The sequence below is a fragment of the Paenibacillus sp. ACRRY genome (assembly GCF_022346995.1).
GTDB lineage: Bacteria > Bacillota > Bacilli > Paenibacillales > Paenibacillaceae > Paenibacillus.
Genome location: NZ_JAKRNM010000012.1, coordinates 1 through 115,343, shown reverse-complemented (window position 1 = coordinate 115,343; position 115,343 = coordinate 1). Strand labels below are relative to the sequence as shown.

Annotated in this window: 110 protein-coding genes and 3 riboswitches (1 of these 113 running past the window's edge); of the genes, 72 read left to right on the top strand and 38 right to left on the bottom strand. The window is 48.7% G+C overall.

Features of this window, described 5'->3' with window-relative positions; genetic code table 11:
* Positions 1–1,117, top strand: partial view of a glycoside hydrolase family 88 protein gene (locus MH144_RS26690; protein ID WP_239305295.1) — the 3' portion only. 20 nt of this gene lie to the left of the window's left edge; the window shows 1,117 of its 1,137 coding nt (coding positions 21–1,137); its start codon lies beyond the left edge, outside the window; its stop codon occupies positions 1,115–1,117.
* Positions 1,118–1,228: 111 nt separating this feature from the next.
* Here MH144_RS26690 and MH144_RS26685 read toward each other — a convergent pair whose 3' ends face one another.
* The gene (locus MH144_RS26685; RefSeq protein WP_239305294.1) at positions 1,229–1,843 is read right to left on the bottom strand and encodes a class I SAM-dependent methyltransferase; all 615 of its coding nucleotides are present in this window, start codon (positions 1,841–1,843) and stop codon (positions 1,229–1,231) included.
* 223 nt (positions 1,844–2,066) lie between these two features.
* On the opposite strand from MH144_RS26685, the gene MH144_RS26680 reads away from it, so the two are divergent.
* Positions 2,067–4,433 carry an Ig-like domain-containing protein gene (locus MH144_RS26680; protein ID WP_239305293.1) on the top strand — a complete coding sequence of 789 codons (2,367 nt, stop codon included), beginning with the start codon at positions 2,067–2,069 and terminating at the stop codon, positions 4,431–4,433.
* Between the two features lie 110 nt (positions 4,434–4,543).
* Here MH144_RS26680 and chrA read toward each other — a convergent pair whose 3' ends face one another.
* The 6 genes from chrA to MH144_RS26650 form a co-directional block, all read right to left on the bottom strand.
* Complete coding sequence (chrA, locus tag MH144_RS26675) at positions 4,544–5,089, bottom strand: chromate efflux transporter ChrA (protein ID WP_239305292.1); 546 nt, start codon at positions 5,087–5,089, stop codon at positions 4,544–4,546.
* A 3-nt stretch (positions 5,090–5,092) separates the two neighbouring features.
* The gene (gene chrB, locus MH144_RS26670) at positions 5,093–5,680 is read right to left on the bottom strand and encodes a chromate efflux transporter ChrB (protein ID WP_239305291.1); all 588 of its coding nucleotides are present in this window, start codon (positions 5,678–5,680) and stop codon (positions 5,093–5,095) included.
* A 12-nt stretch (positions 5,681–5,692) separates the two neighbouring features.
* The gene (gene chrS, locus MH144_RS26665; protein WP_239305290.1) at positions 5,693–6,187 is read right to left on the bottom strand and encodes a chromate efflux transcriptional regulator ChrS; all 495 of its coding nucleotides are present in this window, start codon (positions 6,185–6,187) and stop codon (positions 5,693–5,695) included.
* A 267-nt stretch (positions 6,188–6,454) separates the two neighbouring features.
* Complete coding sequence (locus tag MH144_RS26660; protein ID WP_239305289.1) at positions 6,455–7,564, bottom strand: PAS domain-containing sensor histidine kinase; 1,110 nt, start codon at positions 7,562–7,564, stop codon at positions 6,455–6,457.
* Entirely contained in the window at positions 7,557–8,207 is a 651-nt protein-coding gene (locus MH144_RS26655) for a response regulator (RefSeq protein ID WP_239305288.1), read from the bottom strand. Before MH144_RS26655 ends, MH144_RS26660 begins: the two co-directional genes overlap by 8 nt.
* Positions 8,208–8,273: 66 nt before the next feature.
* Positions 8,274–8,750 (bottom strand): GAF domain-containing protein, encoded by a 477-nt coding sequence (locus MH144_RS26650; protein WP_239305287.1) that lies wholly within the window; start codon positions 8,748–8,750, stop codon positions 8,274–8,276.
* Positions 8,751–9,127: 377 nt separating this feature from the next.
* On the opposite strand from MH144_RS26650, the gene MH144_RS26645 reads away from it, so the two are divergent.
* Entirely contained in the window at positions 9,128–9,901 is a 774-nt protein-coding gene (locus tag MH144_RS26645; RefSeq protein ID WP_239305286.1) for a Crp/Fnr family transcriptional regulator, read from the top strand.
* An 80-nt stretch (positions 9,902–9,981) separates the two neighbouring features.
* Here the strand turns inward: MH144_RS26645 and MH144_RS26640 are convergent, their stop codons facing one another.
* The 3 genes from MH144_RS26640 to MH144_RS26630 form a co-directional block, all read right to left on the bottom strand.
* Positions 9,982–10,530, bottom strand: a complete 549-nt coding sequence (locus tag MH144_RS26640) for a GNAT family N-acetyltransferase (protein WP_239305285.1) — start codon at positions 10,528–10,530, stop codon at positions 9,982–9,984.
* Positions 10,531–10,652: 122 nt separating this feature from the next.
* On the bottom strand, positions 10,653–10,808 hold the full coding sequence (locus MH144_RS26635; RefSeq protein WP_239305284.1) for a hypothetical protein: 156 nt from the start codon (positions 10,806–10,808) through the stop codon (positions 10,653–10,655).
* A 147-nt stretch (positions 10,809–10,955) separates the two neighbouring features.
* The gene (locus tag MH144_RS26630) at positions 10,956–11,252 is read right to left on the bottom strand and encodes a hypothetical protein (protein ID WP_239305283.1); all 297 of its coding nucleotides are present in this window, start codon (positions 11,250–11,252) and stop codon (positions 10,956–10,958) included.
* A 219-nt stretch (positions 11,253–11,471) separates the two neighbouring features.
* On the opposite strand from MH144_RS26630, the gene MH144_RS26625 reads away from it, so the two are divergent.
* The 3 genes from MH144_RS26625 (at position 11,472) to MH144_RS26615 (ending at position 15,059) form a co-directional block, all read left to right on the top strand.
* Positions 11,472–12,992 carry a DUF6359 domain-containing protein gene (locus MH144_RS26625; RefSeq protein WP_239305321.1) on the top strand — a complete coding sequence of 507 codons (1,521 nt, stop codon included), beginning with the start codon at positions 11,472–11,474 and terminating at the stop codon, positions 12,990–12,992.
* Between the two features lie 180 nt (positions 12,993–13,172).
* On the top strand, positions 13,173–13,799 hold the full coding sequence (gene cdaS / locus MH144_RS26620) for a sporulation-specific diadenylate cyclase CdaS (protein ID WP_239305282.1): 627 nt from the start codon (positions 13,173–13,175) through the stop codon (positions 13,797–13,799).
* A 153-nt stretch (positions 13,800–13,952) separates the two neighbouring features.
* Positions 13,953–15,059, top strand: coding sequence for a Glu/Leu/Phe/Val family dehydrogenase (locus MH144_RS26615; protein WP_239305281.1), 1,107 nt, complete (start codon positions 13,953–13,955; stop codon positions 15,057–15,059).
* 120 nt (positions 15,060–15,179) lie between these two features.
* On the opposite strand, the gene MH144_RS26610 is transcribed toward MH144_RS26615, so the two are convergent.
* Positions 15,180–16,601: an erythromycin esterase family protein gene (locus MH144_RS26610; RefSeq protein WP_239305280.1), complete on the bottom strand. Its 1,422-nt coding sequence runs from the start codon at positions 16,599–16,601 to the stop codon at positions 15,180–15,182.
* A 216-nt stretch (positions 16,602–16,817) separates the two neighbouring features.
* On the bottom strand, positions 16,818–18,026 hold the full coding sequence (locus MH144_RS26605; RefSeq protein WP_481857397.1) for an MFS transporter: 1,209 nt from the start codon (positions 18,024–18,026) through the stop codon (positions 16,818–16,820).
* Positions 18,027–18,295: 269 nt separating this feature from the next.
* Here MH144_RS26605 and MH144_RS26600 point away from each other — a divergent pair, with 269 nt between their 5' ends.
* Entirely contained in the window at positions 18,296–18,874 is a 579-nt protein-coding gene (locus MH144_RS26600; RefSeq protein ID WP_239305279.1) for a TetR/AcrR family transcriptional regulator, read from the top strand.
* An 85-nt stretch (positions 18,875–18,959) separates the two neighbouring features.
* Here MH144_RS26600 and MH144_RS26595 read toward each other — a convergent pair whose 3' ends face one another.
* Positions 18,960–20,084, bottom strand: a complete 1,125-nt coding sequence (locus MH144_RS26595; protein ID WP_239305278.1) for an LLM class flavin-dependent oxidoreductase — start codon at positions 20,082–20,084, stop codon at positions 18,960–18,962.
* 265 nt (positions 20,085–20,349) lie between these two features.
* Between MH144_RS26595 and MH144_RS26590 the strand changes: the two genes are divergently transcribed.
* Both MH144_RS26590 and MH144_RS26585 read left to right on the top strand, forming a co-directional pair.
* Positions 20,350–21,744 (top strand): transcriptional regulator, encoded by a 1,395-nt coding sequence (locus tag MH144_RS26590; protein WP_239305277.1) that lies wholly within the window; start codon positions 20,350–20,352, stop codon positions 21,742–21,744.
* A 468-nt stretch (positions 21,745–22,212) separates the two neighbouring features.
* The gene (locus tag MH144_RS26585; protein WP_183525788.1) at positions 22,213–22,404 is read left to right on the top strand and encodes an aspartyl-phosphate phosphatase Spo0E family protein; all 192 of its coding nucleotides are present in this window, start codon (positions 22,213–22,215) and stop codon (positions 22,402–22,404) included.
* Positions 22,405–22,540: 136 nt separating this feature from the next.
* Here the strand turns inward: MH144_RS26585 and MH144_RS26580 are convergent, their stop codons facing one another.
* From MH144_RS26580 to MH144_RS26565, 4 genes are all read right to left on the bottom strand, one after another.
* Positions 22,541–23,191 (bottom strand): amino acid ABC transporter permease, encoded by a 651-nt coding sequence (locus MH144_RS26580; protein WP_239305276.1) that lies wholly within the window; start codon positions 23,189–23,191, stop codon positions 22,541–22,543.
* A 55-nt stretch (positions 23,192–23,246) separates the two neighbouring features.
* Positions 23,247–23,969, bottom strand: a complete 723-nt coding sequence (locus MH144_RS26575) for an amino acid ABC transporter permease (RefSeq protein WP_239305275.1) — start codon at positions 23,967–23,969, stop codon at positions 23,247–23,249.
* Between the two features lie 104 nt (positions 23,970–24,073).
* The gene (locus MH144_RS26570) at positions 24,074–24,910 is read right to left on the bottom strand and encodes an ABC transporter substrate-binding protein (RefSeq protein ID WP_239305274.1); all 837 of its coding nucleotides are present in this window, start codon (positions 24,908–24,910) and stop codon (positions 24,074–24,076) included.
* A gap of 39 nt (positions 24,911–24,949) precedes the next feature.
* Positions 24,950–25,678, bottom strand: coding sequence for an amino acid ABC transporter ATP-binding protein (locus MH144_RS26565; protein ID WP_239305273.1), 729 nt, complete (start codon positions 25,676–25,678; stop codon positions 24,950–24,952).
* Positions 25,679–26,138: 460 nt separating this feature from the next.
* Between MH144_RS26565 and MH144_RS26560 the strand changes: the two genes are divergently transcribed.
* On the top strand, positions 26,139–27,752 hold the full coding sequence (locus MH144_RS26560) for a glycoside hydrolase family 28 protein (protein ID WP_239305272.1): 1,614 nt from the start codon (positions 26,139–26,141) through the stop codon (positions 27,750–27,752).
* 168 nt (positions 27,753–27,920) lie between these two features.
* Here MH144_RS26560 and MH144_RS26555 read toward each other — a convergent pair whose 3' ends face one another.
* Positions 27,921–28,772 carry a helix-turn-helix transcriptional regulator gene (locus MH144_RS26555; protein WP_239305271.1) on the bottom strand — a complete coding sequence of 284 codons (852 nt, stop codon included), beginning with the start codon at positions 28,770–28,772 and terminating at the stop codon, positions 27,921–27,923.
* 212 nt (positions 28,773–28,984) lie between these two features.
* On the opposite strand from MH144_RS26555, the gene MH144_RS26550 reads away from it, so the two are divergent.
* Entirely contained in the window at positions 28,985–29,443 is a 459-nt protein-coding gene (locus MH144_RS26550; RefSeq protein ID WP_095361613.1) for a cupin domain-containing protein, read from the top strand.
* A gap of 111 nt (positions 29,444–29,554) precedes the next feature.
* Here MH144_RS26550 and MH144_RS26545 read toward each other — a convergent pair whose 3' ends face one another.
* Positions 29,555–30,382 carry an aldo/keto reductase gene (locus tag MH144_RS26545; RefSeq protein ID WP_275440316.1) on the bottom strand — a complete coding sequence of 276 codons (828 nt, stop codon included), beginning with the start codon at positions 30,380–30,382 and terminating at the stop codon, positions 29,555–29,557.
* Positions 30,383–30,739: 357 nt separating this feature from the next.
* On the opposite strand from MH144_RS26545, the gene MH144_RS26540 reads away from it, so the two are divergent.
* The 4 genes from MH144_RS26540 (at position 30,740) to MH144_RS26525 (ending at position 34,304) form a co-directional block, all read left to right on the top strand.
* Entirely contained in the window at positions 30,740–31,996 is a 1,257-nt protein-coding gene (locus MH144_RS26540) for a DUF445 domain-containing protein (protein ID WP_239305270.1), read from the top strand.
* 346 nt (positions 31,997–32,342) lie between these two features.
* Complete coding sequence (locus MH144_RS26535) at positions 32,343–32,624, top strand: hypothetical protein (RefSeq protein WP_239305269.1); 282 nt, start codon at positions 32,343–32,345, stop codon at positions 32,622–32,624.
* Positions 32,625–32,640: 16 nt separating this feature from the next.
* Positions 32,641–33,975 carry a Tle-like phospholipase domain-containing protein gene (locus MH144_RS26530; protein ID WP_239305268.1) on the top strand — a complete coding sequence of 445 codons (1,335 nt, stop codon included), beginning with the start codon at positions 32,641–32,643 and terminating at the stop codon, positions 33,973–33,975.
* Between the two features lie 56 nt (positions 33,976–34,031).
* A complete protein-coding gene (locus MH144_RS26525; protein ID WP_095291629.1) occupies positions 34,032–34,304 on the top strand; it encodes a hypothetical protein in 273 nt (90 codons plus the stop codon).
* A gap of 102 nt (positions 34,305–34,406) precedes the next feature.
* Here MH144_RS26525 and MH144_RS26520 read toward each other — a convergent pair whose 3' ends face one another.
* The 4 genes from MH144_RS26520 to MH144_RS26505 all read right to left on the bottom strand — a co-directional run bounded on the left by MH144_RS26520 (position 34,407) and on the right by MH144_RS26505 (position 38,581).
* Positions 34,407–35,189 (bottom strand): YcnI family copper-binding membrane protein, encoded by a 783-nt coding sequence (locus MH144_RS26520; protein ID WP_239305267.1) that lies wholly within the window; start codon positions 35,187–35,189, stop codon positions 34,407–34,409.
* Between the two features lie 29 nt (positions 35,190–35,218).
* Positions 35,219–36,913 (bottom strand): copper resistance CopC/CopD family protein, encoded by a 1,695-nt coding sequence (locus MH144_RS26515; protein WP_239305266.1) that lies wholly within the window; start codon positions 36,911–36,913, stop codon positions 35,219–35,221.
* 179 nt (positions 36,914–37,092) lie between these two features.
* Entirely contained in the window at positions 37,093–37,749 is a 657-nt protein-coding gene (locus tag MH144_RS26510) for a response regulator (RefSeq protein WP_239305265.1), read from the bottom strand.
* A 1-nt stretch (position 37,750) separates the two neighbouring features.
* A complete protein-coding gene (locus tag MH144_RS26505; protein ID WP_239305264.1) occupies positions 37,751–38,581 on the bottom strand; it encodes a sensor histidine kinase in 831 nt (276 codons plus the stop codon).
* Between the two features lie 288 nt (positions 38,582–38,869).
* Here MH144_RS26505 and MH144_RS26500 point away from each other — a divergent pair, with 288 nt between their 5' ends.
* The gene (locus MH144_RS26500; RefSeq protein WP_167301679.1) at positions 38,870–39,037 is read left to right on the top strand and encodes a hypothetical protein; all 168 of its coding nucleotides are present in this window, start codon (positions 38,870–38,872) and stop codon (positions 39,035–39,037) included.
* Positions 39,038–39,179: 142 nt separating this feature from the next.
* Here MH144_RS26500 and MH144_RS26495 read toward each other — a convergent pair whose 3' ends face one another.
* The 3 genes from MH144_RS26495 to MH144_RS26485 form a co-directional block, all read right to left on the bottom strand.
* On the bottom strand, positions 39,180–41,012 hold the full coding sequence (locus MH144_RS26495; RefSeq protein ID WP_239305263.1) for a bifunctional diguanylate cyclase/phosphohydrolase: 1,833 nt from the start codon (positions 41,010–41,012) through the stop codon (positions 39,180–39,182).
* 251 nt (positions 41,013–41,263) lie between these two features.
* Positions 41,264–41,896, bottom strand: a complete 633-nt coding sequence (locus MH144_RS26490; protein WP_181429686.1) for a DUF5317 domain-containing protein — start codon at positions 41,894–41,896, stop codon at positions 41,264–41,266.
* 239 nt (positions 41,897–42,135) lie between these two features.
* On the bottom strand, positions 42,136–43,566 hold the full coding sequence (locus MH144_RS26485) for a hypothetical protein (protein WP_239305262.1): 1,431 nt from the start codon (positions 43,564–43,566) through the stop codon (positions 42,136–42,138).
* A gap of 277 nt (positions 43,567–43,843) precedes the next feature.
* Between MH144_RS26485 and MH144_RS26480 the strand changes: the two genes are divergently transcribed.
* The 6 genes from MH144_RS26480 (at position 43,844) to MH144_RS26455 (ending at position 49,908) form a co-directional block, all read left to right on the top strand.
* Positions 43,844–44,875, top strand: coding sequence for a BMP family lipoprotein (locus tag MH144_RS26480; RefSeq protein WP_239305261.1), 1,032 nt, complete (start codon positions 43,844–43,846; stop codon positions 44,873–44,875).
* Positions 44,876–44,978: 103 nt separating this feature from the next.
* Complete coding sequence (locus MH144_RS26475) at positions 44,979–46,478, top strand: ABC transporter ATP-binding protein (protein ID WP_239305260.1); 1,500 nt, start codon at positions 44,979–44,981, stop codon at positions 46,476–46,478.
* The gene (locus MH144_RS26470; RefSeq protein ID WP_239305259.1) at positions 46,475–47,542 is read left to right on the top strand and encodes an ABC transporter permease; all 1,068 of its coding nucleotides are present in this window, start codon (positions 46,475–46,477) and stop codon (positions 47,540–47,542) included. Before MH144_RS26475 ends, MH144_RS26470 begins: the two co-directional genes overlap by 4 nt.
* Positions 47,526–48,449 (top strand): ABC transporter permease, encoded by a 924-nt coding sequence (locus tag MH144_RS26465; RefSeq protein ID WP_239305258.1) that lies wholly within the window; start codon positions 47,526–47,528, stop codon positions 48,447–48,449. Before MH144_RS26470 ends, MH144_RS26465 begins: the two co-directional genes overlap by 17 nt.
* A gap of 23 nt (positions 48,450–48,472) precedes the next feature.
* Positions 48,473–49,144: a sulfite oxidase-like oxidoreductase gene (locus MH144_RS26460; RefSeq protein ID WP_095291643.1), complete on the top strand. Its 672-nt coding sequence runs from the start codon at positions 48,473–48,475 to the stop codon at positions 49,142–49,144.
* A 2-nt stretch (positions 49,145–49,146) separates the two neighbouring features.
* Positions 49,147–49,908: a nucleoside phosphorylase gene (locus MH144_RS26455; RefSeq protein WP_239305257.1), complete on the top strand. Its 762-nt coding sequence runs from the start codon at positions 49,147–49,149 to the stop codon at positions 49,906–49,908.
* 104 nt (positions 49,909–50,012) lie between these two features.
* Here MH144_RS26455 and MH144_RS26450 read toward each other — a convergent pair whose 3' ends face one another.
* Positions 50,013–50,903, bottom strand: a complete 891-nt coding sequence (locus tag MH144_RS26450; protein WP_239305256.1) for a LysR family transcriptional regulator — start codon at positions 50,901–50,903, stop codon at positions 50,013–50,015.
* A gap of 200 nt (positions 50,904–51,103) precedes the next feature.
* Here MH144_RS26450 and MH144_RS26445 point away from each other — a divergent pair, with 200 nt between their 5' ends.
* From MH144_RS26445 to nfsA, 10 genes are all read left to right on the top strand, one after another.
* Complete coding sequence (locus tag MH144_RS26445) at positions 51,104–51,994, top strand: DMT family transporter (protein WP_239305255.1); 891 nt, start codon at positions 51,104–51,106, stop codon at positions 51,992–51,994.
* Between the two features lie 196 nt (positions 51,995–52,190).
* Entirely contained in the window at positions 52,191–52,808 is a 618-nt protein-coding gene (locus tag MH144_RS26440; protein WP_239305254.1) for a hypothetical protein, read from the top strand.
* Positions 52,809–52,896: 88 nt separating this feature from the next.
* Positions 52,897–53,079 (top strand): hypothetical protein, encoded by a 183-nt coding sequence (locus tag MH144_RS26435; protein WP_153976657.1) that lies wholly within the window; start codon positions 52,897–52,899, stop codon positions 53,077–53,079.
* Between the two features lie 109 nt (positions 53,080–53,188).
* Entirely contained in the window at positions 53,189–53,671 is a 483-nt protein-coding gene (locus MH144_RS26430; protein WP_239305253.1) for a GNAT family N-acetyltransferase, read from the top strand.
* A gap of 136 nt (positions 53,672–53,807) precedes the next feature.
* Complete coding sequence (locus MH144_RS26425) at positions 53,808–54,203, top strand: metal-sensitive transcriptional regulator (protein ID WP_239305318.1); 396 nt, start codon at positions 53,808–53,810, stop codon at positions 54,201–54,203.
* Positions 54,204–54,257: 54 nt separating this feature from the next.
* A complete protein-coding gene (locus MH144_RS26420) occupies positions 54,258–54,458 on the top strand; it encodes a copper ion binding protein (protein WP_239305252.1) in 201 nt (66 codons plus the stop codon).
* A gap of 159 nt (positions 54,459–54,617) precedes the next feature.
* Positions 54,618–57,143 (top strand): heavy metal translocating P-type ATPase, encoded by a 2,526-nt coding sequence (locus MH144_RS26415; RefSeq protein WP_275440314.1) that lies wholly within the window; start codon positions 54,618–54,620, stop codon positions 57,141–57,143.
* Between the two features lie 252 nt (positions 57,144–57,395).
* Complete coding sequence (locus MH144_RS26410; protein ID WP_239305251.1) at positions 57,396–58,556, top strand: YhgE/Pip domain-containing protein; 1,161 nt, start codon at positions 57,396–57,398, stop codon at positions 58,554–58,556.
* A 220-nt stretch (positions 58,557–58,776) separates the two neighbouring features.
* Positions 58,777–59,373 carry a TetR family transcriptional regulator gene (locus MH144_RS26405; RefSeq protein ID WP_239305250.1) on the top strand — a complete coding sequence of 199 codons (597 nt, stop codon included), beginning with the start codon at positions 58,777–58,779 and terminating at the stop codon, positions 59,371–59,373.
* Positions 59,366–60,109: an oxygen-insensitive NADPH nitroreductase gene (nfsA, locus tag MH144_RS26400; RefSeq protein ID WP_239305249.1), complete on the top strand. Its 744-nt coding sequence runs from the start codon at positions 59,366–59,368 to the stop codon at positions 60,107–60,109. Before MH144_RS26405 ends, nfsA begins: the two co-directional genes overlap by 8 nt.
* Positions 60,110–60,177: 68 nt before the next feature.
* On the opposite strand, the gene MH144_RS26395 is transcribed toward nfsA, so the two are convergent.
* The 6 genes from MH144_RS26395 to MH144_RS26370 all read right to left on the bottom strand — a co-directional run bounded on the left by MH144_RS26395 (position 60,178) and on the right by MH144_RS26370 (position 65,061).
* Positions 60,178–60,984: a TatD family hydrolase gene (locus MH144_RS26395; protein ID WP_239305248.1), complete on the bottom strand. Its 807-nt coding sequence runs from the start codon at positions 60,982–60,984 to the stop codon at positions 60,178–60,180.
* 100 nt (positions 60,985–61,084) lie between these two features.
* Positions 61,085–61,870, bottom strand: a complete 786-nt coding sequence (locus MH144_RS26390) for an ABC transporter ATP-binding protein (protein ID WP_239305316.1) — start codon at positions 61,868–61,870, stop codon at positions 61,085–61,087.
* Between the two features lie 163 nt (positions 61,871–62,033).
* Complete coding sequence (locus MH144_RS26385; RefSeq protein ID WP_239305247.1) at positions 62,034–62,792, bottom strand: ABC transporter permease; 759 nt, start codon at positions 62,790–62,792, stop codon at positions 62,034–62,036.
* Positions 62,792–63,082: a thiamine-binding protein gene (locus MH144_RS26380; protein WP_090904115.1), complete on the bottom strand. Its 291-nt coding sequence runs from the start codon at positions 63,080–63,082 to the stop codon at positions 62,792–62,794. The genes MH144_RS26385 and MH144_RS26380 overlap by 1 nt, the downstream gene beginning before the upstream one ends.
* 29 nt (positions 63,083–63,111) lie before the next feature.
* Positions 63,112–64,152 carry an ABC transporter substrate-binding protein gene (locus MH144_RS26375; RefSeq protein WP_239305246.1) on the bottom strand — a complete coding sequence of 347 codons (1,041 nt, stop codon included), beginning with the start codon at positions 64,150–64,152 and terminating at the stop codon, positions 63,112–63,114.
* 211 nt (positions 64,153–64,363) lie between these two features.
* A riboswitch (TPP riboswitch) is annotated at positions 64,364–64,476 on the bottom strand.
* Positions 64,477–64,674: 198 nt separating this feature from the next.
* Positions 64,675–65,061: a VOC family protein gene (locus tag MH144_RS26370; RefSeq protein ID WP_239305245.1), complete on the bottom strand. Its 387-nt coding sequence runs from the start codon at positions 65,059–65,061 to the stop codon at positions 64,675–64,677.
* A 173-nt stretch (positions 65,062–65,234) separates the two neighbouring features.
* Here MH144_RS26370 and MH144_RS26365 point away from each other — a divergent pair, with 173 nt between their 5' ends.
* Entirely contained in the window at positions 65,235–65,735 is a 501-nt protein-coding gene (locus MH144_RS26365) for a DUF2798 domain-containing protein (RefSeq protein WP_239305244.1), read from the top strand.
* A gap of 229 nt (positions 65,736–65,964) precedes the next feature.
* Here MH144_RS26365 and MH144_RS26360 read toward each other — a convergent pair whose 3' ends face one another.
* Entirely contained in the window at positions 65,965–67,197 is a 1,233-nt protein-coding gene (locus MH144_RS26360; RefSeq protein WP_239305243.1) for an MFS transporter, read from the bottom strand.
* A 376-nt stretch (positions 67,198–67,573) separates the two neighbouring features.
* Here MH144_RS26360 and serS point away from each other — a divergent pair, with 376 nt between their 5' ends.
* The gene (gene serS, locus MH144_RS26355; RefSeq protein ID WP_239305242.1) at positions 67,574–68,857 is read left to right on the top strand and encodes a serine--tRNA ligase; all 1,284 of its coding nucleotides are present in this window, start codon (positions 67,574–67,576) and stop codon (positions 68,855–68,857) included.
* A gap of 69 nt (positions 68,858–68,926) precedes the next feature.
* Here the strand turns inward: serS and MH144_RS26350 are convergent, their stop codons facing one another.
* Positions 68,927–69,256 carry a hypothetical protein gene (locus MH144_RS26350; protein WP_239305241.1) on the bottom strand — a complete coding sequence of 110 codons (330 nt, stop codon included), beginning with the start codon at positions 69,254–69,256 and terminating at the stop codon, positions 68,927–68,929.
* Positions 69,257–69,737: 481 nt separating this feature from the next.
* Here MH144_RS26350 and MH144_RS26345 point away from each other — a divergent pair, with 481 nt between their 5' ends.
* The 28 genes from MH144_RS26345 (at position 69,738) to sdaAA (ending at position 99,938) form a co-directional block, all read left to right on the top strand.
* Positions 69,738–70,844, top strand: a complete 1,107-nt coding sequence (locus MH144_RS26345) for an Ig-like domain-containing protein (protein ID WP_239305240.1) — start codon at positions 69,738–69,740, stop codon at positions 70,842–70,844.
* Positions 70,845–71,144: 300 nt separating this feature from the next.
* The gene (locus MH144_RS26340) at positions 71,145–71,549 is read left to right on the top strand and encodes a ribosomal maturation YjgA family protein (protein WP_239305239.1); all 405 of its coding nucleotides are present in this window, start codon (positions 71,145–71,147) and stop codon (positions 71,547–71,549) included.
* A complete protein-coding gene (locus MH144_RS26335; RefSeq protein ID WP_239305238.1) occupies positions 71,539–72,096 on the top strand; it encodes a GNAT family N-acetyltransferase in 558 nt (185 codons plus the stop codon). The genes MH144_RS26340 and MH144_RS26335 overlap by 11 nt, the downstream gene beginning before the upstream one ends.
* Positions 72,097–72,148: 52 nt before the next feature.
* A complete protein-coding gene (locus tag MH144_RS26330) occupies positions 72,149–72,478 on the top strand; it encodes a DUF952 domain-containing protein (protein WP_239305237.1) in 330 nt (109 codons plus the stop codon).
* 50 nt (positions 72,479–72,528) lie between these two features.
* The gene (locus tag MH144_RS26325; protein WP_239305236.1) at positions 72,529–73,101 is read left to right on the top strand and encodes a DUF1572 family protein; all 573 of its coding nucleotides are present in this window, start codon (positions 72,529–72,531) and stop codon (positions 73,099–73,101) included.
* 51 nt (positions 73,102–73,152) lie between these two features.
* Complete coding sequence (locus MH144_RS26320; protein WP_239305235.1) at positions 73,153–73,734, top strand: histidine phosphatase family protein; 582 nt, start codon at positions 73,153–73,155, stop codon at positions 73,732–73,734.
* A 73-nt stretch (positions 73,735–73,807) separates the two neighbouring features.
* On the top strand, positions 73,808–74,533 hold the full coding sequence (gene pxpB, locus MH144_RS26315; RefSeq protein ID WP_239305315.1) for a 5-oxoprolinase subunit PxpB: 726 nt from the start codon (positions 73,808–73,810) through the stop codon (positions 74,531–74,533).
* Positions 74,530–75,558 carry a 5-oxoprolinase subunit C family protein gene (locus MH144_RS26310; RefSeq protein WP_239305234.1) on the top strand — a complete coding sequence of 343 codons (1,029 nt, stop codon included), beginning with the start codon at positions 74,530–74,532 and terminating at the stop codon, positions 75,556–75,558. The genes pxpB and MH144_RS26310 overlap by 4 nt, the downstream gene beginning before the upstream one ends.
* Positions 75,555–76,319, top strand: a complete 765-nt coding sequence (locus tag MH144_RS26305) for a 5-oxoprolinase subunit PxpA (protein ID WP_239305233.1) — start codon at positions 75,555–75,557, stop codon at positions 76,317–76,319. The genes MH144_RS26310 and MH144_RS26305 overlap by 4 nt, the downstream gene beginning before the upstream one ends.
* A 64-nt stretch (positions 76,320–76,383) precedes the next feature.
* On the top strand, positions 76,384–76,842 hold the full coding sequence (locus tag MH144_RS26300; RefSeq protein ID WP_239305232.1) for an NUDIX domain-containing protein: 459 nt from the start codon (positions 76,384–76,386) through the stop codon (positions 76,840–76,842).
* 320 nt (positions 76,843–77,162) lie between these two features.
* The gene (locus MH144_RS26295; RefSeq protein WP_239305231.1) at positions 77,163–77,579 is read left to right on the top strand and encodes a pyridoxamine 5'-phosphate oxidase family protein; all 417 of its coding nucleotides are present in this window, start codon (positions 77,163–77,165) and stop codon (positions 77,577–77,579) included.
* Positions 77,580–78,053: 474 nt separating this feature from the next.
* Complete coding sequence (locus MH144_RS26290; protein WP_239305230.1) at positions 78,054–80,288, top strand: bifunctional 2',3'-cyclic-nucleotide 2'-phosphodiesterase/3'-nucleotidase; 2,235 nt, start codon at positions 78,054–78,056, stop codon at positions 80,286–80,288.
* A 211-nt stretch (positions 80,289–80,499) separates the two neighbouring features.
* Positions 80,500–81,543 (top strand): EAL domain-containing protein, encoded by a 1,044-nt coding sequence (locus MH144_RS26285; protein WP_239305229.1) that lies wholly within the window; start codon positions 80,500–80,502, stop codon positions 81,541–81,543.
* Positions 81,544–81,742: 199 nt separating this feature from the next.
* A complete protein-coding gene (locus MH144_RS26280; RefSeq protein ID WP_239305228.1) occupies positions 81,743–83,863 on the top strand; it encodes a methyl-accepting chemotaxis protein in 2,121 nt (706 codons plus the stop codon).
* A gap of 140 nt (positions 83,864–84,003) precedes the next feature.
* Positions 84,004–85,296: an arsenic transporter gene (locus MH144_RS26275; protein ID WP_239305227.1), complete on the top strand. Its 1,293-nt coding sequence runs from the start codon at positions 84,004–84,006 to the stop codon at positions 85,294–85,296.
* A 506-nt stretch (positions 85,297–85,802) separates the two neighbouring features.
* Positions 85,803–86,741, top strand: coding sequence for a phosphate ABC transporter substrate-binding protein PstS family protein (locus MH144_RS26270; protein ID WP_239305226.1), 939 nt, complete (start codon positions 85,803–85,805; stop codon positions 86,739–86,741).
* Between the two features lie 115 nt (positions 86,742–86,856).
* Positions 86,857–87,792, top strand: coding sequence for a phosphate ABC transporter permease subunit PstC (pstC, locus tag MH144_RS26265; protein ID WP_236146679.1), 936 nt, complete (start codon positions 86,857–86,859; stop codon positions 87,790–87,792).
* A gap of 2 nt (positions 87,793–87,794) precedes the next feature.
* Positions 87,795–88,682 carry a phosphate ABC transporter permease PstA gene (gene pstA / locus MH144_RS26260; RefSeq protein ID WP_239305314.1) on the top strand — a complete coding sequence of 296 codons (888 nt, stop codon included), beginning with the start codon at positions 87,795–87,797 and terminating at the stop codon, positions 88,680–88,682.
* A 12-nt stretch (positions 88,683–88,694) separates the two neighbouring features.
* The gene (gene pstB, locus MH144_RS26255; protein WP_095291715.1) at positions 88,695–89,450 is read left to right on the top strand and encodes a phosphate ABC transporter ATP-binding protein PstB; all 756 of its coding nucleotides are present in this window, start codon (positions 88,695–88,697) and stop codon (positions 89,448–89,450) included.
* 238 nt (positions 89,451–89,688) lie between these two features.
* Complete coding sequence (locus MH144_RS26250; RefSeq protein WP_239305225.1) at positions 89,689–90,744, top strand: phosphotransferase enzyme family protein; 1,056 nt, start codon at positions 89,689–89,691, stop codon at positions 90,742–90,744.
* Between the two features lie 207 nt (positions 90,745–90,951).
* A complete protein-coding gene (locus tag MH144_RS26245) occupies positions 90,952–91,662 on the top strand; it encodes a response regulator transcription factor (protein ID WP_239305224.1) in 711 nt (236 codons plus the stop codon).
* Positions 91,659–93,122 (top strand): sensor histidine kinase, encoded by a 1,464-nt coding sequence (locus MH144_RS26240; RefSeq protein ID WP_239305223.1) that lies wholly within the window; start codon positions 91,659–91,661, stop codon positions 93,120–93,122. Before MH144_RS26245 ends, MH144_RS26240 begins: the two co-directional genes overlap by 4 nt.
* A 34-nt stretch (positions 93,123–93,156) precedes the next feature.
* Positions 93,157–94,248, top strand: coding sequence for a LolA family protein (locus MH144_RS26235; RefSeq protein WP_239305222.1), 1,092 nt, complete (start codon positions 93,157–93,159; stop codon positions 94,246–94,248).
* 31 nt (positions 94,249–94,279) lie between these two features.
* Positions 94,280–94,774: a PH domain-containing protein gene (locus MH144_RS26230; RefSeq protein WP_239305221.1), complete on the top strand. Its 495-nt coding sequence runs from the start codon at positions 94,280–94,282 to the stop codon at positions 94,772–94,774.
* A complete protein-coding gene (locus tag MH144_RS26225; RefSeq protein ID WP_239305220.1) occupies positions 94,767–96,287 on the top strand; it encodes a PH domain-containing protein in 1,521 nt (506 codons plus the stop codon). Before MH144_RS26230 ends, MH144_RS26225 begins: the two co-directional genes overlap by 8 nt.
* A gap of 215 nt (positions 96,288–96,502) precedes the next feature.
* The gene (locus tag MH144_RS26220) at positions 96,503–97,783 is read left to right on the top strand and encodes an MFS transporter (RefSeq protein WP_239305219.1); all 1,281 of its coding nucleotides are present in this window, start codon (positions 96,503–96,505) and stop codon (positions 97,781–97,783) included.
* A gap of 193 nt (positions 97,784–97,976) precedes the next feature.
* A riboswitch (glycine riboswitch) is annotated at positions 97,977–98,102 on the top strand.
* A 4-nt stretch (positions 98,103–98,106) separates the two neighbouring features.
* Positions 98,107–98,211: riboswitch (glycine riboswitch) on the top strand.
* 106 nt (positions 98,212–98,317) lie between these two features.
* A complete protein-coding gene (gene sdaAB / locus MH144_RS26215) occupies positions 98,318–99,007 on the top strand; it encodes an L-serine ammonia-lyase, iron-sulfur-dependent subunit beta (RefSeq protein WP_239305218.1) in 690 nt (229 codons plus the stop codon).
* Entirely contained in the window at positions 98,997–99,938 is a 942-nt protein-coding gene (gene sdaAA / locus MH144_RS26210; protein WP_239305217.1) for an L-serine ammonia-lyase, iron-sulfur-dependent, subunit alpha, read from the top strand. Before sdaAB ends, sdaAA begins: the two co-directional genes overlap by 11 nt.
* Positions 99,939–100,116: 178 nt before the next feature.
* Here sdaAA and MH144_RS26205 read toward each other — a convergent pair whose 3' ends face one another.
* Positions 100,117–101,883 carry an alpha-glycosidase gene (locus tag MH144_RS26205; protein ID WP_239305216.1) on the bottom strand — a complete coding sequence of 589 codons (1,767 nt, stop codon included), beginning with the start codon at positions 101,881–101,883 and terminating at the stop codon, positions 100,117–100,119.
* 209 nt (positions 101,884–102,092) lie between these two features.
* Here MH144_RS26205 and MH144_RS26200 point away from each other — a divergent pair, with 209 nt between their 5' ends.
* From MH144_RS26200 to MH144_RS26175, 6 genes are all read left to right on the top strand, one after another.
* Entirely contained in the window at positions 102,093–102,776 is a 684-nt protein-coding gene (locus MH144_RS26200; RefSeq protein ID WP_239305215.1) for a response regulator transcription factor, read from the top strand.
* Positions 102,773–104,284, top strand: coding sequence for a HAMP domain-containing sensor histidine kinase (locus MH144_RS26195; protein WP_239305214.1), 1,512 nt, complete (start codon positions 102,773–102,775; stop codon positions 104,282–104,284). The genes MH144_RS26200 and MH144_RS26195 overlap by 4 nt, the downstream gene beginning before the upstream one ends.
* A gap of 99 nt (positions 104,285–104,383) precedes the next feature.
* A complete protein-coding gene (locus tag MH144_RS26190) occupies positions 104,384–105,298 on the top strand; it encodes an ABC transporter ATP-binding protein (protein ID WP_095291735.1) in 915 nt (304 codons plus the stop codon).
* Positions 105,295–106,011, top strand: coding sequence for an ABC transporter permease (locus tag MH144_RS26185; RefSeq protein ID WP_239305213.1), 717 nt, complete (start codon positions 105,295–105,297; stop codon positions 106,009–106,011). Before MH144_RS26190 ends, MH144_RS26185 begins: the two co-directional genes overlap by 4 nt.
* 1 nt (position 106,012) lies before the next feature.
* Complete coding sequence (locus tag MH144_RS26180) at positions 106,013–106,747, top strand: ABC transporter permease (protein WP_239305212.1); 735 nt, start codon at positions 106,013–106,015, stop codon at positions 106,745–106,747.
* Positions 106,748–107,227: 480 nt separating this feature from the next.
* On the top strand, positions 107,228–109,936 hold the full coding sequence (locus tag MH144_RS26175) for a PAS domain S-box protein (RefSeq protein ID WP_239305211.1): 2,709 nt from the start codon (positions 107,228–107,230) through the stop codon (positions 109,934–109,936).
* A 118-nt stretch (positions 109,937–110,054) separates the two neighbouring features.
* On the opposite strand, the gene MH144_RS26170 is transcribed toward MH144_RS26175, so the two are convergent.
* Positions 110,055–111,008 carry an L-lactate dehydrogenase gene (locus MH144_RS26170; RefSeq protein ID WP_239305210.1) on the bottom strand — a complete coding sequence of 318 codons (954 nt, stop codon included), beginning with the start codon at positions 111,006–111,008 and terminating at the stop codon, positions 110,055–110,057.
* 494 nt (positions 111,009–111,502) lie between these two features.
* On the opposite strand from MH144_RS26170, the gene MH144_RS26165 reads away from it, so the two are divergent.
* Positions 111,503–112,156: a hypothetical protein gene (locus tag MH144_RS26165; protein ID WP_239305209.1), complete on the top strand. Its 654-nt coding sequence runs from the start codon at positions 111,503–111,505 to the stop codon at positions 112,154–112,156.
* A gap of 145 nt (positions 112,157–112,301) precedes the next feature.
* Positions 112,302–113,120 (top strand): serine/threonine protein kinase, encoded by an 819-nt coding sequence (locus tag MH144_RS26160; protein WP_239305208.1) that lies wholly within the window; start codon positions 112,302–112,304, stop codon positions 113,118–113,120.
* 96 nt (positions 113,121–113,216) lie between these two features.
* Here MH144_RS26160 and MH144_RS26155 read toward each other — a convergent pair whose 3' ends face one another.
* Positions 113,217–113,426, bottom strand: a complete 210-nt coding sequence (locus MH144_RS26155; protein ID WP_095291745.1) for a hypothetical protein — start codon at positions 113,424–113,426, stop codon at positions 113,217–113,219.
* 214 nt (positions 113,427–113,640) lie between these two features.
* Here MH144_RS26155 and map point away from each other — a divergent pair, with 214 nt between their 5' ends.
* A complete protein-coding gene (gene map, locus MH144_RS26150) occupies positions 113,641–114,390 on the top strand; it encodes a type I methionyl aminopeptidase (protein WP_239305207.1) in 750 nt (249 codons plus the stop codon).
* Positions 114,391–114,654: 264 nt separating this feature from the next.
* Positions 114,655–115,343 (top strand): NADP-dependent oxidoreductase (locus tag MH144_RS26145; protein WP_481857396.1); only part of this gene is annotated, 689 nt, incomplete at its 3' end.

The following is a 115,343-nucleotide window of genomic DNA, read 5'->3' as shown; positions in this document are numbered from 1 at the left end:
AACATGGGTAGAAGAAGCATGGCGGCAGGGTGCGGACAAAACCATTCGCAACGCACAGCGAATCAAGGATACCTTTCCACACATCTCTCCGCAGGGGACGTATGACCAGAATGATCCGGAATGGTGGACTGCTGGCTTCTGGCCCGGATTGTTATGGCTTGTGTATGGTGAGTCCCCTGAAAATGTAGATGTTGCTCCATTGTCCCGTATTGCAGATAGCTGTGAACGACAGTTGGAGGGATGCCTTCGCAATCCGGATTCGGTGGATCACGATCTGGGTTTCATCTGGCTGCTTAGCGGCGTAGCATCTTACCGCCAGACTGGCAGCATGGACAGCCGGCGGCGGGGGATGCTTGCTGCCAATCTATTTGCTGCTCGCTTCAATGTACGTGGTCAGTTCATTCGTGCCTGGAACTTCAACTCGTCCACTATGGATACGCGTGGCGTAGCCATCATCGACAGCATGATGAACCTGCCGCTGCTCTACTGGGCATCCGAGCAGAGCGGCGATCCCCGCTTCCGCTTGCTGGCGGAAGCACATGCGGACACTGTAGCGCGCGAGTTTGTCCGCGCAGACGGGTCCATCTGCCATGTGGTGGAGTTTGATCCACACACAGGGCAGAAGCTGCAAGAGCATGGCGGACAGGGCCATGCTCCGGGTTCCGCCTGGGCGCGGGGCACCGCCTGGGCGCTACATGGTTTTGCGCTGTCTTACCGGTATACGGGCGAAGCCCGCTATCTGGAGACAGCGGAACGCGCGGCCGATTTCTTCCTCGCCAAGCTTGGCGAAGATATCGTGCCGTTCTGGGATTTTCGCGCACCGGCAGAGCATCAGGTGGCGTGGGATTCGTCCGCCGCAGCGATTGCAGCGAGCGGTCTGCTTGAGCTGGCGAAGCTGTCGCCACGCGTAGAGGTGTATGCCGCAGCAGGAGAGCGCATCGTTCGCGGCCTGCATGAGCGCTACAGCTCAGGCGAGTCTGCTGCGGAAGAGGGGCTGATCATGCAGGGAACCGTGCATTACCCGGAAGGACGGGGATTAAATGTGCCGATCATCTACGGCGATTATTTCTATATGGAAGCGCTGGCGAAGCTGCGCGGACGTCCGGGTTTATTTTAACCTCAACATGATGTCGGAGAATTTATATAATTGAAATAAAAAACCACCTGAAGCAGCCTATCTTCCACTGGACTGTTTTGGGTGGTTTTTCATGTGATGAGTTAGAATTAATTAATTGTTTTTCTTCGATGGTACGCGTCTGAGGATTACAAAGTCCGCTGAAGATTGGTCGGGATACCGCTGAGGGATGATCTCTTGAACTTTGAAGTCGGGATAATCAAATAAATAATGGAACAGGTTGCGATCCTGAATCGTGTCCACGCCTGGATTGCCATTTTCCTTCAACCGAGTGTAGAGAACAACCCATTCCTTCGATGAATGCAAAATATCATATAATGTATTACGGAAATCGGTCTCATCCGTGATGTGATACAGCACATCCAGACACACCGTAAGGTCTGCCGTCAGGAAGCCCCGGTTGATCCACAGGCCAGGTGTATACAGCATGAAGCTTTTGGAAGAGTCCGTGGCAAATTTCGAGGCACATAGGCGCACCGAAGAGGCAGCGACATCGACACCCAGGTACTCTTTGTAATTCATATATTGCAGCTGGTTGCCGTCACCACATCCAAACTCGATTACGCTGGTAATGCCCTCCTGCTGAATCAATCCGTTCACAATCTCGGCCTTGAACTCAGCCAGAACCCCGTAAGATCCACGTCCTGAAGTTTCTCCGGAACGGTATGTCTGCTCCCAATATCCAATGTAATCAAAGGGCTGCCGCATGTTTCTCCTCCTGTCATGTACAATTCAGTTGCTTGGCGCTTATTAAGTAGCAATATAGATAGGTTATGCGGAATGCTGGTGGGTATGATTCCCTGGAGAGAGATGAGAATTCGGAATTGTTTTCCAATCATTTTTCTGAAAAATCGCTGAAAGCCTAAACATCTGGAAAGAACTTGCCGACATTAAAATTAAGGAAAATAATGATGATAATCGGGGGGAAATGATGTTAAAGCCAAGATTGACCAAGTACATGGTGATGATGCTGGTATTAGTGCTGAGTATTTCCAACGTAGGCTTGGCCGCTGCGGCAGATAAAGAACTGTCCAAAATAGTGGTTTCCAAAAATGAAGTGGCGCTTGAAGTGGGAGAATCCAGTTCTGTAACAGCTACAGGAGTCTATACGGATGCTTCGACAAGCAATATCACAGTGAATGCAAGCTGGAGCAGTGATGACACTGCAGTGGCTACGGTATATAACGGAACAATTACAGCCAAAGGTGAGGGACAGGCAACTGTCATCGTATCCTATGAAAATAAGCCACAATCCATTCAGGTGAACGTGACCAAAAAGGTTAAGGCATTGACGAAAGACAAGCAAACCATTGATATTCGTAAAGGTGAATCCGATCAGATTACACTGACTGCAACTTACAGTGATAACAGTTCTGAACCCGTATCCGATATCGCAGAATGGTCTTCTGATGACGATCAGGTAGCGACTGTAGTTAACGGTAAAGTTACCGGACAAAGCGCGGGTACGGCATTAATTACAGGTAAGGTAGGAAAACAATCTGTTACCGTTGAGGTAAACGTTGAAGTTGTGAAGCGGATCGATACAGACAAAAAGCAAGTAAACCTTTTGTTGAACAAAAGCGACAAAGTCGTTTTGACAGCAACGTATCCGGACGGAACGACTACGGATGTAACTTCTCTTGCTGATTGGAGTTCCAGTGATGAGAAAGTTGCTGATGTGCTTAAGGGCACCATCACAGGTTATGCCGCGGGATCTGCTGTAATCACAGCTAAATACGGTACAAAAACCGTTTCGATTGATGTAGACGTGGACCGGACGAGCAATCTGAAGGTCGACGAGCAAAAATTATTCTTCATGTTAAGCAACTCGGATCGCTCCAAGCAATTGACGTTGACGGCGATCTACCCGGACAGTTCAGATTCAGATGTAACGAATACTGCAGTGTGGACATCAAGTAACGAGAAGGTTGCTACCGTATACAAAGGGCAAATTACGGCTATTGGCCAAGGTACAACTACAGTTAAAGCCAGCTACAGTGGTAAAACCGTTGAAATTACGGTAGATGTTGACACCGCTCGTTACCTGGACGTTGTTGACGTTGAAGATAAACTGGCTATGAGTTTGACTGGAACAAAAGAGAAGGAACTTACGGTCAACGCTGAGTATGTGGATGGAAGTAAGGAGATTGTAACATCCAAAGCAACGTGGACTTCAAGCGATGAAGATATTGTCTACGTATCTGCAGGTAAACTTACTGCTTACAAATCGGGACAGGCAACCATTACAGTGGCTTATGGCGGCAAAACGGTCAAAATCACTGTAAGTGTAGATGTGCCGGACAAATACGAAATGCAAAACAAGAAAAAATCAATCGGTGTGGGTGATACCTTTACTGCGGAGGTTCTAGCTGTATATGGCAACACATCCAAAGTCGTTACTGAAGATGTAGAATGGAGCAGCAGCAGTGATAAGGTTGCCGAAGTGTCCAAGGATGGCGAAGTAAAGGGTATTGCTGTCGGCAAAGCAACCATTACCGCTAAAGTGGACGGAAAAACACTGACCATGTCTGTTGAGGTTGGTATGGCAAGCGGTCTCGAAGCGGATGTAAACTTTATTGCACTGGCTTCCAAAGAAACACAGCAAATTACCCTGACCGGTACAGATGAAGACGGTAATACGCTGGATGTAACTTCAGAAGCAACTTGGAAAACGAGCAATGCTCGGGTAGCTGATGTTAAAAAAGGTTTGGTAACGGCAAATGGTAGCGGTAAAGTGAACATTACAGCAGAGTATGGTTCTCAAAAGGTTACAATTGCAATTGAAGTTGATGTCATTGCCCGCATTGAAGCATCAGAGCCAGCTGTATCTCTGAAATCTGGCGAGACAGCTGATATTACCGTTGTGGCGTATTTTAATGACGGTAGCGAACGCGATGTAACTGACAAAGCTGAATGGAAAACCAACAGCTACAAAGTAGCTCAGGTAACCAAAGGTAAAGTAAAAGCGATGGGTTCAGGTAAAGCGAAAGTAACAGCGAAATACGGCAGCAAATCCGTAACAGTGGCTATCGATGTAGATACATTGAAATATCTGCAAACCAATAAAGTCACCCTGACCATGAAACCAGGGGATAAGGTTACCGTGGTAGCAACGGCAACGTATGCAGATGGCAGTGAAGCAAATGTCTCCAAACCGGCACTCTGGAAGTCCTCCCGTATTGCAACAGCAACGGTGAAAGATGGTATTATTCAGGCTAACGGTAAAGGTAAAGCGACAATCACGGTGAGTTATGCTGGTGTGAAAACAAAAGTGACTATCGTAGTTGAAGCGAAATAAAAACTTGCCTTGAAGGTGAGATGAACTGAAAAACGGTGATGCCAGCTTGGATGCTGACATCACCGTTTTTTTGGTATGAACATACTTTATATATTTTCTCGATCAACGGATTACATCGTATGAGACAGAACCAAGGCACCATAAGCAAAAGCAATAACAATTAAAATAGCCGGATGCAGCTTGGTCTTGGTCATGACCCATAAAGAAATACCTGCAATAATCAACGTCTGCCAAATTCCAATGGAATCGGTGGATACTTGGCCAAATTCCCACGTGAGCAAAATCATAAGCACCGCAATGACTGGCTGCACAAGCAGCGTCATCCCTTTGACTTTGGGTGATGTACGATACTTATTAAGCAAACGAAGCAGCAGGATCAGCGCGGCAGCTGAAGGTACAATCGTGGCAAAACTGGCGATAAACGCTCCGAACCAGCCGGCCACCTGATAACCGACAAATGCGGCAATCTTGGTGGCGATCGGGCCAGGGAGCGCATTCCCGATGGCGAGCACATCGCCGAATTGCTCTGTGGTCATCCACTGATAATGGTTGACGACTTCCTCCTGCATGAGCGGGATGGAGGCAGGACCGCCCCCGTATCCCAAAATATTAGCTACGAAAAATCCCCAAAACAATTCCCACCATGTCTGAAGCATCGTTTAGGACACCTCCTTGTCGGAGCTGCGCTTGGACTTGTAACGCTGAACCAGTTCCAGATGGAATACGCCATAACCAAGAAAGACTGCTATGACAATGCCTGGATGAATATTCAGCAGCTGCAATAGTACAAACGCAATGACACCAAATAGGATGGCAAAGGTCTTGCCGAGTCCGGACCATGCTTTTTTGGCGAATTCATAAGCCATCATGCCCAGCATCACAAAGATCACGGGACGCACAGCCGCTACCATGCCTGCTACGATCTTCGACTCACGCAGTGCGTACATGGAGCCAAGCAGGGCAATGATAGCAATGCTCGTGGGCAAAATGTGTGCCAGTACGGAGACGATGGCACCGAGCACGCCTTTGGTTTTGTAACCGAGGTAGGCAGCCATCTTGGTTGCAATCGGACCAGGCAGGGCATTGGCTATGGCCAAAATCTCGCCGAATTCCTCATCACTAACCCATTGATAACGGGTGACTGCTTCATAACGAATCAACGGAATAACCGAAGGGCCACCGCCATAACCCAATATCCCGGTTCGTACCATACCCGTAACGAGACCGGTGTAATCTTTCCAACTCATGCTGTTTTCCTCCTACAGTCTCATGCCCATTCGACTTTTATATCGTTTTAATAACAACTGCGATTCGACCTTCACAATGCCAGGCATCTTATAGAGCTTCTCCAGCAGAAACTGCTCCATCTCTTCCATGTCGGCAAAAATGCCGTGCATATGCAATGTGCTTGGGCCAGTCATATGATAGAGGCTGGTGACCGCCGGTTCCTCGTCCAGTTTCTCAGCCACTTCATCAAGGAAGGGCGGCTCCACATCTACATTGAAAAAGGCAGAGACCTGAAGTCCAACCTTACCCGGGTTAATAACAACCGTGAAACGTTCAATAATGCCTTTTTCGGATAAAGCATTGATGCGGGCCTGAACCGCTACACGTGACAGTCCAATCTGTGCGCCCAAATCCGTATAGGATATACGGCTGTTCTGATGCAGGGCCGCTATGATTTTTCGATCAATCGCGTCCAGGTTGTACATTTGTGGGATTTCTCCTCCCTTAGAGGAGCGTTTTTCTGACATGATTGATCATCCTTTTCGTTCTCTATATGGAGTATAAAATGTAAACCTACAAAAATGCATATTGCATGCAGCAATCATATTTTAATGACGAATCGTAATTGGAGTCAACCTATTTATCCATTATATTAAATTTATCCGATTCCAGGCTTTCATTTTGTCATAGGCACCAAAATTTGAACGCAAAGAGGCCGCTCTTGGATAAAACCGCGAGCAGCTTTCTTTATATTGTAATTGTGCGTAGTGGTCTATCCACACATTCGTTTCGTTCTATATACTTCTGGGAAGGTGAAGTGTAATGCTTGTACCCTCACCCGGCTCAGATGATAACTTCAGCGTTCCGCCTGCTCCGCGAGCACGTTCTTCCATGCTGAACAGTCCGACGCCTTGACCTGCAGTTTGTACATTAAATCCGGCACCTTGGTCCGCAATGATTACGACTGTGCCCTCCTGGGAATCTTCCACCGTCACCTGTGCTTCGGCTACATCGGCATACTTGGCGACATTGGTAAGTGCCTCCTGGATAATCCGGTACATGGCAATCTCCCGGTTCATCTCCAGCCGTCTGCGCAGGTTGCATTCCAGATCGACTTCGATACCGTAGTGGCGGGTATAGTTCTCAATGTAAGTCCGGATGGCCGGAACGACACCGAGATCATCCAGCACGGAAGGTCTGAGTTCCCAAGCCATGCCACGGACTTCTTCCATAATACCCGTGACTTGCTTACGCAGTGCTTCCACGCCGGAATGAGGCTTGTCAGCCAGCAGCTGGTCCATCTGAATCACGAGCGAGAAGAGACTCTGTCCGATTCCGTCATGCAGCTCACGGGAGATCCGGCGGCGTTCCTCTTCCTGAATGTTCATAACCTGAGTCATCATCGTCTGCAATTCAGCCTCGACCTGTTTCAGTTTCGTCACTTCGCTGCGTACTGCCAGGTATTGATAGGGTTCTCCGTCATTGTCGAGGAAAGGTACAATCGTTGTATTCACCCAATAGTGGCTGCCATCCTTCGCACGGTTACGAATCTCTCCGTTCCATACTCGCCCTGAGGTGATGGTTTCCCACAGGGTTTTCATGAACGTTTTACCGTGGTATCCCGAATTGATAATCCGATGATCCTGACCGATCAATTCCTGCCGTTCATATTGTGAAATCTCGCAAAATTTATCGTTCACATACTGTATCTTCCCTTTACGATCCGTGAGGGCAACGATGGAGGATTCATCCAATGCAAACTTCAGATCGCTTAGCTGATGCAGAGAACCTTTCAGCCTGCTGCGGAATTCATCATCGGTGATATGATTGTCCAGTTCATCCAGCAGCTGCAGTACAGGCTGCTCGGCCAGTCCGCTAAGTCTGTTCTCCCGTGCGCTACTCAAAGTTCAGCAACCCCTTTTTCATGGCAAACTTGACGAGTTCAGGTCTGGTCCGCAGGCCCAGCTTTTCCATCAGGTTGCTTTTGTGGGATTCGACCGTTTTGACACTGATGACCAGGTGCTCGGCAATTTCCTTGTTGGCGTAACCCTTGGCGATCCAAGACAATATCTCTTTCTCCCGTTCGGAGAGAGTGTCATACGGCCCGGCGTTTTCCTGTTTGGATTTGTCCAGGTATTCACTCATCAGCCGTTTGGTGGCACTGGGATACAGATATGCACTGCCTTCTGCCACCGAGCGAATGGCGGCCAGTAGTTCCTCGTGCGGCGCGCTTTTGAGAATATACCCCGAAGCTCCGGCATGGATTGCACGGAACAGATACTCTTCATCGTCATGCATGGTCAGAATCAAAATGGCCACGTCAGGCATCAACTTCTTCAATTCTGCGGTAGCAGTCAACCCGTCCTTGCCTGGAGGCATGCTAAAATCCATCAATACCACATTCGGCTTCAATTCCTGGGCCTTGGCAATGGCTTCGTCACCATCTGCTGCATCCCCCACAATCCGGATATCATTTTTGCCGTCGAGCAGGGCGATCAGCCCCGAACGCACAACAACATGATCATCCACAACCAATAGTTGAATCACTATATATTTCCCCCTGTCCGCTTCTTGGTCCTGTCTTCATGATACCAAAAAAAGCCACCCAGAGCTTTAATCTCTGAATAGCTTTTCTTCATGACTTACGCCGGGACTGCTTATCTGTGAATGCTTGGCTGCAGCTGCTCTGGCCGCCAGCTCTGCTTCCCTGACCGTGCCCGGTGAGAACGTACATGGCTTCCTGCTGCCAACAAGCAGCACGGCACCAGGGACGCTGCTCTCCAGGAACACAGGCACAGCGATGGCACATAGCAGCCGCTCTGCGATCATCAACGGACAACGGCCAGGTGAACTGGCATTTGTGGTACTTTCATCCGACAGGGATGTGCGGCCTGTCCGTAGAGCAGTGCCCACAAGATCTTGTCCGGGCCGCATCTCCATCCGTGTAACGCGATTATTGGTTGCGCCAGAAGTGTACTTCCAGCGCAGCATGGACCCGGAGAGATAGGCCAGTCCGCAAAAATCGGTGGATGTGTTCAGGCGCAGATTATTGATCATCTCCTGAATGCCGGAAGGCAGTTCATCGTGCATGAGAGACACTTCCTTTTTGAAATTACACCATTTAGATTAGACTCGGTGATATGGATATGTTTAACCTTTGACCAAGGTGTCCTGAAATATAAATGTATACGGTAGTTCTATTGTAGTCCCATTCGTCTGAGTTGTAATTCAGGGAATTCCCCGATTTCGGTTCTGCAATTTACTGATCTTGGTTAACGTACGGCCCTCAATCCTTACACAGCAAGAACTTTACCATATGACAACATGTGTATGCCTTCATAGGATGTGACTTTTCTCACAGCAAATTCAGGGAATTTATCAGCCAGGTTCAGGTAATCCCCCGATAACGTTCACGCCGGTTTCGCGATAAGATAGATTCATAAGGAAACACGAGGGGGACGAAAGTGATGGGTACGATATTTACAGAAAGAACAACCCAAGCGACAGAACGTGAGACGGAGGGAAGCAAAATGACACGAGAGACAGGTGGAATACTTTCGTTCGTAACAGCTGAACAGTGGGCCTGGATTGAGGCCAAAATGCAGCCCAAACGGGTGAAGTCGGGGTATAGTCTCTTTCTGGAAGGCGATGAAGCCGGGTATCTGTACTACATTCGTTCGGGACGCTTGAAAATGACCAAATCGACGGAAGATGGCAAGGAAATCATTTTGTCGATTCAGCAAAAAGGGGACCTGATCGGGGAATTTGGTGGCATTGGCGGCCAGAATCACAGCTACAGTGCAGAGATGACGGAGAAAGGCGAACTCGCGATCATCTCGCTCAGTGATCTGGAAAGCGTGCTTAGCAAACATGGGGACCTTGCCTTGAAATTCCTGCAATGGATGGCACTTTCACAGCGGATTACCCAATCGCGTTTCCGGGATCTGCTGCTCTATGGCAAGGCTGGGGCTTTGGCTTCGACACTGATCCGTGCCAGCAACTCGTACGGCAAAATCACTCCTGAGGGCATCGTACTTGAGATGAAGCTGAACCACACGGAGCTTGCGGAGATGATTGGAGCTACTCGGGAGAGTGTTACACGGATGCTGGGGGCCTGGAAAGAACAGGGTACACTGGACACACTAGATGGCAAACTGATGATTCGCGATCTATCCGCATTGCGCTGCATGTGTGGATGTCCTACATTCCCGAGCTGTCCAGCAGAGTTATGCCGCCTGTAGTCTCACCACAGTCATGGATCACAGATCAATCTTCACTGGCGATTGGGGTCGTTACGGAGATGAAAAAGCTGATGTCGGTATTAACCGATATCAGCTTTTTTGAGTTGAGCATATTCCCTGGCGAGAATCGAATAGACCAACGAATCGTGAAATGCTCCCTTGTAAAACCAATGCTCTCGCATTAGGCCTTCGTACTCCATGCCGATCTTCTGCATGACTCGCTCGGATGCCTTGTTATTCGGCCGGCATTTGGCGTAGATCCGATGTACACCAAGGGTGTTGAAGCCCAAACCCAGCAGCGCATGGCTTGCCTCGGCGGCATAGCCTCGCCCTTGATACTGTGGATTCATCACATAACCCATCTCCGCATTGGTACCTTCCGTGTATATGCCCACGCTGCCAACGAGTGTTCCATCTGTTTTGAGGCAGACAGCAAGGTCGAATTGGGACCTAGGCTGTTCCTGTTGCGATTGCAGAACCTGTTCGATGTACGCAGTTGTGTCCTGTTCTGTGTTAGGTCCCCAAGCTGTGTACTTGGTTACTTCAGGTGAAATGGTGTACGTATGTATACTTTCCCAGTCGTCCTCGCCAATCTCTCGTAAAATCAGTCGTTCTGTCTCTGCTAACATAACATTCACTCCCCTGGGCTATGATTAAGTTCATTTTACCTGTATCCATTGGATTATTAAAACAAAAAAATAACTCATGAACGAATTCAGATCTGAATCCCTCATGAGTTATTGAAAAGGTGTTATTGTGGTTGTTTGCATGGGACTGCTGGATAAGTATAAGCCAATTTACGGATGATTTCCTTCTGCCACTTTGTATCACCCAAGTTGATGGCCAGGTTCAGAAGATCCAGATAATCGTCAAGCTGCAGCGAAGCTTTTTGCAGAGTTGTATTCATTTGATGTTCGTTCCCCTTTAGCTATATGATCGATAATTCATGTAATGTTAAATTGCGAATAAGAGACAACCTCAAGAATGATAATCATTATCACGTATACGTTTATTATGCTACGAACACAGCGAAAAAGCAATGTTGAGACACCAATTAACCATTATTTTTTTTCGAAAAAAGGGCCAACCATAACAGATATGGAACGTACACGCCCAAATAAGCCGACGGATAGAGGAACCAGCCATTCAGCAGGAAATGGTGAATTTCAGTCGTAAATGTAGTCATATGTGCATTGGTGGCATACACATCTCCGGCAATGACCGTGGCAGCACTGTAGAAACATATAAGAGCCAGGCCATGAAATAACTTAACGACCGTTCGGGAACGAAGAGCTAGAAATACCATCACGAGCGGGACAATGATTAGAAGCAGCAAAAATAGGAATCTCATGGTACATGTTCTCCTTTATCATGCTTTTGGTAAACAGTATGGGCAGGTGAGCTACGGAACAAACTTTTTTCAAAAATTTTACATAAACAAAGAGGAATTCATCATGTGAAGGATTAAATTAAAGTGGACAACCCATTAAAAGGTAAATCCGAGGAGGAGATGGAGAACATGAAGAAGGCGTTATGGCAGCACTGGATTGGGGCATTCCTAATTTTCATAATGACGGCAACAGCACTGCTGGGGCCAGGTTCACAGGGTCCGGTACAGGCTGCAGCAGCACCGCTTACTGTATCGCAGGCTATTGCTGCTCAGAGTGGTGGAGGAACGGCGACGGTAGAGGGTTATATTGTTGGACATGCTACCGGCTCACTTACAGCCAAGTTTACATCTCCTTACGCCAATGATTTTAATTTCCTGATTGCGGATTCTCCGTCAGAGAAGGCCAACGCAAAATTGTTGGACATACAAGTTTCCTCTTCATTCCGCTCACAGTATGGACTTGCTTCCAATCCGGGACTTGTAGGCAAGAAGGTTATCGTAACCGGAACACTTGGTGCATACAACAGCTATGCAGGACTCAAGAACCCAACCTCCATTACACTTTCTACCGGAACAACCAATCCTAACCCTGAACCGGGCCCAGGGACGACACTGCCAGATGGTACAGGCAAGAAGGTGTTGTTCGATAATACCCATGCCCAAACAGCTGGAGCAGCGGACTGGATCATTGATGGGGCATTTTCAGACTTCGCGAACGGGCTTAGAAACGCAGGCTTTGCCGTGGATCAGCTTGAGCGCAGCATCCCGTATACTTTCGGTGAGCAGGCCATCACCTACAATACATTAAAAGATTATGATGTCTTCGTCATTGGCGAAGCCAACGTGCCGTTTAAAGCAACGGAGCAGGCTGCTCTGCTGCAATATGTACAGAACGGTGGCAGCGTCTTCTTCATCTCCGATCACTATAATGCAGACCGAAACAAAAACCGCTGGGATTCCTCCGAAGTGTTTAACGGATACCGCCGTGGAGCGTTCCTGAATCCAGCCAAGGGCATGTCCTCGGCAGAAGCCGAATCTCCAGCGATGCAGGGAGTTACGAGCTCTGATTGGCTGGCGAGCAACTTCGGCATCCGTTTCCGCTACAATGCACTGGGTGACGTAAATGCCACCGATATTGTGTCTCCCTCACAGTCATTCGGAATTACAAGTGGCGTAAATGCGGTGGCGATGCACGCTGGATCTACCGTGGCTATTATTGATCCTAACAAAGCCAAGGGATTAGTTTACGTACCTAGCGGCGTATCCAAATGGGGCAACGCCGTGGATCAGGGCGTGTACAATGGCGGCGGGCGTGCTGAAGGTGCATATGCAGCCATTGCCAAGGTAGGCGCAGGCAAAGCGGCATTTATCGGCGATTCCTCACCGGTGGAAGATGCAACTCCGAAATATTTGCGAGAAGAGACGGGAGCCTCCAAGAAAACCTATGATGGATTCAAGGAAGTGGACGATGCCACGTTCCTGGTCAACACCGTAAAATGGCTTGCCGTAAAAGAAAGCTATACGAGTCTGTCGCAGGTATCTGGCCTGACATTGGACTCACCGACGAGCCTGCTTGCCATGGAAGCTCCGGCGGCGTCCACGGAACCGCAGCTTGAGCCATGGTCTGCACCAGCTGCAGGATACAAGTGGTATGACCCAACGACATTTAAGAAAGGTTCATATGGAGCCGTTACCCCTTAAGATGCTACCTTTGCATGCTGTATAATTATTCTGGAGCCTGTTTGTGACGCTAACGTTGCAAACGGGCTTTTCCTTTTTGCTGAAACAGGGCAAGGACGCGACTTGTATAAATGAATCGTACCGCGGGAAACGTATAGGTTAACTATGTTGGCATCAATCCAGAAGGGGAGGCGGCAAATAATGACCCGGCAAGCAGATTGTGACAGTTCGTCCATGAGACAGAGGCTGAAGGAAGATTTGCATCGTGTAGCAGAGCGGATGAATCGGACATTAACCCGTTTTGACAATGACAGTGTCTGTCTGCTCGCACAATTCGCCGAGATTCGTACCGAGATCAAGCAGATTGAGGTGCTCGCCTCTTCTTTTTATCTGGATTGTTACCTGTCTCCCTTCACCGAAAAATTTGCTGAGCTGACGGCAAGCGTACAGCATCTGTCTGATCGCAGATATGGTGCTCTTATCGTCATTGAACGTGAGATCCCTCTGGAACCTATCATTCATTCAGGTGTTGCTGTGGATGCGCGAGTGACCCATGCGCTGCTTGAATCCCTGTTCATTCCCGGTGCACCGCTGCATGACGGGGCAGTTCTGATCCGCGGCAACCAGATCGTCTCCGCAGGCAATGTCCTCCCACTATCCCAGGCTGCAGCAGGGGAACGTAAAATGGGGACGCGCCACCGTGCCGCACTGGGGCTAAGCGAACTGACAGATGCCGTTGTACTGGTTGTTTCCGAAGAAACGGGACAAGCTTCTTTTGCCGTGGACGGGGATTTGCACCCCATTAATGTCGTTGAGACCATTCATTAACGGTAGGCGATAGGAGGCCTTCTAGCTTCGTATTCGTCTTACATCGTGATGTGATTTTGCACATTCTGAGCTTATCTAGGTACAATAGAGGATGGCAAAGATACAGAAGCCTTGTGAATTACTCGCAAAAATGGTTGGAGGAGACGGTTAAACATGAGCTGGTTTGAAGTAATGGAGCAACATGATTATGAGGAACTAGTCCTGTGTCAGGACAAAGCTTCCGGGTTAAAGGCGATCATCGCCATACACGATACAACACTCGGCCCTGCACTCGGCGGTACTCGGATGTGGACGTATGCTTCTGAAGAGGCTGCTATTGAAGACGCACTGCGCCTTTCGCGGGGGATGACATATAAAAATGCCGTATCCGGCTTGAATCTTGGCGGCGGTAAAGCAGTGATTATCGGCGACCCACGCCGTGACAAGAACGAAGCGATGTTCCGTGCATTCGGCAGGTACATCCAAGGCTTAAACGGTCGTTATGTAACTGCAGAAGACGTGGGGACTTCAGAGGAAGACATGAACCTGATCTATCAGGAAACGGATTATGTAACAGGCATATCGCCAAGCTACGGGTCGTCCGGGAACCCATCTCCTGCTACGGCCTGGGGAGTGTACCGGGGGATGAAGGCAGCGGCCAAAGAGGCCTTTGGCACAGATCTGCTGGAAGGCAAAACTGTTGCCGTTCAAGGTGTCGGTAACGTAGCCATGAGTCTGTGCAAGTATTTGTACGAGGAAGGTGCGCGCTTGATTGTGACGGATATTCACAAGGATTCCGTGAAGCAAGCAGTGGATCGCTTCGGAGCAACGGCTGTCGATCCGGCGGAGATTACCGGTGTCGATTGTGACATCTATGCACCATGTGCACTGGGCGGAACGATCAATGACGATACACTCAAAACGCTTAAAGCCAAAGTGGTGGCAGGCTGTGCCAACAACCAGCTGCTGGAAACGCGTCATGGGGACATTTTGCATGAGAGAGGTATCGTGTATGCTCCTGATTACGTTATTAATGCCGGCGGAGTCATCAACATCGCGGACGAATTGAATGGTTATAACTCGGAACGGGCGTGGAGCAAGATTGGGGAGATCTACACCAGTTTGGAGAAAATTTTCGAAACCTCCCGTACCGAGGGCATTGCAACGTATATTGCCGCAGACCGTTTGGCTGAACGCCGGATTGAGCTGATGAAGAATACACGCAGCACCTTCCTGCAGCAAGGCCATCACGCATTGAGCTCCCGCCGACTACGCGGGTAAGTCCCAGAAGGAATCCATGAGATCCATGCAGGCGGAATGAGTTGAAAAGATAGCCAAGGAGGCAGGTATTCCGGAAAGGAATGTCTGCCTCCTTTTTTTGATATGTTACAACGTAATGGGTTACTTTTGCTGCTGTATCTGATCCTTGAATCCGCCTTTGTAGGTGGTCGTTGGTGCGTTGACTTTGTCGATTAACAGAATGCCATCATATTGTTCAGTCGGAATGAAGTTCATCGACATCGGATGAATGACTTCATCCACCATGCCATCCTCTGCTGCAAAGACCGGGCGGGATAACCAGGCTGCAGCACCTGTAGCGTTTTTGGCTTCGGAGAGATCAATGTATGTATTACGATAGCCGGATTTCATTAAGGTATACTCCAGACTGCCGCGAGGCATCGGAGAGATATCAAACGATTGGCCTGTGGAAATCTCGCTCGCTTGTCCTTCATTCATATAAAGCCCGATCACATACATGTCATCCTGCAGCTTCTCATGCATCATTTCGCCCATGCTTTTGAAGCTGGATTGCCACAAACCGGAGTTCCCGTTACCTTCTCCGATTGGAGGATTGAGAATGGTCGATGTGCTCTTGGCGAGATGGTCATTGTGAGCCCAAAGAATGAATTTTTTACCTGGATACATGACGTCCATTAGCCACTCCAGATTATCAGCCATGGCACGGTCGCGGAATTCGTAACTCTCCCGAGTGTCGTAGGCAGCCATCTCGATAAATTTGCTCCGGTCCTTCAGCACACGGATCATCATGTCAGCCAGTTTCGGGTTGTCCGGGAATGACTTTACGAGTTCCTGCTTATGCTCGGTGATCCAATGAACCAAGTCCTCGTACTGAGGAGAATAAGCTTCCTTCACTTGGTGAATGGCCGCCTTGAATTCGGGATTGTTGTCGCTGTCGATACCATATTTGTTAAGGACGGCATACAAATCCGTGATGCCCTGCATCTCAAATGCATAGAACTGCTTGCCTCTGGCAGGATCCAGACTGCTAATCCAGTCACTGATAAATTGGGTTAAGTACCCAGTCGTAAACTGCATATCATATCCTGCAAGAATCAGTGGATGATCCGTCTTGCTCTGCTCCTGAATGTATTCGTAGAGGCCGAGTGTTTCCTGCGAGTGCCAGATGGGGAAAATGGAAAGCTCCATCATCTGGGCAGGCGTCAGGTTCGCGCCTTGTTCATAGGCAACGGCTGCATCCCCCATGCCGGATTCGAAGGCAATGACATCATAGCCGAGTTCTTCATGCAAAAATTTGATCATGCGCGTTTTGATGGCACTGTATTCCGCAACCCGGTGAAAGTTCTCTCCCAGGCTAACTACTTTCTTGTCCTGCAGCAATGGCTTTAGAAAGGCAAGGTCACTGTAGTTGTCCGAGGTCAGGGATGTGATCTCATGGGCATGCTCCTGCACCCATTGCTCCTTAGCTATAGGTGAGGCTGCTGCCGAAGCGGAGCCAGCAATCATGGCAATAGCCATGCCGAGTAAGGCTGTTTTTTGAATAAAACGATGTTTCAGGTTCATGATGTTTATCCTCCGTATGAATGTTGTGTTAAATCCATAACGCAAGGATACGGGCTAATTCTAAAGAAAGTATAACGTGGAACTACAATGTCGTGCTTTTTTCTTTCGGCAGCTTATTTGGGTCATTTAAGTGAATGGGTAGAGCTTGATATAAATGCGAAAAAGGGAGCCTAATCACTGCGATTAGGCTCCTTTCATATTAATTATGGGATTCGGTTATGAGTTGCTGACGATGCTGGGTTTCTTTTCAGTAAAATAATAGCCGAGCGCCAGCAGCGGCATGATCAGGCCGATCAGTGTCGTTAGACTCCAGCCGCCTGATGCATAAGACCAGCTTCCAATAGAGGAACCAATGGCACCTCCAATAAAGAAGATCGACATGAAAATTCCATTCACACGTCCTCTTGCTTCACCAGCAAGGGAGTAGATGATGCGCTGCCCCAGAACGAGATTGCCTGAGACTGCCATGTCGAGCGTGATGGCAACAACGACCAGCAGAACAAGCTCAGCAGTCGAATGTCCCTGGAACACATATGCAAGGCCGAAGGATAGAACAGCAATCACCATGGCGAGACCGGTCAAGATCCGGGTCAGGCCTTTGTCTGCCCATCTGCCTGCGATGGGAGCCGCAATGGCCCCGCCCACCCCGGCTAGGGCAAACCAGGCAATGCCCTGCTGGGTCATGCCAAAATCATTCGCCAGCCGTAAAGGTACGGTGGTCCAGAAGAGACTGAAGGCACCAAACAAGCTGGCCTGATACAGCGCCCGGCGGCGCAGCATGGGCAGAGTTTTCAACAGGGTACCTAGTGAAACAATGAGCTGACCATATTTCATTGCAGGCTGAGGCTTGCGTACAGGAAGAGCGCGTGACAATAGCAGAGCGAGCAGTGTAATGACGATAGCGGAGAAGATAAAGACAGCCTGCCAACCAAAAGCATCCGTAATGAAACTTGCCACTGGGCGAGCCAGCATAATGCCGAGAAGAAGGCCGCTCATGACATTGCCTACGACCTGACCGCGCTGTTCTTCCGAAGTAAGGTAAGTCGCGTAGGGGACGAGAATCTGAGCGACGACGGAACCTACACCGATAACCAGAGAGGCCGTCAGAAATAATACAGCATGAGTGGAGAACGCCGCTGCAGCCAAGGCAACGACTAGTAATACAAGAAAGGAAGTTACGAGCCGCCGATTCTCTATAATGTCACTGAGCGGTACAATAAACAGCAGTCCAATGACATATCCAACTTGTGTTAACGTTACGATTAATCCTGCCGCAGCAGACGACAATCCTGTCGTATCACTGATCGGCCCGATTACGGTCTGTGCGTAGTACAGATTAGCCACAATGAGTCCGCATGCCGCAGCCAAAAGGAAAACCAGCCAACGGGGAACCTGTTTTGCTTGCACATCGTTTTTCATGTTCATGAATATCATCCTCCACATGGTATTAAATTACTACTCAGTATGAGTCAATCAAGCTGGGATCATTAATTTCTAAACAGTTCGTTCACTAATTACAAACATATAATAAACTAAACGTTTAGTATTGTAAATAGGCGAAATCAAATTATTTAGGATAATCGGCATCGCCGGAGGATCAAATTGTTTATGTGGAGGGCAATTTAGTATAATGAACGTATCGTTTTTAAGAGAGTGGAATTGCAATGTATGGTTAGAAAGAAGGAGGGGTTCAGATGACAGCCAAAAGAGGACGTCCCCGCAACATGGAAACCCAGAATGCCATTCTGGCAGCTGCCTATGAGTTATTGCTGGAACATGGCTTTGCCGCGATTACGGTTGAAAAGATAGCTGAGCGAGCGCAAGTGAGCAAAGCAACAATATACAAATGGTGGCCCAATAAGGGGGCTGTCATCATGGATGGATACATGTCGGCCATGACAGCAAGATTGCCTGTTCCGGATACAGGATCGGTATTTGAGGATGTGCGTATTCATGCGAGTAATATGATTCAATTTTTGACCAGCCAGGACGGAAAGGCCATTACAGAGATTATTGGAGAAGGACAGTCAGACCCAGGTCTTGCGGTAGAATATCGGACCAGATACATTCAGCCTCGTCGGCGTGAAGCTTGGGGGATCATTGAAAAGGGTGTAACGCGGGGCGAATTGAAGAGTGACCTGGATATCGGTTTGTGTATCGACATGATCTATGGGCCGGTTTTCTATCGCATGTTAGTGACGGGGGAACCAATGGATCCTGACTTTGTACAGCGGCTATTGGATTCACTATTTGCAGGGATTAAGTCTGATTAAGCGGGGGAGAAAGAACGAAACCCGAAGAGGAGCAGGGCGATTCTCATGAATCACCCTGTATGAAGGCGTATCTGGCGAGGCTGCGTCATACCTGAAATAGGGGAGAGATGGCTGAGGGCCAAGAAGCAGAAGTGTCGGAGACAGAGGAGGGAGATTGCTGGCTTAAAACCGGGGGATCGTTCCACACTACACTCGGCAATTCTCGCCGCAAGACAGGTGCTACGTCTTGGGCAAAACGCTCCACTTGCTCCAGCTGCTCACTATGACTGAGTCCATCCACACTAATGCTCAGCACCTGATGTCCGAACGCGGCATGGTAATCCATGATTTTCTCAATAACCTGTTCCGGACTACCAATAAGCACGGGGCCGCGTGCAATGTTATCTTCCAGATCTGTGAAGGGTGACTGGTTATGCTGTGCGGCAGCGGTAGCATGAAAAGCATTATAGTAAGGCGTATAGCGACGGATCGCTTCCTCACGAGTATCTGCCAGATACAGGCTGCCTGCTCCCGAACCGATCACCGCGCGGCTTGCATCATGACCATAATAATCGAGGCGTTCAAGGTAATGGTCAATCAATGCTTTGTATTTTGCCTGTGGGTGAAAAGAATTCGAGGTGAAGAGCGGCTCACCATATTTCGCTGCCAGTTCAGTAGAGAGTGTACTCGACGCACTGCCATGCCAGATTGGAATGGATTGCTGGAGTGGCCTCGGCCAAGTGGTAACCTCTTGAAGGGGAGGCCGATACGTGCCCTGCCAGGTTACGTTCTCCTCCGTCCATAGGCGCTTGAGCAGTTCATAGCGTTCAGCAAGGGAAACCCACTGTTCCTCTTCACGAATGCCAAACAGCGGATAGTGCCGGGGGTCATTGCCTTTCCCAATGATCATCTCCAGTCGTCCACCAGATAACTGATCCAGCGTTGCATAATCCTCCGCAACCCGCACCGGATCGAGTACGCTCAGAACAGTGACTGTGGTAAGCAACCTGATACGTGAGGTAGCTGCAGCTATAGCAGTCAATACCACTGGAGGTGAAGAGGACAGAAAAGGTGCGCCGTGCCGCTCGCCAATTCCATAAGCGTCAAAGCCTAAACGCTCGGCCAGTCTGGCTTGCTCCAGAATGTTGTGGAATTTCTGCTGCGTTGTGAGGGCTTCGCCAGTGACCGCATTAGGCAGGTTCATCATGAGGCTAAACAAGGCAAACTTCATCTGAACTTCTCCTTAAACTGGATTGGCCAGTCTGTGTTGTTTAATCCTATGGAAATAGTAGGATATTATGAATTAAACTTACTGTAACATGTCCGTTTCGATTCTTCTAATGGATTTTTTCTATAAGACGAAATATATTCCATATAAATGTCTAAATGTGCAGGAAATTGCCACGATTTTTATTGACCGCTGTAAAATTTAGGATTAAAATTGTACATATCATATAAATTCAAATTTCTGGATTTTCATTGTGGAGGTGGGAGACATGGAACCTACAACTACGATACGCTCAAATATTGAGGATTACATCAGGAAACAGGGGTATACCCTTCAATACTTTGCTGATATATCGGGGGTTAACGCCGGGACGTTAAGTGCAATTATCAAAGGTACACGGCCGATTGCCATGGCTCAATTGGACCTCATTACCCAGGGGATGAAGCTGGAAGAGGGCCACTTCTACGAAATATATGGTGCTGAATGTTTTGTGGAATCTGCACCGCACTGGAGAAGGCTGGAGCCGTTCCTGCAACGCTGCGCTGAGTTGGACAAGCTGGACTGCATACAGAGGGTAATTCAGCAAGTAACGGATGACCGCTCCTATGTGTCCGAATTGTTCGAGCTGGCCGAGTATATGCTTGAACGTGATCAGAAGAAGGCTGCGCGAATGCTGTACGAATGTGTCGCCGAGTGTGAGAAGTACCAGCACTCCGAACGTCTGGCACTATGCCATTATCGCATTTTCACCTTGTCTCTTGGCCAGGACCAGCATGAGAATCTCAGGGCCGCAGTTCACTTCGAGCCGTATATTAATCGGCTGGATGAAGAGCGACAGCTGGACGCGATCAGGGAATTGGCTAATACATATAGTGGATTGCGCCACTGGGATAAGGTATTTCAATTAGCTGGTGAACTAGAGCAGCGAGTTGGGTTTTTGGAACAATATCAAACGAAGAAAAAAGGTTTAGATAACGACAGAGTTTCCAAGCACCCTCTATTCACCTATAGATCTTATGCGCATTTATTGATGTCTAATGTGTGGGGCGAACGGGGAAATTACGAAAAAGCTTTGAATCTTACAACGCTGTACTCCAATGTTGTTGTGGATGACCCTACAGCAGAGGATCTTATATTTATTAAAAGATTTAAGGATTGGGCGGAAGTTAATTCCTACCTTTATAAATTGATGTTGGGCGATTACGAAGCCTTAAATTCCTATTTGGATTTTATTGATGAAGACGAAAATGAAACACTTCTTGGGTTGGTTAAGGTTATGGAAGCAGCAAATCTATACAATTTGAATGTAGACCACGCCCTCAGGAGGTTTGATCTATATATTCATCTTTTATTTGAGGAAGGCAATCACGAAACTAGCTATGTTGTTCAGGTCAAAGATGATAGGTACACCAAATTTTGGGCAGAATTAGCGTTCTATCAGCTATCTAAGGAAAGATATGAAGAAGGATTTAGGAGTCTAATGACTTGTTTGTCATCAGCTCATAAAATCAAAGATGACTCAACAATCATTTACTGTGTAGGTTTATTCGAAGAATACAGGAATCAAGCGACTGAATCTGTGAAGCTAAACTATTCAAATCTTATCAAGGAGGTTTATGGTCGATATGCTAAAAAAAGCCACGTTAGTATTAATGCTGTTTAGTTCAATCCTTTTGTTTACAGGTATGATTAACCCTATGGATTCCATGAGAAGTTCTGTATCCAGTCACGGTACAGGTGGATATTAAAAGGCCTTTGGTTTGTGTATAGATTTTATTAAATGTGGACGAGCGTTCTTTCCGGATTTAGGAAATGAACGCTCTTTTGTGAATGTATTCTAATATGAATCAACCATAGGAATTTAGTTATGTTAATAGTTAGCTGCCGTTAAGACTTGGTTAATTGGAAGCCGTACGTGAAAATAATCATTTGATTCTATACAAGATGTGGAAGATGAATATGGTTAAACACCTAACTTTGGTTAGCCTTTAGTCTATATCTTGAATTGTTGCAAAATGCTTGATAATGAATGAATACCCCTGCAAATAAACTTTTTGATTTGCAAAGGAAAAAAATATGAATTTTTTGGCAATCTATCCTAAAATGGTCTATAAAGAAGGGGGTGCATGCTATGAAAGGAACAAGTCAAGTTGTGGACCAGATTGAACGGAACAGGCAAGAATTAAGTCGTTTGGCGGAGCATCATGGCATGCAAGACTACAAAGTCCTTCAACAATCGATGGTACTGGATGAACTAATCAATGAATATAACCGTTTTAAATATAGAAAACAACAATACATGAACAGACAACCGATTGCATAGTGCAGTCGGTTTTTTAGTTGCAAAAGCATGCAGCAAAAGGAACGAAAACAGCCAACCGTAGAGGATAAGGTTGGCTGTTGTTAAAGATAGCTACAGTTAAGCAGGAAGCACAGCTTGATTTAACTTCTGAGTACATTTAATTCATTCTTGCCTCAAGGCGTCGGGCTACGATGGAAAGAGCGTAGTTAATGACAAAATACAATACCGCTGCAAGCAGGAGTGCAGGGATAACGTAATCGAAGCTCTGGCCGCCCAGGATCTGCACGTTGTGCATCAGCTCCGGCAAGGAGATGATAATGGCCAAGGACGTATCCTTCAGGAGGGAGATGAACTGACTGACCATTGGCGGCGACATGCGGCGCAGTGCCTGAGGCATGATGATGCCGCCCAGGGTCTGCATATAGCTGAGACCGGAGGAACGAGCGGCTTCCACCTGTCCGCGTTCAACCGATTTGAGACCGCTACGAACGATTTCGGCGATCATGGCGCCTTCGAACAGGCTGAGTCCAACGACGGTGGACCAGAAGACGGACATTTTAATCCCCAGCTGGGGCAGGACAATATGAATGAAGAAGATGATCAGCAGCAGCGGCAGGTTCCGAATCGTATCCACGATAACCGCGATGATCTGTGACAGGACCGGAATACGGGTATACCGGACGGTACCCAGCACGGTGCCGAGAATAAAGCTGAAGACGATTGACAGCCCTGCCACCTGCAGGGTAATCAGGAATCCATGCAGCAGGAAACGAAGGTTGGGCCAGGCATACGCCCCGCTAAAGTCCATTGTACATCGACCTCCTTCTGTGAGTGGAACTTAGGCTGAATAGTGGTATGGCTAATCACATGGTAACCTGACCGGCCGGCTTGTTTTTCTTCGGCTTGCCCCTGCGGCCTCGTGCTTCGGCGTCGCTCTGTCCAAATCTGCGCTCCATGTAATGAACGAGGAAGCTGAGCGGCAGTGTCAGTACCAGGTAGAAGAGTGCAACAATGGTATACACGCTCAGTGGCTGGAAGGTATCCGAATTGACCAGATCGGCAAAATACATCAGGTCCATGCCGGCAACAACTGCAAGAATGGAGGAGTTTTTGACCAGGTTGATAAATTGATTGCCGATAGATGGGAGCACAATCTTGATTGCCTGCGGCAAAATGATCAGGTTCATGGCCTGTACGTAGGACAAACCTGAAGATCTTGCGGCCTCCAGCTGTCCCCGGGGGACGGTCTGAATGCCTGCCCGGATGGCTTCTGCAATAAAAGCTGCCGTGTAGATGGTAAGACCTAGCGTACCGGAGACAAACCCGTCTAGTGAAATACCAAGGGAGGGCAGTCCAAGGTAGAAAAAGAACACGACCAGAAGAAGCGGAATATTTCGAATGAATTCTACATAAGCCGTACCGATCCAATTTAGCGGTTTGATAGGGGATATCCTGAAGATTGCCATGATTGCTCCAAGGATAAAACTGCCGATCAAAGCCATGATGCTTACTTGAATCGTATTGAGGAATCCCTCCAGGAAACGATCGGAATGCTTGAACAATACATCAAAATCCAATTTGCCCATGTAGGCGAAGCCTCCGTTCTCCGGATGTGAAGCGGCGACTCATGCTGTACGGGCGATTTAGACCCTACAGATGAAAACCGCCGCTCGCTCATCGTTAATCGAGGTTACTCGGGCTTGCTGCCAAGCCATTTTTCATGTAACGTATCGTATTCACCACTATCTTTCATGCTCTTGAGCAGGCTGTTTACTTCTTCAACGAAAGCAGAGTCGCCTTTGCGGATGGCCATTCCATATGGCTCGCTTGTGAAGTTGCCACCAACCAGTTTGTAGTTGTTGTCCGTTTGCTGCATACCGATCAGGATGATATTGTCCGTCGTCAGTGCCTCACCTTTGCCTGCTTTGAGCGCAGTGAAAGCATCCTGATAGTTGTCGAATTCCAACACTTCGGCATCCGGAGCTTTTTCACGAATATTTTGCGCAGAGGTTGAACCTTTAACAGCAAGCACCTTCACGCCTCCAAGGCTCTCCAGTCCAGTGATGGCACTATCATTTTTTACAAGAAGGGACTGTCCTGCCTCAAAATAAACGTCACTAAAATCCACCTGCTCCTTCCGCTCGTCTGTGATCGTCATGGTAGCAATGATGATATCGATGTCACCGTTCTGGAGCATGGGAATCCGGGTTTTGGATGTGACCTCTTTCAGCTCGACCTTGGTCTCGTCTCCAAGGATTTGTTTGGCAAGTGCCTTGGCGATATCGATATCGAATCCTTCGACCTCTCCGCTTGCCGGGTCTTTCAAGCCAAAGAGTTTCGTATCGTATTTGACCCCGGCAATCAGTTTGCCGCGCTCCTTAATCTGTTCAATGGTTCCTTTGGCTGCAGCATCCTCACCACCACCAGCGCTGCCGTTGGTAGCTTCCTCTCCCGTACTACAGCCGGCCAATGCCAGCGAGAGAACCAAAACAAGGACGAATGACGGCCACTTCAGCAAATTCTTCATGAATAAAGACCCCTTTCAAAATGGAATATTTTATTATTCTCAATGATGAATTAGACGACTTAGGAACTGCTGTGCCCGCTCTTCCCGCGGGTTATCGAAAAATTCTGTGGCAGAAGCCTCTTCCACGATTCGGCCTTCATCCATGAAGATGACGCGGTCTGCCACTTCACGGGCGAATCCCATCTCATGGGTAACGACAACCATGGTCATGCCGTTATGTGCGAGAGAGCGCATGACATCCAGTACTTCCCCGATCATTTCGGGATCGAGCGCAGAGGTAGGTTCGTCAAAGAGCATGATTTTGGGCTCCATGGCGAGCCCCCGCGCGATGGCCACCCGCTGCTGTTGTCCACCGGACAACTGGGAGGGATAGCTGTCTGCCTTGTCGGCAATGCCGACACGGGTTAAATATTTCATTGCCGTAGCAGCTGCCTCTGCTTTGGGTTGTTTGCGTACCTTTACTGGGGCAAGTGTAATGTTATCGATGACTTTTTTGTGAGGATAGAGATTGAAGTGTTGAAATACCATACCAATGTCACGGCGGAAGAGGTTGATGTCCACTTTTTTCTGATGTAAAGGGACACCGCTGACAATGAGTTCGCCTTCTGTAATAGTCTCCAGACGGTTGATGCAGCGGAGCAGTGTACTTTTGCCGGAGCCGGAAGGGCCAATAATGACAACGACCTCTCCTTCTTCAATGTGGAGATGAATATCTTTGAGGACATGAAAATGACCAAAGTGCTTCTGCACAGCCCTAAATTCAATCAAGAGTAACCCATCCTTTCTGCAACGTTAGTTTGGAAAAGGAATAATAAGGAATAAATTGAAACTAGTTATTTAATCATACATAGTCATCCTTCTTCTGGCAATTGGTTTGTGATAAAACATGACATAAGTATGGGGTTGGATAGGGCTGTAGCCAGTATGTGTGTTATATACTTGTTAAGTTGGTAACTTGTTTGTGACGAATCCTGACAGAAAAATGAATCGAATCTCCTAGAATTTTTACAACCTTTGGAATAGATGTATAGAGTATACTGATGTTGATACCTATCATATGTCCAGGGTAACGGAACAAATAACCTCAAATTCTAACGCTACAAGGCAAAAAAGCACAACCTTGGTCCAGATCCCGTTGATATGATGGGTGATAATACTCATTCCTGAAAGTTATGCGATATCGATCACAGTCCAATCCCAATACAGAGAAGAGAGGATGTTCTGAACGATGAATACATACTACTCCCCTTTAAGCACAGGAGAAGGTATCCAAGCTAATATGAAAGCCTATGAGGTTGCTCTACCTGACATTCCTGCTCGGGATTTCCGCATCACGGACTACGGAGCCAAAGGAGACGGAGTAACGGACAACACAGAGGTGTTCAGGCTTGCTATAGCAGCATGTGCTGAAGCGGGTGGCGGACGAATCGTTATTCCCGCAGGAGTCTGGCTGACAGGTCCGATTGTGCTTCGCAGCCGCATTGAGCTGCATACAGAGGCCGGAGCATTGGTTACGTTCAGTCGCGAATTTGATCATTATCCACTGATTGCTTCGAGCTTCGAGGGGTGGCAGGTGGTGAGATGTCAATCTCCAATTGACGGAGAATTGTTAGAGGATATCGCGATTACAGGTGAGGGAATATGGGATGGTAGCGGAGAAGCATGGCGTCCAGTCAAACGGTCCAAAATGACCGCTTCACAATGGAGTCGACTCGTTGCTTCCGGTGGGGTTGTGGAGCATTCGGGTGAAAATGAAGAGATCTGGTGGCCTTCGGCCTCGGCCCTCGAAGGAGGCGCCATTGCCAACCGGCTTCATATGGAGCAGGAGCGCGAACTGTCGGCTTATGAGGGAGCTAGAGACTTTTTACGTCCGAACATGGTCAGTTTGCGTCGTTGCAAGCGGGTGCTGCTGGATGGTCCAACGTTTCAAAACTCACCGGCATGGAACCTGCATCCGTGGGCATCGGAGCATGTTACCATACGTAACGTGAGTGTACGAAACCCGTGGTTTTCTCAGAATGGCGATGGACTGGACATTGAATCATGCCGTCATGTTGTCGTGGAGCACAGTGTGTTCGATGTGGGGGATGATGCCATCTGCCTGAAATCCGGCAAGGACGCCGAAGGCCGAGAGCTCGGTTTGCCATCTGAATATATTACTATTCGGGACTGCACCGTATATCATGGCCATGGCGGATTCGTTATTGGCAGTGAGATGTCGGGTGGTGTACGGCATGTAAGGGTATCGGATTGCACGTTTATTGGGACGGATATTGGACTAAGGTTCAAAAGCGCCCGCGGGCGCGGTGGAGTCGTTGAAGATATTGAAATACAGCGCATCTATATGAAAGATATCATCATGGAAGCCATCTCGTTTTCCTTTTTCTATGCGAATATGGAGGGATCAGCCCGCGGCAGCGATCTGTTTCAGGAAATTAGTGAAGAGACCCCGGTGTTCCGGGATATTCGAATATCAGATGTTGTCTGTGCAGGTGCGGAGATGGCTTTATTCGTAAGTGGGCTGCCCGAGATGCCTCTGGAAGGTGTAGTGATTGAAGGATATGACGTCACTGCTCGGAACGGTATACAGTGTGCTCATGCGAAGCACTTGAGAATTGCCAATCTGAGAGCCCGGATTTCCGAAGGATCATTAATCCATTTGCACCAGTGCAAGGGAGCTGAAATAGAGGGCATACAGGGGAAGGGAGCTGACGGCCGGCTTCTGATTGTAACAGGACACGAGTCTGCCGGAATTGTATGCCGGGAGGACGATGCAGATGAGGACGGACGCCAGATTTCTATGGGCCCTGAGGTAAGAAGCGGTGTGCTCATCCGCAGATAAGAGTCCTTGATAAGAATGAATAGCAAGTCGTTCGCTAATTCAAGTTCAGCCGCAGCGGTGTAGCGTGTGTCTCCGTGTACCATCCTGTTTTCTGGTATAGGGACACACATTCATCCGGGTGGGGCTACCCACTCGGCTTCTATCTTCAACTTCTCAAGATTCCCCGTGCTAGCTATGCTCTTTTCGATAGCGCAAAGGGGTGGTTCCGGTCACCTGTTTGAATGTTTTGTTGAAATGAGCCGTGTGCTCAAACCCGACCTTCTCCGCGATCAACTGCACCCGTTCCTGGGTGGACAATAGGCGCCGCTGCGCTTCCCTCACCCGCACGACCCGTAAATATTCACTGAAGCGAAAACCGGTAAACCGACTGAACATCCGGCTCAGATAGGACGGACTGATATAGAAACGGGCTGCTGCATCCTCAAGGGTAAGCGGTTCGTTGTAATGTCTGTTCACGTAAGCGGCAATCTCGCCGATTTTATCCTGCATGGGGTGAATCGGGCCTGGTGACATCAGGCGGCTCTTCTCTTCTACCCGGTAGATATGGATCAGAAGCTGAGCGAGCAGGCTTCTTACAACCATCTCATAGTGAGGGCGACGCTCCTTGCATTCTCGCAGCATCTGCCACAGCATGCGTTCCATCTCTTGCTGCTCTGATTCGGGGAAGTGAAGCAGCCTTGATCGTTCGAAAGGGAGCAGACCGCACACACCGAGTTCCATCCCGGTGGCAAACGAAGGAGAGAAACCGATAAGAATTCGTTCGAATCCAGGCCTGTTTCCTCTGGACGTTGTATGCACATCATGCGGATTAATGAGGATCAAATCACCTTTGCTGGCGGTCAGGAGCTGGCCGTTCATGGAATACACCCGTTCTCCTTCAAGCAGGTAATACAGCTCGTAAAATGGATGAGCGTGAGGCTGCGGCATGGCATTGCCTTCATGTCTGCGCATGTATTCAATGGTGAATGAATTTTCCCCAATGCGATATTTGGGTCCGATTCGATCCTCAATCATACTCATGATCAGGCTCCCTTCTACTTCGTCTGATTTACGTTTATATCCATATCATAACGGAAAATCCAGTTTGTTGTAAACGCTATCAAAAGTTTCGTTCAAATTGGATGGACGGGTTCTAAGGGTGACAAACGAACAGCGATGTTTTACAGTAGGGAGAGTGAGGCCAAACTCTGGAAGAGGGTCTCCAATATGATTTGGAAGGAAGGAAACAGGTTATGACGACACATGAATTATCGCCTCTGGTTGCTGCGCTGGATATGCAGCCCCACGTTGAAGGCGGTTGGTATAAGGAAGTATGGAAGGCTTCTTATCAAATCCCGCAATCCGTTCTACCGGAAGCTTATTCGGGTCCAAGATTCTCTGCAAGCTCAACGTACTTCCTGCTGCACCCGCATGAAATTTCCGAGTGGCACACCGTTTTGTCCGATGAGCTGTGGTTGTGGCACAGCGGAAGTCCGATTGAATTGAAACTGGGCGGCAAAGGGGAAAATCCTGAAAATGAGGAAGTGCTCGTGCTCGGCATGGATCTTGCTGCAGGGCAATCGCCGCAGGTACTTGTTCCAGCCGGGGTATGGCAAACGGCACGTCCGCTTGGAGACGAACCTGTGCTCGTAACGTGTGTGGTTGCGCCAGGTTTCCACTACGATGATTTTAAGCTGGTTTCCAAAGGCTGATCGGTTAAAACGATTGAACGGCAAAATCCCGATTCGGATGCAGAAGCATTCGAATCGGGATTTTTTTGGTTTTTCTATATTTCATGAAGTTTGTCGTCTAAATGACTGAGTTTAAAAGTTAAAGTTATCCGGATCGGAACCGAAGCGTTTGTTTTCGTTCAGTCCATTAATCTGTTCAACTTCTTCCGCAGTCAGTTCAAAATCATATAGATCAGCATTGTCTCGAATACGCTGTGGTGTAACGGATTTTGGTATGGTCACGATGCCGTTTTGAAGATCCCAGCGCAAAATGACCTGTGCAGGCGATTTGCCGTACTTTGCTGCAATATCCTGAAGAAGCGGGTGCTCCAGCAGATTCCCTTGGCCGAGTGGAGACCAGGCCTCAATCTGAATCTGGTGTCTACTGCAGTAGTCCCGAAGCTCTGATTGGATCAGCAACGGGTGAAGCTCGACCTGGTTCACAGCAGGTTTAATGGTGGCATCCATCATTAGATCCTCCAGATGGTGAATCTGGAAGTTGCTTACGCCTATGGCGCGGATGCGTCCTTCCCGGTGCAGTTTCTCCAGGGCTCTCCATGTATCCTTGTACTTGCCCTTGACTGGCCAATGAATCAAATAGAGATCCAGATATTCGAGTTCGAGTCGTTCCATGCTGGCTTCGAAGGCGGCTAATGTCGATTCATAACCTTGGTCACTGTTCCATACTTTGGTGGTAATGAACAGATCCTCGCGGGCAACTCCGGATTCACGAATACCTTGGGCTACACCGGTCTCGTTGTTGTAGGCTTTGGCTGTATCGATGCTGCGATAACCTGCCTGAATGGCCGTTTTGACAGCTTCAACCACTTCTTCTCCATCTTTCACTTTGAATACGCCAAAACCCAGCCAAGGCATTTTGACTCCGTTATAGAGTGTCGTTGTGTCCTGCACGTTTTTCATGATCCGAATTTCCTCCCCTGTTCCTTCAATTATCCCACTATGTAATTACCCTGCTGCCAGGCGACCAATCGTATATGATGGGCCATCTATCCTGATTATACTAAATGCTTTTGGGGAATGGAAAAAGAGAGGCAGGAATTTTACGGAAAATGAATCTCTTTTACTCTTTTTTGGCAGCTGGAGGTTTGGTTTTGGTGCTTGCGGGTGATAAGATGAAGTATACGCGATGTGGAAGCAAAAATAATGAAAAGTGCTGATTAACGGCTTTGGCATACTCACATTCGAAAAAGAACGGAATATGCACGGATGGGTACAATGGAGGACAGACGTGTGATTAATGATAAAGGAGCAAGAATGATGGCTAAACCTAAACAAACCAAAAAGGCAGCAGCCTGGTCACTCGTTGTAATGGGGGCAGGCTTTGCCGCCTCATTGCCGTTTCAGGGCAGTGTTGTAGGCAAGCTGCTGGTGGGTTCATTTGAAGCGGGATTGGTAGGGGGACTTGCCGACTGGTTCGCTGTAACGGCATTGTTCCGTCACCCGCTTGGCATTCCGATTCCGCATACGGCATTGCTGCCGAAGAACCGGGATAAGATGACGGAGGGCCTCGTTTCTGCGGTGGAGAACAATCTGCTCAACAAAGACAGCATTACCGAGAAAATTGCCGGTTTCAAGGCAGCGGAAACGGTACTCGACATCATGTCACGGGAACTTCATAATGATGGCGTCAAATCGATGATCGATACGCTGTGCAAACGTATTCTGGCTGGGTTGCCGCTGGAGCAGATTGCACCGCTGGTTGCGAGCGAGATCAAATCACAGGCCGGGGCTTTCGATCTTGGGCCGATCCTGGAACGGGCATCCGTTCAATTGAGTGAACGCGGATATGACACGAAGGCACTGGACTACGGGTTGAAACAGGCGGAAGAGTGGCTGGTGAAGCCGGAGACCATCATGTTTCTGGGTGAGAGCGGCATGAAAGCGATTAGTGGAATTCAAATGAATGGCCTTATGCAATTTGCCATGAATGCCTTCCTTGGCTATATGAATGAGGAGAAGCTTGGCAGCATCCTGCAGGGGTATTTGTTTGACCAGGTAGAGGATATGAAGCGTGAGGGAAGTGCCCTCCGGTATAAGGTGCTAGGTCTGGTTCGAACCCAAGCGGTGCGTCTTGCCTTGAACGAAAGTGTACGTGGCGGATTGAACGGCTGGAAAGACAGCCTGCTGGACAGCTGGAACGCGGAAGAAACCGTGCTGAACAAGCTTACCGAACTGAGGGAAAGAGCACTCGCCGCCATGGAAGATGGAAAGTATGTGGAGACGTATGCGCTCCCTGCCATTGAGCGGGTATTGTCCGATCTGCGTTCAGACAGCGCATTGCTGGATGGCATGAATGCCAAGATTGTCGAAGGTGTGACAACACTGCTGGAGAAAAACCATTCCAAGATCGGTAATCTGGTCCGTGAAAATGTTGATAAAATGGATAATGCCTCATTAATCTCATTGATTGAGGACAAGGTAGGCCAGGATCTTCAATGGATTCGGATTAACGGCGCCGTGACCGGATTCGTTATCGGTATTGCACTGACTGCCCTAAGGATGGTATTGGAATAAGATTATAGGCATAGTAAGTCGGAGGGCTGCCCTAATATGGGCGGCTCTCTTTTGCGTGTCTGCGCAAATGCCCCGAATTTGTTGCAAAATTCAGGGAATTGGGTAATGTAACCCGAATCCTTTGCTGGAACCATTTAGGAAGAAAGTTATATAAAAACGATGCCGTGAGCCGATGTGGGCATGTTGATTTTGTACTATGATGCAGTTAACAAATGAATAGGGCGGATTCTAAAATGCTGCTTAAAATGTTGACCGAGGGGGGATTGGTATTCAACGTACAGGAGGGCTTAAAGGCTTCATTGCACTCATCATCATGGTTACTTTAATTTTGGGAGGCTGCAGCAATATGAAAGAAAGCGAGAAACAAGCATTGTACCAGGAGGCGGAGTCCAGTGTAGTTCAGTATTTCAAGCAGAAATATGAACTGGATGTCGTGATTACTAGCAAGGAACTGTTACCTGAAATGGCGGTTTCCCAGATTGGTCTGAAAGGGCATGTGAAGGACCATGAGGATCAAAGTTTTGGCATATCATACAATTACAAAAAGAAAACGACCAAGAATCTGGTTATTAGCCCGGAGATTGAGGAAGCCATACAAGCGAAAGGGTACGACCCGTACGCCAAATAAACAGGAGGTGTAGTTGTTGAGCAAACCGCCGAATATTGATGACGAGACATATAAAACATTATCCGATCTGGCCTACCAGGATCAAAAAACGGGTGATAAATTAACCGAGCTTCCTGGATGGGAGGTGCTTGAAGGGACGGAAAGCAACAGATTGTCCGGTTTTGATGCCGTCACATTCTACAACCCGGAGACCAAGCAGGCAGTCATTTCATACCGCGGTACGGAGGGGAGTGCCTCTCTCGACAGATCTGTTCCCGATTTTGTTATGGATGGACGCATTGGTGGCGGAGAATTAATCCGCAAAGGCCAGCAGGAGACCAGCAAATTTGTTGATAGTCTTACACCGGAATGGCTCGACAAAGGTGTGGAGAACGTCAAGGACTTCACCGGGGTATCCAAAGTGGAAGATTGGGCCGGGGACAGAGTACGAGATGTGGAGAACTGGGCTGGCGATCGGGTAAAGGATATTGAGAAAACCGTGTCCCCAACAGGCTGGGCTAACCAGATGTATCAGGCCGAGAATTACGCGAACCATATGCAGGATAAGCATAGGGATCTGAATTTCTCGATGACAGGACATTCCCTTGGTGGGGGAAATGCACAGTATGCATCCGCGTACACAGGCATACCAGCAGTGACATTTAGTGCCCCATCCGTTATGGGTAACTTGACCCCGGAGGTACGCCGTCAGGCGGAAGCGGGTAAATTCGATGGCCAGATTACGAACTATGCGCATCCTGGCGATCTGGTAGCGAGCGGTACGCTTGGCGGATATGATCGGCATGTCGGAACAACCTACTATATCAATTCTGATTACGCGACAGCGAACGACGGTGTCGGCATTATAGACAAAGCGAAGAACTCTTTTGGCGGCGAAAACTATCACAGCCTTGATCAATATAACTTCAAGAATGGCTTTATTTCCAATGAACTGTACGATCCGATTACCGGAGAGAGAATTGGTTATTCACCTCGTCTGATGGACTACTTGACTGGCTACAGCAAAAACATGGGGCCACGCCTATCGAAAACAGGTGTAGGCGGGGGAGCTGCAGGAGCTGCTTCCGGTCTGATTCAGGTAACGCCGGAAGAACTGAAGAGCGTCGCTTCCCGCTGGAAGCAGAATGCACAGCAGTGCAACGCTGAGCTCAATCAGGTGCGCAGCCGTATGGCTCAATATCTGCATACCAGCCGCAGCCGTAGACTGGAGCCTATTGTAACCCAGCTTGATGCGTCCATTAACGAATTAAGTACATGGCATATGAAGCATACGAGCCAATTCCTCGACTTCATTGATCAGAAGGCAGATGCCTTCCGCCAGGCTGATGAGAGTCCGGTGCATTTTAATTAAACACCGGGGCTGCCAGCAGATCGATAATGATATGTACATAAGGGGAGGGGATAGGCATGAGCGGACAATTGCTGGTGGAACTGAATGACCTTCGAATTGCGGAGAAGGAGCTTACACGGCTGCTGGCCCGCCTGCAGGCAGATGAGCAGGAAGCAAGAGCCCTATATGCACGGCTGAATGACTGGAAGGGTCAGTCGGCTGACTACACCAGGCAGCAGATTGAAGGATTCTTCGCAGGGCTGTCCAGTCGAATCCATTCAATTGAACAGCAGAAGCGGAGCTTGCTGCAATATATTGAGATCATGATTCAGACGGATCAGGAACGTTAATCGTAAACGCTGAAAACGAAGTATGGGTAATCTGATCTAACAAGAAAGAGCCTTGGCATATCTGCCAGGGCTCTTTTGTTACGTTTAACTTAAAGACGCGTGTTATCTCTTTTTGCGGCGTGTTGCGAGTGCAATGCCCAGGAAGGACATAATCAGTGCCAAAATCGATACGATCAGTGTTGCCTGCTGCAGCTTCAATGTACCCGGATCTGAATCCGTATTATTTGGCTCACCTGTAACGGTGTCGGTTAGTGCATCGCCGAGCGTGGTATCATCGTCAGCCTTGGTATCGTCTGCGGCATTATTATCTCCAGCGCCTGCTTCGTCATCGCTTGCATTGCCAGCTGTACCTGCGCTGTCATGGCCACCTACTTCGGATTGATTGCCTGCAGCTGCAGGATCTTCACTAATAGCCGTAATACTGTGAGGTGTGCTGTCACTAGGTTGTCCTGTCCACTCTACGATGCTGCCATCGCTATAGTATTGGAACGCATCCCAGGCTACTTCAGTTGCTGCATCCGGATTCTGTGCGACAAAGTTGAACTGTTGGAATTGTCCGGCGAGGATCCCCTCATTATCTCCATCCACTTCCCAGGTAATCGATGTTACTTCGTTTGAACTGTTTTTCTCCGTGGTGATTTTCCATCCAGCCAGTGGCTGATATTGCTTGAATGCTACACCTTCCGGAACCTTCATCGTAATCTTGGTTGTTGGCAGATCCTTCTCGGAAGGGATCTTGATCGTGTACGTCTGCCATGCTCCGGTCTGTGCAGCCGCTGGGCTGACAGTGACGTGAGCACTCGCGAAGCCGGCGAACAGCATGAGCGCTGCAGCACCCGCCGCTATAGTGGATGTAAGTTTGGAAGTCCAGGATGTTCTTTTCAAAATAAATTACCCCTCTCTTTTCTAAAAAATTATGGATTCGCTGTGTCAATCTCGAACTCGGTATCCAGTGAATCGAGTGATCGAGTGAGCAGGTGAACCTTGATGCTCCATCGTCCAGGCATGGAGATGTATTCTTCCGCCTGATATACGCCGGTATCGTTTTTTGGAATGGTGATTTCATAGATGCCCATGTCCATATCCAAGTGAGTCAGCGTTAAGGTGATCTGTTCCAGATCATTTACTACGCTGCCGTCAGATGCTTTTACGCCCACCTCGAACTGATTCTCACCTGTAACATTGGGGCTGACCTGGAGCGTGATCGCTGAGCCATCGTCTGTGGTTTGCACTTCCTTGAATGGACCAGCAGCTTCAGGTTGTCCGGGGGACAGATGGGTGAGTACAGCAGCCAGAGCCAGTACAACGGCACCTGTAGCTAGTTCTGCCTTAAGACTACCTGCCAGCCGGTTATCCTTGCCCTGTCTGGCCGTTCGGGAATGACGCCATGCGAATGCAATCATCACCAGGAGCAAAACGATCTTTGCGAGCAGCACATAACCATAAGTGGTAGTGAACAGGGATGTCAGTACAGGTTCGGGTAAAATGATTAAACTGCTGTAGATCCCTGTAGCAACCAGAGCGGCTACAGCACCAATGCCCCAAGCTGCAAACCGGCGGATAGCTCCCCAATATACCTCTCCTCGTACCTTCGGAGGAAGCTTGTCAGCCAGTGGAGGCAGGCAAACTGCCATGGCCGTCAGGGCACCAATCCAGAATGCTGCTGCAATCAGGTGCACATAGTCCATGGTTATGGCAAGTGTACGCTGCTCGGCTGCGGCAGGATGGCCTGTCATAGCATGCGTGAGCAGCCAACCAAGCACAAGTATCAGTGAACCGTAAGATGACCAGATGCGGACCTTCAATGAGCGATCCCGGTCATACCCTGACAGGATTGTGACTGCAAGCAGCATCAGAATGAGCATCTGTGCCATCCAAATGAGGCCAAACGACGTCAGCTTCATGGCACTGCCCATCAGTGCCCAACTGAATTCATGGATAGCCACCCCTGACTCGTAAATGGTGTTCAGCGGCAAACTGATGATTGCGGCAACAGAAGCTGCGGCATAGCTGATCCACAACAGCTTATAGCTGCCTGGCACTTCCATGGGCTCTCTCGCCATGGATGACGGAGCGATCCGAAAGAGCAGGAAGGCGAGTGTGCCCAGAATGACAGACAAGGCAAGATATTGAATCCAATCAGTCAGGGACAGTATCCATTTGATCGGACCGCCTGTTTGACCAGTGCCCGATGTCAGATCTGCCAGACCCGCAGGGGCACCTGACGGTTCCCCGATATGGAATACATAGGCTCCCTGAATCGGATGGCCATCGGCTGACACGGCTTTCCAGCTGACGGCATATGTACCGTTGCCAAGCCCGCTGCGCAGCCCCGTTTCAAGCACGTGAGGACGCTCGGCGTCTATCTGTACGTTGCCGTCATCCGCTTGTGTACCGTCAGGTGCGGTAATTTTAATATCATAGAAGGCCGTTTGCAGCGATTCATTGAATTCCAGTGTCAAGCGCTCTGGAGCAGTGGCTACCAGCTCGTTCTCCCCTGGCGAGGCCTGAACAATATAAGCATGGGCTGAAGCCCATTGCGGCATAACCAGACAACACATGAGCAGCAGGGAAACCATCACGGCCCAGTGGCGTTTATCCCATCTCATCGTAAAACGTCCTAAACTCAAAAAAACATCACCCTCAGGTTATAGAATTGTAGTTATTCTTCGGATGCCGATAACAATCTATACCATTATAACTTTGTCCAAAATAACGGCGTATGACTACATCGGGCTATAAAAAAACGATTATATTCCAAGAATTGTGACAAAAGCATGAATGCTTGTTACTTGCGCAGTTTTCGTCCGGCAAGGCCGCTTTCAAGTGCGTAGCGGGTCAGTTGAACACGGTTTTCGAGCTGCAGCTTCTGCAAAATATTTTTGAGATGATTCTTCACCGTTTGATCGGAAATGCCAAGCTGGTCTGCTATTTCGCGATTTGTATAACCGGCGGATACCCATTGCAAAATCTCGAGTTCCCGTGTGGTAAGCGGGTTATCCGGCACATCTTCACTTCGGGGCGCAGGGAACTCCTGCAAAATCCGGTACGCCAGTTCCTTGCTGAGCGGTGCATCGTCCGAGACGATCGCGCGCAAATATTCCAGCCAGGTGGAGGGGGCCAGGTTTTTGAGCAAATATCCCTGGGCGCCCTGTTTCAGTGCTTCGAATAGATACGTTACATCGTCGGAGACCGTCACCATAACGATGATCACGTAGGGGTAGCGGAGCTTGATCAGCCGGGTGGCCTCGAGCCCATCCATATCGGGCATCTGCACGTCCATCAGAATAAGATCTGGCATCCACTGTTCGGTCAGTTCCAGTGCTTCCTGTCCATTTGATGCCGTACCAATGACTTCAAATAGACTGTCTTCCGATAAAATACTGCATATCGCTTCGCGTGCATGGGCGTGGTCATCCGCAATCAGTACACGTACATGTTCCATATTAAGTATCCCCCTTACCTATCGTCATTCGTGTTAAGCCAGGTTTGGAATCCAGGGAAAAGGACCAGCCCATCTGAATGGCACGTTCCTTCGTAATCCGCAGTCCATATCGGTCCTTAAGGTGCAGTGGATCGCCGCTAACACCTACGCCGTTATCCTGAATGCGAACAGACCAGGAAAGTGGGTTGCCCTCCGCTTCCACTTGAACATGAGAGGCCTGAGCGTGTTTGCGTACGTTAATCAGAGCTTCCCGAATGCAGGCGAGGAGCTCGACTTGTTCTTTGGGCGTAAAGAAATGACTGTCCAGTTCCCAATGTACCTGGGCTCCCGGTATCGTTTCCTGTGTTAGGGATTCCACCTGTCCCTGAAGAGAAACTCCTGTAGGCATGGCAGTATGGCCGGGTACATATCGCAGCTGGGCGATGGCTTGCCGGACATAAGCGTTTACTTCGTGCACGGTCTTGCGGATTTCCTGAATTTCATGTTCGTGTCCGGTGCCGGCCATACCACGCTCAGCTTTATCTGTTTTGACAGACAAGAGAAAGAGGGATTGGGCAATCCCGTCATGAAGTTCGCGGGCCAGCTGGTCCCTTGCCTCAAGGGCTGCCTTGGAGGCACGTTCCTGTTCCAGCGCCGCCCTTGCACCTTCCAGCATCTTGAACAGACGGCTCAGCAGCGTTACGCTGATAAGGTATACGATAACGGGAGTGAGCCAATTCCCCGCATCCATGGAGAGATAGGGCATTAAAAATTGATGACGTATGTATTCCCAGAGGCCAACGGTTATTGTGGGAATCAGCAGGATCATCCACTTGATTTGTTTGTAGGACATGCATCCAGAACTCCTTTAATATCGACTCTTTGTACGAATCTATGCCCCATTATAACCCAACCTGTCCCTGGCACCTAGTCTGTTGGTCTCGGAGGATGTGTAGGTGTATACGGGAGTATATAGAAGGATATCTAAGAACGACATGTCGTGACAGAATGTCACGGAGTGTGAGGCTGGATGTATACGGGAGAGGGGAGCTGTGCCTGTTTTCCCTGAGGTGGAAGGTTCTTTATACTTATATAGAACGTGAATTCATGACAAACCATGTTAAGGAGTGAACGCAACAACATGAATCAAGAGGTATTGGAACGTCGTAGTGAGTTACTCAAGAAGAATATTCATCAGATGCTTCTTCAAGACAATCAGCACGGAATCAGTCGCCAGGATAACATGTTTTTGCAGCAGATGATCAAAGAGCTGCATCAAACTTCACATGAACTGAACACCACCCGTTAATTGGAATTGGTTCGTTAAGAACTGTCCTGAATTCCAAGATTGACCCAGTGATGAAAATGAAAATGGCGCTATCCCCAATGGACCGGGGGTAGCGCTTTGGCATTTTATAGGGATTTTGTGGACAGCCGTACGTTAGTGTGCGTTAGGATAACAGCTGCTGTGCTGTCTTTTTCTGAATGTAACGGATGAAAAGCTCCGCCAGCTCAGGGTCGAATTGGGAGCCCGCACACGCCCGCAGTTCGTTGATCGCTTCATCCACCGTTTTGGTTTTCTGATACGGCCGTTCGGTGGTCATCGCGTCGAATGAATCAATGACAGTCAGCATTCGGCACAAGCGGGGAATTTCACGGTCTCTCAAACCGTAGGGATATCCTTTGCCGTCAAACCGCTCATGATGCAATTCAATATACGGGATCAGATCGTTGAAACGTTCGTTAGTCATCACCATTTTTTTGCCCCAGGTGACATGTCCCTTAATCGTTTCCCATTCCTCTGCAGTAAGCTTTTCCTTTTTGTTCAGAATGGACCATGGAATCTCCAGTTTACCGATATCATGAATCAGCGCACCCAGGACAAACCGCCGTTTCTCCGCATTGTCTAGTTCCAGCAGCTCGCTGAGATCCAGGGCGTATTTATATACTCTTTTGGAGTGTTTGAAAGTGTCGATATCCTTGTACCTGAACAGGTTCAGCTGCTGCTCGATATCCCGTACATCCTGTACCAGGTCAATCTCATGTTCCATGCCGTCATTGCTGCCATGACGGTGGACATTGTTTTTGCCCTGTTTTTTGGCATAATAGAGCGCCTTGTCAGCTTGGTCCACAAGCTGTGATTTATTGTACATGTCTACCTGGTATCGTGCGACGCCGGCGGAGAAGGAGAGACAACCGTGCGGAAACACCTCGACTCCTTCAAAAGGAGTATCGTTCAGCTGCTTGCGCAATTTGTTCATAAAAGTATAAGCCTCGTCCAGCTCCATGCCTGGCATGAGCAGCGTGAATTCTTCCCCGCCGTAACGAAAAGCAGTGACTTGGGTGCCCTCCGTCTTGCGGTTTAGAAAATCTCCTAGCAGAGCAAGCAGACTGTCACCCTGCAGGTGACCGAATCGGTCATTATACTTTTTGAAGTCATCAATATCAATAAGTCCCAATGAGAGCGGGGTTCCTGCCGCACGGGCAGCCGCCAGTTCATTTTCCAGCATGTTTTCGAAGTGGCTGTGGTTAAAGAGCCCGGTTCGTTGATCGGTATTCGCTTTTTCTTCAATGTTCTGGTACATCAGGAACAGCTGTTTGAACGCGTGGGATAACAGAATGCTAAGACTCAGATAGAGCAGCAAGCCCAGAATGCCGTTATGGATGACCAGTATGGTCAGCACCAGCGCCAGGATCAACGTACATAGATAGACGAGTAGCGACTCAGTCACGAACGCACGTTTCATCTGCTGCAGAGCGTCCTTGGTGGAGAAATGAAAGAATAAGCCCAGCGTGAGCGTATTAATGATGAAGTACGCGGCAAGTGCAGCAAAATAAGGAAGCAGATTATACCCATCCAGCGCTCCTGGTACACCGCCAGTCCATGTAAATACGGAAGCCGCTCCCGCAATCATAAGGCTGTAAATGCTGAAATTAACGATGTGTTTCCACCAGGCGAGCTGGCGATCCTTGATTAATAAAATGAGGGAGACGGGCAGGAGCACAGACAGGCTGAACGCACCGCCGAACATGAAGATACAGGCAAGATACACGGAAGAGTCCATGGATTGCTGATTGCCCTTGGGTGGGATCTGAAAGGTGAAATAATCCAGAATCAGCGCGGCACCCAGCATCGTATAGACCATAACCCATTCCCCAGTGGAGAGGTGCAGATAAGACAACTTGTTCATATACAGAAAAATACCGATGCCTGCACAACTCAACAAAACAACATACATGCTGCTTCGGTCTGCTTTATGGATAAGATTACGAATAAAGTTCATACAAATTCTCCTGCTTGGTTTAGTCGGCTCTTGATGTATAGCTATCGGTTCGTACTATATAGATGTATAACATAACAAGTTACCTGGTAAAAATCCAGAAAGAAAAAACAGGCCGCTGGCAGCCTGTTTGTCTTGGTTGGCGAGTATGTACTAGCCGCCCAGCTTGTATCCCGAAGTCAACGCGACAACGACAGAAGCTACGATGATTGCATTGATTACGATGCGGGAATATTTAACGCCTTCGAATTTTTTCATGGAAAAGACCTCCCTTCCTTGGAGTCTGTCCTAATCTCTTCAGGCCGGATGGATGTCGCTGGCGTTGCAGCCTTGCCAGAACGATTCACCATCATGTACTGGATAAACAGGAATATACCAATGTTCATGACCACATCACCGATGCTGATCACCTGGGTCCGTGGATAAGGACTGGAGAGCGGGATGATATCACCCAGGAAGGAAAGGTGGGTAGATGCATCCATCATATAATGTTTCGATACCGCGCCACCTTCACGAAGCATATCCACATAGTAAGGTCCGAGTACAGCGGAAGCCTCCACCGAGACGGGCATGCGACCACCATTCACCGCCATAACGATGAAATTGAGGAACACGCCAATCCAGATCAGCGTAAATCCCCGGTGATGACGGTTCAGCCACAGAAATGCAAGTCCTGTGACGTACACCGCCGCAAAGAGGTACCCATTGATAGATGCGACCCAATCCAGTCTTTCCTGTAAGAAAAAGATAAGGAATTGGGCAAGCAGCAACAGTGGGAATATCCACCCGCCGCGAAGTTGAAGTGTTGCAAATTGGTGGAGACCATACCGGTACCCTCCCCGGAACAGTCCAACGATCAAACCGAGCAGAATGCCGTCATATACCATGATTAACTCCTGTCATTCAGATATGTGTGATTGCGGTTTCTTTTTGTGTACATATGTTATTCGACCTTTTACTGGTAAATCCTGCAAAGGGAAAATGAATTTGAAGAAGAATTTTGCAAAAAAATAAATGAAAAGCCGTCTTTACGGACCCATGGATTCAATCCATCGCACGGTTCGTGAAAAACGGCTGTTTATGTGACAAATTACGAGATTAATTCTAAACGATAACGCTTATTTGGTTATTCCGATTCCCCGTTCAGATAATTGAAGAAAGGCTGATCTACCCAGAAGTTGTAGCTGGTAATGTCCGCATCTGGAGCAAGCTTCCGGAAGCCTTCCTGAATCCCTTTGGCATTCTCCTTTAATGAGAAGGATTGAGCGTAGTAATTGCCAAGTGCAATTTTGTTGTTGCTAATGACCGGGTAGTCCTGAACAGCTGTCGGTGAATAATACAGTGGTTGCCACCAGGAAGCATAAATGAGGGCAGAGGTATCATCGCTGTTCTTTTTGGCGTATTTCAGAATAATGTCATTGAAACGGGCCTTGTCTGCCGTGCTGTTGAATTCGAATTGAATGTCATATTCCTTGGCATATGCGATATAATTACCATTTTCAATCTGGGTCACCTTGTAATCCGGCGTTTCCTTGGGCTCGCCCCATTCCTTCAAATAGATGAAGGCAGAGGTTTTCGGCTGGAATTGCACATCGGCATCAATGCCCTCGCTGCGAAGCAGGCCAATCAGCTGCACGGCGTGTTTGATATCGTCATGTCCATAAGTCAACGTCAGTTCATCGATAAAATTGGAGTCGAAGCGGCTATCCTTCAGATTGTATCCTGTAACGAGGTTGTCTCGAAGTGCCTGATCCACAATCTCTCTTAATTCGGGTGCTTCAATCAGATCCGCAGTGCGATACGCGGCATACAGTTTGGAATAGATGTCGGCATCGCCAGAGCGTCCGATCTCGTGCTTGTATTTTCCCTGACTGGTCAATACCCGGCCAAGCAAGATGTTGGCAAAATCAGTACTCGCCGCTCCGCCCTTACGCAGAGCAGGATAGAGGCTTTCTGGAACCAGACCGGTATCGATGGCAGCGGCGAGCTCCTGAGCCGCCTGACCCTGAACGCGATTCGGGCTGATGCCAAGCTGGGTGAGCGCTTGCTTTGTTTTCTCTTCTGGATATGTATACGCAAGTTCCTTGAATCCAGCTGCCTTGACGGCAATGAATACCGCAGCATAAGTGCTAAGGGTGTCGTCGGCACGAATTTCTGTACCAGACAGGATACCATTATTATGTAGGGTGATGGCTGCATCATAAGATGAATCTCCCGAGCTCAGATCGGTAAAAGCAGGAGCCTGGGTCTGACTGTCGCTGGCTTCTTCCGTAGAGTCTGCTGCTTGATTCACTCCAATAATAGATGCTATGGCCTGGATGAAGTCACCCTTGGTCAGCTGCTGTGGCAACTGGATGCCATACTTGGCCTGCAGGAACTGAGCATAATCGGCTGCACTCTCCGTATACACGGATGGAGTTTCTTTTGCAGTTTGCGATGCGGATGGTGCGACAGGCGAAGCAGATGCAGCGGAAACCGTAGCAGGCAAGCTGAGGCTGCCGATCGTGACTGGCGCGGCGAGCAGGGCCGCCAGTGTGAGCTTGGTGATTTTTTTCATATGAATAGCCTCCTTAAGATATGGTTGGAAAATGAAGCAGTTTGCGCTATAATTCTGACAAAACCGATGTGAATTTAATAATTGGATTGACTTTAGCACGGAGAAGCCACACATGTCAACGGAAAAAAGCCATCCTGGAGCGCTTTCCAAAGTATCTAAGTAGGTGATGAATAATTATATTTAATTTGAATGTTTATGCACAAAGATTTATTGACAAGGATCGACAGTATCCGCTAGGATTATTAAAAAAAGAATGTGGAAAAGGGGAATCTTCAAAATGAAAAGAGGCTTATCGTTCGTCTTATCGATCATCATGTTGGCAGTTTTGCTCGCGGCTTGTGGAACTTCGGCTTCCAAAGACGAACAATCGGCCCAAGGTGGCGACAGTGAGAAATCACTGCGCATGGCACTCGTACTTCCTGAAAAAATCGGGGTAAACCCGTTCTTTGTACAAATGGATGAAGGTTTCAAAAAAGCAGGCGAAGAGTTTAAAGTGGATACCAAAACGATTGAATCCACAGACCCGGCAGCTTTCGAGCAAAATCTGCGTGCTGCGGTTGCGGAGAACTATGATCTGATTATTACGGCGACATTCCAGGCAGAGGATGCACTGAAAAAGGTGGCTGCCGAGAATCCGGACAAGTCGTTTGCCATTGTGGATACAACGGTTGATCTGCCAAACGTACGTAGCGTTGGTTTCCGTGAATACGAAGGAGCGTATCTGCTTGGTGCGGCTGCCGGACTATCCACCAAAACGGATAAAGTCGGCATGATCGCAGCCATGGACGTTCCATTGATCAAGAAATATACCGAAGGTTTCAAAGCGGGTCTCGAATCCGTTAACCCGGATGCAGAATTCCTGGTGAACTACGTTGGTGGATTCAATGACCCTGCCAAGGCAAAAGAACTGGCATTGGTACAATTCGGTAAAGGCGCTGACTTCATTGCTGGTGCTTCTGCAGTAGGTGACCTTGGCGTATTCGAAGCAGCGAAGGAAAAAGGCTTCTATACTTCAGGTCAGGATACCGATCGCACGGTTGAAGATCCGGAGCACATCGTATTGTCCCAATTGAAATCTACAGATACAGTTGCTTATGAGACAGTGAAAGATTTCGTAGAAGGAAACTTCAAAGCAGGTGCTGTAAACTATGGTCTGAAAGAGGACGGTGTTGGTCTGACTTTCGTTACACGTGATAGCGAATCCGCACTGAGTGATTTTGTTGGACAAGAAGTTATCGACAAGGTAAAAGCAATTAATGAAGATATCGTATCCGGCAAAATCGTTGTGAAAGATCCATTGCAACAATAGTTTTAATTGTTTGATGGAATGGTATTGATCAGCCGGCTGCCCGATCAGGCAGCCGGTTTTGCTGCTATTAAATGCCCGAGACCGAAAGGAGCGAACGCGAGATATGCTGTTGGAGATGGATCAGATTACGAAGAAATACGGCGGCTTCACCGCCAATCGGGATATCCGTTTTAATTTGCGTGAGGGAGAGATCCATGCCCTCGTTGGTGAGAATGGAGCGGGCAAAACAACCCTGATGCGTATGCTGTACGGAATGGAGCAGCCAACGTCAGGTACGATCAAAGTCCGGGGGCGCGAGGTAAGCTTCGCCACTCCGTCTCAAGCCATGGCAAGCGGTATTGGCATGGTGCATCAGCATTTTATGCTGTTTCCTTCTTTTACGGTAGCTGAGAACATTGTCATTGGCCGCGAGCCGGCTGCAGCGGGCGTATTTGACCGCAAACAGGCAGCCGCTCAAGTGAACGACCTGGGCAAAAAATACAGCATGCCCGTTGACCCATGGAAGAAAGTATCCGAATGTCCTCTCGGTATGCAGCAGCGTGTAGAGATTCTCAAGGTGCTGCATCAGGGGGCAGATATTATCATCCTGGACGAGCCTTCAGCAGTACTGACACCACTGGAAGTCAAGGAATTGCTGGCGAATATGAAAGCTCTTGCGGCGCTGGGCAAGACCTTCGTATTGATTACGCACAAACTGCAGGAAGTCATGGACGTGGCTGACCGGATTACGGTTCTTCGTGATGGTCAGGTCACAGGCACATTGGACGCGAAAGACACCAATGTGGAGGAATTATCCCGGTTAATGGTTGGGCGTGAATTGGTACGTCTCGACAAGCAGCCATCCGTGCCTACAGAAGCCGTACTCCAAGTAGAGGGCGTAAGCTTGTCCGGAGCGAAGGATCGCTCGGCGCTGAAGGATATCCACATGGAAGTTCGAAAAGGAGAGGTCGTTGGCATCGCGGGCATCTCTGGTAACGGTCAGTCCGAACTGATCCAGGTTATTGCCGGTCTGCGTAGTGCAGACAGTGGCCGTGTCCTGCTCTCGGGGCAGGATACAACGAATTGGCCTGTTCGCCGCATTCGGGAGCATGGACTTGCTCACATTCCCGAGGATCGGTATATGTGGGGAGCAGCCAAGGATGCAAGTGTGCGTGAGAATGGACTCATGGGACATCATCACCGGCTTCAGACACGAGGCGTAATTAAGGCCAAAGCTGCACGGGCCATGGTGGAGGGCTGGATCAAACAGTTCAGCATCAAGACCGGTTCGGCAGAGACGAAGGCACAGTTCCTGTCAGGAGGTAATCTGCAGAAGCTGATTGCTGCACGTGAATTTGCGCAGGATGCTCCGTTCCTGATTGCAGCGGAACCTACACGTGGTGTGGATATCGGAGCCATGGAGACGATTCATGCCGAGCTGCTTCGCAAGCGTAATGAAGGCGCTGGTGTGCTGCTCGTTTCTTCGGAACTGTCCGAGATTTTGCAATTGTCCGATCGAATCATTGTGATGTATGAAGGCGAGATTGCCGGGGAACTGAAGGCAGATGAAGCCACGGAAGAACAGATTAGCTTATTGATGGCAGGAGGGAAAGAGCGGGTATGAATCGGGTAAAAGAAACACTTCGCGGACTCGTACAGCCGCTGCTTGCCATAGTAATCGGTTTGCTTGCAGGAGCTGTGGCAATTCTGATTGTTGGCGGGAATGTCTTCGAGACGTATGCAGAGATGTGGAAGGGAGCCTTCGGGAACTTCTACTTCTTCACGAATACACTGGCTCGTTCGACACCCATTATCCTTGCTGGACTGGGTGTAGCACTCGCATTCCGTGCGGGATTCTTCAACATGGGAGCGGAAGGACAGATGATTCTCGGAGGGCTCAGTGCTGCGCTCACAGCGCTCTATCTGCCAGGCCCGGGATGGCTTGTCTGTATTGCCGCCATTGTGGCGGGAATCCTGGCCGGAGGAATCTGGTCCGTATTTGCCGGCTGGCTGGACGCCCGGTTTGGCATGAACCTGTTGATTACAACGCTGCTTCTTAACTATATTGCCATCTATTTTGGCGGGTACATGGTTTCTTATCCGTTCAAGGATCGTACCGGATCAGCAGCGATGGCGCAGACGCCGATGATTGACCAGGGAGTCTGGCTGCCGAAGCTGTTCCAGGGCATGGGACTGCACGCCGGTTTCATCATCGCGATCGTAGCTGCAATCCTGATCTACTGGTTTACGCACAAAACAGTAACCGGCTATGAGATTCGCATGCTCGGAAGTAATCCGTCGTTCGCGACGTATGGCGGGGTACGCCGAATTCGAATGATGATGCTGTCCATGGTGATCAGCGGTGGACTGGCAGGTCTTGCAGGGGCTGGCGAAGTGTTGGGAACGCAGTACCGTTTCCTGGATGGATCGCTGTCATCGGCAAGCTACGCATGGAGCGGTATCATGGCGACACTACTGGCTCGCTCTCACCCACTTGGTACAGCTGTAGCGGCCATATTGCTTGCTGCCCTGCAGACAGGTGCAATGGGGATGGAACGAAATACGGATGTGCCGCTTGAAGTCGGCAGTGTAATCCAGGCCGTGCTTACGTTATTTGTATCAGCCCAGATCGGGTATTCATTCCTGAAGCGGAGAAAGGAGAAAAAATCCAATGCAACAACTGTTTGATGCAGCCATGTTCGGCTCAACTTTGCGGATTATGACTCCGATCCTGCTTGCAGCGCTCGGCGGGGCATTATGCTCCCGTGTCGGCCTCTTCAACGTGGGTCTCGAAGGACTCGTGCTGATCGGCGCTTTCTCCGCGATTGTCGGCAACTATTTGTTTGGCAACGTACTTCTGGCCGTTATCTTTTCGATTATTATTGTGATGTTGTTCTCGGCACTATTTGCCTTTATTAGTATTAATCTCAAGGCGAATGCCATCGTGGTCGGGATATCCCTGAATTTCCTGGCAACAGGTCTGACGACCTTTGCACTACGGGCGATTTTTGATGTAAAAGGTGCATACTACGACAAGGATATGGTGGGACTTCCCAAATGGGATATTCCACTGATTAAGGACATTCCGTGGGTAGGCAGTGTATTCTCCGGGCACAGCCCACTCGTATACCTCGGAATCATTCTCGTTATTGCATTACAATTTTACTTGTTCAAAAGTGTATCAGGTTTCCGTCTGCGTTCCGTCGGCGAGAATCCCATTGCAGCGCAAAGCATCGGGATTAAGGTGCGCGGCATTCAGTATGGTGCGGTTCTGATGTGCGGTATCCTGTGTGCCCTGGCCGGGGCTCAGTTGTCACTCGGTCAGGTGACGATGTTTACGGAAGGCATGACCGCAGGTCGCGGCTTCATCGCATTGGTAGCAACCATGCTGGGCCAAGCGAATCCGCTGGGCGTCATGGGTTCCAGTGTGCTGTTCGGTTTCATGGAAGCACTCAGCATTCGTCTGCAGGGCTTCTCCCTGCCAACTCACTTCACTCTGATGCTTCCGTATATTGTTACGCTGGTGGCCATGTTCTTTTTCAAAGACCGTACGTACGCACAAGATGCACTGAAAGTGGGCGGAAGCTCGCGCTAATGTAAAAAGAAGGAGGGTTATCATTGCATAACAAGGCTGAACGTCTGAAGAAAACCAAAACTCCTGCACCCAAAGCGGGTGCTGAGCATGGAGATCGGCTGCCGCCGGGACAGATGCTAACCGAGAAATTCCCGATTTTGCATGAAGGAGAAGTACCTGAATACGACCTGTCCACGTGGGATCTGAAAGTGTTCGGGGAGGTAGAGGAAGAGAAGGTATTCTCGTTTGCCGAGCTTCAGGCCATGCCTCAGGTCAATACGGTGAGCGATATTCACTGTGTGACCCGCTGGTCCAAGTTCGATACCCCATGGGAAGGCATTCGCTTCTCGGATTTCATCAAGCTTTTGGGCGTTAAACCGGAAGCCAAATATGTCATGATCCATGCTGATCACGACTATGAGACTAATGTGCCGCTCGAGGAATTGATGCATGACGACGTCTTGCTTGCTTTCAAATATAACGGCGAGCCACTTACACCGAAGCATGGCTATCCGCTGCGCCTGGTGGTTCCTCAGCTGTACTTCTGGAAAAGTGCGAAGTGGATACGCGGTTTGGAGTTTATGACCGAAGATCGCAACGGATTCTGGGAGAGCAACGGGTTTCATCACTTTGCCGATCCGTTCAAGGAACAGCGCTTCTCGGGCGAAGATCTGCCGATCCCCGAAGATGAATGGACGAAGAAGGAGTTTGATTAACGATGTTAATGCCTATATTGCAGATTCATTCGGAAGATATGCCTGCTTATGCTATTGTCTGTGGTGATCCCGCTCGTGCGGAGAAGATTTCCCGGAAGCTCGAGCAGGCCAGAGAACTGGCGTTCAGCCGTGAATATCGTACATTCGTTGGACTATATGAAGGGGTGCAGATGGCCGTTGTCAGCCATGGCGTAGGTTCTCCGGGAGCGGCCGTCTGCTTCGAGGAACTAATTCGGGCAGGTGTGACAACCCTGATTCGAGTCGGAACAGCCGGCTCCTATACGGCAGATTACCCAGCAGGCAGTGTTATTGTCAGCACGGCAGCGGTCCGTTCAGACGGGTTAACCCGTCAGCTGGTGCCAGATGGTTTCCCCGCAGTAGCGGACATTGGAGTCACCCAAGCACTCATTGAAGCTGCACAGGAGGAAGGGAACCATGCGGACCCGGCAATGAATGCAGGCAAAGTCGGTGTAGGCATTACCGTTACACTGGATGCCTTCTTCACTGGGGTGGAGGAGATTCCTCACCGCAAGTATAAACAGGCCGGCGCATTAGCGGCAGAGATGGAAATTGCGGCACTGTACATCGTCAGCACGCTGCGAGGTGCGCGTGCCGGTGCGATTGTTGCCATCGACGGCTTCGCGGACAGCGATCTGGCTGCCGAATATGATCCGCATACAGATGCGGTAGCACATGCGGTTGAGCGCGAGATTAACGCTTCTCTGCGTGCACTCGCTACGATCGCTCGGCAGGATCAGGCGTAAGCAACGTTCAAGGGAATGCTGAGGATATAGCGTTACTCAAAATAATTAAAAAGGACGTCCGCTTGGTCATGTGAAGTGACTTCGTGGACGTTCTTTTTTTTGTTTTAGCCGCGTTGTCCAAACAATTGCTGGGCCGTCTCGATGAACAGACGAGATGCCGGAGAGGCTTCCACCAGAGAAGGGACGGCGAGCTCGATGTGGCGATAAGCCTTCGGTTCGGTAGGGAGTGCCTTCACACCAGGGGGCAGCCAGGACAGAGAGATGGCAGGCAGCATGGCCGTTCCAAGCCCTTGTTCAATCATGTTCAGGCATGTGTTGACGTTATGGACGACAAACCCGAAATGGAGCTCCGTTTCCGCACGTTTGAACAGATCCACAATGGGTACTTCATATCCGCCCTGGCATACAATCATGGGATGCTGATTCAACATCTTCACAGGCAGGATTTCCTGATTGGCAAACGGCTCATCGTCCCGGAACACAGCCAGCATTTCTTCGTTATAGAGCGGTATTGTTTCGTAAGCCTTCTCTACCGGCTCCTGTTCCGTAACAATAATGAGAGCAACATCAATCGCACGTGAGTTAAGCCATTCCTGAATTTCGTGAATGTTTCCCTCATGCAGTTCAAATTCGATGTTAGGGTAGCGATCGCGGATGGATCGGATAATCTTAGGCAGCAGATGAGCCGATGACATGGGAAAAGAACCGATGCGAATCGTACCGATTTCCAGTCCCTTCTCGGCTGCAACGACCTGCTGCACTTTGTCGTATTGCTGTAAAATCCGGCGAAAAATGACGAGTATTCGCTGTCCTACATCGGTAAGCACAATGCCGTTTCGCCGGTCCCGTATAATCAGGGTGACGTCCAGTTCATTTTCCAGCGATGAGATAGCCCGGCTAACCGCGGGCTGTGTCATATTCAGTTCCAGCCCGGCGCGGGTGAAGCTTCCGGTCTCGGCAATTTTTACGAATAGTTGTAATTGTGAATTGTTCATAACAAATATGCTATGCTCCTTATGATTAACATGCATTTCAATTATTACGCTCGTTATTGTATCATGGAGGAACAGAAGGATCAACGGGAGGATAATGGCCCGTTTGACTCTGAATATAGACGGGCTGAGACAATGGGCATGAATCTGGTGCCTGGTTGTGGATTGGCCCTGAAGCTGTGCCAGATAGGAGAGGTTAATTTATGGCTTTATCACGTGCAAAAGCAGGCTGGGTCCTGGCTTTTCTAGTACTCATGTGGGGAGTGAACTGGCCCCTGACCAAATATGCATTAAATTATGCACCGCCGCTTTTATTTGCAGGCATGCGTCTGTTGATTGGCGGACTGGTGCTCGGTATCTATGCTTTTCCAAGGTACAAAACGCTGCGACTTCGGGAAACCTGGCATATCTATGCGATCTCGGCGGTGCTGAATATCATTTTCTTCTATGGCTTTCAGACTGTAGGTCTGACTGAAGTACCCGCAGGGTTATTTTCCTCCATCGTATTCCTGCAGCCTGTGCTGCTCGGTATTGGGGCTTGGCTGTGGCTGGGCGAGTCGATGTATGGACTGAAAATCGCCGGCTTGGTCCTCGGTTTTGCAGGGGTGGCTACGATCAGTATTGGCGGCATGACAGGCAAAGTATCACCTGAAGGGGTTATGCTCGGACTGTGTAGTGCCATCAGTTGGGCAATCGGAACTGTATATATGAAGAAAACATCGACGAAGGTGGATGGAATCTGGATGACGGCCATTCCGATTCTGATTGGCGGAGTTGTCCTGACATTGACGGGTACAGCCACAGAGAACTGGGCTGAAGTGCAATGGGTACTTCCATTTATACTGGATATGCTGTTCATTTCGGTCTTTGTCATTGCGCTGGGCTGGCTCGCATTCTTCAGTCTGGTCAGCTCGGGAGAAGCGAGTAAAGTGGGATCATTTACATTTCTGATTCCGCTGATTGCACTGTTCTGCAGTGTATTGTTCCTTGGGGAGTCCGTGACGGTTAATTTGATTGCAGGTTTGGTTATGATTATCGCCAGCATTCTGCTCGTAAATATGAAGATGAAGGGCAGCAAAGTGGCTAAAATATAAAACCTTGTGGCGAACCTCTTCGCACCCGGCTATCATAGCCGGACGAGAGGCTCGTCATTTTTTGTTTTGCAACAGCGTTAATTACAACCTATGAAGAGGGAGCGAACGTAGAGTAGCGAATTGTTTTATTAGATACTTGATATTCAATGGGTACCTAAGTCAGTGGTGAACTTCAATATTGGGAGGAGATTAGCATATGAGTTCAGGTTGGAGTGAATTTCGTGTCATCCCTTTTGAATACAATGAACAAGTACGGCAGATTGACGAACAGCTGCTTCGGCTGGTCGCTCAGAGGAAGCAAATAACAGGAGCGGTTCAGTACCATCCACCTCAGGAGATCATCGATGAATGGGCAGCATCTCTGGATATGAAGGAGGAAGATATCCGTTATGTCCTGCGTAGTGTACAACCTATGCCCCAGAGGCATTTTTTTCCGCCTGAGGAGCTTCAGTTGATGGGTGTTGTTCCGATTATGAAGAGAACGCTTCAGGATTCCTGCGAATATCTCATCACTCATTCGATGCAATATGAGACGGAGAGTATCGTTCATGTGGAGATACATTATAAAGGAAATGAGACTGACCGTGTACATGTGGTGCCCCATTTGGCTCTGGAAGTGATTGGTGAACAGAACCATATGTCGACGAGACATAGCAGTCGTGGAGGGGGCGGTGAAACATTTATAAGTTTTCGTGTCCTTCCCGCGCTGCCTGCCTCTCTCGAACAGGTTCAATTTTCACTGGTTCCTTCAATTCCGGAACTGGAACATAAGATGGAAGAAGTTATTTTGGATAAGCAGGTGGATTTCGAATAGCCACATCGCGAATGGGAATGAAATAATTGGGTAAGTTATATAAAGGAACATCATTATGATGATGAAATATATAAAGGAGGACTCTAAGATGACACAGAATAATCAACCTCAAGACGAGGCGGAAATTCGCAACAAGCTGGACGAAGACGGGGATTCCTTGATGGAGAAAAAGAAAATCATGAACGGTGTGGACATTGAACCACAAGCGGACGATTGGGCAGCTAAGCCATCACCGGTTGCATTTAATGAGGATAAATCCTCCAAAGAATAAGACGAAACGAATGAGTCGTTTCTGACGAAGCAGATACCGCCTGAGGTATCTGCTTTTATTATATTATGTTGTATAATAATGTAAATTCAAGCAGGAAGGTGTGATTTAAGTGGATTCAATCCAGATTAGAAAGGCAGCGGCTAGTGACTATCCAGGTGTTTCCCTCTTAATGGATGAGCTGCATCAAATGCATGTCCAGGCTCGGCCTGATGTGTATCGAGCACTGCAACCCAGAATGGAGAAACAGGAGTTTGTAGCGTTGCTGGAGACGGATAAGCGTTATCTGTATGTTGCTGAATCGGTAAGCACGGGGGATATTCTGGGATATGGTAGTGCACAGCTCAGTTTGATTCAGGGGGTTGAGCTGCTGTTGGATCGCAAGATGCTGTATATTAATGAATTGGTCGTCGGTAGTGATGGGCGGGGTCAGGGAACAGGTAAGAAATTGATGCATGCTCTAATTGAACTGGGCAGGGAGCTTCAGGCGGATAGCGTAGAATTAACCGTATCCACATTTAACACGGGTGCGCAGGCCTTTTATGAACAAATGGGTTTAGCTGTCCGCAGCAGCAGGATGGAATACATACTGTAATGATGACTTGCACAATGTATATTACATAGGATTTAAAGTGATCTTAACAGTTAAAAAGAAGACATTATTTTTAGGGTTGAATACCCCCATGGGGTATGTTACACTGTGAAAAGAACGAAGGAAAGAGGTGTTCATGATGGATCATCAGAGCCATCCCAAGGAACCCTTGGAACCATCCGTAACGCCGTCCGATGATAATGAACCCGTTCAGCAAGCAGCGGCATGCCATGCCGAAGGCAGTAACGGTAAGCGTGTGCGCAAGAGCCATCATTCGCAGGAGATGAAGAGCAACCTGATCTCTCGTTTGAACCGGGTAGAAGGCCAGATTCGTGGGATCAAGGGATTGATCGAGAAGGACACGTATTGTGATGATGTGCTTACCCAGATTGCGGCTGCGCAGTCTGCACTGAATTCAGTGGGCAAGCTATTGCTTGAAGGCCACATGAAGAGCTGTATTGTCGAACGCATTCAGGCAGGGGAACACGAAGTAGTGGATGAACTGCTCGTTACGGTAAGGAAGTTGATGAAGTAATTCGATTTTCAAGGAATAAAGCAATCATTTATATATCCCAAGGAGGAATGGATCATGTCTAACGTTACGCTGAATGTTACTGGAATGTCGTGCAACCACTGTGTCAAATCGGTTGAAGAAGCGGTGAAGAATGTGGGTGCCAAAGGACAGGTTGACCTGGCAGCTGGAACCGTTGCCGTGGAATATGATGAGCAGCAGGTGAACGTAAAGCAAATCAAGGCTGCTATTGAAGATCAAGGATACGATGTAGTCTAATCGATGTTGGCTTAAACGGATTTCTCATTGTCTATGGTCTGTGCCAAAGGGCCGATAGACATCAGATGCGAGAGATCATCGTTTAAGCCTGATTTTTTGACTGTTTTATACCCTATAGGGGTATGTGAGTAAATAGTTCATACGAAAGGAGAACCCATCATGGATAAATCATCATCAACGGAACTTACGCCTGCAGCCGGAACACAGCCGGGTGGAGCGCAGACAACGCTGCAGATTACGGGCATGACCTGTGCCGCCTGTTCCACAAGGATCGAGAAGGGATTATCCCGTATGGAAGGTGTGCAGCAGGCCAGCGTTAATCTCGCCATAGAACAAGCAAGCGTTACGTATGACCCAAAGGCTGTAAGTGTCAACGCATTGCGGGATAAGGTGAAGGCGCTCGGCTATGGTACAGTAACGGAATCCATTGATTTGGACATCACGGGTATGACGTGTGCGGCGTGCTCCGCCCGGATTGAGAAGGGGCTTTCCCGTCTGCCAGGTGTATCGCTAGCGAATGTAAACCTGGCACTGGAGACTGGACACGTTGAATTTGCAGCAGGAGCACTGAAACCTTCCGATATTACAGCCAAAATCAAACAGCTGGGATATGGTGCCGAATTACAGCAGACGCAGGAAGAAACCTCCTCCGTTCGCGAACGTGAGCTGCAGCGCAAAAAATGGAAATGGATGATCTCCGCCTTATTATCCGTACCGCTGCTGTGGGCCATGGTAGGCCATTTCTCATTTACATCATGGATTTGGGTGCCTGATCTGTTCATGAATCCATGGTTCCAGCTGGTATTGGCAGCACCGGTGCAGTTCGTTATTGGGTGGCAATTTTATGTCGGGGCATACAAAGCGCTGCGTAACGGCAGTGCCAATATGGACGTTCTGGTCGCTCTGGGTACGAGCGCGGCATTCTTCTATAGTTTGTATCTGACCCTCGCGAGTGGAATGATACCTTCAACGACAACGATGGATCACGGTGGGATGGGGACGATTGCGGGCGCCACTATGCCTTCGGTTGAACTGTATTACGAGACTAGTGCCATTCTGATTACGTTGATTTTGCTTGGAAAATGGTTTGAAGCCGTAGCGAAAGGCCGCTCGTCCCAGGCCATCAAAAGCCTGATCGAACTGGCCCCTCGTGAAGCCCGGGTCATCCGGGACGGCCAGGAAGTGGTTGTGCCCGCAGCGTATGTAGCAGTAGGTGACATTGTGTTGGTTAGACCGGGGGACAGCATCCCAGTGGATGGTGTTGTGGAAGAAGGGCAATCCTCGGTCGATGAATCCATGCTAAGCGGTGAAAGTTTGCCTGTTGATAAAAAGCCGGGGGATGAAGTTACGGGGGCTACACTGAATAAAAACGGTGCACTGAGGCTGCGTGCAACACGAGTCGGCTCGGATACCGCATTATCTCAGATCATTAAAGTGGTTGAACAGGCACAGGGTTCCAAAGCACCCATTCAGCGGATTGCGGATGTCATCTCAGGCATCTTTGTCCCGATTGTAGTCGGTATTGCTGCACTGACATTCTTGATCTGGTATCTGTTTGCCAGCCCCGGTGACTTCGCAGGATCACTGGAAAAAGCGATTGCTGTACTGGTCATCGCCTGTCCATGTGCCTTGGGGCTGGCAACTCCAACCTCTGTCATGGCGGGATCAGGACGGGCGGCCGAATATGGCATCCTGTTCAAAGGCGGAGAACATCTGGAATCAGCACAGCAGATTCAGACAGTGGTATTGGATAAAACAGGAACAGTCACCCAAGGTAAACCCGTGCTGACAGATGTGATAACGGCACCCAATTGGTCGGAAGCGGAGCTGTTGCAGCGGGTTGGAGCAGCAGAACATAGCTCGGAGCATCCTCTGGCAGAAGCTATCGTTGCAGGAATCCGAGATAAAGGGATTGTATTTTCCCAATCGGAGCAGTTTGAGAATATTCCGGGATATGGCGTTCGGGCCAGAATTCAGGGCCAGGAGATACTGGTGGGAACACGGCGGCTGCTCGCAGATGCTCATGTGGAGGTACCGGAGGCGACCATTCGCCAGATGAATGAACTGGAGGAGGCCGGCCGCACAGCGATGCTGATAGCAGTAGATAGCCGCTGGGCAGGTATTATAGCCGTAGCTGATACCATCAAGGATACATCACGCGAAGCCATTCAGCGTCTTCAGGCGATGAATATCGATGTCATCATGATTACGGGAGATAATGAGCGTACGGCACGTGCCGTGGCGGAGCAAGCAGGTATCCATCATGTCCTGGCAGAGGTCTTGCCTGAAGGTAAAGCAGCTGAAGTGAAAAAGCTGCAGGATAGCGGGCTGAAGGTGGCAATGGTAGGTGACGGCATTAATGACGCGCCAGCCCTGGCTACAGCAGATATCGGCATGGCCATTGGGACTGGAACAGACGTAGCGATGGAAGCGGCAGATATCACGCTGATGCGTGGTGATCTGAACAGTATAGCGGATGCCATTGAAATGAGCCGGCGCACCATGGGCAATATCAAGCAGAACTTGTTCTGGGCGCTTGGCTATAACGTCATTGGTATTCCAATCGCTGCAGTAGGTTTCCTGGCCCCTTGGCTGGCTGGAGCGGCAATGGCATTCAGTTCCGTATCGGTTGTATTGAATTCGCTGCGTTTGCAACGGTTGAAGTTGGAACGCAATCCAAAGTAGAATGCAGGCGATAGGCGTACGATTACCTTCAGCCTGGCCTGAAATGAAGCGCGGTTCGCTGCGGTGAACCGTGCTTTTTCTTGCCTTTTTATGAAAAAGGAAATGAACTTTATGAAATAAGAATGATGTTTCTGAACATTTCAGAAATCAGTTGACAATAATGACATATGCAATTAAAATTTAAACAATTGTTTGATTCAAACGATCGTTTAAATCAAATGTGAACTAATCTATATTGGAGGACCTTATTTTATGCTACAGGCATTACGCATTTTATTGAAAAAACCGCCAGTGATTGTGGGGATCGTAACGGCACTTATGTTCCAAGTGATCTTCAGCGTGATCTGGATGACTGCATACTCCGGCGTGAACGACCGCACGAATGAATTAACGGTAGCGATTGTGAACGAGGATGGAGAAATGTCGCAAGGTATTGCGGATAGTATGGCTAAGACGCTGCCTTTCCACACCGTATCTGATCTCAGTTCCGCTGAGGCATTGGATCAGCTGAATCATCACAAAGTTCATATGGTTCTGAATATTCCAGCAGGCTTTAACGAGCTTCTTCAGACCGCAGGTTCTACAGCTGAGATTAAGTACACTATTAACGAAGCTAACCCGGTTACGATCAAAAGCATGATGCAGGGCGTCTCCCAAAGTGTGACGAACACAATCAATAAGCAAGCCACTGCACAAGGCGTACAGACCGTACTGACAGCTGCAGGAGCACCTGCCGATCAGGCTGCCGATGCTGCTGCCAATCTGGCTACCCGGGTTGAAGGCACAACAACTTCGATTAATCCGGTGAACGGCATGAATAATCAGATGGTACCGATGATGATGGTACTGGCTTCTTATGTCGGCGCCATGATCATGGGTATGAATCTGCAGACAGCTATGGGCATGCTGTCAGCAACCTATTCCCGCTTGACGCTGTTCGGTGCGAGAGTTGTCATTAACATCGGATCTGCTCTTGTCGTATCGCTACTTGGCTCATCGCTGATTGTTGCGCTGGGGGGACAGATCGCCCAAGGATTTATCGCGTTCTGGTTGTTCCAGGCTCTGTTCCTCTGCACGTTTATGTTCTTCTCGCAGTTCTTCCTGATCTGCTTCGGACCTGCAGGAAGCCTGTTCAACATTATCTCACTGTCCCTGCAACTGGTATCTTCCGGTGCAATGGTACCACGTGAGCTGCTTAATGGTTTCTACAGCGGCATCGGACAGTACTTGCCTGCAACGTACGCAGTTCAAGGTATTCTGAGCGTTCAACTCGGTGGACCTGGCGTTCAGTCGGCAGCCGGATCTGTTGCGATTGTTCTGGTCATCGCAGTTGCCCTCTCCCTGGTAGTGACCTTGCTCAAAAAACAGCGTATGCCAGCAGGTGCACCAAGCCCGGCTCAAGTGAACAGCTAATATTACAGATGTAAATGACTCTATAGTATTGGAGCAGGCACCCCGGTGGATCTCAACCGGGGTGCCTGCTGTGTATCAGAGGCCCAGTTAGAGCTCTGACATGGATATGGAACATGCCTTGCGCTTTGAAAGTTAAACTTTCATAATAAATAGATGAAACAGCCTGGCTTCAGCACGGGAAGCTGGAGCATGATAAGAACGGACAAGAGGAGCGAACGGAATGACGGAACCTGAATTGGATATCAAAACGAGGATTTTGCTCGCAGCCAAAAAACTTTTTGCACAGCAGGGGTATGACGGGACAAGTGTTCGTCAAATCTGTGATGAGGCGGGTGCCAATGTGTCACTGGTCTCATACCATTTTGGCGGAAAAGAAAAGGTGTTTGAAGCCATATTTGAGCACTTCTTTCCTGGTTATATGCTGATTGAATTGGCTGCGGAGTCCATGTCCCCTGTGGAGGGTATCAGCAAAATTGTAGGTGAAGTCGTGAAGTTCACGATGACGGATTGGGAGATGAGCGACATTGTACAGCTCGAAATTACACTGAACACTCATCGCACGGCTACCGTATTTCGTTTCCTGGACCCTGTCTGGACCAAAGTGAATGATCTGTTGCAGGAAGGTAAAGACCAGGGTGTATTCCAGATCGATTCCGTATCTTATGCAATGCTTCAGGTCATGGGTGTGGCTCTGGCACACAAACGCGCCAAAAACTCAAGGTTTACGTTTAACTATGAGGACATGGATACAGATAAGCTGGCTGAACAGACGATTGAATTTGTATTACGAGGATTGGGAGTGAACAGACATGAATGAAACCATTGAATTGATGATGAAACACCGCTCGGTGCGGAAATTCAAGCCGGATCCAGTAAGCGAGGAGCAGCTTGCGGCAATCGTGGCTGCCGGTCAGATGGCGTCCTCTTCCAGCACTGTACAGGCATATAGCGTCGTTGCCGTGACGGAACGGGAACTAAAATCGAAGCTCGCTGCACTGGCAGGCAACCAAGCTTACGTGGAGGAATGCCCTGTGTTCCTCGTGTGGTGTGCGGACCTATATCGACTGAGTGATGCAGCGAAGCGTCACCATCCGGAGAAGGAGTCGTATGCCGATTCCACAGAGAATTTTATGGTAGCAACGATCGATGTGGCTCTTGCCTCCCAGAATGCCGCTCTGGCCGCAGAGTCGCTCGGTTTCGGGATTGTATATATCGGTGGTCTGCGTAACAAAATTGAAGAAGTGACTGAATTGCTGGGATTACCGGAAGGGGTATACCCTGTCTTCGGCATGTGTGTCGGTATAGCCGACCAGGAAACCGGAATTCGTCCGCGTCTGCCGCTGAACGCTGTTCTTCACCGCAATCGCTATGATGCCGAAGAGACGCTGCGAGGCGTGGAAAGCTATGACGAAACCACGACAGCCTATATGAAAGCACGCACCAATGGTGAGCGTACAACGCCGTGGTCTGAGTTGATGGCCAAACGGCTTACCGAGCCGGCACGTCTGCAGATGAAATCGTATCTCGAAGGCAGAGGCTTTATGAAACGTTAATTGAGGTCAACGAAAAGGGTCAGCCGGGAAGTCCGGCTGACCCTTTTGTCGTCCATCTGTGCTATGCATTAGGGTAAGCGGTAGAACCGCTTCGTGTTCTGGTAAAAGAGACGAGCTGCCCGCTCGGTTCCCATGCCCGTAATCTCGCTCCAGGCCTGAATCACCTGCCTCGTCATGGCGGGATGTGTCATCTGTCCCTGAAAGGGCCCTTCGAATGGCCAAGGTCCATCCGTCTCTGCCATGACCTGTTCAGCGGGATATTGTCTTGCCAGTTCACGAATCTCCTCTTCATACTGAATATCTGGCGTGAAGGAGATGAAGTACCCGTTATCCGCCATTCGTCGTACGGTTTGACGGGAACCCTTGAACCAGTGGAAATGGGCGCGTCTGACCTGATATTGTTCCAGCAAGTCGCATACGATGTCGGCATCCTCGTAAACGGCATGAAGCACGATGGGTTTGTTATGCCGCTTGGCGAGTTGAATAAATCGTTCGAGCAGTTCAATATATCCACTCTGATCAAAAGCAAGTCCCGCCTGTTCTGCTTCCTGGCGATTGTAATAGGGCAATCCAACTTCCCCGATGGCTACAGCTTGTTCGATATTTTTTTCAATCCAGTCGAAGAACAGGTTCTGATCCTGCGCTGAAGGCAAGGGCTGTTCCGGGTGAAAGCCAAAAGCCGGATAGATGAATCGGGGATTCTGTCTCGCCAGCTCCAGATTATCCTGTGCCGAGGTGATATTCATGGAAACGGCGATGACTGCCTCAACCTGATGATCCGGGAAAGATTGCAGCATATGCTGCTGTTCCTCTACGGTATATTTGTCAAAATGGATATGAGCATCAATCAGTGGTGCAAAAGCTTGGGAATGCATGAAGTGGCCCCTCCTAGTCATCTTTTATCTTTTGAAGGTTGATACGTGAATATCATGAATGTGGATCACTGTTTTGGAAAAATATAACGAAAAACCCGTGCTATGGAGTTAGCCGGGCTTTTTTCTGTTCTTCTTTCATCCACTCCGAAATCTGTCGTTTGCGTTCGAGGAAAGCTGTCTCTTCCGTTATTTGTTCACGTCTTGGACGATCAAAAGGGACATGTACCTCATGCAGCACAGTCGCAGGTCGATTGGATAATACATAGATTCGATCGGCAAGCAGCAGTGCCTCTTCGATATTGTGGGTAATAAACAGCACAGATCGGCGGTTTTGTTCCCATATATCGAGCAGCCAGCGCTGCATGTCACTGCGTGTCAAGGCATCGAGGGCGCTGAAGGGCTCATCCAGCAGCATCAGCTCCTGCGGACTGAGCAGGGCACGCAAAAAGGCTGCCCGCTGCTGCATACCGCCTGATAGCATGTGAGGATATGCCTGTTCAAACCCGCCCAAACCGACGCTGGAAAGCCATTTCCGTGCTTCTGCAAGTGCTTCTGCCTTGGGAGTAGTATTAGCGGACACTTCACCGGCAAGCAGCACGTTGTCTTCAATGGTACGCCAAGGAAAGAGAGCAGGCTGCTGCGGCATATAGCTGATTTTGCCCCGCTGCCCGGTAACAATCTGTCCGTTCATGAGAACCTGGCCTGTTTGGGGTTTCAACAGCCCGCCAATGATATGGAACAACGTACTCTTGCCGCAACCGGAAGGTCCAACGATCGCCACGAATTCACCTTGGTCTACGGTCAGGGATAATCCATTCAGGACAGACAGCTTGTTCCGCCGTTCCCGGAAGGAAGCATGGACGTCCTGTACTTCCAGTGCAGGCATTTGCCTTGTACCCGAATCGGAGGTAGCAATGGAAGCAGAGCGAAGTGATCCTTCATTGGTTGACATTGCGACGCTTCCGCCAGGTGCAGGTGTTGCCTGTTCGTTATATTTGAGTGTCATCTCGCATTCACTTCCTAACCTTGTATAGTGCTTGTGCTGCGAATCAGCGCTTCTGTGGTCGCCAGCGAACGAGCAGCTTCTCCAGCAGGGCAATGAACAGGAAGAGCAGCAGGCTGAGCGCGACAATAATCATGATCGCAACGAATAGTCGATCTGTCCGGTAAGCGGACTTCTGAAGCATCATGTAATATCCGATTCCTTTGTCGGCTCCGATCCATTCGGCAATAATGGCACCCATGACGCTGTAAGTCGCGGCAATCTTGACACCGGAGAAGATGGAAGGCAGTGCGTGTGGGAGCTCCAGCTTCCAGAAAATTGGGCCGCGTCTTGCTCCCGCCATGCGCATGTAATTCATCATGGCAGCATCCGTTCGTGTCAGTCCGTCCATGGCAGCAACAGCAACGGGGAAGAAGCAGACCAGGATGATGGTAATCAGTTTGGGCAGCAGTCCGAATCCGAACCAGATGAGCAGGAGCGGAGCGAGCGCAATCGTCGGTATATTTTGACTAAGAATAAGTAAAGGATACAGGGCAGACTTCAGGAATGGAATCAGATGCAGCACCATGGCGATCAGCAGCCCGACCAGCGTACCAGCTGCGAAGCCAATTAAAGTGAGCTGAATGGTCGCCCATGCATGCATGCCCAGGCGTTCTGCTTGGGAAGCAGCTTCGTGTGCGATGTCGGAAGGTGCGGGCAGCATCCATTTCTCAATATGAAACAGGGACACGGCACCCTGCCATATCGCTATAAAGAGAATAACCGCCACAATGGGCGGCCATACACTTTTGAAGTACGTATGCATTAGCGATATTTCTCCGTCAGGGTATCCATGCTGAAGCCGCTCGGGCTATGGGCGATTTTGATCTGGGAGATGATGCTTGGACTGCCAGCCTCCACGAGCACCTCATGCATTTTGCGGACAACTTCCAGCAGTTCCTCCAGTTCACCTTCCATCGTGGTGTCGAGCGCATTAACCTGATATTTCAAGCCAGATTGCTGAATCACTTCGATGGCCCGATCTACATAAGGATAAGAATTTTCGCCATTCGGCGTTTTGGGAATCACTTGAATGCTAAGCAGTGTGCTTGCCATGAGTAATCACGGCTCCTTTCGATTCAACTTTATTGGGGTAAAAAATCGTTCGTATACGCTTGGGATACATCGATCTGCTCATCAAGCAGTTTTTTGCTAAACATCCAGTCCGTGTAGTTCTGCCACACTTCCTGTTTTTGCTCGCCCCAGCGCTGAGCGTCATCCTTGTATTTTGGGCTCAGCCATTTCTGACTTGCCACCACGAGGTCCTTATCGAGATCAGGTACAGCCTTGATTAAAATGTCTGCCGCTTCTTCGGGATGATCAATCGCATATTGATACCCTTCGGAAGTAGCTTTCATAAATGCCTTCACCAGTTCTGGATCGTTCTGAATGGTCTGCTCGTTCGTCACGAGTACAGGCGTGTAATAGTCCAGCGCATCGGAATAATCCTTCACATACAGCATGTCGAGGGGTTCACCACGCAGCTCGGCTTCTATGCCGGTCCATGCATAGAAAATCCACGCAAAATCAATATCCCGTTTCACGGCGGTAAAAAAGTCGGCGTCGCCCATATTGATATTTTTTACTTTGGACACATCGGCGCCTTCGCCCTCCATAATGGATTGCATAACCGCTTCTTCAACGGGTGATCCCCAGCCGCCATAGGATTTGCCTTCGAAATCCTTGGGTGATTTGATGTTTCGATCCACCGGAGCGGCGAATCCAGACGTATTATGCTGAATGACGGCTGCAATGGAGACGAGTGGAACGTCCTGTGTACGGGCCTGTGTTACGCTCTCCTGATAACTTACCCCAAAAGGAACTTCATTTGAGGCTACCATCGTATCCGCCCCACCAGCACCTGGCTGCACAATCTCGACATTCAAGCCTTCTGCTTGGTAAAATCCTTGATCCACGGCGGCATAAAGGCCGGTGTGGTTCGTATTGGGTGTCCAGTCGAGCACGACTTTAACATCCTTCAATGCTGCGCTGTCACCTTCGCTGCTGTTTTCAGTGGTGCTGCTGCCGTTCTGTCCTGCAGGTGCTGCTTCTTGGCTGCCGCATGCAGCGACGGTGACGAGTGTCACACACAAGAGCAGGAGTCCGATCATTTTACGCCATCTCATCTTGTTTTTTTCTCTCCTTCATATGGTCCGGCCAGTGGCGCGGGGTACTCCTTGGCTTCATATCCAAGCATGGTGCATAAATCCTTCGATTTATACCAGCTATGATCCGGATGACGTACTTTTTGTGTCAAAAAGATACCATCAAAAAAAGCGCCCCGTAATCCGGGACGCGTGCAGGCGTTAGAGAGGTGGCTACAGCACATGGCTGGGCCAATTCGATATACTCCGATTCCTACGCTGGCATGATCCAGATCAGGTCTAAGGGTTAGTATCTTGATGGGATACACTCTCAGCCGGCCAATTCCGACTCCCCTGGGAAACTATGAAGTTACGGGCATTACTAGGTGTAATTATAGGCCAGAGGCCGGAATGTGTCCAGTCAGGAACTGGATGGAATAGCCAAGCGCGATATACTTGTGAGAATGTATCGAATATCAGAAAGGATAAGCAGATCGGAATCAATCTTTGTTTGAAGAAAGGTAGGTAGGTGTTGTTTACTGTACTTAAATTTTGATCACATAACTAGCGCTGGAAAAACTCAATCCATTCCTTCTCCGGACCATAGATGAAGAAATAGCGATAGCCGTTGGGCAACGTAATGATCTCCCCGTCAATAAACTCGGCCTCTGTAGCCTGAATACGCTTATATTCTGCATTAAGATCTTCCACGTGGATGGCAAAATGGTGCACCGTTCCTTCGGAAGGCAGCTTATCACTGTATCCCTGAATCAACTCAATCTCCGTTTCATCACTACCATTGAAGCCAAGGAAAGCGAGTTGAATGATACCGTTCGTGTGAGTTACCCGGTCTTTCAATTCGAGTCCAACAATCTCCGTATAGAAACGCAGTGTTGTCTCCAGATCACGTACAGCAATGCCGATATGGTCAATACGCTTTTGAAAACCCATCATGAAAACCTCCCAAGTTCAGAAAAATAGTTTCTTACATATTAAGGGATGTGATAGATTCCTAATTCCGAGTTGTCAAATAAGATTTAATTTAAATTCACAGAATGTTCACTTATGTGGAGATATTCGCGATCTCTATAATTGGCAGAGTAAACAGAGAGGATGAGAGAGAGTTGCCAACTTCGAAGAAAGAACATATTTATTTTGGCTTGATGATGTGTACAGGAATGGTCATTGTTATGATGTCCTTCAACCTGATTTACAACGGATTAATCGGTAGATTATCCCCGATTGAATTACTGTTTCAGTTCGTTTTGTGTTTTGTCGTTGCTTTTCTGGTGGAATCCTTTATTGTCGGCCCAGTAGCCCAGAAAGTTGCTTTTTCACTGCCGTTTGACAAGTCCAACAAGCTTCTCGGTATGGTGGCCATGTCTTGCTGCATGGTTGTTGGCATGGTTTTGATCATGTCCTTATACGGTATGGTTACATCTTATTTTGCAGATCAATTGGTGGGAAAACCGCTGCTCGAAACCTATCTTCATACCATCGCTCGTAACTTTAGCCTGGCTCTTCCACTGCAGCTTCTCATTATTGGGCCCCTTGTTCGCTATGTATTCCGTACTCTTATTAAAGGAAAAGAAGTGGTAGCTCCTTTGATCAACAATGAAGTTTAGTAAACCTGCTGAATTCAATTCATAAATTAATGCTAATATTTTTCACTCCAGAAATGAAATAACCTGCCGCAAACTATTTCCTGGGCAATCATGATGGAGACAATTCAACCGCATGAGATTCAGTCTACAGTGCGATTAACGAAGCAAAAAAGGGCTCCGAAGCATACGCTGCGGAGCCACTTTACATTAGAGCTTAACTGGTGAATTTAATACGAACGCAAGACGGTAATCAAACAGAAGCTGGACGTTGTCTGTTCTGCCACTGATAAGCAACCAAGCTGATCACAAGCAGACCTGCAGTAAATAGGGCAAGCATCCATGTGGATTGATTGACATCCAGATGATCCAGACTCCAACCGGTGAGCAGAGGCAGAATGGCGCCGCCGACTCCGCCGGATGCAATCAGAATACTAGGGGTGGATTCTTCTGTCCCTGGCAGCATTTTGCTGGCAAAAACGAGCGCAATGGAGAAAACTCCTGAAAACGCAAGCCCAAGCAGCAGAATAATTAGAAAAGCAGACCAGATCTGGTTGGTGAACGGAAAAATGGCCATTAGCAGCACGGCTGCCAGACAGCTGTACAAAATGTACACTCGATACTGAAACTTTTCAGCGATATATCCGGCGAAGAGTCTTCCAACAGACATCGCGATCCAGAAGCAGGTAACACTAAGAGCTGCCCCAGCTTCCTTCATGTTCATTTTTTCAATCAGAATGGCAGGCATGAAGTTGGCAAGGCTCATCTCCGTGCCAACATAGAGAAAGAAAAAAACAACGAATAAGATCATCAGGGCCAGATTACGGCCTCGGTAGGTTGAACTGGTTGTGCCGCTACCTGCAGGAGACTCACCATCGGATGATTCCACAGCATGGATATGTCCAGCAGCGGCATCTGGCTGGCGCCTGCTGAGTGCATGATCCAGCTCCCCGAATGACATCCTGGCCCAGAAGAGGAATGTCAGTGCTGAACAGACGGCAACGACGAGGAAGGACATGCGCCAGTAACCTGCCGAGATCAGACCGCTGGCGATAAGCGGCATGACCATGGCTCCGATGCCGAATAATACTTCAAGCTTGCTCATCGCAACTGCGGTATTTTCTTTGATGGCGGCAATGATGATCGTACCGATCACCGCTTCAATCATGCCGAATCCAAAACCGGCTGCGGGTGCAATGACAAACATGAGGCCCCAGGGAGGCAGCAGCATATAGGATAACTCTGCAATACATAGCAGAGCTGCAGCGATAAGTAACCCGCCGCGTTTGCCAAAGCGACGATTTAAGTGGGGCGATAACAGAACACCGCCCAGGAATCCGGCAAATTGGGCGAAGATTAGCGTTCCTCCCTGACTATAATCTTTGCCGTAATGTTCTAGTGCAACTGGAAGAATGGAACCGAGGACCACGTGTGCAAGTCCGATAAGAAAATAGGACAGGCAGCCGATCCATAACAATTTTTTCATGGAGAACTCCTTCTATACCCTATGTACAATTTAAGGTCAGCTAAATCGAATCATACGTTCGAGTGCAAACAAGTCTATCATAACAGCATGTGTAAGGATTTGGTAGGACTTGCAAAGTGGATTATGGTTCGTATATACTGAGACACAACAATTACAGATCGGAACCATGCCGTTGAAGAGCATCCAACTCGGAGGCGTTATCGCCAGGGGAGCGAATCCATCCCCAAGTTAACCGGAACCGCCCGTTATCGCGGACCAAGAGGCTGGAACAGGGTATCCTGATTCGGCAAGTTGGGTGGCACCGCGAGCAGAGCGCTCCTCGTCCCAAGGGATGAGGGCGCTCTTTGCATTTTTACAGCCAAAGGAGACGGTGACCATGTTGGACATGAAGTGGATTCGGGCCCATGCAGATGAAGTGCAGGCGGCGGCAGACGGGAAGAAAATCAATATTAGCATTCGTACATTACTGGAGCGGGATGAGGAGCGCAGAGCGCTTTTGCAGGAAACAGAAGAAGGACGCCGGATGCGGAACACCTTATCAGCGGATATCGGAAAATTGATGCAATCCGGAGATCAGGAACAGGCCGAAGAATTGAGAACTCAGGTGAAACAGCTGAATGAGAAGCTGGAAGAGGTCGAAGCGAAGCTTGCGGGTGTGCAGGAGGAAGTGACCATGCTGCAATGGCTGGTGCCAAATGTCGTATCACCGGATACGCCGATTGGGGCATCGGACGTGGATAATGTGGAGCTGCGACGTGTGGGGGAAGCACCGACATTCGCTTACACAGCCAAGGACCATGTGGAGCTCGGGGAGCTTCATGATCTGATTGATATTCCGCGCGGGGTGAAGATCGGCGGGACACGAAGCTATGTGCTGAAAGGAGCAGGGCTGCTGCTGCACCGGGCGGTACAGCAGCTCGCATTGGATCTGCTGCTGCGGCAAGGGTTCACCCCTATGGAAGTGCCTCTAATGGTCAGAGAGGATGCACTTGTGAACACGGGATTTTTCCCAACAGGACGTGATCAGGTCTATGAATTGGAAGGTGAGGACAAGTGGCTGGTCGGCACCTCCGAGGTACCGCTCGTATCGTATTATGCCGATGAGATTGTGGATGTACAGAAGCCGATTAAGCTGGCTGCCGTATCCACCTGTTTCCGCAGTGAGGTCGGGTCAGGCGGACGGGATGTACGAGGTTTGTACCGGGTGCATCAGTTTGCCAAAGTCGAACAGGTCATTCTCTGTGCACCGGATGCGGAGGAATCGGAGCGCATGCTGCAGGAAATAACCAGACATGCAGAGGAATTGCTGCAGCTGCTTGAACTGCCATATCGGGTAGTTGCGGTATGTACAGGCGACATGTCCCAGAAAACATATAAACAATACGATATTGAGACATGGATGCCGAGCAGGGGCGCTTATGGGGAAACCCATTCGTCGTCAAACCTGCATGACTTTCAGGCACGTCGTTCGAACATTCGCTGCCGTAATGCCGAGGGTCAGCTGGCGTACTGCCATACGCTGAATAATACGGCCGTGGCATCGCCGCGGATTCTTATTCCACTATTTGAGAACCACCAACAGGAGGATGGGAGCATTCGCATTCCGGCAGCTCTCCAGCCTTACATGGGTGGTGCTGAATATTTGACATTGCCAAGTTAGTTATAAAGCAATTAAGTACAGTGTTGCACATAACATTAAAGCAAACGGAACCCTGAGTAAGGGTTCCGTTTAATCAAACATATTGTTTGTTACCCACAGATATTCTTGTTCAAGCCTAGCTGCAAGCTTGTAATCTTCCCTTAAAGCAACTTCTCTCATATAGGATAGATCTATAGATTCAAACTGACTATAAATTAGATAACGTGCCCACTCTAAGCTGCGGGCATCAGTCCAATATTCAGCTGCTCTTAATCGGTCTAATATAAGATCATCAATTCCGATTACATAACAGTAACCTTCAGGGGTTATCAATTTGATAACTTTATCTTTTGAACCTTCTAGGGTATCAGATGGAATCTCAATAGGGATATCCATTTCGGGATTCTCTAAACGTTCCATAGTTCACCCACATTCTTAACGGAGCTTCCATTCGCGCTCGTTAATAATTTCGATTTGTCCAGATTCTAATGCTTTTCTAAATCGATTACGGGCCGTTTTCATTAGAAGGATTATTTCGTCCTCAGGTCTAATTTTGTTGGATGCCGAAGTGACAATGCTCTTCATGCGCTTACTATTATTTTGGGGTTTAATCATATCCAGCAAGTTAATTTCCTTCAAGCAAACCAACCCACTTTCTAGAGGTTTTATATTCCAATCAGTATGTCTATACCTTTACCTATTATACACTGGACGTGCGAAATTGTTCACTATCTTACATTGTTTATTAACGAATTTAGTGATTTTGCAAACCTATCAAAAAAATGTCGAATCTCACTTCTTTTGACCATCCTAGTACTATAAAATTCATTATTATGCATCGAATCTCCGATATAATATAATAGAAGTAAAATATTGGATTAATAGGAGATGGAAGATTGCAATGAAAAGAGTTAAACGAACACTTCGAGGAATGCTTGCATTGATCATGGTATGTGCCATCTTGGCTCCATCACACATTCTGGCGGCTACCGGTGACGTGACCTCCATTGAAATTACCAACAGCAGCCCGCAGAAGTTAAGTGTGTCACAGACGGTTGCACTTAAGGTGATGGCAGAAGTTGAAGGGTTTGATAACAAGCAGGATGTAACAGCAGGGGTTACGTGGTCTACGAGTAATGCAGCAGTTGCAACCATTGTGAAAGGTAAAGTAAAGGCAGTAGCAGCGGGAGAGGCAACAATCCATGCTGAAGTCGATGGGGCCAAAGCGCAGCTCGTTGTTCAGGTTTCCGAGAAAATCAAAAGCATCAAGGCTTCGCCCAAATCCTATAGCTTTGTCAAAGGCAGTGAAAGTGCACTGCCCAAAGTCAGTATTGTACGTGCGAGTGGCAAGGAAGAGGATGTAACTTCAGAGATTGTGTGGACTGTTTCGAATGCAGCGGCTGTCGTGGAAAACGGCAAGATTAAAGGCAATACGCCTGGCCGGGTGCTTTTGCAAGGCAAATACGGCTCGGAAACAGTTAAAGTGCCTGTCGCCATTACTGACATTATTACCAAAGTGGAAGTTACTCCTACTGCAATGCAGTTGAACATCAAGAAATCCAAAGCACTGAAGGTCATTGGTACATATGCCAACGGCAAAACAATTAATCTGTCAAAACAGGTGACCTGGACTTCATCGAACAATGCAGTAGCAACCGTTAAAAACGGGACGGTCAAAACGCTGATCGAAGGAAAGGCAACCTTGACAGGAACCTACCAAGATCAGACAATAAAGACAGAAGTTACAGTTGTTCCATTGCTCAAAAAGTTGATTACAGGTCAGAAGAAGCTTGTGTTATCCCCGCAGGGAAGCACAACGCTAACCGTTATGGCGCAGTATGATACAGGCAAGACAACGGTTGTTACCAACAATGCCGTCTGGAGCAGTACGAAACCGAGCGTAGCTACCGTAACCAATGGCAAAGTAGTGGCCGTGGGTAAAGGCAAAACGAGCATAACCGCCAAGTGGAACAACAAGAAAGTGACGATACCGGTAACGGTAAAATAAAGCTTATTTCAAACCAGCGAGTGACTTAGCTTTTTACATCATAGAGACAGACAGCAGAGGGACGTACAATATACGTCCCTTTTTAGATACAAAAAGATTCAAAAATACGAAGTCACCACATTAACAGGCTTACCTGCGCGGGTCCAGAAACAAAAACGGAGAGGACGTGATCCGCATGAAAGCTACAATTATAAGTTCAAATGGGGATCTGAAGGATTGGGCTTACTTGATGCAGTGAATCGCTGTACAAATAGTGAACTGCGGTTTAGGTCCGATGGATCGTAAGCATTGGAGAAGGTGATGTTGATCAGAGAAAGACGAATTTATTTTATTGCGGTAGTCATTACCATGGCAGCCGGGCTTGCATCCCGTCGTTACGGGGATATGCTGCCTGTTTTCTTCCATGACCATGCTGGAGATGCCTTGTGGGCAGGCATGATCTATTTCGGATTCCGTATGGTTTGGGTAACGCGAAGTAAGGTGTGGGCTTTCCTAATGAGCTTCGTGTTTAGCTGGGGAATAGAATTCTCGCAAATGATTCAGATGCCATGGCTCAATGAGGTGCGTTCAACCATGTTGGGAGCCCTGATTTTGGGACACGGTTTTCTTGTCATGGATCTCATCAGATATACGGTTGGGATCCTGTTTGCGTTCGTGATAGACCGTTATTTCCTGAGCAATAGGAGGAGTTCGTATGAACATTGAAAAGTTATTCGCTGAATCGCCAGAATTTGAAACGGAACGGCTGCTGCTTAGACGTCTTACATTAGACGATACGGAGGATTACTATGCATTTGCCTCCGACCCAAGAGTGAGCGAGCAGAGTCTGTGGAACTGCCATGAGACGGTGGATGACTCCGTTCAATACATCCAACGGGCCTTGGACAATTATGAGAAAAAATCGGTGTATCTATGGGGATTTGTTCTCAAAGATACAGGTCGTCTGATTGGCCGCGGGGGGATTTTTCATTTTAATGAACTTATGCAGAGTGCTTCTGTGGGATATGCCATTGCAAGCACGGAGTGGAATAAAGGGATTGCTGCAGAAGCGATGCAGCCCATCGTTCATTACTGTTTTCAGGAACTGGACTGCAATCGGCTGGAAGGCAGATGCAATCTAGGCAACATCGGATCTGCACGAGTCATGGAGAAGTTGGGCATGTCCTATGAAGGTTTACTTCGCAAACAATTGAAGATCAAAGGCGTGTTCACGGATCAAAAATTGTACTCCCGTATCCGGGATGATCTATAATACTTGCAATGATACACAGGATACATAGAAGAAATAATAAGGAGGCAGAGCAATGATCTACAGCATTATTTCTCAACCAGTATGGGAACAGGTATCCAAGGAGAGCGTATACGCACCGGATAGTCTGGAAACGGATGGATTCATTCATTGTTCTACCAAGGAGCAGATTCCATGGGTAGCTGCACAATATTACGCAGGACGTACGGATCTGCTGTTGCTGGGTATTGATGAAAAAACATTGAAGCCAGAACTCGTATATGAAGACTTGTATGAGTTAAATGAACTGTTTCCTCATATTTATGGAGAGCTTAATCTGGATGCGGTGAAGAAAGTGATTCCTTTTCCGCCGAATGAAGAAGGCGTACTGGTATTTCCCGAATAAAGCAAGCCTTGCACTTACTATGGATATAGAAAGGTGTTGGCCTATTGGATATGAATATGAATAAGGTATTTCTGGAGACAGCCGAGAAGCAATTTCTGTATTATAAGCAGCTCGGAGAGAAGGCTATGGAGCAGCTTGAGACCGAGCAATTATTTCAGGCATGGCACGAAGATGCCAACAGCATTGCCGTCATTGTGAAGCATCTGTGGGGTAATATGTTATCCCGCTGGACGGATGTGCTCACAAGTGATGGAGAAAAGCCTTGGCGGGAGCGGGATGCCGAATTCGTCAATGACATGTCCACACGAGAAGAACTGCTGGGCAAGTGGGAAGAAGGCTGGAACTGCTTGCTGAGTGCCATTCGTTCTTTTACACCGGAACAACTCTCACAGATCATATACATTCGCAATGAAGGTCATACCGTCATGGAGGCTGTTACACGGCAATTGGCGCATTATCCGTATCATGTGGGACAGATTATTTACGCGGCCAAAATGCTAAAAGAAACTCCATGGAACAGCCTCTCCATACCAAGAAACGGGTCAGCAGTATACAACGGCAACAAGTTTGTCAAACCAAAAGAACGCAGGCATTTTACCGAGGATGAGCTAGACAAGGATTGAATAATCGGCGACTTGATTAAACGCCTAATATAGAACAAAGTGAGGGACACGATGACACAGTTTGCATTAATACGTCACGGAAGCACAGCATGGAATAAGGAGAAGCGGTCCCAGGGACAGACGGACAATCCGCTGGATCAGGAAGGAAGAGAACAGGCCGTTTTGCTTGCAGAAAGGCTGAGCTCGGAGTCGTGGGATGCCATCTACGCGAGTGATCTGGGGCGTGCACATGAGACGGCGAAGATTATCAGTGAACGGCTGGGTATTGACGAGATTCATCTGGACCCAAGGCTGCGTGAGATGGGCGGCGGTCAGGTGGAAGGAACAACAGAAGCGGAACGTATAGCCAAATGGGGTCCGGACTGGAGCACGCTTGAGCTGGGACGGGAAAATGCAGAAGCCGGGACGCTAAGGGGCAGTGCTGCGATCGAGGATATATGCAAAGAGCATCCTGATGGGAAAGTGATTGTGGTCAGTCATGGCGCGATTTTGCGCAATACCCTCAGAGGATTGGTACCTGCGCTGGATGTTAGCACGAAGTTGTCCAACACCTCGATTACCCGGCTTGAAAAGAAAGCTGGATCCTGGGCCTGCGAATTATACAATTGCAGTGTGCATCTGAATCCAAAATAGAACATGATCAATCCTAAACTTGCCGATAGGGGGAGATGGCGTGAGCAAAATCAAGTATGTATGGACAGAAGAGATGCTGTCTCCACTGGGTGAGGCTGGAGTGATGATTCGTTGCGGAGATGCAATATCGGATGAAGTTCACCGCAGAGTGATCTCGGTCTGTACTTGGCTGGAGGGAGATCCCTTTCCAGGGATGGTGGAGTTGGTTCCGTCGTTCGCGTCGGTTGCACTGTTTTATGATCCAATGGTTGTTGCAGGATTTGCTCGATCGGCTTCAGCGAAAGGCTTAAGTGAATCTTCCCCATATCAACAGGTGTGCAGGATGTTATTGTCCCGGTTAGGAATGCTGGAGGAATCTGTACATAACCAATTCAGAACCATTGTGATTCCGGTTTGCTACGGAGGTCCATTCGGGCCTGATCTGGAGTATGTTGCGAGAGAACACGAACTGACGCCAGATGAAGTTGTTACGATTCATACATCCGGAGAATACCTGGTCCACATGATTGGATTCGCACCGGGATTCCCCTACCTTGGCGGATTATCCAAGCGGATTGCTACACCCCGAAAAGCAACTCCGAGGCTGAGAGTGGAATCCGGAACCGTCGGGATTGGCGGGGAGCAAACCGGAATATACCCGGTAGCCACTCCTGGTGGTTGGCAATGCATCGGACGAACACCCCTGAAGCTGTTTCGTCCTGAACACGATCTGCCGAGCCTGCTTCAGGCAGGTGATCGGGTCCGGTTTGAAGCGATAACGGAGCAGGATTACATGGAGTGGAAGGAGGGAGAAGGATGAGAATGGAGGTCATTCGCCCAGGCCTGTTGTCCACAGTTCAGGATGAGGGAAGGTACGGATATCGACGGCATGGGGTACATCCGGGTGGAGTCATGGATACATTTGCAGCAAGAACAGCCAATATGCTGGTGAATAATCGCCGTCATGCAGCTGTAATGGAAATAACCATGACGGGTCCTGAACTTCGATTTCATGAAAATAGCCTCATCGCTCTATGTGGTGCAGATCTGTCGGCGACTGTGGATGATCAGCACGTTCCCCTGTGGCGTCCGGTCGCATTGTTGGCGGGGAGTGTATTGAAATTTGGGAGATGTCGATCCGGATTGAGAGCATATCTGTCCATTGCTGGGGGGATAGAAGTAAATGAGGTCATGGGAAGCCGAAGTACGGACCTGAAAACAGGTATTGGTGGCTTGGAAGGCAGAGCCTTGAGGGCAGGAGATATATTATCTGCTGCAGGTGCTTCTTGGGAAGCGAGAGCCATGCTCCATCCATTGCTGGAACAAGCGAAGCTGGAGAAAACACAAATGAAGGCTCCGATATGGCATCTATCCAGCAGAGAATGGCCATTATATCAGACGGATCCAGTGATACGTGTGATGTCAGGGACGGATACCTCCAAGTTTACCAGCGATAGCCTGGAACGATTGTACAATGAGCGATATGTGATTGCTCCTCAGTCGGATCGGATGGGATATCGATTGGAGGGCTCAAGGCTGGAGCTTGAACAACCCATGAGCCGGTTATCGGAAGCCGTTACCTATGGCACAGTTCAGGTGCCGGCAGATGGTCAGCCCATCATCCTGATGGCAGATCATCAGACCATTGGAGGGTATCCTGTGATTGCACAGGTCGCCAAGGTGGATTTACCGGTATTGGCTCAGGCAAGGCCCGGAACTCGGGTTGCTTTTCAGCCAATTACACATGAAGAAGCGCAGCAGTTGCACCTTAAGCAGGAACGGGGACTACAGCTGAGCGCTGCATTCATCCGCAGAAGATTGACCGAAACGGAGGATCGCCAATGAAGACGGTGGATATCAATTGTGATCTGGGCGAAAGTTATGGTATATACCGAATGCCGTGGGATGAAGCGGTTTTACCGCTGATCACTTCGGCAAATATTGCTTGCGGATTTCATGCAGGGGATCCGGCGACGATGCGAGCAACGGTGGAAAAGGCCATGGAGCATCAGATTGCGATTGGAGCACATCCGGGATTGCCGGATATGCAGGGGTTTGGCAGGAGACGCATGGATATAACTCCGCAGGAAGCCTATGACATGGTCGTATACCAGATTGGAGCACTGGATGCCTTTGTCCGAGCATATGGCGGCTGTATGCATCATGTAAAACCACACGGCGCGTTATACAATATGGCTGCGGAGAACGTACAGCTCGCTGAAGCCATTGCTCAGGCGATTTACAACGTGAGGCCAGAACTATACCTGTATGGTCTTGCGGGCAGCGCGCTTATCGAGGCTGCAGATCGTATCGGTCTGCGCAGCGTAAGTGAAGTGTTCGCAGATCGGACTTACGGTTCGGACGGTAAATTGACGCCCCGCAGTCATGCTGGAGCAGTCATTGGGCAGCCGGAAGATGCACTGGCTCAAGTGCTAAGTATGGTGAACGAAGGTATCGTTGTGTCCACGGAAGGCATAACGCTTCCTCTCAAAGCGGAGACCATATGCATACATGGCGATGGGGAGCACGCCCTTTCTTTTGCAAGAGAAATCCGCAGATTACTTGAAGCTGAAGGGGTAATTCTATCGGCTGCAGGCCATGCTTGAGATTGGATCGGGACTGAAACCGAACGAGAGCAATACATATGAATGAATTGGAGTCGATGAATAGATGAAACCGATACGAAATTCCGCAAAGGCGGTCATCGTACAGAACGGAAGGCTGCTCGTCATCCGTTTGGAGGATCAATACGGTGCAGCTTATGTTTTTCCAGGTGGAGGACAGGAGAAGGGTGAAGAACTGAAGGATGCTGTCGCCCGTGAATGTTTGGAGGAGATTGGACAAGCGGTGACTGTTGGAGAATTGCTTCATATCCGAGAGTACATCGGGAAAAATCATGAATTCGCCGAATGGGATGCTGACATTCACCAGGTTGAATTTTATTTCGAATGCAGTTTGAATGATGCGAGTGCAACAGTATTTGAGGGTTCCAATCCGGATGACTATCAGGTCGCAGTGGAATGGATCGCCCTTGAGGGTCTGCCGTCCGTCCGTTTGTATCCCCAAACGATTGGCGAATTGCTGCTGAAACGTGAACCATCGCGGATTTATCTTGGGGATATGAACTAATAACCTTTCCAATATTGTCACGTTTATGAACGGATTCATGGATTCACCATAGGTGGGGTGGGTACACTATAAGTACAGGCTTTTATGTCACAACAAACTTAATAGAAGTGGAACATAGAATTACACGATAACGGAACGGACAGAAGAAACCTGAAGAAGCGAAGCGGTCGCCTTTATCACTGGATTTTTCCTTTGCGAAAAGGGAATCAAAAAAATCTGGGGATAACAGCGATCGGAAGGTTGTTCTGTCTGTGGAGTGCTAAGGTGTAATTAGATTGAGTTCTGCTTATATAACCCCCAAACCGGAAGGAGCATGTCCCATGAATAAGACTGAACTAGAACAAAACATTGTAAAAGCATTGGAAAACAACCCTTTTTGCAGCTTCTCAACCGTGGAAAATGGTAAACCGAAATCCCGCTATATGGCGCTTTTCAATGATGGCATGAATATTCACTTGGCGACGAACCGCCGCACGCATAAGGTGGAAGAGCTTGAGAACAACCCTAATGTTAGTCTTTTGCTCGGCTATGAGGCAGGAGGCTCCAAGGAAGTGGTTGAAATTGAGGGAACCTGCGAAGTGACCAAAAATGAAAACCTGCGCGAAGAAGTGTGGAATGAGGAATTTAAAGCATGGTTTGACGGCCCGAACGATCCGAATTATGTCATTTTGGATATTACACCGGTTCGTATTGAGTATACTGGCAAGGACCACGAGCATCAGGTGTGGGAACAATAAAGCAATCGAATGAAGTGCTCTTTGGGAGCACTGAATAATCAGATATATCTTGATAGACATATAAACCGTGAGGCCTTAGGGCTTCACGGTTTTTTGCCAGATGATGAACAGGATGAAATGGATACATATGTAAGTCTTATGTAATATACGTATTTAACATGAGTGGTAAACTATATATTAACAAAAAAAGAGAGAATAATGTCGAAATCCCGCATGATTATGTAAAGTCGGACCCTTATGTGCGGATAATGTAAAAAATAATGCTTTTCAACCACGCTTCATTGCGTTATGATTTGGAATGTAAACGATACGCACAGATATGAATAGATGTTCATGTGAGATAAACTAACCTGAATTCAGCTGAGTTAAGACCGTGAGTTCAGCACGCACAACCCATGAAATCTATGCTATTTCTGCGTCTATTCGTTTGCACACTATGGCATGATTCAATGTACATAACCGGGAGGGGTTATTTTGAAAAAGAACAAAAAAGTATTATCGAGCCTGACTGCCGCTTTGGTTGCATTAAACGTGCTTGCCGTATTTCCGGTACCTGTATCGGCTGCGGATGCTGCCAAAGTAAAATTGCGGATCATGGAAACAACGGACATTCATGACAATCTGATTAACTACGACTACTACTCCGACAAAGAGACCGATCAATATGGACTCGCCAAAACAGCTACGCTGATCAAAAAAGCGCGTGATGAAGCGAAGAACAGCCTGTTGTTCGACAACGGTGACCTGATTCAGGGTAACCCGCTCGGAGATTATGTAGCCAAAATCGATCCACTTCAAAAGGGTGAGACTCACCCTGTATATAAAGCAATGAACTTGCTCGATTATGATGCTGGTAACATCGGGAACCACGAATTTAACTATGGTCTGGACTTCCTGGACATGACGCTGGAGGGCGCCAACTTCCCTTATATTAATGCGAATGTCTATGTAGATGACGGCGATGATGATGAAACGAATGACAAAAATTACTTCACACCATATGAGATTCTGGACAAAAAAGTGACGGATGAGAGCGGCAAGGAGCACACCATCAAAGTGGGTGTTATTGGATTCGTGCCGCCACAAATCATGCAGTGGGACAGTGCTAATCTGGAAGGCAAAGTCATTGCCAAGGATATTATAGCTACGGCTAAGAAATTCATTCCGCAAATGAAGGCTGAAGGTGCAGACATTATCGTTGCCATTCCTCACTCCGGTTTTGAAGATATCCCTCAATCGGATCTGATGGAAAACTCGGTGCTGTACCTGAGCCAGGTAGAGGGCATTAATGCGATTCTGTTTGGACATGCCCACAAGGTATTCCCAAGTGCTGATTTTGAAGGCAAAAAGGGAGTAGATCTTGAAAAAGGAACCATCAATGGCGTTCCAGCGGTGGAACCAGGCTTCTGGGGTGATCATCTCGGAATCATTGATCTTGATCTGGAGCTGGTTGATGGCAAGTGGAAAGTGGTAGATTCCGCGACAGAAGCACGTCCAATCTATGACACTGCAAACAAAAAGCCATTGGTTGACGCAGATCAAGAGATCATCGATGCGGTTCATGAAGAGCACGAAGGTACTCTTGACTATGTACGTGGTCCGGTCGGAGAGACAACGGCTCCAATCAACAGCTTCTTCGCATTGGTTCAGGATGATCCATCCATTCAGATCGTGACGAATGCTCAGAAATGGTACGTGGAGAAACACATGCAAGGAACCGAGTATGAAGATATCCCGGTATTGTCTGCAGGAGCTCCGTTTAAAGCGGGCGGCCGTTCAGGTGCTTCGTACTACACGAATATTCCTGCAGGTACCATTGCGATCAAAAACGTAGCTGATCTGTACGTATATCCGAATACGGTACATGCCGTAATGGTGAACGGTGCTGAAATCAAGGAATGGCTGGAATGGTCTGCAGGCCAGTTCAATCAGATCGACCCGGCTAAGGGCGGCCAGCAGCAGCTGATCAACATGGACTTCCCGACGTACAACTTTGACGTAATCGATGGCGTAACGTATCAGATCGATGTGACCCAGCCAGCCAAATACGATTCCAAAGCAACCGTGGTGAATGCATCGGCAAGCCGGATCAAGGACCTGAGCTTCAACGGCAAACCGATTGATCCGGAGCAAAAGTTTATCGTGGCAACAAATAACTATCGTGCTTCTTCGTCCAAACTGGCCAATCCAGACGGTAAACGTATCGTTTTGGCAGCACCGGATGAGAACCGTCAAGTAATCATTGACTACATCCGTGATAACAAAACGATCAACCCAGCAGCGGATGGCAACTGGTCACTCGCACCAATCAAGCCTTCTGCAAGTGTAACTGTAGCAGCACTGAACGATCTTGAAGTAGTGTTTGCGTCTTCTCCGGATGCCAAATCGCTGGTTGAAGCTAACCCGGCAATGTCGTTCATTGGTACGAATGACGAAGGTTTTGCCGAGTACGGCTTGAAATTGACTGGAGAAGCAGCGGTGACTCCTGAACCGGGCACGAAGCCTGCCCCAGCACCAACACCAAAACCAGAACCGCAACCTGAGAAACCAGCAAACGGCAAAGTGGTATATGTGGTGAAAAAAGGGGACAACCTGTACCGCATCGGCTTGAAATATGGTGTGGACTGGCGCAAGCTTGCCACAGCCAACAAAATTTCAAATGTACATCAGTTGAAAGTTGGACAGAAAATCGTAATTCCCGCTTCATAGTATTAAGCGGAAAATGAAGACCGACAGTCATCAGACTGGCGGTCTTTTTTTCTGCAAAAATGTTTAAGACTGTAGCAAAAACGTTCATACCGGAAGTCATCAAAACACTAGAGATTAATTTTATGACCCATGCTATAATATTTACAAACTTTGGGTATATACCATTAAACATTAATTGAAATAGAAACATAAACCGGCAAGGGGGTTCTACATGAATTGCAGTGGCTGCAGTCCAATCTATCCAATTGAGGATCAAGGTACTCTGTATCTGCGTCCCGTTTTCCCCGTTTTGCTGGAAGTGCTGAGAACGTTGGGTGTGCATGTTGAACATTCGGAAGAAGCGATATGGATGACCTATACGGATGCCGAATCTGTACAGAACTGGCTGGAAGCGATTCAGAAGCTCGAAACCATCCGTCCAGAATCCATTACAGTACAGGTAACTCCGATTCATGAACAAGCGGACCAGGCAGGCTGGATTAGTCTTCAGATGCTGGAATCTCGATTCAAGCATGCAGATCTGGTATCGATTATTTTGAACAATCAATTCAGCAGTCATATGCAGCCTATTGTTGACGCACATGAACAAATTATCGGATTCGAGTTTCTGCTGCGACCTTCCGAGAATGGAACTCCATTTAGCCCGTATGACTTGTTTGAGGTTGCCCGGGATACGGGTTTACATTCCTTTTTGGATCGGACCGCAAGAATCACTGCAATCGAAACAAGTGCAGCTTTTTTGCCTCATGGTGTTAAACGCTTTGTGAATTTCCTGCCCTCCTCTATATACAATCCTGAATTTTGCTTGACCCATACGTTTGAAGCGATTGAACGCTTGGAGCTGGACCCCAAGGATTTTGTGTTTGAAGTTGTGGAAACGGAACAGATCCAGCATATGTCCATTCTCCAACATATTTTTTCGGTGTATCGTTCCCGTGGAATGTCGGTTGCGCTCGATGATGTCGGGGCAGGGTATTCGACCATTGAATTGATGAATCGGCTGGAGCCCGATTTTGTCAAGATTGATCGTAGTCTGATTGATCAGTGTGATCGTGACCCGGTTAAACAACAGCAAATTATCGATATTGTGGAGATGTCACGCCGCTTCGGGGGACGTGTGCTTGCCGAAGGAATCGAACGCATGGAGGAGTTTGATTTTTGTCGTTCCGTAGGCATCGAACTGGCTCAGGGATATTACTTTGGCAAACCGTCGGCTAAGCCGCCACAGGGTCCTTATCGCCAAACATCTGCCTAAATAAATGCCTTTTTAATATGTACATATAAACAAGTCACTTCAGATTAGCGGAGTGGCTTGTTTGACATGTCATGTAAAATTTTGTAATCAAACAATTATGAACTTGAGCCGATATATAAGATAACCCAGTCGTTAGATTAGGTATAAAGATAAGGGTTAAGGTCGACAAGGAAAGGTCCTACATACGAACAAAGACAGATTGAACTTTTTAGAGGGGGAGAAGCAGATGGGGGAGAATCTGGACCAAGGGCAAGCGAAAAAAGCTGCCAAACCAGTCAAACAGAAAGAAAATAAAATAAAAAAGAAGAAAAAGAAAAAGGGCTTTGTCTGGAGTATACGAAATAAATTACTGGTATCCTTTCTGGCCGTATTGCTGGTGCCCAGTCTGATCATTGGAATGATCACACTGTTGATTGCCGATCGCACAGTAGAAGGTCAACTGATAGATAGTGCCAAACAAAGTGTAAGCACAACGAATTCAATTATTGAAAACCATGTCAATGCGAAGATTCATGATATCAATTATTTTGCCGATTCCATTCGGACGGACATGCTTAATGAGGATAGTGGTATTTCTGAAGTGGAAGTGAAGTTACAGCAGTATGTCGGATTGCATCCCGATGCGTTGAATATATTTGTAGGAACTGAAGATGGGACCATGGTTAGGGGAAAAGAAACAACCGGCAGTGCACAAGGGTCCAACTATGATCCAAGGGAACGGGAATGGTACACGCTGGCAATGGCCAACCCGGGCAATCCCGCTGTCTCAGCCGTGTCCAAGAATACGGATGGAATAACAGTCGTGTTTATCTCCAAAACACTGGAAGACCAATCAGGTGTGGTAGGTCTGTCTTTGGATCTAACGGAACTTAGTGAACAGACTTCCATTAAGGTGGGCAAGGAAGGGTACGTTATCATCATGGATCCGGAGAGAAATTATATCTCCTCACCTGTGGTGGAATCTGGCACGCAAGAAACGTCAGAGGCTTTGGATCCCATGTTTGCAGCTCAAGAGGGATCGTTCGATTACACCTATCATGGTGACTCCAAAATGATGATCTTCTCCACTAATGAAGCAACGGGCTGGAAGATTGGCGGAACGATGTTCCAAAGTGAATTGTCCCATGCCAGTAAAGACATTCGGATGGCAACCTTAATTGTCATTCTGGCTGCGACCTTCCTCACGCTAATATTTATTATCTGGTTTACACGTTCCATGCTGCGTCCAATCCGGCGTCTGCAAGAGTCTGCTCGTGCGGTAAGCAAAGGTGATCTGACGGTTAAAATGGAAACCGGACGAAAAGATGAAGTCGGTGATCTCGCCAAGTATTTTGAGCGGATGGTAGATAACCTTCGAATGATGATTCTGGGTGTTCAGGAAACGACGGAGCAGGTGTCGGCTTCCTCTCAGGAATTGTCGGCAAGCGCGGAGCAAACGACCAAAGCCATTGAGCACTCGACACTCTCCATTCAGGAACTTGCGGAAGGTGCAGAGCAGCAAGTGAAGAGCGTGACGGACGGATCGGGGCAGATGAGTCGTATGGCCGAAGATGTTCGCATCATGTCTGAACGTGTACAATCCATTACGCAGAACATGCGGAATACATCCGGAGCAGCTTATTCCGGTAATGAAGCTGCGGGACAGGCCGTGGATCAGATGAGCAGCATCCAGGAAACGGTGGAACAACTGGCAGTGGTGGTGCAGTCCTTGAATGCACGTTCCACCGAAATTGGAAACATGGTTAATGTCATCGCCACCATCTCCAAACAGACCAACCTGCTTGCACTGAACGCGTCCATCGAAGCGGCGAGAGCGGGGGATGCTGGTCGCGGATTCGCAGTGGTAGCAGGTGAGGTTCGGAAACTGGCGGAAGAATCCGGCAGCTCTGCAGCACAAATCGGTGAACTCGTTCATAATATTCGTCTGGATATGGATGCTGCCATGAATGCCATGACGGCTGCCCAGACTCGGGTGGAGGATGGTATTCAGGCAGTAAATACTTCAGGGCAGTCATTCGCACAGATCCGTGAAGCCGTTGAAGATGCAGCCCATACGCTTGATGATCTGTCTCAAACAACGAAGCAGCTTGAGGAAGGGGCGGCTCGTGTTGCCCAAGCCATGAATGATATTTCCGTCGTGACCCAGGAGAGCGCTGCGAATACAGAATCCGTGTCCGCTTCGTCTGAGGAGCAGCTGGCATCTGTAGAGGAGATTGCCTCGTCATCGGCACATCTGAACAGTATGGCGGAACAATTGCAAGGCCTGCTCGGCATGTTCAAAATGGTGGAAGATACGCCAAAGAACAAGGACCAGGCATAACGCGGTACTAACACTAGTTCATACAATAAAATAAAGATAGACAATCCTCCTGTTGCCCTGTATAACTATAACGTTGGTTTTTCTCTTAGATTGCGGTGTATTTATAATAGTAGTAACAGGGTGAAGGTACAGGAGGATTTATGACATACGTAGCTATACTAATCTTTGCATTAACCGTTACATTGGTGATCTGGCAGCCTCGTGGACTGGGTATTGGCTGGTCTGCCTCAGGTGGAGCGGTGCTCGCCTTGCTATGTGGTGTCGTCAGTCTGAATGATGCCTCTGATGTGGCGTCCATCGTATGGAATGCAACACTGGCATTTGTCGGCATCATTATGATTTCACTGATTCTGGATGAGACTGGATTCTTCGAATGGGCTGCACTTCATATGGCGAGACTCGCTGGAGGGAATGGCCGCAGGTTATTCATCTACTCCATTTTGCTCGGAGCAGCAGTGTCTGCTTTATTTGCCAACGATGGTGCTGCGCTTATTCTGACTCCGATTGTTCTCGCCATGGTGCGTGCGCTGAAATTCGATGAACGTATGGTACTTGCATTTGTCATGGCAAGCGGGTTTATTGCCGATACTACGTCACTGCCGCTGATTGTCAGCAACCTGGTGAATATTGTGTCAGCCGATTATTTTGGAATTACGTTTGTGGAGTATGCTGTGCGGATGATTGTTCCCAATTTCTTTTCCATTGTAGCGAGTACAGGAATGCTGTATCTGTTTTATCGTAAAAGTATACCTCATCGCTACGACATCTCCGCCGCGCGTGATCCCAAGGAAGCCATTCGCGACCCGCGGATGTTCCGTATTGCCTGGTATATGCTTGCGCTGCTTTTGATAGCCTACGTCTCCAGTGAATTTCTGCCGATCCCGGTATCGGTTATCGTGGGCGCCGTCGCGCTGCTATTCGCCATATTGGCACGCAAGAGTGAAGCAGTTGACCTGAAACGTGTTGTCAAGGAAGCGCCTTGGTCCATTGTGGTCTTCTCGGTAGGCATGTACATCGTTGTATACGGACTGCGTAATGCTGGATTAACAGATCATCTGAGCCGCTGGCTGGATGCCATAGCAGAGCATGGCCTGCTGGCTGCATCGATGGGCATGGGATTGATTGCAGCAGTATTATCGTCCGTGATGAACAATCTGCCAACTGTATTGATTAACGCGCTGGCGATCCAGGATGCACATACCGAAGGCATTGTTCGAGAAGCGTTGATCTATGCCAACGTGATCGGGTCTGATCTGGGACCAAAAATGACACCGATTGGTTCGCTGGCCACATTGCTATGGCTGCATGTGTTGTCGCGGAAGGGTGTGAAGATTACGTGGGGATATTATTTCAAGACAGGTATCATCCTGACGATCCCGACATTGTTGATTACATTGGCTGGACTGGCTCTATGGCTGTGGATTTTGAATTAGTAGAAAAGGCTGCTTTTGCTCTGGTGCCATGCACTTGAGAAGGCAGTTTTTTTATTTTCTTCTATATATGAAGTTTAAATACATCTAATCAACCATTAAAAATAGACCGGCCCTTTTGGGGCTGGTCTATTTTGTTCTCTTACCTCTTCCAGACGGTGGATTGAAACGTCTGGAAGCGACCATACAACACCGAAGCAGTGGAGGGGACGGAATCGATTCTGAAGAAGCGAAGCGCTCGCCTTTGTCTCCGATTTTTAACATATAAAATATATGATCAAGAAAATTTGGAGACAACAGCGATCGGAAGAACGATCCGTAACCGGAACGGTCGCTCACGGAGTTGTTTTCACTTCCATTTATTTCAAAACACCGCCCATAATTTTAACATTGCGTTTACAAAACATTGATTTTGAGATGACATACCGAAACTACAATGATAAAAGAGTTGATGGTGATCAAACAAATTCACAAAACGCCATCACTACATTGGGGGAGGAAAACAAAACATGTTTAAAAAGTTGCCGTTTATTTTGATGACCTTAACGTTCGTACTGGTACTCGCAGCATGCGGATCCAAAAATGACGCTGGTACAGAGGGCGCTACAAGCAATGGTTCAGGAGCAGGCGGAACAGAAACAGCTGCTGAGCTTAGCGGAAACATCCTGGCTGTTGGTTCAACAGCACTGCAACCTCTGGTAGAGCAAGCTGGACAAAAATTTATGGCAGTTGATGAATATAAAAATGTAACAGTGCAAGTGCAAGGTGGCGGTAGTGGTACGGGTTTGACTCAAGTATCTGACGGACAAGCTACAATCGGTAACTCCGACGTATTTGCAGAAGAGAAGCTGGAAGATGAAGCAAAAGCAAAAGAACTGGTTGATCATCAAGTAGCAGTAGTAGCTATCGCACCAGTAAGCAACAAAGATGCAGGTGTTGAAGACCTGACGAAACAACAATTGATCGATATCTTCTCCGGTAAAATCACAAACTGGAAAGATGTTGGTGGTGCTGACCAAGCAATCGTTATCGTTAACCGTCCTAGCAGCTCCGGTACTCGTGCAACATTCGAGAACTTCGCTCTGGGAACGAAAGTAGAAGATATCCAAGGTTCCATTCAAGAAGATTCCTCAGGTACAGTTAAGAAGCTTGTATCCGAGACTCCAGGAGCAATTGGTTACCTGGCACTGTCTTACCTCGATGACAGCTTGCAAGTCCTGAAGTACGAAGGCGTTGAAGCATCCGTTGAGAACGTAGAAGCTGGAACATATCCAGTGTGGGCTTACCAACACATGTACACTAAAGGTGAGCCGGATGCAGCTACAAAAGCATTCCTCGACTACATGCTGAGTGACGAAATTCAACAAACAGACGTAACGGAACTGGGTTACATTCCAGTATCCGGTATGAAAGTAAAACGCGATGCAGCGGGTAACTTGACTCAATAATCTTTGAACTTGCGCATACAGCGAGAGAGGCGGACTAAGGTCCTGCCTCTTTACGCGGTTTTTGAATGAAATAATCCCATATTTTACATTACTCTATTATAGAAGGATGGTTGTTATGGAACAGACCGAAGGGGGAACGGTAATGAACAGCAAGATCAAGTCACGCCGGCCCTTGAGAGAGAAACATTTCTGGGAAGAGTGGACAGGACGGATCTATACGTCGATTTGTGTCGTATTGTTGATCGTGGTCATGTTTTCCATCGTTTATTTTGTGGCGTCCAAGGGTCTCTCAACCTTTTTTAAGGATGGTGTGAGCCTGAGTGAATTCCTGTTCGGCAAAACGTGGAGTCCATCATCAGAACCAGCAGCCTATGGAGCATTACCGTTCATCACCGGTTCCTTCACAACCACCCTGCTGGCCGCTTTGATTGCAAGCCCGCTCAGTTTGTGTGCGGCACTCTTTATGACGGAGATTGTACCGGGTAAAGGGAAAAAGATACTGCAGCCTGCCATTGAATTGTTGTCCGGTATTCCGTCTGTCGTATACGGTTTTATCGGTCTGAGCGTTATCGTGCCTTTATTGCGCAGCATCTTCGGCGGAGCCGGCATCGGGATTGCAGCCGGATGTTTGGTTCTATCCGTAATGATTCTGCCTACCGTAACAAGCATTATGGCGGATGCTCTGTCTGCTCTGCCCAAAGGTTTGCGTGAATCGTCCTATGCTCTGGGCGCTACGCGCTGGCAGACGATCTACCGCGTTATTATTCCAACGGTTCTGCCAGCCTTGCTGACAGGGATCGTTCTGGGTATGGCTCGTGCCTTCGGTGAAGCACTTGCCGTACAGATGGTTATCGGTAATGCACCGCATGTACCGACATCCTTGCTTGAATCAGCTTCTACACTAACAAGTGTAATCACCCTGAGTATGGGTAACACCACAATGGGTTCGGTTCATAATAATGCACTCTGGAGTATGGCACTTGTCTTGCTTGTGATGACGTTTGTATTCGTCATTCTGGTTCGTTTGCTCGAAAGGAGAAACCGGGTATGAAAATGAAGGCGAAAACGGTCGATAAAATTGCTACATCCATCATAGTTGTTTTAGCCTTGTTCATCGTGGTATTGCTGCTCGGTTTGCTGGGATTCATCCTGTTCCGGGGAGTAGGGCAAATCAACTGGCACTTCCTGACGAGTGCGCCGCAGCTGCTCAAAGGGGGCGGCGGAATTGGACCGCAGCTCTTTAACTCCATCTTCCTGTTGATCTTAACGCTCATTATCACCATTCCGCTCGGTTGGGGCGGAGGAATCTATATGGCGGAGTATGCGAAGCCAGGCAAGATTACAAGTTTTATCCGATTGGTTGTTGAGGTATTGTCCTCCTTCCCGTCGATCGTTATCGGTTTGTTTGGTCTCTTGTTGATTGTTAATACGTTCGGCCTTGGCTTCTCCCTAATCTCGGGTGCCATGGCGCTCGCGATATTCAACTTGCCGCTCATGGTGCGGACAACGGAACAGGCTTTCCGGGCCGTTCCGAAAGAACAGAAGGAAGCGGGCCTGGCACTGGGTCTGTCCAAATGGAAGATCATTACGTCCATCCTGCTGCCTGTGGCGCTGCCAAGCTTGATTACCGGTACAATCCTGGCTTCCGGCCGGATCTTCGGTGAAGCGGCAGCCCTGATGTTTACAGCAGGAATGAGTAGTCCACCACTGGACTTTACGGACTGGAATCCGACAAGCCCAAGATCGCCGCTTAACCCATTCCGTCCGGCAGAGACACTTGCCGTTCATATCTGGAAAGTCAACAGTGAAGGCATTGGGCCAGATTCCAAGGAAGTGGCAGCCGGAGCATCTGCGGTGCTTGTTATCCTTGTACTGGCGTTCAATCTGAGTGCACGCTGGATCGGCCGGGTGGTATACCGCCGCATGACAGCTTCGAAATAAGGAGGAACCAACATGGCCATACCTTTTGGTACGGAACAGTTAAGCATATATTATGGGCATTTCCAGGCAGTCAAGCAGATCAGTCTCGCGTTTCCTGAAGCCAGCGTTACAGCGCTGATCGGACCTTCCGGTTGCGGTAAATCCACGTTTTTGCGGTCCCTCAACCGCATGAACGATGAGATTTCCGGTTCCCGCACAGAGGGGCATATCTGGATGGATGGTAAAGACTTGAACGAGCCAGGCACCGATGTGATCAAATTGCGCCAGAAAATCGGCATGGTGTGGCAGAAGCCAAACCCATTTCATAAGTCCATCTACAATAATATCGCGTTTGGCCCCCGCTACCGCGGTATCAAAGGTAAGAAGGCACTGGATGAAATCGTGGAGAAAAGCTTGCGCCGCGCCGCGCTGTGGGATGAAGTGAAGGATCGACTGAATGAGTCGGCCCTGTCTCTCTCTGGTGGACAACAACAGCGTCTGTGTATTGCCCGCGCACTATCTGTTGATCCTCAGATTTTGCTGCTCGATGAGCCGGCATCCGCGCTGGACCCGGTATCAACGGGTAAAGTGGAGGAGCTCATTTCCGAGCTTAAGAAGGATCTCCGAATCGTAATCGTAACCCATAATATGCAGCAAGCAGCACGTATCTCGGATTATACAGCGTATTTCTATCTGGGAAGCATGATTGAGCATGGGGATACAGAACATATCTTCACCAACCCCGACAACCGTTTGACGCAAGAGTACATTATGGGACGTTTCGGTTAAGGAAGTTGCATGACATTGGATGGAGTCTAATATAAAGCAATAAATAGAGAAGAAAGCATAACACTCAATCGACAACGTTTGGGGTTATGCTTTTTTATATTTTAATAATGGTAGAGTTTGCCATAACAAAAACAATCATGCTACGATAACCAGAGTTACAAGATGAGTAGTGCACTGATCTATGTTTCTGAAGGTAGAGATGACGAGTTGGATATCTAGAATTCTGAAGGAGATGTTGATGATCACAACGGACCGTGAACGATTCCTGGACAACTTGGTTAAGGATGCGATAACACGCTATCCCTTAAGGAAGCCCTCGGCCTCCTTTATCCGTCACAATGAGAACCTGACATATCATATAATCGACGAAGCAAGCGGACAGAAGTATCTGCTGCGTATACATAAAGCTGCTTTTGCAAGTATGACTGGTATTCAACATACACGTCCAGCGCTGGAAGCGGAGATGAGTCTCCTTCATGAATTAAAATCAACTACCGGATTACGCGTGCAGATACCTGTTCGTAATACGTCGGGAGATTGGGTTACCGTCTGCTTCTTGGAAAGCGGGGAAGAAATCTGCTGCACCATGCTGGAATGGATTGAAGGCAGGGATATTCAGCAAGGGGAGCAGCTGACAACAGAGCAGATTCATGACTTAGGGATGCAGATGCAGACACTGCACCAGTATGGTCGCGTACAGGATAGACCTGATACAACCGACGTCGGATCAGAAGCGAAAGATGGCTGGACAGGCCAGTCTGAAGTTCGTCCATCATATGGAAGTATCAAGGAAAATCTGAACATGCTTGGGCAGCTTGAGGAAGGCGTCAGATTGGGCATATTTTCACCTGAAGACATCGCCTTGATACGTGAGACATTCGGGAATATCAACAAGCAGCTGGAAACCTATCCTATTGGCCCAGAAACATGGGGAGTGATTCATGGTGACATCACCCGGGGGAATCTGCTGGTGACGGAACAGGGAATCTCCATGATCGACTTCTGTTTATATGGTTATGGCTATTATCTTTTCGATGCTGCAGGTGCAGCCTTGATCTTCAACGGGGAAGAACGGGATATCTTCCTGTCGGGTTATACCAAACAAACAGCTCCACTCACCGAACAAGAGATCAGGCTGATGGAAGGATTCATGCTAATTTTTACGTTCGGTTATTTTGCCTTCCAGATGGCCAATGAGTCCAGGCATGCATGGATGAAGGAACGGATGCCGAAGCTCTGCGGCAAATATTGCAGACCCTACGTCGAGAACCGCAGTATCTTCTATGAAATATAAGATCGTTATTTTATACAGTAATGAAGACATCACGACATCACGACCACATGCGTCAACCAATGTATTTGGGGCGTCCTGAACTCAGGGGGCTCTTTTTGCGTACTATTTGTTTCTTATTTCAAGAACGCATTTTATGAAGAAAGTATAAACTCTGCGGAGAGAAAGATGTATTTCGCTACAATACAGTCATGGGAGGATGAAGCAGCGATGAGAGACAACGTGAACATATTGCTGGTGGAGGATGATCCGGAAATTGCCCGCATTTTGATGGACCATCTTCGGCGTGAGGGATATGGGGTGACTTGGGCTTCGAGCGGTCTGGAGAGCTGGGAAGATTTCAGGAAAGGGACCTATCAGCTGGTCTTGCTCGACCTGATGCTGCCGGAGATGGACGGGTTCACAGTATGTAAAAATATCCGGCTGATCAGCGATGTTCCGCTGCTCATGATGAGTGCACGCATCGAAGAGGAGAGCAAGGTCAGAGGTCTTGGTCTGGGGGCCGACGATTATATTACCAAGCCGTTCAGCCTGGCAGAACTTACAGCCCGCATTGAATCCCACCTGAGCAGATATCGCAGATATCAGGGCATCAAGCCGGAATCGACCCATCAAGAATACAACGACGGCTTGTCGATCAACCCATTGAATCAACAGGTGCAGCTTCACGGGGAAGATGTCGTACTGACGGGCAAAGAATGGGCTTTGCTCACGCTGCTCGCCTCTCATCCGGGCCGTGCATTCACCAAAACGGAGCTGTATGAACATGTGTGGAACCAGCCAGTAGCAGGAAGCTCAGGTACGGTTACCGTCCATGTAAAAAGCCTGGGGGCCAAGCTGGGCGACGAACCTCATCAACCACGCTGGATTCAGACCGTGTGGGGCAGCGGATACCGATTCATAGGAGATATAACGGAATGAAGCTGAAGTACTGGTTGATGATTGCTTTTCTTATTGTGATGCTGCTTCCTGTCGCTGCAGGTTGGGCATTATTCTCCCTATACAACTACTATAACGACCAGCGCTCCGTAGCGGAATATGTAGAGTTAACCGGACGGCTGGCTCCCATCGAGAAAAGGTTGTCCGATCCGGGCCTGTACCGTCTGCAATCGTCGGATGCCTATGCGTCACTCTCTGGACTGGCTAGTAACCAAGTGAACGTAGACCTCTATCTGCCTTCAGGGATCCGGGTGTATACATCCGGCGGGGATACCTGGGCTGCCGGAGCTTATACGGTTAGGGGTTCGGAACTATATCGGGATCTGTACGACATGCAGATTCGTCATCGCACGTTTACGCTGAAAAAACCGGTATGGGAAAAGGGTGAATTGATTGGCATTTACGAGATTACCATGCTTCGCGGAGAGTGGCTGGAAGGCATCTCGGTTCGGACAACCTGGGTCGTTGGGTTCGCTGGTGTTTTCTTTATCCTGTTATACGGCACGGTGCTCTGGCTGCTATCCAGAAAGCTCTTCCGTCCGATGAGACATCTAATGGACCGAATGCATGCATTTGCACGGGGGGAAGTCCCCGTGGATAACGTACCGACACGTCGGGATGAAATGGGCATGCTGCTGGAGCAATTTGGTGCGATGCAGGAGAAAGTCAGGCAGACTCAGGCAGAGGTGGAGAAGGAGCAAAAAGAGAAAGAGCTCATGGTCGCTTCGCTGTCTCATGACCTGAAGACGCCATTAATGTCCATCAGTGCCTATGCGGAGGCACTTAGTGTTGATACTCCGCTGGAACCGTCAGAGAGACGGGACTACCGGGATGTGCTGTTTGGTAATGTGGAACGCATGAAACACATGATTAGTGAACTTGAAATGTATACGGCGCTGGGTTCCAGTGAATTGGAGATGGCGATGGTTGAGGTGGAAGGAGAAGAGTTCTTCGATATGCTGCTCGGAAGTTACGGAGGACTCGCCGAGCGTGGACAGATTGAGGTGAGAACGGTTGTCCGCACAGACTGCCTTTACCGGCTTCATCCCGAACAACTGATGCGTCTGACAGATAATTTGATTAACAATGCACTGCGTCATACAAGCATGAACGGTTTGATGGGTCTGGGGGTGATTGCTTCAGATCAGCCGCTTCCGGAATGGGTTATTCCAACACTGGCGTTGGAACTGGAGCAGTACAGAACGGGATCAACATTAATTCTGGTACAAAATGAAGGGATTGCTATTCCCGAAGAACAGCTGGATCGTATTTTCGAACCCTATGTTCAACATCAGAATCAGGAAGAGAAGGTGTATGCGGGCAGTTCGGGTCTCGGATTAAGCATAGCCAAACGGATTGCCATCAAGCATGGGGGGGAGATGCGCATGTGGTCGGCTGAAGGATACGGCACGCTGGCTGCATGCCGATTGCCTGAGATGTAATGCCCTTAAACAAAACAAGAGAGGATGAACAATAATGATGAAAAAAGGATGGATGATGCTCGGCACAGCTTTACTTGCGGGGTCACTGCTCGGAGGCTGCGCAGAAAAGGATCTGGTTGGCCTGTCAGGAGATGAGATGATCGAGAAGGTTGTCACTGCAGAAACAAAACCCGCTTCGTACTATGCCGAAGGTGTAATGAAAATGTGGTCAGATGACAAATTGACTCACACCATGCACATTAAGGAATGGGTCGACGGAGAGACTGGGCGTAAGCGCACCGAAACAGAGGAGAATGGCAATATCAGCTACGCGGTCAATAACGGAACAGACATTACCATTTACGAAAAAGAGACCGGCACGGCGTATACGATGAACGTATCTGCTATGGGACAACAGCCTGAACAGACTCAGAAGCAGATGCTGGTGGATCAGCTGGAACGGTTGCGAGATTCCCATGATGTGGATATGATGGGACAGGAAGAGCTTCACGGACAGGAAGTCATTCACATCAAGCTGATGCCAAAAGAGGAAGGCACCTTATCCATTTCCTCCGAGTATTGGGTCGACCCCAAAACGTGGATGATTGTTAAAGTCATTAGCACATATGGTGATGAAAAGTCAGAAATGGTCTATGATCCGATTCAATATGATCCCGAATTTTCTGAGGATACGTTCCTAATCGACATTCCCGAAGAAGTGGATGTGCAGAATCTGAACGATCTGAGCCAGAGTTCGGAAGTGAGTCTGGAAGAAGCCGAACAAGCTTTGGGCCAACCCTTTTTACAGGATTTAAATGGTGAGCTGGAGCTGTCACGGGTGGAGATGTATTCATCAAGCGGAGAGTTCGGCAGGGATGAAGTGACCTTGTATTACGTCAACAACGATAAGGTTGAAGTGAATCTGACGGTATTCAAGGCGCCGGATGAAAATGTGGATGATACACTGCTGCCGGATGAGTCCAAGGTGAAGGTTCGGGATACCGAGGGTTCGTATATGAAGAGCATACGGAACATATCATGGAGTGAGAATGGGCTACGTTACTCCATCATGGGTGAGAACGAGGAATGGACGAAGGAGAAGCTTCAGGCTTGGGCGAAGGATCTGAAGCTTCCTAATCAGCCTTAATTTTGAATGGTAGGAGAGTGTGAGTCACGCGATGAATTACACAGAGCTTAACAACGGAGAACTGCGACGTCTCCACCCCAAAGCCAAACAAGCTACAGCCCTGACGGCCCTTATGGTCAATGGGCTGTTGGCTCTTTTGGCCATTGGATATCTGATTGTCGCATGGGTTAGAGAATGGGTGCTGTGGCCGGGCTGGGTTGGATTAGGGATTTTTATCATTTCACTGATCTGGTACACCTGGATTCTGCCCGGATTGCGACACCGACACTTTAGTTTTCGAGTCGCTGAGGATGAAGTGCAGATCCATTCCGGCTGGTTATGGCATACGGATACGATTGTGCCGATGACGCGTGTACAGCAGGTGGAACTGGAGAGCGGTCCGTTGCTGCGGAAGTATGGACTTGCCAAAGTCAGCATTATTACAGCGGCAGCCACACTTCATATCGCCGGACTGGAAAGAGAGGAAGCAGAGCAATTGAAGCGGAGTATCGGACATCTGGCGAAGGTGGAAGATCACGATGAATGAACCCAAGCATCTACATAAGCTGTACATGTTATTTCCCTTTTTTAGCGTAATGAAATCCATCATTCCCATCCTCGTTCTACTCATCATCAAAGGTGTGAACTGGAGCAAGTTTCCCTGGTATGGTTATGCTGCTGCCGTTGTTCTATTTACGCTTCCGTTTATTCTGTATGGTTGGCTTAAATGGCGTAAGTTCAGCTACACGCTTCAGGATGATCGGATTGTGCTGCGTCAGGGCATATTTGTCCGGGAGGAGAAATCGATCTATTTCAGTCGTATTCACTCTATCCAGACACAGCAGCCTCTGATTCAGCGCTTGCTCCGGCTGGCACAGCTCAAGATTGAGACGCCAGGCGGAAGCAAGGAGGCGGATGGTGTATTACCCGCTCTGGCTGTTGCGGAGGCCGAGCGGGTAGAGCAATGGTTATATCAGAAGCGCAATGAAGCTGTGAAGAAAGAGGAAGCACCTCTCTCAGCTGAACATGCTGAAGATCTTACCTCATATGAAGAGGGAGAATCTCTTGGGCAAAAGGAGAAACACAACCAGGCATCCTCTCCGCTTGTGCAGCCGGAACGGGAGGTTCTGCTGCGCCTGTCAGCCGGCAGGCTGTTTGCCGGAGCGCTGACCACGATGAATCTGCCGCTCGTTGTCGTATTCGGTACAGGGGTTTATTCCTTCGCGGATGACCTGCTCCCTGCGCACTTCTACAGCAGCTTGGTTGAGCGGGCTGGACAGCTGCCAGCGGTGTGGTGGCTCGGACTTGTTCCTGTCATGTTTCTACTGGCTTGGTTCTTGTCTGCTGTCCTGTTCACGATAAAATATGCCGGATTCACGGTAGAGCAGGAAGGCGGTAATATTACCATTGTTTCCGGATTGCTCGACCGAAAGAAGCATGTGTTCTCTCCAGGGAAGGTCCAGGCGGTGGAGATTAGGGAGGGTCTGTTGCGACAGCCGTTTGGTTATGCCGAGGTGGAGATTTTTGTTTTGACTTCGGAGACGGAGAAAAAAATGATGCTCCATCCGCTGCTGCCGCTTCGCGATGTCAATGAGCTGCTTGCACGTATTGTACCGCAATTCGTCATGCAGCCACCCGCTAACAGACCCCCGGACCGAGCTCGCTGGTTATTCATGCGCTGGAAACTGCTTGGTGCAGCCCTGCTGGGAACAGCGGGTACTGTGTTTCTGGGTCCGACGGGCGCGCTTATCTTTCTCCTCATCCCCTTATGTGCCGTTTGGGGATACAGATGCTTCAAGGATGAAGGACTGAGCATTCAAGGCAAGCTTCTAACCATTCGCCACCGGGCAATCTCCCGCAGAACGGCCTTGATGCGCCGGCCTCATGTTGTCACGGTGGATACTGTTGCTACCCTGAGACAGCGAAGCAAGTCCTTGTTATCTGTTCGGGCGAGGCTGATGGTGAATCGGGGCGGCTTCAAAGCCATATTCATGGAATATGACCAGGCTAATGCCGTAAAGGAATGGTTTCGGCAGGCTTCGGACTTGACCAAAAGATGATATAGAAAAAACAACTTCAGATTAAACCCATTGAGACTGCCGGATTAGCGGCAGTCTTTTTTCTGTAAGGGAAGCCTTACGAAATATGATGATCGACGTCCGGAAAGACTCATTTTTTTACTGCGAAAGAGAATGAAATAGGAGATAATACAATTATTGGGTGTTAATTCTTTACCTCGTATAATTCATGATTGAACTTGGGAGGAATCGGATGGATGAGCATTGATCACGAGAAGGGGAAAGGGAAGGGCGCCCAGCCAGGTGGATGGAAACATGCTGGCTTGCTACTGGGCGGAGTAGGCATATCCAATCTGGGCGATTTCATTTACATTGTGGCCATTAATTTGATGGTGCTTAACTTGACACAGTCTCCGGCGGCAGTCGCAGGCTTATGGATCATTTCGCCAATTGCCTCGGTATGCACCAAGTTCTGGTCAGGCAGTCTGATCGACCGCTACGACCAGCGACAGCTGATGATTGGTGCGGATGTGGTGAGAGCTGTGCTCGTGGCATTGCTCCCGCTGATGCCCGGTCTATGGATGATGTACGGCATCATGTTTCTTGTCAGCATGTCATCATCCATATTCGTTCCTTCTTCACAGGTATACATCACCCGGCTGGTTCCTGCTGAGCGGCGCAAGCGATTCAATTCCCTGCAGGCAATGATCAGTTCAGGTGCTTTTATTACAGGCCCGGCCATAGCCGGAGTCATGTTGATCTATCTGTCTCCTGTTGCGGCGATCTATGCCAATGCAGCTTCATTTGTGGTGTCTGCGCTGGTCCTGATGTTCCTGCCAAGGCTGGGCATTGGGGAGCAGAATGGTGGAACAGTGACAAGGCTAACCCCTCGCCTGATTGCCCAGGATTGGCGGGCAGTAATGCTCTTCAGTCGTCAAGCGGGATATGTGGTGGGCATCTATGCCCTGTTTCAGATTATTCTTGTTATTGGCATGTCGCTGGATGCGCAGGAAGTGGTGTTTATCCGTCAAGTCATGAATCTGTCCGAGTCACAGTATGGTGCGTTGATGAGTGTTACAGGAGCTGGATATCTGGTGGGTTCTCTGCTGGTTTGGTTGTTCGCCAAACACTTGCCCATTCGTCATATGATGGGAGGAGGCGTGCTCCTGGTTGCGTTTGGTTACTTCCTGTTCGCCCGTTCGTTCTCATTTGAGCTTGCAGCATTCGCTTTTATTCTGCTTGGATTGTGTTCGGCGCCGGCAAACACGGGACTGGTCACCTTTTATCAGAATAATATACCGGTAGACTTGATGGGGCGAATGAGCAGTGTACTTGGACTGATGCTGAGTGCATTACAGGTCATTTCAATTTTGGTCATGGGGGTAGTTGCTGAAGTGATCTCTCTTCGAACGGTATATACGGTGGTTTCGGCAGTTCTGATGCTGGGTGCCCTCCTGTTATGGCTTACAAGCTGGCTTCCTTCAAGACAGTCATATTATAAGGAGCACAGCTCTTCCTCAAAATCACTTCATAGCTAGTCTATGTCCTATATTGAACCGAACCTTCCTCTGGAAGGATGCATATGATATAACAGGAGTTTTTCCAAGATGATATTGATGCGTTACTTTTGTTGACATTACGTGTGTTGCATATTAATCTGTTATATGAATGATCAATCTCATAAGTACAACGTTTGATATGTGTTCAAGCGAATATATACGATACAGCGGATGAAAACGAGCGGGAGAGACCTGGGTAGGCCAATGGTTTCAGTAGGCTGCCAGGCACCGAAGGAGCAAGCTGCTGCGCACCCGGCGCAGGTGGTTAATCTCTCAGGTAAATGTACCATCGTTGGACGCAGCTCTGGAGAGTGCGCGAATGCGCCACCCAAGGGGTATATGATGAGAAGGGTACCCCTTGGGGTGGCCTCTGATCATCATGAAACTCTCAGGTAACGAGGACAGAGAGAGGGCCTAAGGCCTTCTACTGTCCTTTTTTGATGTCATCATTCAGTAATGAAGGAACATTATGGTGCATGTCTGGATGGATATGACGATATGGAGGGGTGCAGGATGCGATTTAAAGATGTTTTTTCAATTATTGGTCCGTCGATGACGGGTCCTTCAAGTTCACATACAGCGGGGGCAGCGAGACTGGGGAGAATTGCAAGGCAGTGGCTGGGGTGTACCCCTGAACGTGCCAGGCTGACACTGTACGGCTCATTTGCCGATACGTACCAAGGTCACGGTACGGATCTGGCGTTAATTGGTGGATTGCTTGACTATGTCACGGATGACCCGCGGATCCCGGACGCCGAAGAATATGCCGAACAAGCGGGCATGGAGGTTGAGTTCTTCACGAGTGGACTACCTGCTCCTCATCCCAATACGGTCAAGATCGAGCTATGGCATGGCGAGCGTCAATGTTCGCTCGTTGGTGCTTCGATTGGCGGCGGCAGCGTGTCGGTGCATGCGTTAAATGATTTCCGGGTACAGATCAGCGGGGAATTCCCTACACTCGTTCTGCGTCATGCGGACAAGGCAGGGGTGCTTGCTTCTGTTACGTCTACGATCAGTTCCTCAGGGGTTAACATCGGTTATATGCAAGTGGACCGGAAAGCCCGGGATGGCGAAGCGCTAACAGCGATGGAAATGGACGGAGCACCAAGTGCCGAGATGTTGGAACGCTTGTGTTCACTGGATCATGTGCTGGATATTCGCGTCATTGATTTGAAGAGAGGGGTTGATCCGGATGCGGTTTAAGCACTTGCATGAGCTGAATACGATCTGTACGGCTGAATCCAAAACCATTGCCCGACTGATGATCGAGGAGCAGGTTCAGGAGACCAATACGCCGGAAGCGGACGTTGTGCGGCAGATGTCGGAATATTATCAGGTGATGAAAGAGGCTGTACGGAAAGGACTGACGGAGGACACCACTTCACGCAGTGGCTTGACCGGCGGAGATGGCAAAAAGATGGCCGAGTATATTCGCCAGGGCGAAACCTGCTCGGGTGATGCTTCCGCACTAGCGATGGCTTATGCCCTATGTGTGTCAGAAGTCAACGCATCGATGGGCCGGATTGTGGCTACGCCGACAGCGGGTTCGTGCGGGATTATCCCCGGTGTATTTATCAGCTCCCAGGAGCGATTCGGATGGAGTGATGAGCATCTGGTGAACGGCTTATTCTGTGCAGGTGCAATTGGATATGTCATCGCCAATAACTCGTTTATTTCCGGTGCAGAGGGTGGTTGTCAGGCAGAAGTCGGTTCTGCGATCGGCATGGCCGCTGGTGCAATGGTGGAGCTGCGCGGAGGGACACCGGAGCAGGTCGTTCATGCCGTAGGTCTCGCGTTAAAAAATACATTGGGCCTCATCTGCGATCCGGTCGCAGGGCTTGTTGAAATTCCATGCATTGTCCGAAACGGCCTGGGTGCGGTAACGGCACTGGCTGCAGCCGATATGGCACTGGCCGGGGTGCGAAGTGCCATTCCATCGGACGAAGTCATTGACGTCATGCTGGAAGTGGGTAGTGCGATGCCAAGTAGGCACCGCGAGACGGCGCAGGGCGGATTGGCCCAGACACCAACGGGGCGGAAAATGATGGAGAAGCTGGCGAAGCCCAAAGCGAAGCGTGCCGAACCTGAAGCTGAGTCCGAACCACAGAACACGAAGGACAAATCGGAAGAGTAGGCTTAGAACTGAGCGATAAGACAGCTTTTATTATAGGAGACATACGAAAAAAGCGTCCGCAGGCCCTTTTACAGGTCATGCAGGACGCTTTTTTAGTTGGAGAGGAAGATGATTCGGCCCTAGCAACGGTATTCACAGGAGAAGGTTCATGCAATCTGCAAGGGATACGAAATAGATATTATTTCTGTCCCTGACTGATTTCCGTGCTTAATACCGCATAACCATATGCAGGCAGTTCAACAGCGAGAACATCGCCGTCCCTGGCCGTGCGGTGGTTACCGTCCAACAATTCGGTCCATTCACCCGCGCCACCCTCGAATTCAATGATCGCCGTTTCCTCTGAACGATTGAACAGAATCAGAATGCGTTCATCTTCACTTTGCCGCTCGAGAACCAGCTGGCTCCCTTCAGGACGGGCTTGCAGGAATCGAACGTGACCTTCTGCACGCAGAGCGGGATGGGCATGGCGAAGGGCGATAAGCTGCTGATAAAAGCTGAATAACTCACGGTCCTGCTTCGCCTCATCCCACTCCATGCATTTCCGGCAGCCCGGATCATGGTCGCCATCCAGGCCGATCTCGTCTCCGTAATAGATGCACGGCGTGCCCAGATAAGTGAACTGGAACAATGCCGCCAGTTTCATCTTGCGCTGATCGCCTTCACACAGTGTCAGCAGCCTTGGCGTATCATGGCTATCCAGCAGGTTGAAAGCCACTTCGCTGGCTTGCAGTGGATAACGTGACAGTTGCCGTCCGATGGAATTTGCGAACGTCTCGGCATTCATTTTATTTTTGACAAAGAAACCATTCACGGCATCGGTAAACGGATAGTTCATGGCAGCATCGAACTGATCACCTTGCAGCCAGGCCGAGGATTCATTCCAGATCTCTCCGAGAATATACGCCTCTGGGTTCGCAGCCTTGACCACCCGCCGGAAATCCCGCCAGAATGCATCATCCACTTCGTCCGCGACATCCAGCCGCCAACCGTCCATGCCCACTTCCTTGATCCAATACTCGGCTACCTTCAGCAGGTAGTCTTTTACCTCCGGATTTTCCGTGTTCAGCTTCGGCATATGAGCTTCGAATCCAAAGGTTTCATACGTAGGGATGCCATCCTTCACATCCAGCGGGAATTCATGTACATGAAACCAATCCTTGTATTTGGATTTCTCCCCGTTCTTCTGTACGTCTACGAATGGGGCAAACGTTTTCCCGGAATGATTGAACACCGCATCCAGAAGCACCCGGATACCACGTTCATGACACAGCTTGACCAATTGTTTCACGGTGTCTGCATCACCGAAATGCCGATCTACCCGCAGATAATCCTCAGTATCATATTTATGGTTGGTGGTTGCTTCGAAGATGGGGGTAAAATAAATGGCATTAATGCCTAGCTCGCTGAGGTAGTCCAGATGATCCATTACACCCTGGAGGTCACCTCCAAAGAAGTTGGATGGCGTAGGTTCGCCGCCCCATGGCTCAACATTCTCCGGATTCAGTTCCGGATTGCCGTTGGCAAATCGCTCGGGGAAGATCTGATAGAAAACCGCATCCTTCACCCATTCAGGCGGCGTAAAGACCGCACCTGGGTGAATATAGGGAAACTGAAACATCTGCCCTGGATCGCCCGGTTCGTCTTCCTGAAACCCCGCTTCGGACATCCAGATCTGCTCGTCTCCGCTTTTAAGCAAAAAGGAATATTTCAGACGATGGTACGGAGGCTTTATTTCACCTTCATAGTAGTCGAACATGGAATCTGAGGTAAATTTGGTTAAGGAGATCTGCTTTTTGGTATTTTCCCATGCGTATTTGTCGCCAGTCATGGCGTATACCTCGGTGAGATCATTCCTTTTGGCACGCAGGCGCAGGCGAACAGTATCCTTATCGTAGGCATATGCCCAGTTCCGTTTGGGTTGATGATAGATGGCTTCCAGCAGCATGTTAAAATTCCTCCCGTCTATTCAATTCATATGTACTTCATGGAATTAGGCATGGCATTTTTGTAGCTGAAGATTAAGGTATAATACAAATAAAAGTAAAAGAGCAATCCTTTTTAAATGGTGCTTCGTTCGTTCCTACATACAGCTTACTCCAATATGTTCAGATATATAATTAACCCAAAGGGTGCAGAAAGGAAACGAATCTACGTATGAAAACAACACTGCTATACATTGAGGACGACACGGAAATCGCGACATGGGTCAGAGCTGACCTGGAGGATCGCGGTTATGAGGTCATATGGCTGGGAAGCGGAGAGGGGGCGGCCGAAGCTGCCGGGGGCTGCTCGCTGATTATTTTGGATGTCATGCTGCCAGGGCTGGATGGATTTACGGTAGGACAGCGACTGAAAAAGGAACATCCTTCTGTGCCCATCGTCATGCTCTCGGCCAGAACATCCATTGATGACAAGCTGCATGGTCTCGATTTTGCCGATGACTATGTAACCAAGCCGTTTCACCCTGATGAGCTCGCTGCACGCATTGAAGTGCAGCTGCGCAAGGCAGGAACCACCGTTTCGTCCGATGATGCCTTGAAGCTGGATCACCTGTCCATCTATGAGAAGGACAATCGGATCGTCAACGAGGAGACGGGGGAGGAGATTATTTTATCGGGAAAACAGTTTCACATCTTCGCGTACCTGCTCAGGCATATGGGTATGATCCGTACGAAAGAACAGATTTATGAGGCTGTCTGGAACGAACCTTATCTGGATGGGGATAAGACATTAATGGTACATATTCGTCATCTGCGCGAGAAGCTTGAACGGGATCCGGCCAATCCGTCGGTGATTCAAACCGTGCGCGGGGTTGGATACCGTGTGAAGAAACCATGATTGGGCGGTTAAGTAAGCAAGAGAATCCGAAAGATCAGAGCGAAGGAAAGAAGAACGGAAAACGTAAGCTCCGATTCGGCCGCTCACTCATGTCCCGTTATATCCTTCTGATCTTATGTGCGGTTTTGTTCGTACCTGTGGTTCTTCCAATCACATCCGTCATTTACGTAGTAGTCATCAATAACGTGAGCAAGAGCAATACCGCTCCTTACGGTGACGTTACGCATATAAGCAATCTCTGGTCCAACGAATCGAAAAAGCTGGATCAGGCAACGCCTGCCAAGATGGATAATCGCATGAAGGAGTTACATGCCCGTTACCCCAAATCTTCAGTGTACAGAGTGGATGAGAACGGGAAAACCGTCTTTATACTTGGAGGAGAAGGCGTAGAAGTAACTGAAACTCCGGTGAATGGATCAACCCTAACTACCTTGAAATGGCCGCTGGATGATCAGAAAAAGGTAGAAACCCGTATTCCCGCAGTATGGGATGCATCCTATACGCTGGAATTCATGAAGGAAGCCGTCTACCGTGACCCGTTAACCGTCGTTTCATTTATAGGTGGCGGCAATCAGGACAAGGGAAAAGGCTTCATGGTCATTGAAGTGCCGAGATATCTGCTCCAAAAATCCGAGAGCAACTGGCCGATGGAGCTCCTGTATCTTGGTTTGCTGATGACGATTATTTTTCTGCTCTTCATTGTGATGTCCATTCTGTTTTTTGCACGGATTCGCAAACGGCTGATCCGTCTGCAGACGGCCATGATTACGCCAGGAAAGGAAGGCATTCCGCTTCCTGTCGATATTCGCAGATCGGACGAGATTGGTCAGCTGGAAGACTCATTCAATCAGATGGTGTATCAACTGACCGAAAGCCGCCACAGGGAACGTGAGGAAGAACAGTTCCGCAAACGTCTCATTGCAGGACTCTCCCATGATTTGCGTACACCACTAACGGTCATTCGTGGGCATATGCATGCTCTTCACAAGGAAGCACTCAGCGATAAGGGCATCAGTTCATTGTCACGCATGGAGTCCAAGATGGATGATCTAAGCGGTCTTATTGATAACATGTTATCGTACAATCTGCTTGCGAGTGGTAAGTACACGCTGAAGCTGGAAGAGAAGGATGTTTTCCGGATCGTTAGGGAAACGGCCGCGGCATGGTACCCCGTATGGGAGAAGGAGCAGTTCGACATCCATATTGACCTGCCGGATGAGCCGCTGATCTGGCGCGTGGATGAACAGGGCATGCGTCGCATTCTGGATAACCTGTTTCAGAACGTGGTTCGGTATGCAGGGGATGGAAAATACATTGGCATATCCACTGAACGGATTCACGACAGAACAGCTCTGGTTATTCAGGATCAAGGTCCGGGTATGCAGCATGAGGTAGGGGCGAAAGGTACAGGTCTCGGGCTGTCCATTGTGGATCTGCTTGTTCGGGAGATGGGCCTGCGTAAAAAGGTGGATAGCTCACCCGAAGGAGTTCGGATATTTATCTATTGACCTTAGGTCTGACCTAGCACAATTTAAACTAAACTTAAACTTCGGGCAACTTTAGTTTTAACCTTGGACGGTTACGATGATATCCGAGGTGATTAAACAGTGAGTGATAACATTATTCAAACGGCTAATTTATGGAAAACATATCGGGATCGTGCGGCAGTTCGCGAATTGGATCTGCATATCAAGAAGGGGGATATCTACGGTTTTCTAGGACCTAACGGTGCGGGTAAAACAACAACCATTCGCATGCTGCTCGGTTTGATCAAACCGACAAAAGGGGTTATTCGTGTCTTCGATAAAGACATTCGCAAGGATCGCATGGATATTTTGCGCCGTGTTGGTTCGCTCGTAGAGTATCCGTCTTATTACGGGCATCTGAATGCAGTTGAAAATCTGGAGGCATTGCGGCGAATTCTGAATGTACCCAAATCCAGAATTGCTGAAGTATTGTCCATAGTCGATCTGACGAGGGATGCAAAGCGCGCCGTTAAAGGGTATTCACTTGGAATGAAGCAGAGACTCGGGATTGCAAGTGCCTTGCTGGGTCAGCCGGAACTGCTGATATTGGATGAACCCACGAATGGACTCGATCCGGCCGGTATTCAGGAGATCCGCGAGTTAATTAAACGCATGCCGCTGGAACATGGCATTACGGTATTGGTGTCAAGTCACTTACTCAGTGAAGTGGAGCAGATGGCTAGCCGGGTAGGGATTATCCGCGAAGGCAAAATGGTACTTCAGGATACCATTGCAAACCTGCATAGCCAGACAGGCAGCTCTATTCGATTGACTGTATCCGAGCCGGAAGAAGCCATGAAGCTGGCGAGAGAGCAAGGACAATTCGGTCAGCGTCAAGGATCTGAGCTTACATTCCCATATATGGACAACAGTGCGATTGCGCTTCTGGTACGCAGACTGGTTGAACAAGATCACGCCATTTACCGGGTGGAGGAGCACCGTCAGTCTCTCGAAGACCTCTTCATGCGGGTTATTGGTGAGGGGGCTATGGTATGACGGGACGTGCACTATCGTCGGACTGGCTCAAAATTCGGGGCAAGGGCATTTGGTTTCTTGTTTTTCTTGCACCCATCGGACTTACCTTAATGCAGGCCCTGAACTTTGGACTCCGTCTGGATTATTTAAAAGGAGTATATGGTGATAACCTGTGGAATGGGCTTCTGGAAAATGTGGTTGTTTTTGTACCGCTAGCATTAATGCTGGGCGCAACGATCCTGAGCTCTATGATTGCCAATGTTGAGCATGAGCAAGGTTCATGGAAGCAGCTTCTGGCAATGCCAATTCCGAGACCGGCAGTATATCTGGCGAAGTTCCTATTAGCGTGTATACTGCTTGTCATCTCTTGTCTTCTTTTGACTGCCGGAATCGTGATTCTGGGCCTGGTGTTCGGCTTCAATGCCGGAGACATTCCATGGATTCAAGCATTCAAGCTGGGCCTGCTGCCACTGGCCGGGGCACTACCTGTCCTATCCATTGAACTGTGGCTAACGATGGTTGCCAAGAATCAGGCACTGCCGGTGACCTTGGGCATTGTACTTGCAATCACAGGTATGTTCGCACTTAGTATCTCACCAAGCTTCCCGCTCGCATGGTCACAGATGGCATGGAATGGACCGAATCCATTCCTGTACGCGGGGATGGGGTTGGCTGCGGGAGTCCTGATTATGCTGCTTGGAATGATGCATTTCAGCCGGAAGGATGTGGCTTAGGATGAACTTTGCTACGACATATTTCCGAATCCTGTCCTCCGAACGGCTGAAAATGGGCAAGTCACCCGCATGGCTCCTGATTCTGCTGAGTCCATTGTTAGCTTTGCTTATTGGACTTCTCAGTGAGCCATCAGGACAGTGGGAAGTTCTGATGGGAACGATGGTCTTTTTGCATGGCATGCTGCTCATGCCTATCCTGACGGGTGTATTCACTTCATTTGTCTGCCGGTTCGAACATGCTGGTGGGGGATGGAAGCAAATGCTGGTACTGCCCCTCACCCGGACAGGCGTTTATGCAGGCAAGCTGACGATTGTCATTGTGCTGCTGCTTTGTACCCAAGTGCTGCTGCTGATATCCATTCTGCTGGCAGGATGGATTCAGGGTCTTACCGAGCCTGTACCGTGGTCGTTCATTATCGGCAAATTGCTGCTCGGCCTGTTCGCCTGCCTGCCCCTTGCCGGACTGCAGATGTTGGTTTCCCTGATCTGGAGCAGCTTCGCAGCGCCCCTCGCTCTGAATTTTGCCTTGACTGTACCGAACATACTGATTGTGAACTCGGCGAAAATCGGTCCATTCTATCCTTGGGCCCAGCCCATGCTGCTGATGACACCAACGGACGGCGGTGGGTTCGGGGCCTACAATGTACCGCTTGGTACGCTCCTTACCGTAGTCGGAGGAAGTGCAGTGCTGTTTATTCTTATTGGTGTTCTCTATTTTAGAAAAAAGGAAATTTAAGATGGTTTGATGTTTAAAACTAATCTGCATCAGATCAATATCCCCCAAGACCGTCAACCGACTATGTATTCGGGTGAGCGGAGCTTGGGGGATCTTTGGCATGTCCTGTCCTACTTCGTACTAAAAAGTACGTTTATATTGATACAGGTACGCTCTTTGTGTATCGATTATAGCTGAAATGATACATAATGTATCTATAAAGTTGTAACTAATATCCAGATTTTCTAATGCGATTTCGGAAAAGGTGACCACCATTAGAGATTGATTCAAAGTGAAGAAATAAAGCTTCCATCTTTTTCAATTTGGAATATTACAATTTTTATACCAGATTGTAAGCAAAGTGAGAGTGGAATCTGGTAAAATGAAAAAAGCTGTTTCTAGGCAGCCTTACTTGGTTATTCGTGGGTATATGCTTTAGACTCTAAATGACGTTTATAGATTGTTAGAAGAAGATAAAGGCTGAGAAAAGAGGGGTAAGCCTTGGATATTAATAAAACGGAAACCCTGAAGCGGATTATTTCTGAAGGAAGTTCTTACCAATCATTGTTTTTTAATCACCCGGATGCCATATATGTGATGGACATCCATGGAAATTATATCGATGCCAATCCATCCGTAGAGCGTATATCAGGATATACACTCGATGACTTGATGCGTATCCATCCAAGTCAGGTCTGTCCGCCAGAGAGTGAAACATCGAGGCGGAAATATATTCGTGAGGTGATTACTGGCCGCTCAGTCAGTAACCATATCACGTTTTATCATAAGAATGGTTCTGTAAGACAAGCCGAGATCACCTACGTGCCCATTACAGCAGGAGAAGAGGTTGTAGGGATCTATGGCATTGCCAAAGATGTGACGGAGATCGTTGAAGTGGAACGAAAACTCCAGGAGACGCAAGAAAAGTACCAGGTGCTTGCTGAACATGCTCAAGACCTCATTACGACAAGTTCACTGGATGGAGAGCTGCTCTATGTTTCTCCATCTGTGTATTCTCTGCTTGGATATCGGCCGGAAGAAGTGACGGGCAAGTCTTTCAAGGATTATTGTTATCCCGGAGATTTCCCAGACCCAATGGAGCTATCCGAGATTGGCAATGGCTGCAAAATGCGTGTGCGGCATAAGAAGGGGCATTACATCTGGATGGAAACTTTGGCTAAGCCTGTAGCTGGAGAGAAGGGAAGAGACGTCCAGATTGTAAGCATTAGCCGGGATATCACTCAGCACAAGGATGCGGATAGACGTCTGAGAGAGAGTCGTCAGCGATACAAATCCTTGTTCGAGCATAATCCGGCTGCGGTGTACTCATTGAATCTGGAAGGCAAGTATAGTGCGGTTAATCGTAATCTGGTCAAAATGCTGAATATTCCGCGCAGCAAACTCATCGGACAGTCGTTTCTTTCCAACCTGGATCCATGTGAGGTAGGGCGCGGCAGAACCCACTTTGAGCTGGTGAAGCAGGGGAAACCGCAGCATTATGAAACTCGCATTGTGAATTCTGCAGGCAAGAAGTACGATGCATCCATCATTAATGTGCCCATTATCGTCGACCAGGAATTGGTTGGAGTATACGGAATATTGTCTGATATTACTGAACGCAAGGAGTATATGGAGCGTATTCAGGAGCTCAGTAAGCAGCATGCACTGATTCTGAATTCCGTTACAGAAGGCATATATGGTCTGGATGCGGAAGGCGTTACTATGTTTATGAATCCGGCAGCGGCTTCCATGTTTGGTTATGAGGCGGAAGAATTTATCGGCAAAAGCGCCCATCCCATTATCCATCATTCCCGGGCGGATGGAAGTTATTTTCCCAAAGAAGAATGTCCAATTCACATGACGGTTATGGATGGACAAGGGCGCTCCGTCAAGGAAGATGTATTCTGGCGCAAGGACGGCAGCAGCTTCCTGGTGGAATACCAGGTTACGCCGATTATTGATCAGGAACAGATCCAGGGCGTAGTCATTGTGTTCAATGATGTCACCGGAGAGCGTGAAATTGTGCGCGCCAAGGAGACGGCTGAGCTTGCAGCACAGGCCAAGTCCGAATTCTTGTCGATGGTGAGCCATGAGATTCGCACGCCGATGAACGGAATTGTTGGCATGACCGAACTGCTGATTGGAACCGATCTATCGGAAGAGCAGCGGGAATATGCCCAGATTATTCAGGAGAGTGGGGATGCGCTGCTGAATATTCTGAATGATATTCTGGATTTCAGCAAACTGGAGTCCGGTAAAATGGCTCTTGCATACGAACCGTTCTCTCTACGCAAAATGCTGGAGCAGGTGGCGGAGCTGTTTAAACTTCGGGCAGATGAGAAACAGCTGCAGATCAGGTATCGCCTGAATCCAACCATTCCGGAATTCATGGTGGGTGATGCCATGCGTATCCGTCAGATTCTGGTCAATCTGGTCAGCAATGCACTGAAATTCACGGATAAGGGCAGCATTGATGTCAATGTGGATATCGTTAAGGGCAGAAAGCCGGAAGATAACGTGCTTGATTTTGCAGTGAAAGATACCGGGATCGGTATTCCTGCGGACAAGCTGGATCAGTTGTTCCAATCCTTCTCCCAGCTGCACCCGGTCATTAATCGCAAGTATGGAGGCACAGGACTTGGTCTTGTCATCTCGAAGCGGCTGGTGGAGATTATGGGCGGTAGCATTGGTGTGGAGAGTGAGGACGGGAAAGGATCAACGTTCCGTTTTGCCGTACCTGCAACAAGTGTGGAATACGCTTCAGAAGGCACAGCGCGTCAATTCAGTCATGATCGCACACGTCAAGGTGATAAGGTGGCCATGCGTATTCTGGTAGCTGAAGATCACCCGGTGAACCGGAAAATTTTGACCGAGTATCTTGAAAAGCTTGGATATGAAGCGGATGTATGTACCAACGGAGTTGAAGCCATTGAGGCCATCTCGCAGAATTCATATGATATTGTGTTGATGGACATTCACATGCCTGTCATGGACGGGCTCAAGGCAACCGATCTGGTACACCGTCTGATCCCACAGGATCGCATTCCAGCCATTATCGCGGTGACGGGCAATGCCAAGCGGGAAGACAAGGAAGCCTGTCTCGAGATGGGGATGCGTGATTTCATCAGTAAACCGGTAATGCTCAGTGAACTGAAGCGTGTGCTTCAGCAATGGGGGCCGACAGATCAGCCTCAGCTGGCACCGAATTAAATATACCCTAGATGTAAACCAAACAGGCCAGCGATTTCTCCTAGCAGGAGGTCGCTGGCCTGTTTGGTTTTTTATGCTTTTCCATTCTGGGATGAGTTGTATAAGGCTAACGGAACAATTACGCCAAGGTCAGGCGATTAATGTTGCCTGATAATATCTCACAGGAACGCTCAAATTTCTCACGCTCCGAAGCGTCCAGATTTAGTTCGATAATTTCCTGGATTCCGTTTCCTCCGATAATGGCTGGAACACCAGCACATACACCGCTCTGACCATACTCCCCCTCCAGAATAGCTGAGACGGCAATAATTTTGTGTTCATCATTAAGGATGGAGCGCGTAATATGAGCCAGTGCATTGCCAATACCGAATTGCGTGGAACCTTTGCGTGTAAAGATTTCCCATCCGGCATCTTTGGTTTTGCGGGCAATGTCGTCGAGATCCAGGTGTTTGAAGCGTTCCTTATGCTGCTCCATAATATGCATGATCGGTTTGCCTCCAATCGTCACATGGGACCAGGCAACGAACTGGGACTCCCCGTGCTCCCCAAGAGCATATCCGTGCACGCTGCGCGGATCAATGGAGAACACTTCAGATAGCAGCGTTTTGAGACGGGAGGAATCAATGGAGGTCCCTGTGCCAATGACATGCTCACGCGGAAGACCTGATAACTTCCATACCATATAAGTTACTATGTCAACCGGATTGGCTGCGACGACAAAGATGCCGTTGAATCCGCTATCCATGATGGGAAGCACGATGTCCTTCGCAATCGATTCGGCCTCCTCCAAAATATCCAGACGTGTCTGGCCTGCTTTTGGATTGGCTCCTGCAGTCAGGACAATGACATCCATGTTTCCGCAATCTGCATATGTCCCGGCATATACTTTGGTGCGATTATGTGTGAAATCCATACAATGCGAGAAATCCAGCGCTTGCGCAACAGCACGGTCATACGTCCGATCCACCATCATGATTTCCCTGCATATCGACTGATTGATCATGGAATATGCACAACTTGAGCCTACAAGACCTGCCCCGATGACCGCCACTTTACCTGATTTGCCTAACACTGCCGTTCAACCCCCATATCCTAATCATGTAATTGTCCTGACTTCAAGCCATATGTTAAGTATAGTCCTTTAATTTATGCCGAAATCCGTTTCTACGTTACATAAGATAACACATGGAAAAGCAGTGCAGCAATGATATCCTCTGTCGCGGGAGCGTATTGGAGTAATGGGGTTAACAAAATTGACATGAATAACCTGTTTTCATAAACCGACGGCGTCTGCACCAGCATCATTCGACCTGACAGCATTCCTCCTCCATGTCGGAAAAAGAGAGATTTTTACGAATAACAGACGTGACAAAAGTTCTTATGAATCCGCAGAAACAGAACAAAACCGTCAAAGGGATCGAGCCAGACATTGACGAATACCTATGGCAAGCTAAACAAAAGCCAATTGTTCATGAGACAGGTTGACCCGATCCGATGACAGTTCCAGAAGGGAACGCTGAAGCCACATTTCGAATTCAAAAGACTTCATTCCGGGAGGGAATAATGATGATTGAAGAAGCAGGAGCGACGACGGAAACGGCCAAGAGCCTGGGCATAGGAGCCAGTACTCTTCGTAAATATGCGGCAGCACTTGAGGAACAGGGATATCGATTCGAACGTTCCGCCAATAAGTCCAGATTGTTCAGATCGGACGATATCGAGTGCATTGAACGATTAATGACGGAGCTGCGGGAACATAATCTGCCGCTTGCGGATGCGGTGGTAACGGTTCTGTCTCCGAACGTGCCAGAGAGCACGATAGAGATCACTTCACAGAAAGAATGTGCAGTATCAATGCTGCCTGCTGTGTTCCCTGAAGGAACGGAACCAACTGGTCATCTCCGGTCCTATGAAGGTCTGGGTCAGCTTGTGAATGAGGTGACCTTCGGGATGATCGAGCCGCAGGATGATCGTGTGCAAATGCTCCAGCAGCGGGTGGATGAATTGGAGTTAACGCTGCAGCAACTTGCCGATACACATACGGCTCTTCAGGATCAGATGGAGAAGCAGCGTCTATGGATGAATGAGAAGCTGGAAGAAGAGCGGGATCGTGAACTGGTTACTAATCTGCGCAGCTTCCAGGGCCGTAAACGCAAACCCAAAGGGACCTCGCTGCGCATGCTCTTTGGTTTGCTGCCCAAGAAACACAAGGAAGCCTGAAGGTAGAGGGGCTACCCGTGATTTTGCGCAGGCAGCCTGATATAATTGGCTCCATAATTACAACAAGAAAACTGGCTGTTACGACTGCTCGAACGTGCCTGTGAAGGCCGCGTGAAGTTCAGAAGTCGCCGGTGTGGGAGGACAAGTGGAGCTGCAACGAAGCTGGCAAAGATTTGTGGGTCTGTGGACAGACCGTCCCCGGCGGGAAGGTTCTCTGATCTCGGGACGTTACCGAATCCAGGAGCTGCTTGGTATGGGGAGTTATGGACTCACCTATTTGTGTATCGACGAACTGAATGGCAAGGAAGTGGCGTTAAAGGAATCGAAGCCCAGCAAAGGCAGACTTTCTGCACGGTTGCTGGAACGGGAAGCGGACGTGATGAGCCGGATGGATCACCCGGCCATCCCGAAGCTGCTGCATGCATTCATATATAAGAGGAGAAGCTACATTTCCACAGAGTATATCCGGGGGGAGACACTGGAACAGTGTATATTTGAGCAGGGTCGTCAATATACAGAGCAGGAATGCCTGGTACTGGCTCTCCAGCTGCTGGAGCCTGTGGTCCATGTTCATGAGCGAGGATATATCCATGGGGATGTGCGCATACCCAACGTTATTTTGCGTGATGAGCGCGTACATTTGATTGACTTCGGTCTGGCGCGGCGTATGGGGGAGCCGTTGTTGCCTGAGCTGAAGCGAAGAATGCGGGAACTGCCCAAGCCGGAAGATGAGCCGGCTACACCTGATCAGGATCTGCAGGATCTGGGACACTTTCTTCTGTTTATGCTGTACTCGGCATATGAGCCGGAGAAGGGCAAGGCACCTGCAAGCTGGCAGGAAGAGCTGAAGCTTACGCCTGGTTTGCACCACATGCTGGAGAGACTGCTGGGGCTTCGCCCAGGATACACAGAAGGAGCGCCTGAATTACAGGCCGAAATAGAACGCTTGCTGGATTCCTATTAAAATTGAATCGGACACGCCAATAGGGGATGTTCTGCTACCGTGAGATACGGCTGGCTGAACATCCCCTATTGGCTTATATCATCATTGCAGCCCATATTAACTGGAGCTGTATTTTCTGCTTTTGTAGTAACCGGAACCATGGCGGTTATCCCTGTATTTCATATCCGAAGACGAATAGCGTTTATAGCTTCGTTTGCCTGAGGAGCTGCTGTGTCGTTTATAGGAGCGTCTGTCCGAGGAGCTGTAGCGCCTTCGGTGAGATGAAGATTTGGAATCAATGAGTTTACCAATAATTTTTTTGAACATGGATAATCATCCTTTCTTCTTCAACCGTTTTAAGCATATACGCAGCCTTAGTGAGGAGGGTTTCGTGTTTTTTATGGAATGTGGTATTCATTGCACACGAGGTTGGCGTATAATAGGATGTTGGTGCTTTACCGATTGTACGAATTTTTTATTTTGTGCGTTTCGCGTTACAATAGAAGACAGGATAAGATCATAACGGACAGGAGAAGTTGTAATGATTACGTTAAAAACCAAAGAGCAGATACAGAATATGAAAAAGGCAGGCGAAATTCTCGCCGCGTGCCATAAAGAAATTGCGAAAATGATCCGTCCAGGGATCACCACCCAGGAGATTGACCAGTTCGCAGAAGCTTTTATGAAGAAAAATGGCGCAACACCGGAGCAAAAAGGGTACAACGGGTACCAATATGCGACATGCGCGTCTGTAAATGACGTGATTTGTCATGGCTTCCCGGGAAAATATGTACTGAAAGACGGCGATATCGTTACGATCGACATGGTCGTGAATCTGAATGGATGGCTTGCCGATTCCGCGTGGTCTTATGCAGTGGGTCAAGTGACACCGGAAGCCCAGCATCTGCTGGATGTCACCAAAACGTCCCTTTACAAAGGCATTGAGCTTGCCGTAGTTGGCAACCGGATCGGTGATATTTCCCATGCCATACAAACGTATGCTGAAGGGGAAGGTCTGTCTGTCGTACGCGAGTTTATCGGTCATGGAATCGGCGAGAAAATGCATGAAGAACCACAGGTGCCCCACTATGGTCCACCGCATCGTGGTCCCCGTCTCAAGGAAGGCATGGTTATTACCATTGAGCCGATGCTGAATATCGGAACGTACCGCAGCAAGCTGGATGCTGATGGCTGGACAGCCCGTACGCAGGACGGAAGCCTGTCTGCTCAATACGAGCACACCATTGCCATCACAGCAGATGGTCCTGTGATTTTGACTGCACAGGAATAGCGAATTGGTTGTGGCAATACAATGATATTTCATGTTTTCAAGGCGGCCCACGTTTGTGATCCGCCTGTTTCGGTTTAAACTATTAAGAGTCAGCATTTGGCATATGGGATAATGAGAGCTTCGTGGGAATTCTGAAGTTCTAACGGTTGCTTCCAGATCAGCTATGTCCAACATGCTCAAAAAGATATCATATTGTGCTGGTGGTATAACATATACGATGATAAGGGTTATACGCAGGCCACTGGCAACAAGGAGGTCATGAAGTTGTCTGAAAATGAACAGATCGTACTTGCATCCCGTCCGGAAGGTGCACCATCCAGGGACAATTTTAAATTCATCCATACGCCGCTCCCTGAACCGGAAGCAGGACAGGTTCTGGTGCGTACATTATATTTGTCGGTTGACCCTTACATGCGGGGCCGTATGAAGGATACGAAGTCTTACGCACCTCCATACGCACTGAATGAAGTGATCAAAGGTGGGGCGATTGGACAAGTGGTGGACTCGTCAGAACCCAATCTGCGCAAAGGTGACTTCGTCTCCGGCATGTGGGGCTGGCAGCGGTATGCGGCTGTCAACACGGGAGATCTCTCACTGATCGATACGGAGGAAGCGCCGCTTACAGCCTATCTTGGAGCCCTCGGCCTGACGGGCCTAACGGCTTATTTTGGCATGGAGGATATCGGCAAACCGAAGGATGGCGAAACGGTGGTGGTATCCGGCGCAGCGGGAGCCGTCGGTATGATTGCCGGTCAGATCGGCAAGATTGTCGGAGCAAAAGTAATAGGAATCGCAGGTTCTGACGAAAAATGCGCCTATCTGAAAGAAAAGCTCGGGTTCGATGTGGTCCTCAACTACAAGCGGGAGAATGACATGTCTGCAGCGATTGAACGGGTATGTCCAGACGGTGTAGACGTCTATTTCGATAATGTCGGCGGTGACATCTCGGATGC

Bases quoted from the DNA above. Each gene is read 5' to 3' on its own strand.
- MH144_RS26330 (WP_239305237.1), top strand. From the start codon at position 72,149: ATGATCTACAGCATTATTTCTCAACCAGTATGGGAACAGGTATCCAAG.
- MH144_RS26510 (WP_239305265.1), bottom strand. From the start codon at position 37,749: ATGGAACATGTACGTGTACTGATTGCGGATGACCACGCCCATGCACGC.
- MH144_RS26320 (WP_239305235.1), top strand. From the start codon at position 73,153: ATGACACAGTTTGCATTAATACGTCACGGAAGCACAGCATGGAATAAG.
- MH144_RS26200 (WP_239305215.1), top strand. From the start codon at position 102,093: ATGAAAACAACACTGCTATACATTGAGGACGACACGGAAATCGCGACA.
- MH144_RS26595 (WP_239305278.1), bottom strand. From the start codon at position 20,084: ATGAAGTTTGCCTTGTTTAGCCTCATGATGAACCTGCCTAATGCGGTC.
- MH144_RS26445 (WP_239305255.1), top strand. From the start codon at position 51,104: ATGGCTTTATCACGTGCAAAAGCAGGCTGGGTCCTGGCTTTTCTAGTA.
- MH144_RS26340 (WP_239305239.1), top strand. From the start codon at position 71,145: ATGTTGATCAGAGAAAGACGAATTTATTTTATTGCGGTAGTCATTACC.
- MH144_RS26480 (WP_239305261.1), top strand. From the start codon at position 43,844: ATGAAAAGAGGCTTATCGTTCGTCTTATCGATCATCATGTTGGCAGTT.
- MH144_RS26685 (WP_239305294.1), bottom strand. From the start codon at position 1,843: ATGCGGCAGCCCTTTGATTACATTGGATATTGGGAGCAGACATACCGT.
- MH144_RS26250 (WP_239305225.1), top strand. From the start codon at position 89,689: ATGATCACAACGGACCGTGAACGATTCCTGGACAACTTGGTTAAGGAT.
- MH144_RS26625 (WP_239305321.1), top strand. From the start codon at position 11,472: ATGACGGCAACAGCACTGCTGGGGCCAGGTTCACAGGGTCCGGTACAG.
- MH144_RS26610 (WP_239305280.1), bottom strand. From the start codon at position 16,601: ATGAACCTGAAACATCGTTTTATTCAAAAAACAGCCTTACTCGGCATG.
- MH144_RS26495 (WP_239305263.1), bottom strand. From the start codon at position 41,012: ATGAACTTTATTCGTAATCTTATCCATAAAGCAGACCGAAGCAGCATG.
- MH144_RS26440 (WP_239305254.1), top strand. From the start codon at position 52,191: ATGAGTTCAGGTTGGAGTGAATTTCGTGTCATCCCTTTTGAATACAAT.
- MH144_RS26680 (WP_239305293.1), top strand. From the start codon at position 2,067: ATGTTAAAGCCAAGATTGACCAAGTACATGGTGATGATGCTGGTATTA.
- MH144_RS26560 (WP_239305272.1), top strand. From the start codon at position 26,139: ATGAATACATACTACTCCCCTTTAAGCACAGGAGAAGGTATCCAAGCT.
- MH144_RS26275 (WP_239305227.1), top strand. From the start codon at position 84,004: ATGACATACGTAGCTATACTAATCTTTGCATTAACCGTTACATTGGTG.
- MH144_RS26180 (WP_239305212.1), top strand. From the start codon at position 106,013: ATGAACTTTGCTACGACATATTTCCGAATCCTGTCCTCCGAACGGCTG.
- MH144_RS26465 (WP_239305258.1), top strand. From the start codon at position 47,526: ATGCAACAACTGTTTGATGCAGCCATGTTCGGCTCAACTTTGCGGATT.
- sdaAA (WP_239305217.1), top strand. From the start codon at position 98,997: ATGCGGTTTAAGCACTTGCATGAGCTGAATACGATCTGTACGGCTGAA.
- MH144_RS26420 (WP_239305252.1), top strand. From the start codon at position 54,258: ATGTCTAACGTTACGCTGAATGTTACTGGAATGTCGTGCAACCACTGT.
- MH144_RS26245 (WP_239305224.1), top strand. From the start codon at position 90,952: ATGAGAGACAACGTGAACATATTGCTGGTGGAGGATGATCCGGAAATT.
- MH144_RS26590 (WP_239305277.1), top strand. From the start codon at position 20,350: ATGGAACCTACAACTACGATACGCTCAAATATTGAGGATTACATCAGG.
- MH144_RS26350 (WP_239305241.1), bottom strand. From the start codon at position 69,256: ATGGAACGTTTAGAGAATCCCGAAATGGATATCCCTATTGAGATTCCA.
- MH144_RS26640 (WP_239305285.1), bottom strand. From the start codon at position 10,530: ATGTTAGCAGAGACAGAACGACTGATTTTACGAGAGATTGGCGAGGAC.
- chrS (WP_239305290.1), bottom strand. From the start codon at position 6,187: ATGTCAGAAAAACGCTCCTCTAAGGGAGGAGAAATCCCACAAATGTAC.
- MH144_RS26545 (WP_275440316.1), bottom strand. From the start codon at position 30,382: ATGAAAAACGTGCAGGACACAACGACACTCTATAACGGAGTCAAAATG.
- MH144_RS26405 (WP_239305250.1), top strand. From the start codon at position 58,777: ATGACGGAACCTGAATTGGATATCAAAACGAGGATTTTGCTCGCAGCC.
- pstC (WP_236146679.1), top strand. From the start codon at position 86,857: ATGGAACAGACCGAAGGGGGAACGGTAATGAACAGCAAGATCAAGTCA.
- MH144_RS26470 (WP_239305259.1), top strand. From the start codon at position 46,475: ATGAATCGGGTAAAAGAAACACTTCGCGGACTCGTACAGCCGCTGCTT.
- pxpB (WP_239305315.1), top strand. From the start codon at position 73,808: ATGCTGTCTCCACTGGGTGAGGCTGGAGTGATGATTCGTTGCGGAGAT.
- pstB (WP_095291715.1), top strand. From the start codon at position 88,695: ATGGCCATACCTTTTGGTACGGAACAGTTAAGCATATATTATGGGCAT.
- chrA (WP_239305292.1), bottom strand. From the start codon at position 5,089: ATGCTTCAGACATGGTGGGAATTGTTTTGGGGATTTTTCGTAGCTAAT.
- MH144_RS26270 (WP_239305226.1), top strand. From the start codon at position 85,803: ATGTTTAAAAAGTTGCCGTTTATTTTGATGACCTTAACGTTCGTACTG.
- MH144_RS26570 (WP_239305274.1), bottom strand. From the start codon at position 24,910: ATGAAGAATTTGCTGAAGTGGCCGTCATTCGTCCTTGTTTTGGTTCTC.
- MH144_RS26390 (WP_239305316.1), bottom strand. From the start codon at position 61,870: ATGCCTGCACTGGAAGTACAGGACGTCCATGCTTCCTTCCGGGAACGG.
- serS (WP_239305242.1), top strand. From the start codon at position 67,574: ATGTTGGACATGAAGTGGATTCGGGCCCATGCAGATGAAGTGCAGGCG.
- MH144_RS26645 (WP_239305286.1), top strand. From the start codon at position 9,128: ATGGGTACGATATTTACAGAAAGAACAACCCAAGCGACAGAACGTGAG.
- MH144_RS26490 (WP_181429686.1), bottom strand. From the start codon at position 41,896: ATGGTATATGACGGCATTCTGCTCGGTTTGATCGTTGGACTGTTCCGG.
- MH144_RS26450 (WP_239305256.1), bottom strand. From the start codon at position 50,903: ATGAACAATTCACAATTACAACTATTCGTAAAAATTGCCGAGACCGGA.
- MH144_RS26380 (WP_090904115.1), bottom strand. From the start codon at position 63,082: ATGGCAAGCACACTGCTTAGCATTCAAGTGATTCCCAAAACGCCGAAT.
- pstA (WP_239305314.1), top strand. From the start codon at position 87,795: ATGAAGGCGAAAACGGTCGATAAAATTGCTACATCCATCATAGTTGTT.
- MH144_RS26535 (WP_239305269.1), top strand. From the start codon at position 32,343: ATGAAAGAAAGCGAGAAACAAGCATTGTACCAGGAGGCGGAGTCCAGT.
- MH144_RS26555 (WP_239305271.1), bottom strand. From the start codon at position 28,772: ATGAGTATGATTGAGGATCGAATCGGACCCAAATATCGCATTGGGGAA.
- MH144_RS26345 (WP_239305240.1), top strand. From the start codon at position 69,738: ATGAAAAGAGTTAAACGAACACTTCGAGGAATGCTTGCATTGATCATG.
- MH144_RS26410 (WP_239305251.1), top strand. From the start codon at position 57,396: ATGCTACAGGCATTACGCATTTTATTGAAAAAACCGCCAGTGATTGTG.
- MH144_RS26240 (WP_239305223.1), top strand. From the start codon at position 91,659: ATGAAGCTGAAGTACTGGTTGATGATTGCTTTTCTTATTGTGATGCTG.
- MH144_RS26395 (WP_239305248.1), bottom strand. From the start codon at position 60,984: ATGCATTCCCAAGCTTTTGCACCACTGATTGATGCTCATATCCATTTT.
- MH144_RS26335 (WP_239305238.1), top strand. From the start codon at position 71,539: ATGAACATTGAAAAGTTATTCGCTGAATCGCCAGAATTTGAAACGGAA.
- MH144_RS26165 (WP_239305209.1), top strand. From the start codon at position 111,503: ATGATTGAAGAAGCAGGAGCGACGACGGAAACGGCCAAGAGCCTGGGC.
- MH144_RS26155 (WP_095291745.1), bottom strand. From the start codon at position 113,426: ATGTTCAAAAAAATTATTGGTAAACTCATTGATTCCAAATCTTCATCT.
- MH144_RS26235 (WP_239305222.1), top strand. From the start codon at position 93,157: ATGATGAAAAAAGGATGGATGATGCTCGGCACAGCTTTACTTGCGGGG.
- MH144_RS26300 (WP_239305232.1), top strand. From the start codon at position 76,384: ATGAAACCGATACGAAATTCCGCAAAGGCGGTCATCGTACAGAACGGA.
- MH144_RS26580 (WP_239305276.1), bottom strand. From the start codon at position 23,191: ATGGACTTTAGCGGGGCGTATGCCTGGCCCAACCTTCGTTTCCTGCTG.
- MH144_RS26550 (WP_095361613.1), top strand. From the start codon at position 28,985: ATGACGACACATGAATTATCGCCTCTGGTTGCTGCGCTGGATATGCAG.
- MH144_RS26435 (WP_153976657.1), top strand. From the start codon at position 52,897: ATGACACAGAATAATCAACCTCAAGACGAGGCGGAAATTCGCAACAAG.
- MH144_RS26415 (WP_275440314.1), top strand. From the start codon at position 54,618: ATGGATAAATCATCATCAACGGAACTTACGCCTGCAGCCGGAACACAG.
- MH144_RS26515 (WP_239305266.1), bottom strand. From the start codon at position 36,913: ATGAGATGGGATAAACGCCACTGGGCCGTGATGGTTTCCCTGCTGCTC.
- chrB (WP_239305291.1), bottom strand. From the start codon at position 5,680: ATGAGTTGGAAAGATTACACCGGTCTCGTTACGGGTATGGTACGAACC.
- sdaAB (WP_239305218.1), top strand. From the start codon at position 98,318: ATGCGATTTAAAGATGTTTTTTCAATTATTGGTCCGTCGATGACGGGT.
- MH144_RS26605 (WP_481857397.1), bottom strand. From the start codon at position 18,026: ATGAACATGAAAAACGATGTGCAAGCAAAACAGGTTCCCCGTTGGCTG.
- MH144_RS26505 (WP_239305264.1), bottom strand. From the start codon at position 38,581: ATGTCCTACAAACAAATCAAGTGGATGATCCTGCTGATTCCCACAATA.
- MH144_RS26425 (WP_239305318.1), top strand. From the start codon at position 53,808: ATGGATCATCAGAGCCATCCCAAGGAACCCTTGGAACCATCCGTAACG.
- MH144_RS26485 (WP_239305262.1), bottom strand. From the start codon at position 43,566: ATGAAAAAAATCACCAAGCTCACACTGGCGGCCCTGCTCGCCGCGCCA.
- cdaS (WP_239305282.1), top strand. From the start codon at position 13,173: ATGACCCGGCAAGCAGATTGTGACAGTTCGTCCATGAGACAGAGGCTG.
- MH144_RS26650 (WP_239305287.1), bottom strand. From the start codon at position 8,750: ATGCACGATGAACTGCCTTCCGGCATTCAGGAGATGATCAATAATCTG.
- MH144_RS26385 (WP_239305247.1), bottom strand. From the start codon at position 62,792: ATGCATACGTACTTCAAAAGTGTATGGCCGCCCATTGTGGCGGTTATT.
- MH144_RS26305 (WP_239305233.1), top strand. From the start codon at position 75,555: ATGAAGACGGTGGATATCAATTGTGATCTGGGCGAAAGTTATGGTATA.
- MH144_RS26375 (WP_239305246.1), bottom strand. From the start codon at position 64,152: ATGAGATGGCGTAAAATGATCGGACTCCTGCTCTTGTGTGTGACACTC.
- MH144_RS26615 (WP_239305281.1), top strand. From the start codon at position 13,953: ATGAGCTGGTTTGAAGTAATGGAGCAACATGATTATGAGGAACTAGTC.
- MH144_RS26230 (WP_239305221.1), top strand. From the start codon at position 94,280: ATGAATTACACAGAGCTTAACAACGGAGAACTGCGACGTCTCCACCCC.
- MH144_RS26185 (WP_239305213.1), top strand. From the start codon at position 105,295: ATGACGGGACGTGCACTATCGTCGGACTGGCTCAAAATTCGGGGCAAG.
- MH144_RS26635 (WP_239305284.1), bottom strand. From the start codon at position 10,808: ATGAATACAACTCTGCAAAAAGCTTCGCTGCAGCTTGACGATTATCTG.
- MH144_RS26630 (WP_239305283.1), bottom strand. From the start codon at position 11,252: ATGAGATTCCTATTTTTGCTGCTTCTAATCATTGTCCCGCTCGTGATG.
- MH144_RS26285 (WP_239305229.1), top strand. From the start codon at position 80,500: ATGAATTGCAGTGGCTGCAGTCCAATCTATCCAATTGAGGATCAAGGT.
- MH144_RS26540 (WP_239305270.1), top strand. From the start codon at position 30,740: ATGGCTAAACCTAAACAAACCAAAAAGGCAGCAGCCTGGTCACTCGTT.
- MH144_RS26195 (WP_239305214.1), top strand. From the start codon at position 102,773: ATGATTGGGCGGTTAAGTAAGCAAGAGAATCCGAAAGATCAGAGCGAA.
- MH144_RS26585 (WP_183525788.1), top strand. From the start codon at position 22,213: ATGAAAGGAACAAGTCAAGTTGTGGACCAGATTGAACGGAACAGGCAA.
- MH144_RS26370 (WP_239305245.1), bottom strand. From the start codon at position 65,061: ATGGGTTTTCAAAAGCGTATTGACCATATCGGCATTGCTGTACGTGAT.
- MH144_RS26455 (WP_239305257.1), top strand. From the start codon at position 49,147: ATGTTAATGCCTATATTGCAGATTCATTCGGAAGATATGCCTGCTTAT.
- MH144_RS26525 (WP_095291629.1), top strand. From the start codon at position 34,032: ATGAGCGGACAATTGCTGGTGGAACTGAATGACCTTCGAATTGCGGAG.
- MH144_RS26225 (WP_239305220.1), top strand. From the start codon at position 94,767: ATGAATGAACCCAAGCATCTACATAAGCTGTACATGTTATTTCCCTTT.
- MH144_RS26205 (WP_239305216.1), bottom strand. From the start codon at position 101,883: ATGCTGCTGGAAGCCATCTATCATCAACCCAAACGGAACTGGGCATAT.
- MH144_RS26295 (WP_239305231.1), top strand. From the start codon at position 77,163: ATGAATAAGACTGAACTAGAACAAAACATTGTAAAAGCATTGGAAAAC.
- MH144_RS26325 (WP_239305236.1), top strand. From the start codon at position 72,529: ATGAATATGAATAAGGTATTTCTGGAGACAGCCGAGAAGCAATTTCTG.
- MH144_RS26575 (WP_239305275.1), bottom strand. From the start codon at position 23,969: ATGGGCAAATTGGATTTTGATGTATTGTTCAAGCATTCCGATCGTTTC.
- MH144_RS26220 (WP_239305219.1), top strand. From the start codon at position 96,503: ATGAGCATTGATCACGAGAAGGGGAAAGGGAAGGGCGCCCAGCCAGGT.
- MH144_RS26360 (WP_239305243.1), bottom strand. From the start codon at position 67,197: ATGAAAAAATTGTTATGGATCGGCTGCCTGTCCTATTTTCTTATCGGA.
- MH144_RS26600 (WP_239305279.1), top strand. From the start codon at position 18,296: ATGACAGCCAAAAGAGGACGTCCCCGCAACATGGAAACCCAGAATGCC.
- nfsA (WP_239305249.1), top strand. From the start codon at position 59,366: ATGAATGAAACCATTGAATTGATGATGAAACACCGCTCGGTGCGGAAA.
- MH144_RS26310 (WP_239305234.1), top strand. From the start codon at position 74,530: ATGAGAATGGAGGTCATTCGCCCAGGCCTGTTGTCCACAGTTCAGGAT.
- MH144_RS26500 (WP_167301679.1), top strand. From the start codon at position 38,870: ATGAATCAAGAGGTATTGGAACGTCGTAGTGAGTTACTCAAGAAGAAT.
- map (WP_239305207.1), top strand. From the start codon at position 113,641: ATGATTACGTTAAAAACCAAAGAGCAGATACAGAATATGAAAAAGGCA.
- MH144_RS26475 (WP_239305260.1), top strand. From the start codon at position 44,979: ATGCTGTTGGAGATGGATCAGATTACGAAGAAATACGGCGGCTTCACC.